This window comes from Nitrospira sp. (assembly GCA_030653545.1).
Classification (GTDB): Bacteria; Nitrospirota; Nitrospiria; order Nitrospirales; family Nitrospiraceae; genus Nitrospira_D.
The window spans coordinates 1-115111 of record JAURZE010000007.1; the positions used below are offsets into that span (position 1 = coordinate 1).

Annotated in this window: 122 protein-coding genes and 1 tRNA gene (1 of these 123 cut by a window edge); 29 read left to right on the plus strand and 94 right to left on the minus strand. The window is 59.3% G+C overall.

The features are described from left to right. Together Q7U39_02180 and Q7U39_02185 are read left to right on the plus strand one after the other, a co-directional pair. On the plus strand, positions 1–113 hold a 113-nt coding region (locus Q7U39_02180; GenBank protein MDO9116739.1), incomplete at its 5' end, for an IS3 family transposase. Positions 114–333: 220 nt separating this feature from the next. Then, complete coding sequence (locus Q7U39_02185) at positions 334–1539, plus strand: hypothetical protein (GenBank protein MDO9116740.1); 1206 nt, start codon at positions 334–336, stop codon at positions 1537–1539. Positions 1540–1608: 69 nt separating this feature from the next. On the opposite strand, the gene Q7U39_02190 is transcribed toward Q7U39_02185, so the two are convergent. Beyond that, complete coding sequence (locus tag Q7U39_02190) at positions 1609–1761, minus strand: hypothetical protein (protein MDO9116741.1); 153 nt, start codon at positions 1759–1761, stop codon at positions 1609–1611. 178 nt (positions 1762–1939) lie between these two features. Here Q7U39_02190 and Q7U39_02195 point away from each other — a divergent pair, with 178 nt between their 5' ends. Continuing rightward, entirely contained in the window at positions 1940–3034 is a 1095-nt protein-coding gene (locus Q7U39_02195) for a serine hydrolase domain-containing protein (protein MDO9116742.1), read from the plus strand. Between the two features lie 38 nt (positions 3035–3072). On the opposite strand, the gene Q7U39_02200 is transcribed toward Q7U39_02195, so the two are convergent. Next, positions 3073–3984, minus strand: coding sequence for a hypothetical protein (locus tag Q7U39_02200; protein MDO9116743.1), 912 nt, complete (start codon positions 3982–3984; stop codon positions 3073–3075). A 157-nt stretch (positions 3985–4141) separates the two neighbouring features. Between Q7U39_02200 and Q7U39_02205 the strand changes: the two genes are divergently transcribed. Continuing rightward, positions 4142–5083: an AEC family transporter gene (locus Q7U39_02205; GenBank protein MDO9116744.1), complete on the plus strand. Its 942-nt coding sequence runs from the start codon at positions 4142–4144 to the stop codon at positions 5081–5083. A gap of 50 nt (positions 5084–5133) precedes the next feature. Here the strand turns inward: Q7U39_02205 and Q7U39_02210 are convergent, their stop codons facing one another. The 3 genes from Q7U39_02210 to Q7U39_02220 form a co-directional block, all read right to left on the minus strand. Beyond that, a complete protein-coding gene (locus Q7U39_02210; GenBank protein ID MDO9116745.1) occupies positions 5134–6435 on the minus strand; it encodes an NAD(P)/FAD-dependent oxidoreductase in 1302 nt (433 codons plus the stop codon). 143 nt (positions 6436–6578) lie between these two features. Beyond that, complete coding sequence (locus Q7U39_02215) at positions 6579–6932, minus strand: helix-turn-helix transcriptional regulator (protein ID MDO9116746.1); 354 nt, start codon at positions 6930–6932, stop codon at positions 6579–6581. Further along, positions 6929–7267 (minus strand): type II toxin-antitoxin system RelE/ParE family toxin, encoded by a 339-nt coding sequence (locus tag Q7U39_02220; GenBank protein ID MDO9116747.1) that lies wholly within the window; start codon positions 7265–7267, stop codon positions 6929–6931. The genes Q7U39_02215 and Q7U39_02220 overlap by 4 nt, the downstream gene beginning before the upstream one ends. 356 nt (positions 7268–7623) lie before the next feature. Here Q7U39_02220 and Q7U39_02225 point away from each other — a divergent pair, with 356 nt between their 5' ends. Further along, positions 7624–8508 (plus strand): lipase family protein, encoded by an 885-nt coding sequence (locus Q7U39_02225; GenBank protein ID MDO9116748.1) that lies wholly within the window; start codon positions 7624–7626, stop codon positions 8506–8508. Positions 8509–8580: 72 nt separating this feature from the next. Here the strand turns inward: Q7U39_02225 and Q7U39_02230 are convergent, their stop codons facing one another. From Q7U39_02230 to Q7U39_02270, 9 genes are all read right to left on the minus strand, one after another. Beyond that, a complete protein-coding gene (locus Q7U39_02230) occupies positions 8581–9168 on the minus strand; it encodes a DUF4396 domain-containing protein (protein ID MDO9116749.1) in 588 nt (195 codons plus the stop codon). 76 nt (positions 9169–9244) lie between these two features. Then, positions 9245–9838, minus strand: a complete 594-nt coding sequence (locus Q7U39_02235) for a sigma-70 family RNA polymerase sigma factor (protein MDO9116750.1) — start codon at positions 9836–9838, stop codon at positions 9245–9247. Positions 9839–9875: 37 nt separating this feature from the next. After that, entirely contained in the window at positions 9876–10856 is a 981-nt protein-coding gene (locus tag Q7U39_02240; protein ID MDO9116751.1) for a methyltransferase, read from the minus strand. Positions 10857–10936: 80 nt separating this feature from the next. Beyond that, entirely contained in the window at positions 10937–11671 is a 735-nt protein-coding gene (locus Q7U39_02245; GenBank protein MDO9116752.1) for an FAD-binding oxidoreductase, read from the minus strand. 203 nt (positions 11672–11874) lie between these two features. Beyond that, the gene (gene zwf / locus Q7U39_02250) at positions 11875–13338 is read right to left on the minus strand and encodes a glucose-6-phosphate dehydrogenase (GenBank protein MDO9116753.1); all 1464 of its coding nucleotides are present in this window, start codon (positions 13336–13338) and stop codon (positions 11875–11877) included. Positions 13339–13561: 223 nt separating this feature from the next. Continuing rightward, positions 13562–13966, minus strand: coding sequence for a DUF3568 family protein (locus tag Q7U39_02255; GenBank protein MDO9116754.1), 405 nt, complete (start codon positions 13964–13966; stop codon positions 13562–13564). Between the two features lie 147 nt (positions 13967–14113). Further along, positions 14114–15166: an aldo/keto reductase gene (locus Q7U39_02260; protein MDO9116755.1), complete on the minus strand. Its 1053-nt coding sequence runs from the start codon at positions 15164–15166 to the stop codon at positions 14114–14116. Between the two features lie 244 nt (positions 15167–15410). Further along, the gene (locus tag Q7U39_02265; GenBank protein MDO9116756.1) at positions 15411–15998 is read right to left on the minus strand and encodes an NAD(P)H-dependent oxidoreductase; all 588 of its coding nucleotides are present in this window, start codon (positions 15996–15998) and stop codon (positions 15411–15413) included. A gap of 31 nt (positions 15999–16029) precedes the next feature. Beyond that, a complete protein-coding gene (locus Q7U39_02270; protein MDO9116757.1) occupies positions 16030–16614 on the minus strand; it encodes a hypothetical protein in 585 nt (194 codons plus the stop codon). Between the two features lie 233 nt (positions 16615–16847). Between Q7U39_02270 and Q7U39_02275 the strand changes: the two genes are divergently transcribed. From Q7U39_02275 to Q7U39_02295, 5 genes are all read left to right on the plus strand, one after another. After that, positions 16848–17576 (plus strand): ATP-binding cassette domain-containing protein, encoded by a 729-nt coding sequence (locus Q7U39_02275; GenBank protein MDO9116758.1) that lies wholly within the window; start codon positions 16848–16850, stop codon positions 17574–17576. Then, complete coding sequence (locus Q7U39_02280) at positions 17563–18498, plus strand: SufD family Fe-S cluster assembly protein (GenBank protein MDO9116759.1); 936 nt, start codon at positions 17563–17565, stop codon at positions 18496–18498. Before Q7U39_02275 ends, Q7U39_02280 begins: the two co-directional genes overlap by 14 nt. A gap of 47 nt (positions 18499–18545) precedes the next feature. Continuing rightward, positions 18546–18899 (plus strand): VOC family protein, encoded by a 354-nt coding sequence (locus tag Q7U39_02285; GenBank protein MDO9116760.1) that lies wholly within the window; start codon positions 18546–18548, stop codon positions 18897–18899. Between the two features lie 315 nt (positions 18900–19214). Further along, positions 19215–19415: a dodecin family protein gene (locus Q7U39_02290; GenBank protein ID MDO9116761.1), complete on the plus strand. Its 201-nt coding sequence runs from the start codon at positions 19215–19217 to the stop codon at positions 19413–19415. Between the two features lie 79 nt (positions 19416–19494). After that, positions 19495–20148, plus strand: coding sequence for an ABC transporter substrate-binding protein (locus Q7U39_02295; GenBank protein MDO9116762.1), 654 nt, complete (start codon positions 19495–19497; stop codon positions 20146–20148). 683 nt (positions 20149–20831) lie between these two features. Here Q7U39_02295 and Q7U39_02300 read toward each other — a convergent pair. Both Q7U39_02300 and Q7U39_02305 read right to left on the minus strand, forming a co-directional pair. Continuing rightward, positions 20832–22175: an NADP-dependent malic enzyme gene (locus Q7U39_02300; protein ID MDO9116763.1), complete on the minus strand. Its 1344-nt coding sequence runs from the start codon at positions 22173–22175 to the stop codon at positions 20832–20834. 184 nt (positions 22176–22359) lie between these two features. After that, positions 22360–22593: a hypothetical protein gene (locus tag Q7U39_02305; GenBank protein MDO9116764.1), complete on the minus strand. Its 234-nt coding sequence runs from the start codon at positions 22591–22593 to the stop codon at positions 22360–22362. A gap of 365 nt (positions 22594–22958) precedes the next feature. Here Q7U39_02305 and Q7U39_02310 point away from each other — a divergent pair, with 365 nt between their 5' ends. The 9 genes from Q7U39_02310 (at position 22959) to Q7U39_02350 (ending at position 31557) form a co-directional block, all read left to right on the plus strand. Continuing rightward, positions 22959–23504, plus strand: coding sequence for a nuclear transport factor 2 family protein (locus Q7U39_02310; protein MDO9116765.1), 546 nt, complete (start codon positions 22959–22961; stop codon positions 23502–23504). 809 nt (positions 23505–24313) lie between these two features. Next, the gene (locus Q7U39_02315; protein MDO9116766.1) at positions 24314–24472 is read left to right on the plus strand and encodes a hypothetical protein; all 159 of its coding nucleotides are present in this window, start codon (positions 24314–24316) and stop codon (positions 24470–24472) included. 44 nt (positions 24473–24516) lie between these two features. Next, positions 24517–25218, plus strand: coding sequence for a phosphoribosyltransferase (locus Q7U39_02320; GenBank protein MDO9116767.1), 702 nt, complete (start codon positions 24517–24519; stop codon positions 25216–25218). A gap of 3 nt (positions 25219–25221) precedes the next feature. Then, positions 25222–25722, plus strand: coding sequence for a BCAM0308 family protein (locus Q7U39_02325; GenBank protein ID MDO9116768.1), 501 nt, complete (start codon positions 25222–25224; stop codon positions 25720–25722). Positions 25723–25763: 41 nt separating this feature from the next. Further along, positions 25764–26621 carry a universal stress protein gene (locus Q7U39_02330; protein MDO9116769.1) on the plus strand — a complete coding sequence of 286 codons (858 nt, stop codon included), beginning with the start codon at positions 25764–25766 and terminating at the stop codon, positions 26619–26621. A 30-nt stretch (positions 26622–26651) separates the two neighbouring features. Then, positions 26652–27014 carry a cytochrome c gene (locus tag Q7U39_02335; protein MDO9116770.1) on the plus strand — a complete coding sequence of 121 codons (363 nt, stop codon included), beginning with the start codon at positions 26652–26654 and terminating at the stop codon, positions 27012–27014. Positions 27015–27020: 6 nt separating this feature from the next. Then, positions 27021–28178 carry a glutaredoxin domain-containing protein gene (locus Q7U39_02340; GenBank protein MDO9116771.1) on the plus strand — a complete coding sequence of 386 codons (1158 nt, stop codon included), beginning with the start codon at positions 27021–27023 and terminating at the stop codon, positions 28176–28178. A 7-nt stretch (positions 28179–28185) separates the two neighbouring features. Further along, a complete protein-coding gene (locus Q7U39_02345; GenBank protein MDO9116772.1) occupies positions 28186–29370 on the plus strand; it encodes a hypothetical protein in 1185 nt (394 codons plus the stop codon). 18 nt (positions 29371–29388) lie between these two features. Next, on the plus strand, positions 29389–31557 hold the full coding sequence (locus Q7U39_02350; GenBank protein ID MDO9116773.1) for an acetate--CoA ligase family protein: 2169 nt from the start codon (positions 29389–29391) through the stop codon (positions 31555–31557). A 167-nt stretch (positions 31558–31724) separates the two neighbouring features. Here the strand turns inward: Q7U39_02350 and Q7U39_02355 are convergent, their stop codons facing one another. The 13 genes from Q7U39_02355 to Q7U39_02415 form a co-directional block, all read right to left on the minus strand. Next, entirely contained in the window at positions 31725–32081 is a 357-nt protein-coding gene (locus Q7U39_02355) for a putative addiction module antidote protein (GenBank protein ID MDO9116774.1), read from the minus strand. 9 nt (positions 32082–32090) lie between these two features. Next, positions 32091–32330 (minus strand): addiction module killer protein, encoded by a 240-nt coding sequence (locus Q7U39_02360; protein ID MDO9116775.1) that lies wholly within the window; start codon positions 32328–32330, stop codon positions 32091–32093. Positions 32331–32484: 154 nt separating this feature from the next. Next, a complete protein-coding gene (locus Q7U39_02365) occupies positions 32485–32859 on the minus strand; it encodes a cytochrome c (protein MDO9116776.1) in 375 nt (124 codons plus the stop codon). A gap of 28 nt (positions 32860–32887) precedes the next feature. Further along, entirely contained in the window at positions 32888–33319 is a 432-nt protein-coding gene (locus tag Q7U39_02370; protein ID MDO9116777.1) for a c-type cytochrome, read from the minus strand. Positions 33320–33384: 65 nt separating this feature from the next. Beyond that, positions 33385–33714, minus strand: coding sequence for a hypothetical protein (locus Q7U39_02375; protein ID MDO9116778.1), 330 nt, complete (start codon positions 33712–33714; stop codon positions 33385–33387). Positions 33715–33756: 42 nt separating this feature from the next. Next, positions 33757–34200, minus strand: coding sequence for a hemerythrin domain-containing protein (locus Q7U39_02380; protein MDO9116779.1), 444 nt, complete (start codon positions 34198–34200; stop codon positions 33757–33759). A 13-nt stretch (positions 34201–34213) separates the two neighbouring features. After that, entirely contained in the window at positions 34214–34696 is a 483-nt protein-coding gene (locus Q7U39_02385) for a hypothetical protein (GenBank protein MDO9116780.1), read from the minus strand. Between the two features lie 306 nt (positions 34697–35002). After that, on the minus strand, positions 35003–36811 hold the full coding sequence (gene arsA / locus Q7U39_02390; GenBank protein ID MDO9116781.1) for an arsenical pump-driving ATPase: 1809 nt from the start codon (positions 36809–36811) through the stop codon (positions 35003–35005). Positions 36812–36836: 25 nt separating this feature from the next. Then, positions 36837–37199, minus strand: coding sequence for an arsenite efflux transporter metallochaperone ArsD (gene arsD / locus Q7U39_02395; GenBank protein MDO9116782.1), 363 nt, complete (start codon positions 37197–37199; stop codon positions 36837–36839). A gap of 45 nt (positions 37200–37244) precedes the next feature. Then, on the minus strand, positions 37245–37727 hold the full coding sequence (locus Q7U39_02400; GenBank protein ID MDO9116783.1) for an arsenate reductase ArsC: 483 nt from the start codon (positions 37725–37727) through the stop codon (positions 37245–37247). Further along, the gene (arsB, locus tag Q7U39_02405) at positions 37724–38821 is read right to left on the minus strand and encodes an ACR3 family arsenite efflux transporter (GenBank protein MDO9116784.1); all 1098 of its coding nucleotides are present in this window, start codon (positions 38819–38821) and stop codon (positions 37724–37726) included. Before arsB ends, Q7U39_02400 begins: the two co-directional genes overlap by 4 nt. Positions 38822–38839: 18 nt before the next feature. Continuing rightward, entirely contained in the window at positions 38840–39664 is an 825-nt protein-coding gene (locus Q7U39_02410; protein ID MDO9116785.1) for an arsenite methyltransferase, read from the minus strand. A gap of 52 nt (positions 39665–39716) precedes the next feature. Then, a complete protein-coding gene (locus Q7U39_02415; GenBank protein ID MDO9116786.1) occupies positions 39717–40034 on the minus strand; it encodes a metalloregulator ArsR/SmtB family transcription factor in 318 nt (105 codons plus the stop codon). 195 nt (positions 40035–40229) lie between these two features. On the opposite strand from Q7U39_02415, the gene Q7U39_02420 reads away from it, so the two are divergent. After that, a complete protein-coding gene (locus Q7U39_02420) occupies positions 40230–40445 on the plus strand; it encodes a hypothetical protein (GenBank protein MDO9116787.1) in 216 nt (71 codons plus the stop codon). 385 nt (positions 40446–40830) lie between these two features. Here Q7U39_02420 and Q7U39_02425 read toward each other — a convergent pair whose 3' ends face one another. The 54 genes from Q7U39_02425 to purM all read right to left on the minus strand — a co-directional run bounded on the left by Q7U39_02425 (position 40831) and on the right by purM (position 95919). Then, a complete protein-coding gene (locus Q7U39_02425; GenBank protein ID MDO9116788.1) occupies positions 40831–41052 on the minus strand; it encodes a hypothetical protein in 222 nt (73 codons plus the stop codon). A gap of 260 nt (positions 41053–41312) precedes the next feature. Next, positions 41313–41669 carry a TraR/DksA C4-type zinc finger protein gene (locus Q7U39_02430; GenBank protein ID MDO9116789.1) on the minus strand — a complete coding sequence of 119 codons (357 nt, stop codon included), beginning with the start codon at positions 41667–41669 and terminating at the stop codon, positions 41313–41315. A gap of 29 nt (positions 41670–41698) precedes the next feature. After that, positions 41699–42010 carry a YtxH domain-containing protein gene (locus tag Q7U39_02435; GenBank protein ID MDO9116790.1) on the minus strand — a complete coding sequence of 104 codons (312 nt, stop codon included), beginning with the start codon at positions 42008–42010 and terminating at the stop codon, positions 41699–41701. A gap of 506 nt (positions 42011–42516) precedes the next feature. Further along, positions 42517–42870, minus strand: coding sequence for a cytochrome c (locus tag Q7U39_02440; GenBank protein MDO9116791.1), 354 nt, complete (start codon positions 42868–42870; stop codon positions 42517–42519). Between the two features lie 71 nt (positions 42871–42941). Then, positions 42942–43598, minus strand: coding sequence for a c-type cytochrome (locus Q7U39_02445; protein MDO9116792.1), 657 nt, complete (start codon positions 43596–43598; stop codon positions 42942–42944). Positions 43599–43679: 81 nt separating this feature from the next. Further along, positions 43680–44123 (minus strand): CBS domain-containing protein, encoded by a 444-nt coding sequence (locus tag Q7U39_02450; GenBank protein MDO9116793.1) that lies wholly within the window; start codon positions 44121–44123, stop codon positions 43680–43682. A 490-nt stretch (positions 44124–44613) separates the two neighbouring features. After that, positions 44614–45183: a c-type cytochrome gene (locus tag Q7U39_02455; GenBank protein ID MDO9116794.1), complete on the minus strand. Its 570-nt coding sequence runs from the start codon at positions 45181–45183 to the stop codon at positions 44614–44616. 17 nt (positions 45184–45200) lie between these two features. Then, positions 45201–46262 carry a polyphosphate kinase 2 gene (gene ppk2, locus Q7U39_02460; GenBank protein MDO9116795.1) on the minus strand — a complete coding sequence of 354 codons (1062 nt, stop codon included), beginning with the start codon at positions 46260–46262 and terminating at the stop codon, positions 45201–45203. Between the two features lie 33 nt (positions 46263–46295). Then, on the minus strand, positions 46296–46655 hold the full coding sequence (locus Q7U39_02465) for a DsrE family protein (protein ID MDO9116796.1): 360 nt from the start codon (positions 46653–46655) through the stop codon (positions 46296–46298). A 94-nt stretch (positions 46656–46749) separates the two neighbouring features. Continuing rightward, positions 46750–47760 carry a c-type cytochrome gene (locus tag Q7U39_02470; protein ID MDO9116797.1) on the minus strand — a complete coding sequence of 337 codons (1011 nt, stop codon included), beginning with the start codon at positions 47758–47760 and terminating at the stop codon, positions 46750–46752. A gap of 37 nt (positions 47761–47797) precedes the next feature. Then, a complete protein-coding gene (locus Q7U39_02475) occupies positions 47798–48418 on the minus strand; it encodes a c-type cytochrome (protein MDO9116798.1) in 621 nt (206 codons plus the stop codon). Further along, positions 48415–49599 carry a sulfite oxidase gene (locus Q7U39_02480; GenBank protein MDO9116799.1) on the minus strand — a complete coding sequence of 395 codons (1185 nt, stop codon included), beginning with the start codon at positions 49597–49599 and terminating at the stop codon, positions 48415–48417. Before Q7U39_02480 ends, Q7U39_02475 begins: the two co-directional genes overlap by 4 nt. Next, on the minus strand, positions 49596–50009 hold the full coding sequence (locus tag Q7U39_02485) for an OsmC family protein (protein ID MDO9116800.1): 414 nt from the start codon (positions 50007–50009) through the stop codon (positions 49596–49598). Before Q7U39_02485 ends, Q7U39_02480 begins: the two co-directional genes overlap by 4 nt. A 101-nt stretch (positions 50010–50110) precedes the next feature. After that, complete coding sequence (locus Q7U39_02490; GenBank protein ID MDO9116801.1) at positions 50111–50965, minus strand: c-type cytochrome; 855 nt, start codon at positions 50963–50965, stop codon at positions 50111–50113. Positions 50966–50975: 10 nt separating this feature from the next. After that, positions 50976–51194, minus strand: coding sequence for a DUF2892 domain-containing protein (locus Q7U39_02495; protein ID MDO9116802.1), 219 nt, complete (start codon positions 51192–51194; stop codon positions 50976–50978). Positions 51195–51279: 85 nt separating this feature from the next. Continuing rightward, positions 51280–51648 (minus strand): cytochrome c, encoded by a 369-nt coding sequence (locus tag Q7U39_02500; GenBank protein MDO9116803.1) that lies wholly within the window; start codon positions 51646–51648, stop codon positions 51280–51282. Between the two features lie 197 nt (positions 51649–51845). Beyond that, complete coding sequence (locus Q7U39_02505) at positions 51846–52280, minus strand: OsmC family protein (protein ID MDO9116804.1); 435 nt, start codon at positions 52278–52280, stop codon at positions 51846–51848. Between the two features lie 53 nt (positions 52281–52333). Next, positions 52334–52783 carry a DsrE family protein gene (locus Q7U39_02510; protein MDO9116805.1) on the minus strand — a complete coding sequence of 150 codons (450 nt, stop codon included), beginning with the start codon at positions 52781–52783 and terminating at the stop codon, positions 52334–52336. A gap of 23 nt (positions 52784–52806) precedes the next feature. Next, complete coding sequence (locus tag Q7U39_02515) at positions 52807–53355, minus strand: hypothetical protein (GenBank protein ID MDO9116806.1); 549 nt, start codon at positions 53353–53355, stop codon at positions 52807–52809. Continuing rightward, positions 53352–53840 carry a hypothetical protein gene (locus Q7U39_02520; GenBank protein ID MDO9116807.1) on the minus strand — a complete coding sequence of 163 codons (489 nt, stop codon included), beginning with the start codon at positions 53838–53840 and terminating at the stop codon, positions 53352–53354. Before Q7U39_02520 ends, Q7U39_02515 begins: the two co-directional genes overlap by 4 nt. 33 nt (positions 53841–53873) lie before the next feature. Then, entirely contained in the window at positions 53874–54263 is a 390-nt protein-coding gene (locus Q7U39_02525; GenBank protein MDO9116808.1) for a c-type cytochrome, read from the minus strand. Further along, positions 54264–54896 (minus strand): ABC-type transport auxiliary lipoprotein family protein, encoded by a 633-nt coding sequence (locus Q7U39_02530; protein ID MDO9116809.1) that lies wholly within the window; start codon positions 54894–54896, stop codon positions 54264–54266. A gap of 10 nt (positions 54897–54906) precedes the next feature. Next, on the minus strand, positions 54907–55869 hold the full coding sequence (locus Q7U39_02535) for an MlaD family protein (protein ID MDO9116810.1): 963 nt from the start codon (positions 55867–55869) through the stop codon (positions 54907–54909). Positions 55870–55909: 40 nt separating this feature from the next. Next, positions 55910–56752: an ATP-binding cassette domain-containing protein gene (locus tag Q7U39_02540; protein MDO9116811.1), complete on the minus strand. Its 843-nt coding sequence runs from the start codon at positions 56750–56752 to the stop codon at positions 55910–55912. A gap of 112 nt (positions 56753–56864) precedes the next feature. Next, positions 56865–58043, minus strand: a complete 1179-nt coding sequence (locus Q7U39_02545; protein MDO9116812.1) for an MlaE family lipid ABC transporter permease subunit — start codon at positions 58041–58043, stop codon at positions 56865–56867. Positions 58044–58071: 28 nt separating this feature from the next. Then, positions 58072–59874, minus strand: a complete 1803-nt coding sequence (ftsH, locus tag Q7U39_02550) for an ATP-dependent zinc metalloprotease FtsH (GenBank protein ID MDO9116813.1) — start codon at positions 59872–59874, stop codon at positions 58072–58074. Beyond that, positions 59871–62249, minus strand: coding sequence for a phosphoketolase family protein (locus Q7U39_02555; GenBank protein MDO9116814.1), 2379 nt, complete (start codon positions 62247–62249; stop codon positions 59871–59873). Before Q7U39_02555 ends, ftsH begins: the two co-directional genes overlap by 4 nt. A gap of 16 nt (positions 62250–62265) precedes the next feature. Then, positions 62266–63471 (minus strand): acetate/propionate family kinase, encoded by a 1206-nt coding sequence (locus Q7U39_02560; protein ID MDO9116815.1) that lies wholly within the window; start codon positions 63469–63471, stop codon positions 62266–62268. Then, entirely contained in the window at positions 63471–64157 is a 687-nt protein-coding gene (locus Q7U39_02565; protein MDO9116816.1) for an HAD family hydrolase, read from the minus strand. Before Q7U39_02565 ends, Q7U39_02560 begins: the two co-directional genes overlap by 1 nt. A gap of 310 nt (positions 64158–64467) precedes the next feature. Continuing rightward, positions 64468–67668 carry an efflux RND transporter permease subunit gene (locus Q7U39_02570; protein MDO9116817.1) on the minus strand — a complete coding sequence of 1067 codons (3201 nt, stop codon included), beginning with the start codon at positions 67666–67668 and terminating at the stop codon, positions 64468–64470. 9 nt (positions 67669–67677) lie between these two features. Beyond that, a complete protein-coding gene (locus Q7U39_02575) occupies positions 67678–68733 on the minus strand; it encodes an efflux RND transporter periplasmic adaptor subunit (protein MDO9116818.1) in 1056 nt (351 codons plus the stop codon). 120 nt (positions 68734–68853) lie between these two features. After that, positions 68854–69042 carry a DUF2892 domain-containing protein gene (locus Q7U39_02580; GenBank protein MDO9116819.1) on the minus strand — a complete coding sequence of 63 codons (189 nt, stop codon included), beginning with the start codon at positions 69040–69042 and terminating at the stop codon, positions 68854–68856. 63 nt (positions 69043–69105) lie between these two features. Then, positions 69106–70431 (minus strand): cytochrome b N-terminal domain-containing protein, encoded by a 1326-nt coding sequence (locus Q7U39_02585; GenBank protein MDO9116820.1) that lies wholly within the window; start codon positions 70429–70431, stop codon positions 69106–69108. A 109-nt stretch (positions 70432–70540) separates the two neighbouring features. After that, positions 70541–71086: a ubiquinol-cytochrome c reductase iron-sulfur subunit gene (locus Q7U39_02590; protein MDO9116821.1), complete on the minus strand. Its 546-nt coding sequence runs from the start codon at positions 71084–71086 to the stop codon at positions 70541–70543. Then, the gene (locus tag Q7U39_02595) at positions 71083–71886 is read right to left on the minus strand and encodes a sulfite exporter TauE/SafE family protein (GenBank protein ID MDO9116822.1); all 804 of its coding nucleotides are present in this window, start codon (positions 71884–71886) and stop codon (positions 71083–71085) included. The genes Q7U39_02590 and Q7U39_02595 overlap by 4 nt, the downstream gene beginning before the upstream one ends. A 112-nt stretch (positions 71887–71998) precedes the next feature. After that, positions 71999–72985, minus strand: coding sequence for an NAD(P)/FAD-dependent oxidoreductase (locus tag Q7U39_02600; GenBank protein MDO9116823.1), 987 nt, complete (start codon positions 72983–72985; stop codon positions 71999–72001). A gap of 306 nt (positions 72986–73291) precedes the next feature. Next, positions 73292–73759: a hypothetical protein gene (locus Q7U39_02605; GenBank protein ID MDO9116824.1), complete on the minus strand. Its 468-nt coding sequence runs from the start codon at positions 73757–73759 to the stop codon at positions 73292–73294. A gap of 11 nt (positions 73760–73770) precedes the next feature. Continuing rightward, on the minus strand, positions 73771–74211 hold the full coding sequence (locus Q7U39_02610) for a DUF2231 domain-containing protein (protein MDO9116825.1): 441 nt from the start codon (positions 74209–74211) through the stop codon (positions 73771–73773). A gap of 274 nt (positions 74212–74485) precedes the next feature. Then, complete coding sequence (locus tag Q7U39_02615; protein MDO9116826.1) at positions 74486–75748, minus strand: hypothetical protein; 1263 nt, start codon at positions 75746–75748, stop codon at positions 74486–74488. A gap of 128 nt (positions 75749–75876) precedes the next feature. Next, the gene (locus Q7U39_02620) at positions 75877–76356 is read right to left on the minus strand and encodes a DUF4149 domain-containing protein (protein MDO9116827.1); all 480 of its coding nucleotides are present in this window, start codon (positions 76354–76356) and stop codon (positions 75877–75879) included. A 168-nt stretch (positions 76357–76524) separates the two neighbouring features. After that, positions 76525–77238 (minus strand): hypothetical protein, encoded by a 714-nt coding sequence (locus Q7U39_02625; protein ID MDO9116828.1) that lies wholly within the window; start codon positions 77236–77238, stop codon positions 76525–76527. Positions 77239–77483: 245 nt separating this feature from the next. Continuing rightward, positions 77484–78032 (minus strand): hemerythrin domain-containing protein, encoded by a 549-nt coding sequence (locus Q7U39_02630; GenBank protein MDO9116829.1) that lies wholly within the window; start codon positions 78030–78032, stop codon positions 77484–77486. A gap of 330 nt (positions 78033–78362) precedes the next feature. Next, the gene (locus Q7U39_02635; protein MDO9116830.1) at positions 78363–79073 is read right to left on the minus strand and encodes a Crp/Fnr family transcriptional regulator; all 711 of its coding nucleotides are present in this window, start codon (positions 79071–79073) and stop codon (positions 78363–78365) included. A gap of 269 nt (positions 79074–79342) precedes the next feature. Then, positions 79343–80305: a formylglycine-generating enzyme family protein gene (locus Q7U39_02640; protein ID MDO9116831.1), complete on the minus strand. Its 963-nt coding sequence runs from the start codon at positions 80303–80305 to the stop codon at positions 79343–79345. A gap of 19 nt (positions 80306–80324) precedes the next feature. Then, positions 80325–81254 carry a formylglycine-generating enzyme family protein gene (locus tag Q7U39_02645; GenBank protein ID MDO9116832.1) on the minus strand — a complete coding sequence of 310 codons (930 nt, stop codon included), beginning with the start codon at positions 81252–81254 and terminating at the stop codon, positions 80325–80327. Positions 81255–81356: 102 nt separating this feature from the next. Beyond that, the gene (locus Q7U39_02650; protein MDO9116833.1) at positions 81357–82286 is read right to left on the minus strand and encodes a carboxypeptidase-like regulatory domain-containing protein; all 930 of its coding nucleotides are present in this window, start codon (positions 82284–82286) and stop codon (positions 81357–81359) included. 183 nt (positions 82287–82469) lie between these two features. Further along, positions 82470–87410, minus strand: a complete 4941-nt coding sequence (locus tag Q7U39_02655) for a hypothetical protein (protein MDO9116834.1) — start codon at positions 87408–87410, stop codon at positions 82470–82472. A 490-nt stretch (positions 87411–87900) separates the two neighbouring features. Then, entirely contained in the window at positions 87901–89295 is a 1395-nt protein-coding gene (locus Q7U39_02660) for a sigma-54 dependent transcriptional regulator (protein ID MDO9116835.1), read from the minus strand. Positions 89296–89353: 58 nt separating this feature from the next. Continuing rightward, positions 89354–89821, minus strand: a complete 468-nt coding sequence (locus tag Q7U39_02665) for a response regulator (GenBank protein ID MDO9116836.1) — start codon at positions 89819–89821, stop codon at positions 89354–89356. A 150-nt stretch (positions 89822–89971) separates the two neighbouring features. Beyond that, positions 89972–92257: a PAS domain S-box protein gene (locus Q7U39_02670; GenBank protein ID MDO9116837.1), complete on the minus strand. Its 2286-nt coding sequence runs from the start codon at positions 92255–92257 to the stop codon at positions 89972–89974. 36 nt (positions 92258–92293) lie between these two features. Then, complete coding sequence (locus Q7U39_02675; protein MDO9116838.1) at positions 92294–93670, minus strand: sigma-54 dependent transcriptional regulator; 1377 nt, start codon at positions 93668–93670, stop codon at positions 92294–92296. Positions 93671–93951: 281 nt separating this feature from the next. Further along, positions 93952–94027, minus strand: a tRNA-Ala gene (locus Q7U39_02680). 190 nt (positions 94028–94217) lie between these two features. After that, a complete protein-coding gene (gene purN / locus Q7U39_02685) occupies positions 94218–94892 on the minus strand; it encodes a phosphoribosylglycinamide formyltransferase (protein ID MDO9116839.1) in 675 nt (224 codons plus the stop codon). Next, the gene (gene purM, locus Q7U39_02690) at positions 94882–95919 is read right to left on the minus strand and encodes a phosphoribosylformylglycinamidine cyclo-ligase (protein MDO9116840.1); all 1038 of its coding nucleotides are present in this window, start codon (positions 95917–95919) and stop codon (positions 94882–94884) included. The genes purN and purM overlap by 11 nt, the downstream gene beginning before the upstream one ends. 149 nt (positions 95920–96068) lie before the next feature. On the opposite strand from purM, the gene Q7U39_02695 reads away from it, so the two are divergent. Beyond that, on the plus strand, positions 96069–96782 hold the full coding sequence (locus tag Q7U39_02695) for a DUF4197 domain-containing protein (protein ID MDO9116841.1): 714 nt from the start codon (positions 96069–96071) through the stop codon (positions 96780–96782). A 44-nt stretch (positions 96783–96826) separates the two neighbouring features. On the opposite strand, the gene Q7U39_02700 is transcribed toward Q7U39_02695, so the two are convergent. The 3 genes from Q7U39_02700 to Q7U39_02710 form a co-directional block, all read right to left on the minus strand. After that, positions 96827–98221 (minus strand): sigma-54 dependent transcriptional regulator, encoded by a 1395-nt coding sequence (locus Q7U39_02700; GenBank protein MDO9116842.1) that lies wholly within the window; start codon positions 98219–98221, stop codon positions 96827–96829. Between the two features lie 97 nt (positions 98222–98318). Beyond that, a complete protein-coding gene (locus Q7U39_02705) occupies positions 98319–100658 on the minus strand; it encodes an ATP-binding protein (protein ID MDO9116843.1) in 2340 nt (779 codons plus the stop codon). A 127-nt stretch (positions 100659–100785) separates the two neighbouring features. Continuing rightward, a complete protein-coding gene (locus Q7U39_02710) occupies positions 100786–101175 on the minus strand; it encodes a DUF1844 domain-containing protein (GenBank protein MDO9116844.1) in 390 nt (129 codons plus the stop codon). A gap of 130 nt (positions 101176–101305) precedes the next feature. Here Q7U39_02710 and mazG point away from each other — a divergent pair, with 130 nt between their 5' ends. Continuing rightward, on the plus strand, positions 101306–102187 hold the full coding sequence (gene mazG / locus Q7U39_02715) for a nucleoside triphosphate pyrophosphohydrolase (protein MDO9116845.1): 882 nt from the start codon (positions 101306–101308) through the stop codon (positions 102185–102187). After that, entirely contained in the window at positions 102184–102801 is a 618-nt protein-coding gene (locus tag Q7U39_02720; protein MDO9116846.1) for a hypothetical protein, read from the plus strand. The genes mazG and Q7U39_02720 overlap by 4 nt, the downstream gene beginning before the upstream one ends. Before the next feature lie 280 nt (positions 102802–103081). Here the strand turns inward: Q7U39_02720 and Q7U39_02725 are convergent, their stop codons facing one another. From Q7U39_02725 to hemE, 4 genes are all read right to left on the minus strand, one after another. Next, positions 103082–103489 (minus strand): hypothetical protein, encoded by a 408-nt coding sequence (locus Q7U39_02725; protein MDO9116847.1) that lies wholly within the window; start codon positions 103487–103489, stop codon positions 103082–103084. Between the two features lie 58 nt (positions 103490–103547). Next, the gene (gene hemG, locus Q7U39_02730) at positions 103548–105017 is read right to left on the minus strand and encodes a protoporphyrinogen oxidase (protein MDO9116848.1); all 1470 of its coding nucleotides are present in this window, start codon (positions 105015–105017) and stop codon (positions 103548–103550) included. Positions 105018–105020: 3 nt separating this feature from the next. Further along, positions 105021–105965 (minus strand): ferrochelatase, encoded by a 945-nt coding sequence (gene hemH, locus Q7U39_02735; GenBank protein MDO9116849.1) that lies wholly within the window; start codon positions 105963–105965, stop codon positions 105021–105023. 78 nt (positions 105966–106043) lie between these two features. Next, positions 106044–107069 carry a uroporphyrinogen decarboxylase gene (hemE, locus tag Q7U39_02740; protein MDO9116850.1) on the minus strand — a complete coding sequence of 342 codons (1026 nt, stop codon included), beginning with the start codon at positions 107067–107069 and terminating at the stop codon, positions 106044–106046. Positions 107070–107395: 326 nt separating this feature from the next. Here hemE and Q7U39_02745 point away from each other — a divergent pair, with 326 nt between their 5' ends. After that, positions 107396–108370 (plus strand): acyl-CoA desaturase, encoded by a 975-nt coding sequence (locus Q7U39_02745; GenBank protein ID MDO9116851.1) that lies wholly within the window; start codon positions 107396–107398, stop codon positions 108368–108370. Between the two features lie 22 nt (positions 108371–108392). Here Q7U39_02745 and Q7U39_02750 read toward each other — a convergent pair whose 3' ends face one another. From Q7U39_02750 to Q7U39_02765, 4 genes are all read right to left on the minus strand, one after another. Then, the gene (locus tag Q7U39_02750; GenBank protein ID MDO9116852.1) at positions 108393–108860 is read right to left on the minus strand and encodes a hypothetical protein; all 468 of its coding nucleotides are present in this window, start codon (positions 108858–108860) and stop codon (positions 108393–108395) included. Between the two features lie 15 nt (positions 108861–108875). Further along, positions 108876–109745, minus strand: coding sequence for a DMT family transporter (locus tag Q7U39_02755; GenBank protein MDO9116853.1), 870 nt, complete (start codon positions 109743–109745; stop codon positions 108876–108878). A 95-nt stretch (positions 109746–109840) separates the two neighbouring features. After that, positions 109841–110044: a hypothetical protein gene (locus Q7U39_02760; protein MDO9116854.1), complete on the minus strand. Its 204-nt coding sequence runs from the start codon at positions 110042–110044 to the stop codon at positions 109841–109843. A gap of 80 nt (positions 110045–110124) precedes the next feature. Continuing rightward, positions 110125–110301 carry a hypothetical protein gene (locus Q7U39_02765; protein MDO9116855.1) on the minus strand — a complete coding sequence of 59 codons (177 nt, stop codon included), beginning with the start codon at positions 110299–110301 and terminating at the stop codon, positions 110125–110127. 164 nt (positions 110302–110465) lie between these two features. Here Q7U39_02765 and Q7U39_02770 point away from each other — a divergent pair, with 164 nt between their 5' ends. From Q7U39_02770 to oadA, 5 genes are all read left to right on the plus strand, one after another. After that, positions 110466–110780, plus strand: coding sequence for a zinc ribbon domain-containing protein (locus Q7U39_02770; protein MDO9116856.1), 315 nt, complete (start codon positions 110466–110468; stop codon positions 110778–110780). Between the two features lie 62 nt (positions 110781–110842). After that, positions 110843–111664 (plus strand): substrate-binding domain-containing protein, encoded by an 822-nt coding sequence (locus tag Q7U39_02775; protein MDO9116857.1) that lies wholly within the window; start codon positions 110843–110845, stop codon positions 111662–111664. Between the two features lie 100 nt (positions 111665–111764). Continuing rightward, positions 111765–112229: an IPT/TIG domain-containing protein gene (locus tag Q7U39_02780; protein ID MDO9116858.1), complete on the plus strand. Its 465-nt coding sequence runs from the start codon at positions 111765–111767 to the stop codon at positions 112227–112229. 183 nt (positions 112230–112412) lie between these two features. Then, positions 112413–113831 (plus strand): acetyl-CoA carboxylase biotin carboxylase subunit, encoded by a 1419-nt coding sequence (accC, locus tag Q7U39_02785; GenBank protein MDO9116859.1) that lies wholly within the window; start codon positions 112413–112415, stop codon positions 113829–113831. Positions 113832–113894: 63 nt separating this feature from the next. Next, on the plus strand, positions 113895–115111 hold the 5' portion of the coding sequence (gene oadA / locus Q7U39_02790; GenBank protein MDO9116860.1) for a sodium-extruding oxaloacetate decarboxylase subunit alpha. Its footprint extends 742 nt past the window's final position; only the first 1217 of its 1959 coding nucleotides appear in the window; its start codon is at positions 113895–113897; the stop codon falls past the right edge of the window.

Genomic DNA, 115111 nt, shown 5'->3' on the forward strand with positions numbered 1-115111 from the left:
CCACCGCCGAGATCTATGATTACATCGAACTGTTCTATAATCGCACTCGTCGGCACAGCCATCTGAGCGGGGTCAGTCCGGAGGCGTTTGAAGCCGTGTCGGAACGGGCTTAACTGTGTCCGCAAAAGCCTGGGAAGTCCAAAATCGGGGGAGGGTCAAGGAAGCGGCCAAACGGTCCTTCACTGCGCGCATTGAGGGAGCACATTCCCATCGTGCGGCCTCAGCGAGCAAGAGGACGACCAGGCCGCCCCTCTGCCCCCCTCTCCGCTGACATCCCTCACCAGGTGTGCTACAAACCCGCTCTATATGGTGCGCTTTTCGGTGGGTGTCCTCATGACAATGCCTCTCCGCTTCACATCCGTTGCACGGTTCACGCTAGCCGGGGCTTTTTGCAGCCTGACGCTGTCGGGCTGTCTGTCGCCGATCACGCTGAATCGCGCTGTGACCACTTACGATGAAGCGGTGACGGATGCGGTCTCCAAGCAACTGCTCATCAACATTGCCCGCGCCCATCGCCATCAACCCATTCACTTCACCGGCGTCTCGAATATCGCCGCGACGTTCGACTTCCGCGTGAATGCCGGAGCCACCCCGGCATTCACTGGAGGGTCCGGCACGACGCTCATGCCGATCTTCGGGGGCAGTGTCGCGGAGAATCCCACGATCAGCATCGTGCCGATCGAAGGGGAAGAGTTCACCAAGCGGCTGCTGACCCCCTTTCAGGAAACCAAGTTCACACTTCTGCTCCGGCAGCGCTTCGATATCGATCTCTTGCTCCGGCTGATGGCGCAGGAACTGCGGATCATGGGAAATGGCCAGAAGATCGCCTACCGCAATAAGCCTGCAGATCGGATAGACTACGAGATGTTCCGTCGCGTGGTGACGCACCTCTCATCCATTCAGGACCAGAACCAGCTCTATGCCGAACCGCTCGTCTACAATCGGACCTGGACCATTCCCGCCAACGCGGTCACCGCCGAGGGCTTCCAGTCTTTACAGGATGAGTATCTCGTGACCTACAGTCAGAAAGACAACACCTACACCCTGCGAAAACAAATCACGGGACGAACCCTCATCACCAACTATGACCCCGACACCCTTCCGGCCGACGAGCGGGCCCGGTTGATCGACGACGCCGAGGAAGGGCACCTCAACGATGTCTACTTCGACATCCGCCCGGGGCACGTCGGAGGGGAATACCCCCTCAAGGGGGATTTCCGGCTGCGGAGCTTCAATAGCATTCTCAACTTTCTGGGCCGATCGCTGGAAGAAGACCCCGAATACCCCGTCGAGCAAGATCCGCGGACACCGCCCGTGCATGAAAATCCCGTCCACGCGATGGAACTCGTGCTGTCGGACAGCGCGCCGTCGGACGCCGATCTGTCGATCAAGTTCCACGACAAACATTACGCCGTGAGCACGACCGGGCCGCTGGCCCGCTGGAACCGCGAAGGCTTTCAGTTGCTCTATCTGCTCTTTCAGATGACCGTGAGCGAAGTCCCGCGCGTGGGCGTCCCCAGCATCACGATTGCGAAGTGACGTACTGGGTGAAGGGCATGTCAACGGATGTGGGGATTCGGCATTGCTGCTGGTGTCTTCGTCGGCGGGTTATCGGCGGAAAGCATCCTTCCCCTTGATCACTTCCGAGAGCATCTGGTCTGCCAATTTTGCGGCGACCCGCCGACGGTACCATTGGCGTACCAGGCCGATCACAACCATGCCTACTGCAGCGGCTACCAGCGCCCAACCTGACTCTTCCATAGAGGCAGCTTAATTCAGTCCCCGGCCCCAGACAAGATGGGGAAGAAACCAGTGTCATTTCCATCGGCCTGCCTGCTACAATTCCGCCCTCGTCGGCCCCCTTAATCCCGACAAAGTGGCGCCAGGCTTAGATTCACAGTAGGTCAACGGATCTTCGGGTTCCGCGTTACACACTCACATGCGACACACCTTCTTCCCGACCATTGGCCTTTCGTTTGCCCTCAGTCTCCTTGCCGGCTGCAGTAGCGGCGGATCGGAGGCCCCTCTTGCGACGCCCCCGGCTACCGGCCCCTCCTGTTCGGTCGCGCAACTCGAAGGAGCGATGGAGAGCACGCTGGCGCAGACCGCCTCGGACGTGGACTTCTCGTTCTCGGTCGAACGGCAGGATGGCCGCCGCTACAGCTACAACCGGGGCGGCTCCACGCTGCAGACTTCCTATGAATCGGCCTCGACATCGAAACTGGTTTCGGCCGTCATCATTCTGCGGCTGGTGGAGAAAGGGTATCTGAGCCTGGCGGACAAACCGCAGCGCTACATTACGACCTGGCCTATCGTGAACACCGATCCGCTCTTTAATATGACGCTCGAGCAGTTGCTGAGCTTCACCTCCGGCCTGACGGCCGAGCCGCCTTGTCAGAACTTCGGAGGATCGAGCTTTGAAAATTGCGTGAACAGCATCGCGACGACTAACGCCGGAAACGGGATTACTCCGGGGCAACAGTTCTACTACGCCAGCACCCATCTACAAGTGGCGGGACTCATGGCGATCAAGGCGCGGGGCGTGGCCACCTGGCAGGATATCTTCACGGAATTCAAAACCCAAACCGGCCTCTTCCCCACGTCGACCTATGATCTCCCCTCTGCCACCAATCCCCGCCTGGCCGGCGGCATGCACTGGACCGGCGAGGAATACATGGCCTTTCTCAAGGCGCTGAAGAACGGCTCGCTGCTGAACAGTACCTCGATGGGTCAACTGCTGGCTGATCACACGGCCGGTGTGACAATCGCCTATTCACCGGCCCTGGTCGGCGCAGGCGAAGACTGGCACTACGGCTTCGGCCTCTGGCACGAATGTCAGAGCCCCACATTCAATTGCACCGCCGGCACCAGAGTCTCCAGCCCCGGCGCCTACGGGGCCTATCCGTTCTGGGATCGCAGCCACGGCTATTTCGGCATCGTCTCCCGCCAGGGCGCGCTCGGAACCTTTCCAAATGGTATTGCGATCGAACGAGCCGTCCGCCCCGACGTGGAACAATGGCTGGCCTGCCCTTAGGAATTCGTGGAATCAAAGAGAGAGGAGATGCGCCCGAATCAGGCTGCCAGCTGCTTCACAGCAGGCTTGATCCGCTTGCGTACATGCAGATGGAGCCGATCTTCCATCGCATCGATCAGTCGGTGCAGTTGCGCCTGCTGTAACCCGGTCCGCTTCAGCCAGGGATCACTGAACATCCCCGCCAGCAGGCTCATGCACGTGACAAAGAGGCCTACGCACAGCGTGGCCCACACCACCTGCCACACCGACGGCTTGGGCGGGAACACCGAGTAAAACGCGGACCCGAGGCCCGCACCCAGCACGAAATGCGACACCGCCCGATCGCGAGCCGCCTTTCTGGCGATCTGATCGCCGATCCCGGCAATGCCGAGGGAGTGATCGCCGAACAACATCCATCCCATCACCAGCGTCAAAACCGTCGCCGCCATATCGCACACCAGCCCGCGGCTGGATGAATGGGATTCGAGCACTTTCGCGATGTCGGGCAGATCCTTCAGTGCCGTCTCTACGCTCGCCTGCGACGCAAACAGCGGGACGACGGATCGATCCCGCTTCAGCATCTCCCCCAGTCCATGGGGGACCGTCACACCGGTACCGCCCTCGCATGGCCACGCCAGCAACTCGGTGGCGATCAACCGTTCGACTTCTTTCTGATACCGCGTCTTGATGCCGGAGGGTAGCAGCCCGACCAGATCGGCCCCGGCATGCCAGCCTAATTTCTCCGGCACCTCGACGACTTTCTTCAGCAACAGATAGGGAATCGCCCAGAGGGTATTGACGGGATGGCAGAGCAGATCGCTGACAAACGACTGCTTCTGCAGCGCGATGGTTTCTTGCAGTGAAAAATGCCGCTCGACAAACCCGTCGACCCGGGCATGACACTCGGCAATATACCGGTCGATACAATCTTCGAGCGCGGCCATCGCCGTCGCGGTGTCCTGAACAGTCACGAGTCCATCTCCTCCAAAGGATGTCTTACTATACAGAACTCCCCTCCATGCTCAAGCAAAACGGCATCCCGGACTCAGTTGCGTATTGCGTGGCCTACCCTGCCACAGATCATCGTCCGACCCTCCCGCCGGGACCTGGTACGAGGCCACACCTTCTTTGAATTTTCTGCTACTCTCCTCCCCCATGCCTCCAGCCCTGCAAGCCTTTCTGATCCTCTTCGTCGTCGGCGCTACGCTGCGTCTGTCGGGCCTGCTCGGAAAACCGCACGCGGAACGACTGGGGCTGTTCGTCTTTTCCGTTACGCTGCCGGCGACGATTCTCGTCTCGCTCGATCGCGTGGCCTTTGCCCCGACGGCCTGGAAGCTGCCGCTGGCTGCCTGTCTGGTCTCGCTGCCATTGGTATTGGCCTCCTGGCCGATTGCACGATGGCTGCATCTCGCCCGCCCGACGCAGGGGGGATTTCTCCTGGCTATCGGCTGCATCAACTCCGTGTACTTCGCCTATCCCGTCGCCCTGGCGACATTCGGCGACGAGGGCCTCGCCCAGGCGATCCTCTTCGACCTCGGCCAAACCGCACTCACTCTCACCGCGCTCTATGCCCTGGCCGTGTGGCATGGCACCGCGGCGCCCTCGGCGCGCTCGGCGCTCACGCGCCTGCTCACGTCGCCCCCCTTCTGGGCCTTGACGATCATGCTGGCGCTGAAAGCGGCTGGGCTTCATCTGCCCGCCTGGCTTCATACCATTTTGACGCCGGTGCATCTCATGACCACGCCGCTCGCGAGTCTCGTCCTCGGCCTCTCGATCAGCTTCGCGGCGCTGCGACGGACCTGGCGGCTCACTTGCCTGGGTGTGGCAATGCGGATGCTCGGTGGATTGCTGCTGGGATGGTTCGCGGCCTGGCTGCTGAATCTGACGGGAATGGAACGGGCGGTGGTGATTCTGATTGCCGCGATGCCCTCGGCGGTGACGGCGGTGATTTTCGCGACGGAAACCGGATTGGACGAGGATCTCGTCGCCTCGATCGTGGCGCTCTCGATTTGTCTCGGCGTGGCCCTGCTTCCCTGGCTCCCGTGGATTGCCGCGGCGCTCGTGGGCTAGGCTGCGATTTGCTTTGCCGGGATCCCCACTGACCGCACGTTCTGGTCGACTCAGGCGCGTGAGCCGGATTCTGATGAACCTGCCGGTGGCGTTCGCCGGTCCTCGCCGGATTGGCGCGGCCGCGTATAGATGATTCTGGCGCCCGGCTTGAACGTGAGGTAGTACCACATCCATTCGGACATGACCCGCACGCGACTGCGAAACCCGATCAGGAAAAAGATGTGCACCACGCACCAGAGCAGCCAGGCAACCAGCCCGGAGAGGTGCCACGAGCCGAACTGGACCACCGCTTGGGCACGGCCGATGGTCGCCAGCATACCCCGATCGGCATAGACAAACGATGGGCGCTGCTCCGTCGCGATTTCCTCCCGAATGAGCCGTGCGACATAGCGACCTTGCTGCATGGCGACGGGAGCCAGCCCCGGCAGCGGAATCCCGTCCGGTCCGGCACAATGCGCGGCATCGCCGATGACGAAGATCCAGGGATCGCCCGGAATCGTGAGGTCCGGGAGCACGGGAATGCGACCGGCCTCGTCACGGGACACCGCCAGCGAAGCGAGCAGCGGGGACGCCGTATTGCCGGCGGCCCAGATGATATTCGTGGATCGCACGACCTCACCCCCGATCACGACGCCGTCGGGGCGGACCTCACTCACTCGACTATTGAGCTTGATCGTGACACCCATGCGGACGAGCGCGGCGGCGGCGGTCGCCGACAGGTCGGCGCAAAACCCGGGGAGAATCCTGGGCCCCCCTTCCACAAGGACTATGGACAAATCCTCAAGACGCAAGGTTGGGAAATCAGGCCCCATGGCCTTTCGTCCGATTTCCGCCAGCGCGCCGGCCAGTTCGACGCCGGTGGGCCCTCCCCCCACGATCACGAACGTGAGTCGATCATGAGTACCGGTGGCGATACGTCGCCGTTCGGCCTCTTCAAACGCCAACAGCATGTTCTCGCGAAGACGGACCGCGTCGGCCAGCGTCTTGAGCCCTGGGGCAAACTGTTCCCACCCCTCATGCCCGAAATAGGCGTGGCGCGCTCCGGGTGCCACGATAAGGACATCAAACGGAATCGGGGCGCTGTCCCTCAACCGCACCAGACGCGCCGCACGATCGATGGTTTCCACTTCGTCCATCACCACGCGAAGATTGGAATGCCGCCGGAGCAGCGTGCGCAAGGGCCAGGCAATGTCCCCGGGCGCCAGCGCGGCGGTGGCCACCTGGTAGAGCAAGGGTTGAAACACATGATGATTGGTGCGGTCGATGAGCACGCTGTCAACATCGCGCAACGATTGCGCGGCCGCGAGGCCTCCGAAACCGCCCCCGATGATGACGACCCGTTTGTCAGGCATGAAAAGACGCTAGGGACAGGCTAAGACCCGGAGAGGACAGTGTCAACTTTCGGATGGGGACGACTGCGGCATTCTCGATCTACTGCGACCTCGCCCTGCTCCCCGGCTGCCCCGGATTTCCGCAGCGCTCGTGGGCAAAAAACCTAGGCTGTAATCTTTCCGACCTTGGTCGCTCTTGCCCGAACAGTTCCCCGCCGCCGTCCACGCGCCGCCTTTCGGACTGTCACTTCTACGTCCTGGCCCAGGAGTGAGAGAAAGTGAACAAGGCGTTCAATAGAAAAACCCGCCATCTGACCGGCTAAGAGCTTTGATATCTTGGCCTGGTCAATGCCCAGCTGCGCCGCCGCTTCAACCTGCTTCCACCCCTGTCCTTTGATCGTCTCCTGCAATGCTTGCAGCAAACCACTTTTCAGAATCAGCTCGGCGGATCTCTCTTCAGAAAACCCCAAATCCCGAAATACATTGCCACTACCTTTGGTCACTGTAGCGCGTGTCATCGGTCTTGCTCCTTCCTCCATCTCACCAGATCGGCATATCGACCTTTGGCAAGACGGATATCACTATTCAGTGTCTTCTGGGACCGTTTCTCAAAGACGTGCAGCACATACACGGCTTCTTCGAACTTCGCCAGGTAGAGCACTCGATAGCCTCCGCTCTCATCCCGCACCCGGATTTCATTGACGCCGGGACCCACCGCCGGCATCGACTTCCAGTCGTCCGGCTCTTTCCCCTGCTGCACCTTGAAAAGTTGATGCCCTGCGGTCTCCCTGGCATCATCAGACAGATCCTGCAGGTCTTCCCGCGACGATCCCACAAAATGAACCGGCTTCACTTCGCTCCTGCCTTACTGTGCCCTACTGCATCATATGCCACAACTGGCATACCTGCAAGGCCCATCCTTAACTTGCTCCAACGAGCCGGATACAAGCTTTCAGGACTTCACCTTATTCAGGACTTTCTGCCCATGATCACATCGCGCTGTTCGGGGAATGGCGGCTCTCGCAGAAGGGTACCTGAATACAGCAGAAGATGAGAGACCTTCCTATCCGGCCCACCCCTTCAATGTTTCCATGACGCCAAACAATGGATGCAGTGCATTCACCGGTGCTGCAATTGATGCGCTTGACTTGCTCCGACGAGCCAGATACAAGCCTCTCAGGATTTCACCTTAACCAGGACGTTCTGCCCATGATCGCATCGCCGAGTACTACACCGTTCCGCACATTCGCCTTCATCGTGACGCTCGCCGGTCTCGTCGCTGCTTCCGCAGGCTGTTCCAAGAACGCCCTGCCGAAACCAACGCCTTCACAGCCGTCTGTGCCCATCGATTTCGCGCTCGCGGGGCAATATGCCCAACGGGCGGCTCTGGTCTATGAGACCGATGCGTCGATCAAGCAGAAATCGCCGGCCGGCTCACTCATCTCCTTCATGGTTGAAACGCCCAAGGGAGTGAAGGCCTACATCGAGACGGACGATGCCAGAAAGATTCAGTGGGTGGCCGTGCGGGGCACCGCGACCCTGGAGAACATGAAACTCGACGTGGACTACAACAAGGTGGTGGATGGCCGGCTGCAGATTCCCCTGCACAAGGGTTTCGCCGACACGGCGCTGCAGGTCTATGCCTTTGCGAAGCCACTATTGCGGCCGGGCTATGAAGTGCGCGTGACGGGGCACAGCCTCGGCGGCGCGGCGGCGTCGATCGTCTTGATGCTCTTCAAGGAAGACGGGGTGAAGCTCGGTCAGGCGATGACGTTCGGCCAGCCGAAGGTGACGAACCGCGCGGGCGTCGAGAAGTATCGGGGGCTGCCGCTGCTGCGTTTCGTGAACGACAAGGATCCGGTGCCGCTCCTCCCGCCGCTGGATATCTCCACGATCCTCGACGAAGGCCCATACAAGCATATCGGCCCCGAAGTCGTGCTGAAAGACGGGACCAACTACGCCTATTTCAGCGACGCCCAGGCGGAGCGCTTCTCTGTGATCTCGTTCTGGAACTCGCTCGGCAGGCAAGAGGTCCCGGACCATTCCATCTCGAATTACCTGCAGAGCCTTCAAGCGAAAACGGGCGTACGGTAGCGCGCCCGACGCGGAGAGGAACGGACCGTCGGTCCGCTCCCCCCTCTGTGCAATGCGGCGTCGGATGCCAGCTCAGTGACAGTGATGCGCGTGCACCAGTGCGTGGCCTTTGCCGCGCGCGATCAGCCAGCGGTTCACCGGAAAAGCGGCGGCGCCCGCCAGGATCAACGAGACGATCAAGCTTCCCCAGAACAGAGGATCGGATAATCCGGCGTCCATCGCGCCGGGAATCACGAGCATGATCGCGTTATCCACTAACTCCATCGTCCCCATGGAGAGGGTATCGGAGGCGAGAGCCAGCCCGAGTGCTGCGCCCCAGGCCATCCCCGCTTTTCGTAGCGGCCAGAGTGTCATCCCGTAGCCGATCAGAAACGCGAGGGCTACGGCGAGCGCCACCGTCGGCCAGTTACTCCACCCGAGCGCCGTCCCGATCACCATCCCCAGCACTTCGCCGATGGTGCAACCGGTCAAGCAATGCAGCGTCGCCATGAACGCAGTGCGGGTGAGGGACGTCGTGTCCTGCACCGCCCCATGGTGGCGATGGGCCATCTGCGGTTCATGCCGCTCGTGATGATGTGCCTGTTCCTTCGGCCCGGCGCAGCAGACCGGTTGCTCTTCTATCTCTGGAAGCGTGGCCGCGACGGATTCGTTACGGATCATGTGAGGCCTCCCGGTGAGTGGTGAATGTTGCCGTTCACCCTTACAGACGGAGGAGGGAGCGGATTATTACAGTCGGCTAACAGGTACAGTTCAAGCAGCCGTGCTTCGTGCAAATCCCGCAGGTTTGTTCGAGGGTTGCCCGCAGGGCCTGCCGCGCCCGATGGAGACGGACGGTGAGATTGTTGGAGGTAACATTGAGCTCCCTGGCCACGGCCGCCGGGGACTCGCCTTCCAAGTCGACACGACGGATGAGCTCGGCATAGGCGGGACGGAGCTGAGTCACCAGTGGCGCCAGGCAGGCGCAGAGGGTCGGCCGGACTTCATCGAGCCCCGGCATCTTGTCTTCCCCCAACGTGACCAATTCATCGAGGAGGCCGTCCACTTTCCGGCGGTCGGCGGCGTGAGACCGGTAGTAGTCCACCACCGCATTGCGCAAGATTCGATAGAACCAGCTGACGGCGCTGTCGTGATGGTGCAGTTCGTGGCCGCGCTCGACCGCTTTGACCAGACTCTCCTGGAGCAGATCTTCGACCAGCGCGTCGTCGGACAGCCGCTTGCGCAGAAAGGCACGGAAAGCCGATTCCTCCGCCAACAGGCGCCGCATGAGTTCATCCAGGGGCGTCGGACCGGAGGCGGTCCGGCCAGATTGAGCAACCGTCTTCTTTCCCATTGCCCCTCGATCGCTGTAGTGGCCTCCCCCGTTCCCCCTACTTGTAGCCGATCACCATGCCGTCCGGTCCGGCCAACCGCTCCACCTTGGTCTTCTTGAAGCCGGCTTCTTTCATCCACGTGCGGCAGTCGGCGCCGGTGAAGTCGAAGCCTCCGGGGGTTTCGATCAGCATATTGAGGCTCATCAGCAGGCCGAACGCGTTCTCCTTGCGCGCATCATCGATGAGGGCTTCATGGACGATCACCGCGCCGTTCGGCGGAAGCGCCTCGTAGGCCTTGCGCAGGAGCATCAGTTTTTCGTCGAGGTTCCAGTCGTGGAGGATGTGGCCCATGATGATGACGTCGACCTGCGGCAGCGGCTCGTTGAAGAAATTGCCGGGACGGAACTGCAGCCGCTTTGCCAGGCCCTTACTCTGAGCATAGGCCTCGAACACCGGTTGCACGACCGGCAGATCCATGCCGAGCCCGGTGAGGTGCTTGTGCGCGAGCGCGATTTCGACGGCGACACCACCCTGCGCGCAGCCGACATCGGCAAAGGTCTTGTATTTCTTCCAGGGAAATTTTTTGGCAATTCCGCGGCCGGACCCGATGCTGAGGCCCGTCATGGCCTTTAAAAATCCTTCGAGCCGCTGCGGGTCGCTATAGAGCGTGCCGAAGAAATCGCCGCCGGTCTTCACTTCATTCTGCGGCTGGCCGGTGCGAAGCCCGTCGGTCAGCGAGCCCCAAAAGTGATACAGCCGCGCATTGCACATTTCGAGGATGCCGCCGATATAGGACGGCTTGGCCCGATCCAGAAACAGCGCGGTTTCCGGCGTATTCGCGTACCGTGTGCCGGTACGCTTCAGCATCCCCAAGGCAACCAGCGCATCGAAAAAGTCCCGTGCGCTGCGCGGATGCAGGTTGAGTCGCGCGGTCAACTCCTCCAGCGTGCGCCCGCCCTTCGCCAGCTCGGTGAAGAGCCCGAGTTCAATGGCGCTCAGGAGAGTCTTCGATCCCAAGAAACCGGTGCCCAGTTCCATGACCTTCGCCGGTGTCAGAGGCTTCTTTGCCACGGTGCGATCCTTTCCTCAGGGAGTTATGCCGATCGTTGAGCGGCCGTCTACTCTGGCGCCCCGGCCGCCGAATCGTAATACTTTTCGCGATAGATGGGGCAAAGCCCCTTCTGCTGCAGCGTCTTCGTCACGTCGGCAATCATTCCGCCGCTTCCGCAGAGATAGACGGCAAGGTGCGCCACCGACGTGACGCGCTCCTCGACCAGCCGCTGCACCCGGCCGGTTTCTCCGGACCAGCCCGGATCCGGACGAGAGAGCGTGAGGACCGTCGTCATCTTCGGCATCTTCTGCGCGAGCGCGATCAAGTCTTCCTGATAGTACAGATCCCGCTGGCTCCGAAGACCCCAGAACAGGGTGGCCGGCCGGGGATCGGGCCGCTCCGCGTTCGCCAGGAGCATCGACCAGATGGGCGTAATGCCGGTCCCGGTGGCGACGAAGAGCAGGTCGCGTCCGGGATCCTCGCGTAGCGTGAAATGACCGGCCGGTCCTTTGAATCGTGTCGTATCGCCCTCTTTGAAGCCATAGAGCAACGTGGATCCGGGCCCGCCCGATACGCGGTTGAACAGGAGGGTGACGACGCCGGGACGGCTGGGTGAAGAGGCGATGGAATAGGCCCGCGTCACGAGGCGTCCGGTCTCGGGATGCGGCATGTCGAAAGAAATAAACTGGCCCGGTTTGAACTCGATGGCGGCGGGCTCGATGAGTCGCAAATCGAGTTGTCGCACATCGTGCGTCAAATCCTTGATCGACTCAATCTGTGCGGCAAACGTATGAATGGACATCGCAGCCTGTCAGCCCGGTTGGGTGGTTGATGCGCCGATGGCCGGAGTACGCTTCGATACGTTGAGTCGTTGCGTGACGCGAGAACGCTGCCGGCCGGTTTGTCAGCATCCTGCTCGAAACCGGCGCATTATCGGCTGGCTCGGTACGCAACGTCAAGATTGGGATGAGAGAGAGGATCGTCCGGGAACCGTTGGAACCCGGTTCACCAGCCGAGTTGCCATTGATGGCCCTGGCGTTCGACCAGCGCATCCGCCTCGCGCGGTCCCCAGGAGCCGGCCGAATACGGATGCACCACTTGCTTGCCGGTCAGGAGGGGGTCATAGAGCTTCCAGGCCTTTTCGGTAAACTCCGCGCTGACGAACAGGGTCTGATCCCCGATCATCACATCGCGTAAAAGCGTCTCGTAGGCCTCGGGCAGCTGCCCGAACGCTTTCTGGTAGTCGAACTGCAATGCATGGTCGCTCAGCATGAACGGCCGCCCGGGACTCTTCACGGAAAAGCAGAGAGAGAATCCTTCGCTGGGCTGCAGCGTGATCAACAGCTTATTGGACGCGATGCTGCCAGGATCGATGGACGGAAACACATGGGCCGGGGCCTCGCGGAAAATGACGGCGATCTGCGTGAGCTTTCGGGGAAAGCGTTTCCCGGTGCGCAGATAGAACGGAACGCCCTTCCAGCGCCAGTTGTTTATCTCCGCTTTCAATGCGACATAGGTTTCCGTGCTGGAATCCCTCGGTACACCCGGCTCCTCGCGATACCCGGGAATCGTCTGGTCGCCGATCTGCCAGGAGGTGTATTGGCCGAACACCACGTCCTGCTCCGCAATCGGCGCAATGGAATGGAGCACTTTCATCTTTTCGCTCTGAATGGCCTCCGCATCGAACGAGACCGGGACTTCCATCGCCACGACGGTCATGAGCTGGGTCAAATGATTCTGCAGCATGTCGCGCAGAGCGCCCGCCTGTTGGTAGTAGGCCCCGCGATGTTCGACACCGAGATCTTCGGCCACGGTAATCTGCACGTTCTCGATGGCGTCGCGTTTCCAGAGCGATTCGAAAATCGGGTTGGCGAACCGGAAGGCCAGCAGATTCTGGACGGTTTCCTTTCCCAGATAGTGGTCGATCCGGTAGATCTGCGATTCGTCCACGTACCGGTGCAACGTGGTATTCAGCTGGCGGGCTGATTGGAAATCGTGCCCGAAGGGCTTTTCGAAGACGACGCGCACCCAGCCACGCCCCTTGAGCAGTCCCGCCCGATCCAACCCTTCGATGGCGTTGGGCGCAATGTCGGGCGGCACGGCCAGATAGAACACGCGATTTTCCGGCATGACGTGTTCCAGTTCAATCCGGCGAATGTACGTCGCTAACGCGGCATAATCGTCATCCGTCCCCCGGCCGATGGTGTGGTAGTAAAGACAGGCGTCGCACCACTCGCGCAATTCGTGATCGTTGTGCCAGCCGGCCTTGTGCAACCCTTCATGCGCCCAGAGCCGAAACCCGTCCTCACCGACTTCAGGCAAAGCCGCGCCCACAATCAGCGTGTTCCGGGTTTCCAACACACCCTGATCCCGCAAATGGTAGAGCGCGGGCAACAACTTTCGACGGGTCAGATCGCCGGTGGCTCCGATGATGACAAAGACGTGCGGCTCAACCTGCTGTGGCGGCATTCGCGAGGTCCTCTTGTTGCAGTATGTTGCTCTTCAGAATTTTGATCATGCCAAAGATACCATGCCCCCCTACCGGACAGCGACGGGCGCTAAGGGCACCCTGTTCAGAGGCCGGCGAAAGGAGTCAGAAGAATCCGCTTTACGTGCCCCGTCCAGACCAACAAGATTTTCGCACAATCTGCGTCATTTGGATAAGGAGTCGGCATCCTCTTGCCGTGATGACTCAGCTCCTACCGTTGCTCCCTGAAAGATGCTTTCTTATGGTTTCCAGGATTCTCTGGGACCGGGCTTCGTCGCCGGTGAGCCCCACACGTATGGTTATCTGTGTCCGGGAATCCCCGATCGAATCCAGATCGATCCATACATGAGCGCGATCGGCAAACTCGGATTCCGTGTGGCCAGACAACTTATCGACCCGGTCCTCCGATGGCTTCAGTTCCAATTCCTTCAACGCGGCCAGCGTAGCCCCGTGAACAGCCGGCACGTCGTAGCCAAGTTCCTCCGTGAGGTTGCCCATCACATAAACGGCACCGGCTGCTCCACCCGCCGCCCCGACGAGGAAGGCCACGCAGCCGGAACCGGACGCAGCCAGCGCGCCACAGATCGCCCACCCTGCTGTGGCTGTCATCCAATACGATCCCCTATGACCTTTGCGACCCACACGGCACCTCAGTCAGTTGGATTTGGGGGGAGAAGGCACATCAGGGATAAGCAGAGATGACCGACACCTGAGGCCGTCAGACCGACCGACGACCCGGTATCGCGCCGCGCGCCGTTATGACAATCCATGCTGGTCCCGCCCAATACGGCCGTCGTAGCGGTTTGTGGACTTAAACAACTCGAACCGCCCGTCCATGGCGTGGCGGGCCACGCGAGTCCGCAGGCCCTGCATCTCGGCGACCGTCATCGGGACGAACCGCCGCACGATCTCGAGATTCTGCCGCAAGACGTCCCGCGAATCGATGCCGCTGACCAGCGACGCTATCGGCAAACTTAACACATACCGCAGCGCTTCTTCCGGTGTGACGAGCCCCTGTTTGATCGGTTCGGCATTCCCGCTCAAGCTTTTCATCCCGATCGGAGCGATGCCCCGCTGCGTAAGGACCGGCAGCACCTCCAGCTCGAAACTCCGATAGGTTCCGTCGAAGACATTGAGCGGCATCTGGCAGGTGTCGAACGGAAAGTCGTGGGCGAGCATCTTCAGATGAATCTTTGGATCTTTGTGTCCGGTGAAACCGATGAACCGCACCTTACCCTGCCGCTTCGCTTCGAGCAAGGCCTCGGCCCCGCCGCCCGGCGCAAAGTGCCGATCGGGATCGTCGAGATAGACCACTTCGTGAATCTGCCAGAGATCGAGATAATCCGTCTTCAGGCGACGGAGCGATTCGTCGAGCTGCTGCAACGCCACCCGCTTATCGCGTCCGTGCGAGCAGACCTTCGTCATGAGAAACACCTGCTGCCGCCGGCCTTGTAGGGCCTTCCCCATCAGCTCTTCGGAGCGTCCGCCGTTGTACTCCCAGGCATTGTCCAGAAAGGTCACGCCGGCGTCGATCGCTTCATGGAGGATGCGAATCGCCTCGGCGTCATCTTCGATTCGGCCCCAATGGGCGCCGCCGAAACAGAGTGCGGAGACCTGCACGCCGGTTTTCCCCAGCAGGCGCTTCGGAATCTCCCCGGTGGCCGACGAGCGCGCCGGCTCCAGCGCATCGGCCAATCCGCGAGCGCCGCCCAGCGCAACCATCGATCCGAGCGCACCGATCGCCTTTAACAACTGCCGACGATTCAGCGACCTTTCCCCGTCATCTCGATCAAGACTTCGTAGTTTCATAGCAGAACCTCCGAGTCCTTTCCTTCCTCACCCCCACCACCACAAGGCGGATGATCGGACGGACTGCTTCGGCTGCGACATCGCGCCATTCATAGCCAATAGGCCTGCAAAGAAAGCGTACGACGGCATTGCGCTGTTCCAGCGCAGCCTCACAGGAGTACGCGGCGTGCTCTATCAAGAATCCAGCAGCTCTCGCGATTATTCGCATGATCTCGCAGCCGAAGCAGTCCGCCCGGTCAGCCGCCTATTTCCCCACATCCCCCAGTCCCCGCATCTCATCCAACCAGTCGGCCCTCTGACGGTCCGTCAGCCCGTCGATAGATCCGATGATAGTGGATTTCACCGGGCCGATGCCACAGAACCAGAGGGTGTTGCGCTTGAGAGATCTGAGACTGTGGGCGAAGAAGATCCAGCGGTACACAAACGCCGGCATCCCCATGGTCACGACGATGCGGGCCGACTTTCCCGTGAGCAGCTTTTTCGCCATCCCGCCGGACTTCTGATACTCGAAGGCAAAGCCCGGACGCAGAAGCTGTTCCAAGAACCCTTTCAGTAATGCCGGCATCGATCCCAGCCAGAGCGGATAGATGATCACCAGGTGATCGGCCCAGGTCACGACATCCTGCGCCTGCTTGATCGCCTCCGGAGGTTGGCCCTTCTCGAAATCCTGTTTTGTCCGCAAGAGAGGAAAGTCGAGCGCCGCCACGTCGATACGCATCACATCATGTCCGCCATCCTCTGCCCCCTTGGCATATTCGTCGGCCAGCGCATGGCAGAAATGTCGGGCCGTCGAGTCGGGATGACCCTGAATGATGGCGATATGCTTGGGCATAGAGTCCTTGAGGAACTATTTCTGCACCTTGCTAGAAGAGTGGATGGTGCGGCGCGCTGCCGGGCGGTACAGACTCCGTGATCCCCCCCTTGTTGCCGAGGAACCGCCAGGCTCCGTCTTCGTAAATCAGATAGTGGACCTCGTTGACCCAGCTATCGATCGTGATGGTCTTCCCTGACTCCTTATCGATACCATAGAGCCCGCCGGTACAGGTGACCGAAGCCTTCTTCACCTTCCCTGTCTGCATCAGCTTCACATCGGTGAACACATGACGGGAGGACAGATCCCGATAATGCACGAACACTTCAGCCCAGATGCGTCGGACATCGGCCGGCTTCAGACCATAGTAGTTGTAGCCTTTTGCATAAAACGGCATAAGGGACTTGATGTCGGCCTGCCGCACCGCCGCATCGGCCTGATCGAACGCCGCCACGACATCCCGCATCAGCGCTTGGTCACGCTCCCCCACCACCCCCGGCACGACCTCGACATCGGCTGCGCCCGGCGCCGGATAATAAAGAGCCACGAGGGCAAGAGCGCCTCCCAGCAACGCACCACTCACAATAAGGCGGTTCCACTTCATAGCGACTAAAAAAGCAATGATGATGCCAGGCACCCCACGTCCGCGCGTAGGAACTTCTCTCGCCAGAAAAGACGGTTCTGATGTGATTACCTGGGCGCCGACTCCGCGAGTTGGGGCCTAACTCCCCAGCCTCCACTTTTGCTCTGCTGCACAATGCACCAATAGAAGAGCCGGACAACCGGCAACTGCCACGTATCGAAGGGACCGGGGCAGGCATACCGGATGCACTTCCTCTCCATGAGGAGACTTGGAGGAGATTTGCGACGATGCCGATTCCCCTGCTGGATATTACTGCACTCACCTTCGAGGCGGATCATCATCCCATCCTGGATCGGCTCGACTTGTCGATCCAGCGGGGTGAGATTCATGCCCTGCTCGGCGCCAATGGATCGGGGAAAACCACACTGGCCTATGTGTTGATGGGATGCGAAGGCTATGTGGCGAGCGGAGGCCATATCCTATTCGACGGGATAGACCTGTTACCGCTCAAGATGTATGAACGGGCCAGATTAGGGCTCACGCTCGCCTGGCAGGAACCGGCGCGATTCGAAGGGGTCACGGTGCGCGAATATCTCAGCCTGGGAAATCCGGACTTCGATCCGGCACCGGCCCTCAGGCAAGTCGGTCTTGACCCGGACCGCTACCTGCATCGCCGGGTGGATAAATCCCTCAGCGGAGGAGAACGCCACCGGATCGAACTCGCCTCGGTGTTATCGATGAACCCGAAGCTGGCAATCCTCGATGAGCCGTCGGCCGGGATCGATATGCTCTCGATTACACACATTATCGGCATCATTCGCGCGGTGAAAGCCGGCGGCGGATCCGTCATCTTGATCACCCATCAGGAGGAGGTCGCCCTCATCGCCGATCGCGCGTCACAACTTTGCGCCGGACGCATCATCTTCTCCGGCAGTCCCCGAGAAGCCGTCGATCATTTCCGTGGGCGGGCCTGCGTTCGTTGCGACGGGGAGGTGTGTACCGATGTCCGACCTTGATGACCTCAGACGCACCCTGCCGATGGTCGGAGCTGAACCCTCGATTCTCGATGATACGAGCATTGCGCATGTCGTGGCGCATGGGCACCACATCCTGAGTCGGCGGACGGTGCCCGGAGTCCGCGTCGAGCTAGAAGAAACGCCGGATGCCATTATCGGGAAACTGATCGTCGAAGCGGGTGCGCAGATCGCCCAGCCCATCCACATGTGTTTCGGACTCGCGCATCCGACCGGAATCCAACAGATCACAATCGACGTCCAGATCTGCGAAGGGGCGCAGGCGCGCGTGCTGTCCCATTGCCTCTTTCCTCTTGCGCAAGCGGCGGAACATCGCATGCAAGCCATGATGGAGATCGGACCGGGTGCATCGCTGACCTATACCGAAGGCCACTACCACGGCCCCCATGGAGGCATGCGGGTCTTGCCCCATGCGACAATCAAGATCGGCAAAGGCGCGCGGTATTTTTCGGACTTCTCGCTGCTCTCCGGCTCGGTAGGCACGCTCGACATCGACTATCTCGTGGAAGTGGAAGCCGACGGCCTGGCCGAACTCAGCGCGAAGATCTTCGCGCATAAGACCGATCACATCACGCTCAAAGAAGCGGTGATGCTCCGCGGGGAGCGCTCACGCAGTCTCATCAAGACCCGCGTGGTGCTGGAAGATCAGGCGCAAGCCGACATCGTCGGCATTACTGAAGCCTATGCCAAAGGCGCGCGCGGCCACGTCGATTGCATGGAGATCGTGCAGGGCCAGGCCCATGCCAGCGCCATCCCGATCGTGCGGGTCTTTCATCCCGAGGCCAAAGTCACCCACGAAGCCGCCATCGGCAGCGTGGACAAGAAAGAACTCGAAACGCTGATGGCCCGGGGACTGAGTCCCGAGCAAGCCGTCGAAATGATCGTGAGCGGGATTCTGCGGTAAGTGGGATTAGCGCCTGAGACAGACCACAGTTGTAAGGAGACCCTCCGATGATCACATCCATCGCCTTCACCGTCTATCCGGTCTCGAACATGGAACGAGCGCGAGCCTTCTATGAGCATGTGCTCGGATTGCATATGAGCTACAACTACCAGGACGTATGGGTGGAATACGATCTGAGCGGATCGACCTTCGCCATCACGACCACGGAGATGGGCCATACCCCTGGGGCCAAGGGCGCAGTCGTGGCATTTGAGGTATCGGATCTCGACGCCTTCCTGCTGAAGATGAAGGAGCGGGCCGTGTCGTTCGTCGTGGAAGCGTTCGCCACGCCGGTCTGCCGCATGGCGGTGATCGAGGATCCGGACGGCAATCACATCACGATCCACAAGCGGCATGGGTGAGCAGACAGCTTGGACCGGGCTGCGGCTGGTCCCCCCAGCCAGCTGTCGCGCTTTGCAGCAGCCCCGAAGCGACGGTTGAGGAACTTTGCCCGAACAGCAGAATCTCAGCCACGTCCTCATTATGCGGGCTGCGGCCTAAACCAATGCCCCAGCAGCGTTCTTCTCCGAATAGCCCCCCACCTCGTGACGGCATGTGGATTGCTCAGTTGAAAGTATCCGCAACGTACCTGACCATTCGGCAGTACCGATCTTCATCCGTCGGTCGGCAGGTGCAGTTTCACACCGCGCTCATACACATCACAAAGGAGGACTCCCATGTCAGTTGCCAAGATCATCGAGATCAGTTCTGAATCGCCGAAGAGCTTCGAGGATGCCATTCAAAGCGGGATCTCCCGGGCCGCCAAAACCATACACGGCATCAAGTCGGCCTGGGTGAAGGAGCAGCATGTCGTGGTGGATAACAGCAAGGTCACCTTGTATCGCGTGGATCTGAAGGTCACGTTTGTGTTGGACTAGCGAACACTTCCGATTGCTCCGCATGGCTTTTCGGTCGCGGCCTCACGCCGCGGCCGTTGCCGCAGTGAGGATCTTTCGTATGCCTCCTACCAGCCTTCGCAGCGGGAAGCTGTGGGTTTTGGCCGGCGCTCTGAATCTGTGCCTCATTCTATCGACGGTGCCCATCGCAGGGGCATCGAGCCAATCCGCAGAATCCCCCACTGAGGTCGTGCGGGCGACGCTCACGGAAGTGTTCCGCATTCTCGATGATCCCAAGCTGAAGGATCCGGCCAAGCTCCTGCCGCGCCGGCGTCTGCTGGAACAGGTCATCGGCGAACGCTTCGACTACGCGGAAATGTCCAAACGCGCCCTGGCCGCCAATTGGACTCCGTTGACCAACGACCAACGAGCCGAATTCGTCGAACTATTCAAAGCCTTCTTGTCCGACCGGTATGCGGGAAAAATCGAAGGCTATTCCGGAGAGCGGACGGAGTATCTCAGCGAACGACTCGAAGGGCAATATGCGGAAGTCCGCACCAAGCTTGTATCCAGCAAAACAGAAATCCCGATGGATTACCGCCTGATGAACAAAGCAGGCCGCTGGTACGCGTACGATATCATCGCGGACGGCGTCAGCCTGGTGAAAAACTACCGCAGCCAGTTCGACAAGATCATCCACTCCGATTCCTATGACGAACTGGTGAACCGGCTGCGCAACCGCACCGTGGTTGAGGAAAAGAAAGACACGCGGTGACACGCACACCCCCCTTCCTCGTGCGGCCCGCCATTTGACCTTCAGAGAAACACGGTTATCTGATTCTTGAGTGGAGGCCTCGGCGAGAGGAATAGTCAAGGATAGAGAGGCCGAGCGCAGGGATGGTGAGCAAGCCCGCCGAACGAGCGGGAAGCCTGAAATCCCTCCAAGGTCTCAAGAATGGATCCAAGCTCTCCAAACCCGCCTCCGCTCCGCTTTTTTGTTCCCGGACAATCTCCTTACAAGATGAGCGACCTCTTCATCTTCCCCGCCTGGGTGGGGTTATTTTCTGTATGTATGAGGGGTACTCGATGAGACGTATGGAGGGTAATAAAACAAGGGGCCTGCCCTTATGTGGTTTCGCGGGATGCCGCTCACCCGCCGGGATCAGATTCAGCAATCCTTCAGTCGCTTGAAGCTGATTGCTCCGCGTCTCAACTTCGTACAGACTCGAATCAACGGCCATACCTAGTGACACCGACGATTGATAACGCGTCCCTCGAACCCGAACCCGCTACTCTCACGACAACCGCGTCCTCCGCACGTTGGCTGCATAAGAGCAGGTCATACTCCAAAGAGGTTGCCACCCTCGCTAAGCCCATCCCCCCTCCCTCACTTCTATAGTAATCACTCTCCCCCGGGGATCAAAGGAGTCTCGAACCAGTCAACTGTAGCCCGATGCCTCACTGTTCAGGATTCGGAGGCTGTGGAATAACCCCTTGGCCGGTGAGGACGGCAAGAGCCTTCCGGGCATCGCTGATCCTGTCCACCGCGGACCGGCGCAACTCTTCGGCGGTTTTCAGCAGCCGGGCGACGCCCTGCGCTTGCGCTTTCATCGCCGTTGCCACCGCCACTCTCGGAACGACCTCCCATTCATCCATCGCCGGCAGAATGTACCCGTCGTGGAGTCCCTTGTCCGCCGCATACTGTGCGAGCTCATGCGCCGCCGCCATCGCCATCTCATCGGTGATGGTCCCGGCCCTCACATCGAGCGCGCCGCGGAAGACGGCAGGAAAGACGAGGGAGTTGTTGACCTGATTCGGGAAGTCCGACCGCCCCGTGGCGACAATGCGGGCACCCGCCGCTTTCGCCTCCCACGGCCAGATCTCAGGGACCGGATTCGCACAAGCAAACACGATGGCGTCCCGGGCCATCGTCCGCACCCACTCCGGCCTGATGATACCGCCGGCGGCAAAGGCCAGGCACACATCCGCACCGGCCAACGCCTCGGCAATTCCTCCTCGACGCTGATCCCTGTTCGATTCCACACACACCGCCCATTGCTCGCTATAGTCCGGATTCGCTTCATAGGCATGACGATGCAAGCCAAGTATTCCTCCCAGATCGCAAGCGACGATCTTCCCTGTATCCGCGCCACTGGCTTTCAGATACCGATAGGTCGGGATATTGGCCGCACCCATGCCGATCATCGCGATACGGACATGACCGATCTGTTTGCCGACGACCTTCAAGGCGTTGAGCAAGGCCGCGAGCACCACCGTTCCGGTGCCCTGCTGGTCGTCATGCCACACCGGAATCGTGCACAGCCGACGGGCTTCGCGCAGGACGCGAAAGCACTTCGGCATGGCGATATCTTCGAGATTAATCCCCCCGAACGACGGCTCCAGCAGCTTCACCGTGCGAACGATTTCATCCGGATCTTTGGTGCCGAGACAGATCGGCACCGCATCCACCCCGCCCAGATATTTAAACAGCAGCGCCTTACCTTCCATGACCGGCAAGCCGGCTTCCGGTCCGATGTCCCCCAGGCCGAGGACTCTCGTACCGTCTGAAATGACTGCGATCGAATTCGCTTTATTCGTGTGTACATACACCAAATCCGGCTGAGCCTGAATCGCACGGCAGGGAGCGGCGACGCCCGGCGTATACCAGATCGAGAAATCCTCCACTCCTCGAATGGGACACTTGGGCGCTGTTTGTATCTTGCCCTTGTAATACGCATGGAGCCGAAGCGCCTCTTCGGCCGGCTTCCGGGCTTTGGCGAGCAACTCTTCCGGCGTGGGCATCAGCTACCCCTTTCCTGCTCTTGCAAATGATTGCGCATCATCAACATGGCACACCTCTGCCCTGCGGGGGGACTCTTAATCCGTACTATCTTTGCGTCTTGTTTTCTATCCTGAAGCTGCTTGGACTGCCGGACCCGCCTGGAAAGGGAGCGGCAGCGCTCCCCGATTCCAGCAGGCATGTAGCTTAGCTGAGAGAGAACTCTCTCTGGCGAGTACCGATGTGTCCATGTTCCGACTCCGCGACGGGCTGCCGTCGATGGGCGAGAATCACCGGATCGATCCGCTCGCCGCAACTGACGCAACGCCAGTCGTACGAAGCGAGTTCGTGCACCGGCTCCGGAACCATGAGACCACCGCAGCGATGACAGCAATCGATGCCCACTGATTTGGCGACGGATTTTCTCGAAACCTTGACCATAATCGCCTCCCTCCTCTTGGTTGAAGTATCGCGTTGCACATATGAGCCACCATTCCAGGAAAGGATTCATGCCGGACTCGCACCCGATTCTTCAGGAGATTCTTGAAGAGGCTGCGAAGCCAGCCGCTCCACGATTACAATGTTGATTGCCTTGTTGATTACCTTACTGGCGCGATTTGCCACGCCCCCTCTCCTGCAATGGCGATTTCTGCAACAAACTCAACCAGCCCCTTATGACCTTCCCAGAGTAGAATCCCTGGATTCATGAGAAGATCGTACGTCTTGACTCATTGATCCCTTGGTCTCTACCTTGCAGTTCTCATACTCACAGTCACGCACAGATAGCTCACAGGAGAAAGATTCCCATGAATGTTCAATCAGCCTCAATCTTAGCCGCACTGTGCCTCGGGCTAGGGCTCTGGGCATCACAACCCGCTGTCGCCGTCGCCAAGACCCAGATCACGGCGAGCACGATTCAGGAGGTGGATTCACAAACAATCAAAGAATTGCTGGCTACGTTTGAACAAGCGGAGCAAGCGATGCACTCCCAGGACCTTGATGGGGTGATGGCGTTGTATTCGGATGATTATTACTATCATGGCCTCAAAAAGGCCGACATCAGGAAAGTCTGGGCGCAACTCTTCGAGCATTACAAAGAGCTGGAAAGTTTTCATACGTTTTCCGTCATCCGGACCGTGGGGACCGGCAGCAAGCTCACCGCCGAAATGACCTGCACCGGGGTGGTCTGGGGCACGGCGAAGAACACCAAACTGAGAAGTCCGGTCGATAGCTGGTACGAGGAAGTGCACTTTCTGAAGAAGGAAAACGGCCGCTGGAAGATTACCGGCAACGCCGGCGGAGAATCCCAACCGGTCCTTCCCTTTGGAACAGCACCGCATCCGCTCTTCTGAGCGTCGCTTCTTTAACTTGGATTGGGATTGTGGAGGCAGCACCCAGCGCGCCGACGAACGGGCGATTCGCCAGGAAATGCACAGCGACCCGCTTCTGTGAGGAGCTCTCCAATCCGTTCACTCACTGCGGAAGTGAATTCAAGTGACCCGGCACCTCCAACCCTCTCTGATCACCCTGCGCCTCCCAATCTTCGGACTCTCTTCGGAGCCGTGCCTCCTACGGGCACCGCGATGGAAGCGCACCCCTTCGAACCCACTCCACACCTGACCCGGACCAGAACTCCGAACCCACCATCCAGCACAGAAGCGGGAACCCTCGTTTATCCTGGTCTCACCTCCCCTCTTACTTCTGTGATAACGCCGAGACATGCGAGATCAATGGCGAACAACTCCCCACCGGCACAATCGGCACTGCCCTATAACGCAACAGTCACCGGGTCTTCCTCGCGGTGACTGCGCTCAACGCATGATCGAACCCGTTGAATCTCCACTGATCACATTATTTCTTCCGTGCCCTCTTTTCTTTGGCATCGTCGATGCTATTCACTTCTTTAGCAGTACACCGATTGATTGAGGTGCACCATGGCAATAGCTCAAGATCCCAACGCCACTCTTTTGGAGTTGGTCCAACAGATTCCGGGTTGCGATGTAGAAGAGTTAACGGCGCGTTGCCCTCAGGCCACATGGAATCAGGTGCTTCTAGCTTTGGACAATCTCAGCCATGCAAGACAGGTCACGCTTCGGCAACAGGGTCAGGGTCGATACACGGTAGGGCTGGGCTCTCGGTTTTACCCCTTCGAAAGGAGGCGATGATGTTTCGCCATCCCCATTACTTGGACATTCCCTGGGATATCCACTGGCACACGGGTGCACAGACACGCCATCGACACCTCTGGTGGCTGATCGGCGTGCTGGTGCTGATGGCGCTGCTCCTGATCGGGGTGCGGGCCGTCGGCGGAGACTTCTAGAATACGTCCCGTTGGTTGAATGACGTAACAGCAAGGGAGGCGTCATGTTATTTCGCGATCGTCGCCATGCCGGGATTCTATTAGCCAATCATCTGCAGGCCTATCGGGGCGATCATCACGCGGTCGTGCTCGCCTTACCGCGCGGAGGGGTCGTGGTGGGGCATGAGTTGAGCATGGCGCTCCATCTGCCGTTGGACGTCTTCATCACCCGCAAGATCGCGGCGCCCGAATCGCCGGAATATGCGGTGGGGGCCGTGAGCGAAACCGGTGCCGTCTATCTCAACCAGGAAGCCGTGCGGGCCATGCAGCTGTCTCAAGACGATCTCGACGGGCTGATCGCCGCGCAGCGCCGTGAAATTGAGCGGCGCCGAGTCCTTTATCGCGAGGGGCGCGGTTTACCGCACCTCCATCATCGGACGGTGATTCTGGTCGACGACGGAGTCGCAACGGGGGCGACGCTGTTCGCCACGCTGGATGCGCTCTCCGCGCTGAATCCCCTGCGCGTGGTCGTGGCGATGCCGGTCGCGCCGCCCGCGACAGCCGAACGCATTCGCGCTCTCGTCGACGAGTGCGTGATTCTGTCGACCCCGGAACCGTTTGCGGCCGTCGGATGTTTTTTCGAGGAGTTTGACCAAGTGACCGACGACGAAGTGATCCGCACCCTGCACCAGGCCAACGAGGCCTTCCAGGGTAAACCTAATGCCAGACGGACACGTTCCGCCATGCCTTCAACCAAGGGAGTATGATCGATGACCACCAGTCCCACTGCCGGAGGCCATGAAGCCCGCCGAGACCGTTTTGTCGAAGAGAACCGACACGACTCGTACAAATTGCCGGGCAAGCTGGCAGAGCCGACGGTGTGCCCCAAATGCAGCGCAGTCTTTCATAAAGGACGATGGAGCTGGGTTGCCCCGCCGGTCGGCGCACAAGAAACAGTCTGTCCCGCCTGCCACCGGTTACAGGACAAGCGCCCGAAGGGCGTGCTTATGCTGAAAGGCAGCTTTGCCTCCCAACAATCGGAACAGGTGATGGGCGTGATCAAGAATGTCGAAACGAAAGAAAACAAAGAACACCCGCTCGCCCGCATCATGAGCATCGAGAACACGCCGGACGGCCTGGTGATCTCGACTACAGATGCGCATTTGCCCAGACAGATCGGCGAGGCGCTGAAACATGCCTATCACGGCGAGCTGGAAATTCACTATGGCGAAGGGGAGGACTCCGTCCGGGTTAACTGGACGAAATCCTAACCGCCCGCCACAAGTCCGGGAATGCAATAGAGGGAGCTGCCATGAAGGTTGTTGCAGGTGTCGATTGGTCCGATGAAGCGTTTTCCGCCGTTGAGCAACTCGGCCTCTTATACAAACCGGAGGAAGTGCTGTTGGTCCACGGAGTGGACCTGGGAATGTTTCAATCTCCCCTGTTGGCCGGAGCGGCCAATCTTCAGGGGTATGACGATTTTCGTCGAGCAATGATCGATGCCGGGCACCAGGCCGTCGAACGCGGGCGAACGGTGTTGCCCGCCGACATTCCCTCCGTGCAGACCAAGTCCGAGCTGCACCACGCCGCAGCCTTCATACTCGACAACGCCAGCGCGGCGAAGGCCGACCTCATCGTCCTCGGCACGCACGACCACTCGCGCCTCGCGGAGTTGCTCGTCGGCAGTGTGTCGCATCATGTCCTGCTCCACTCACGCATCCCGACGCTCATCGTCAAAGGTAAGGCCAAACCCGTCACGCGCGTGCTCGTGGCCATCGAAGGCCGCGAGGATGCCGCCCGAGTGCAAGCCTGGCTCACGGCACATCCCTTCAGAAATCCCGTAGCCCTGACCATTCTCTCAATCGTGCCATCACTCACCATGGTCCAGCCGGAGATCATGGCGGGGTACCAAACCTGGTCTGAGGAGCACAAGCGCCAGGCCGAACAGATCGTGGCCGAGACGGCTCAGGCCTTGGCTGGTCCGCGCTATACGGTCACTACCGATGTCCGAATGGGCGATCCGGTTTCTGCCGTCTGCGCCGCGGCCACGGGACATGACTTACTCATTGTCGGATCGCACGGCCGCACAGGCGTGGATCGTTTTCTTCTCGGCAGCGTATCGCATGGCATCGTTCACAAAGCTGGATGCTCCGTACTCGTGGTACGGTAACGCCGTTTCTACAAAGGAGTTCACACCGCTATGAGAACATTTTCCGTGATCTGCGCTCTCAGTATCGTCATCCTCGGATCTTCCTGGGTAGCCGGGCAAACCCCGCGCGGCAACCCCCAAGCGGGCCAAGGGATATACGAACAACAGTGCCTGCGCTGCCATGGCCCTAAACTTGACGGCAACGGGCCCGACGGCCAATATCTCATCGTGAGGCCTGCCAACTTGCAGTCACAGATCTCGCGAGCGAAAACCGATTGGGAGCTGCTCATCACCATTTCCAACGGCGTGCTCTTCAGCCCGATGCACGGGTTTCGAGGCAGGTTAACGGATCAGCAGATGCTGGACGTCTTGTCCTATATCCGGAGCATGGCTCCTTTTGACATGGTCAGTTAGCCGGCGGTGAACCATCGGGACACACGCTGGTCCGGACTCATTCGCAGGGCGGCGATCGGTTGCGCACTCTTCCTGATAAGCTTCTGCGGAGTCAGCGCCCAGTCAGGAGAACCCGCGCCCGACCTTGAAGTTTTTGTCCGATCCGGCTGCCCTCACTGCGAAGTCGCACAATCGTTCCTCGCCGACATCCGACAAACACGTCCGGGGCTGCGAATAGTCGTCTACGATATCGCGGAAGACAGCCTTGCCCGCCGCCGGCTTTCACACTTGGGAACCGAACAAGGCCTGGGCAGCCTCGGCGTACCCGCCTTCCTCATCGGCTCGGAACTGATCATTGGCTTTCAATCGGCCGACACAACCGGGAAGGAGATTCTTGCACGACTCGATCACCCCCCCGCACACACGGTCGCGCCAACAGCCGGCGAAAGTATTCAGTCCCGTTGGCTCGGAGAATTACGGGTCACGGACCTGGGCTTACCGCTCTTTACGATCACGATCGGCCTGCTGGATGGATTCAATCCCTGCGCCATGTGGGTCCTGCTGTTTTTGCTGTCACTCCTCGTCAATCTTCAAGACCGGCGGAAGATGGCTCTCATCGCCGGAACCTTTGTCCTCGTCAGCGGCCTGGTCTATTTTGCCTTCATGGCCGCCTGGCTGAACATCTTCCTCCTGATCGGCCTGTCGAGAGCCGTTCAGATCGGTCTCGGCTGCATCGCGTTCCTGATCGGATCCGTCAATGTAAAGGACTTCTTTGCATTGCACCGCGGCCTTTCGTTGAGCATTCCCGAGTCCGCCAAGCCCGGCCTCTATGCGCGCACCAGGCAGATCCTTCAAGCCGAGCATCTCGCCAGCGCGCTGGCGGGAGTCGTCGTCCTGGCAGGATTCGTGAACGTCGTCGAGCTGCTATGCACCGCCGGGTTTCCCGCTCTCTATACCCAGATTCTGACCATGCAGCAGATGCCCGCATGGAAATATTACGCATACCTCGGCCTGTATAATTTGGCTTATGTCTTCGACGACAGCCTCATGGTCATCATCGCAGTCATTACGCTGAGCCGCACGAAGCTACAGGAACGGGCCGGCCGTTGGCTCAAGCTGACCAGCGGCCTGGTGATGGTCGGACTGGGCGCAATCTTGCTTCTTCAACCCAAGTGGCTTCCGTGAGGTGCCTATGCATCCCGAACCCGGTACCTTGCCGCCAGGAAGACAGGAACTCTCCATGACGGATGCGGCGAACGTTCCCGGCCAGACGGGGTTTCACATCGACCGTGGAACCTGTTTCGTACTGTTTGCTTACGATATTGCCCGCTCCGTCGACCTGACCCGAGCCGAACGCCGCATTACGGCCATCACGGAACGGAGCCGCCTGAAACACAAACGGCGGGCTCCGGCCTATTTCGACTATACGCCGGCGCCGCTCCGGATAACGGCCGATGTCGATCCGATCGCCATCGGCCAATACCGCACCGGCCCGGTCGTGGATATGCTGCTGTACGACTTCGGGGGCGTGTGTGTGTCCTACAGTCTTCCACTCCAAGGCCCCTTCAGTTCTCTTGAACTGCTGAGCCAGGATCTCTATGAGAATGCGGCGCTGCTGAGCGATTCCCGCCGCCGGATCGAAGAACTCCTGACCGGACTCGGAGACGCCGCAGAGCGGCCTCATATTGCCGACTTCGTGGAAGACTATGTGATCCTGCACATTGAACAGGCCACCCCGGCTCTCGCTCCGGACACGCTATTGACGGGGTTTGCGCAGCCTCTCGCGCGGCTCCTCCGGTCGGAGACGCTGGAACTCGCAGACCAGCAGGTCCACGACTCCCTCAACCAACGCATCTCGTTCGGCTCCGATGATGTCGCCATCATCGATTGGAACGCGACACTCATCTATGGCCGGGACATGGAGGACGTCGTGGCCGTGATAGAATTCGCCAATGTAGAGCTGCTCGAAATGCGGTTTCTGGATCAGCAGCTCGATCTGGCCTTGGATCAAGCCTATCAAGCCTCATCCCTGCGGCGCTGGGACCGTCCATGGTTTCCGGGAGCGCCGCGCGCAAACGTCCGCCGCATCGCGCAACTTCAGGTGGACGGAGCGATTTTATTCGAGCAGGTCACCAACACCCTCAAACTGTTCGGCGACCAGTATCTGGCCCGCGTGCACCGGCTGCTCTCGCAGCGTTTTCACCTGGAATCCTGGGACGCCAGCATCACCCGCAAACTCCATACGCTCGACAGCATCTACGGAAAGATGACCGAGAGCGCCGCGTCCTGGCGGATGGAGGTGTTGGAGTGGATCATCATCGTCCTGATCACCATTTCGATCGTCGTCTCGTTTCTGCCGGGATTGGCCGGCCACTGAGGAGTCCCATCGGTCGATATGAAACCTTCGACGGAATTCTCCAGGGCACACTCCCTGAAGCCGTTTTTCCATCCCTGCACAGTCGCCGTCGTCGGCGCATCGCGGGAACCGGCTGGTATCGGACATCGCATCCTGCTCGCGCTCCTGGGCAGTCAATTTCCCGGCACGATCTTCCCGGTCAATCCGCACGCCACCGAGGTGGCAGGGCTCAAAACGTTCCCTTCGCTGACCGCGGTACCAAGCCCCGTCGATCTCGCCATCATTGCTGTTCCACCGCAACTCGTCCTCTCAGTGATCGATGAATGTGCCGCCGCACACATTCCGGCCGTCGTCCTCATCACAGCGGGCTTTGCAGAAACCGGCGGGGCCGGACGTTCACTTGAGCTGCAACTACAGGAAAAGATCCTCCGGCACGGGATACGATTGATCGGGCCGAATTGCTTCGGGTTAATGAACCTGGATCCCGCCGTGCGGTTGAATGCCACCTATACACCCGCGATCCCTTCTGCCGGACGAGTGGCCATCGCATCCGAAAGCGGCGGACTGGGACTGGCGGTCGTGACCGCAGCCCGGCGATTGAATCTCGGCCTCTCCAGCTTCGTCAGTGTCGGCAACCACATCGATGTGTCGGTCATCGACCTGCTCGAATACTGGGAACAGGATGAATCCACCCAGGTGATCCTGCTCTATCTCGAAACCATCGTGGATCCTCACCGGTTCAGACGAATTGCCGATCGAGTAGGCCGGCTAAAACCGATCATCGCGTTAAAGGCAGGCAAGACATCGGCAGGCCAATCCGCAGCCGGATCGCACACCGCGGCGCTCGCCACAAACGACACAGCCGTCGACGCGCTCTTCATTCAATGCGGCGTGATCCGCGCGAACACGCTGGACGACTTTCTGGCCTTGGCGACCGGCCTCTCCGCCCAGCCGGTGCCTCAAGGGCGGCGTATCGGCATCCTGACGAATTCCGGCGGTCCCGGCGTGCTCTGCGCGGACAGTTGCGCAACGGAAGGGCTCACGGTTCCTGAATTGTCCAACCTGACGCAATCCGTCTTCGCCTCCTTTCTCCCCCCCACAGCAGCCCTCAGAAATCCTGTCGATGTGATCGGATTTGCCACAGAAGCGCAGCATGCACAGGCCGTCGAGGCGATGCTCAAGGCGGATGAGATCGACGCCCTCATCATCGTCCACGTCTCGGTCAGGGCCGAAGACAATCCCCCCGTGGCAGCCGGGATCATCCGGGGCATCCGCGAAGCCCACAGGACGAGCGGGACACAGAAGCCGATCTATATCTGCTGGATGGCGGAAGGAGATCTGGACCGGAACTTCACCGTGAACGGAGAAACCATTCCCACGTATCCGCATCCGGAGATTCCTGCTCGTATCATCAACCAGGCGATCACGTACGAGGCCTGGAGACGGCAGCCAATTGGACCGGTGCCACGCTACCCCGATGCCGGCCTGGACAGCGCTAAAACGATTTGCGCAACAGCCTTATCCGACCGCGGGCCGGGATGGCTCACCACGCAAGAAACCCGCGCCCTCCTCGCAGCGATGCACCTCCCGCTGGCGCAAGGCGCCGTCGCCACGACTGCGGAAGAGGCCGTCACGGTCGCGCGTGAGATCGGTTATCCCGTAGCAGTGAAGCTCGCGTCCCAAACGATCCTGCACAAGACCGAGATCGGCGGCGTACGTTTGAACCTCGCCGATGAACAGGCCGTGCGTGACGCGTTCGAGGCGATCAGGACCAAGCTCGCGCAGGAAGGAAAACCGGATGCGATGGAAGGTGTACTGGTGCAGCCGATGCTGTCGGGCGACATAGAAGTGATGGCCGGCATGACGCGCGATCCGCTCTTCGGCCCCCTGCTGGCCTTCGGCCTCGGAGGGATTCATGTCGAGATTCTCGGCGACGTACAGTTCCGCATCGCTCCGCTGACCGATCGCGATGCAACTCAGATGGTGCGCGAGATTAAAGGCTATCGATTACTGCAAGGCTACCGGGGGCAGCCTGCAGCGGATGTGAAGGCGGTCGAAGAGGTGCTGTTGCGTCTCTCTCACCTCGTCGAAGAAATTCCCGGGATCAGTCAACTAGACCTGAATCCGATCTTCGCCCTGCCAGAAGGACAAGGTTGCCGGATTGTGGATGCACGGATTCGCGTTAAAAAGAATCCCGGGGAGGCTTAGGGAAGCTCTGTCATGAGCGTTCAGGTGAGCGGTGTAGCAATCACCCTCACCGCCGTGAGCACAACAGGGTTCTACCCCGCCAAATCGAGTATTGCGACCTCACGAGCCAAAGTAAGAAGGCCGATCCTTATTCCCACCTACATTCAACGGCCACTCCGAACATCGTGTTACGCCGCGCGGCGTTTGGTGGCCCGACTGCCCGAACGAGAGCTTGAACCACGGCTCCGGCCACCGGGTGCTGCGGCGTACAACTTCAACCCCAGCGCTTTCACCACCTTAAGAATCGTGTCGAAGTCAGGGCTTCGCTCACCAGAAAGCACCTTATACAGGCTTTCGCGGGACAGACCGGCATCTCGCGCAACTTGCGCCATACCTTTCGCGCGAGCAATATCTCCCAGCGCCTTGGCGATGAAGGCAGCATCGCCCTCAGCCTCTTCCAGACAGGCCTCCAAATACGCCGCCATTTCCTCGGGCGTCCGCAGATGCTCGGCAACAGCGTAACGAGTGGTCGTTGTTTTACTCATACTGCGCTCCTACAAATGTTGTGCAAGACGCAAGGCCATCTTGATATCGGTGGCCTGTGTGCGTTTATCGCCACCAGCCAGCAACACCACCACTTCACGTCCGTGCTTTACGAAATACACACGATAACCAGGACCATAATCAATTCGGGTTTCAGAAACGCTCTCACCGACCGGCCGGACATCCCCCCGCATTGCCCGACGCCAGCCGCTCGATCCTGATTTGAATACGCGCCCTCGCACGGAAATCACGCAGCCCATCTAACCAGCGTGCAAACGTCTACGTTTTGCGAGTTTCCAACATGACGAGCTGTAGCCATACGGCTACAGCTTGTCAATATGGCTTCATAGCTTGAGAAACCTATAGGAGGGGAGCAAACAAGGAGAGTATCCAGGCCATCGCGCATCACCGCAGCGTCTTCAGCCAGGCTTGAATGTCGGCCATCTGCTGTTCGGTGATCGCGCCTTTCAAGGGCGGCATCACGTGCCGCCCTTCATAGACGACCTTCCAAAATGCATGCTCATTGGATAACACGGGATTGCCCGCTAACCGAGGACCGAGTCCACCCGTGGCACCGGAGTTATGGCAGACAATACAACTGGCATTGTAGAGTCCTTCGCCTCTGCCACTATCCCCCGCAGGACGCTTTAACGCATTCCCGCTCGAACTATTCTGGTCAACGCCTTGCGGCCCCCCGTCGGTCGCCCGACCCGCAATCCCGTTGCTCCCGGCTTCGATAACGACCATAGCAAGGACGGCGCAAATCACCCATCTATTCATGAGCATGACTCCATTTCGTGATCCGGCGTCACTTTGGTCCCGCAGAGCCTTCCTTTCTGAGGACCGCCAGATACGCCAGGGTATCGGCAAGTTCCTTAACCGTCATCGTCGTGTCAGGAAACATGCCTGTCCCGGGATGGCCTTCGCGAACGGCTCGTGCGCGCTGCTTGTCGCGCTTCAGACGGAGCGCTTTTGAATTGCGGAGATCGGCAGGCGGAGGGTTCAGCCGGGCAATCAACGCTGCCGTGTCGGCAGCGAGTTCCGGTCGTTTGTCGATGTGCCCATCGACACCGTGACAGTAATAACAGACGCCTTTCCCATTGAACACCGCTCGCCCTGCCTCGGCATTGCCTTGCTCGGTCGCCGAAATAGCAGGCGCTTGCCGACCAGCCTGAACAAGGCTGCCGTCACAAAGTACGAATCCCATCAAGGCGAGGCCGACGTAGGAGATTCTCTTCATAATAATCCTTCTGCGTTCCTGTGCCTGGATGACCTCGCATGTACGGCGGAGGTGTTCGGCAACCGCTAGTATTTCTCCACTCCCTTTCGTCCTCCCGCATGGCAACGGAGGCAATCGGCAAAACGCCCAGGCCCATGAATGCCCTTGGCTTTCGACCGAAGGTTTCGAACCAGCTCATTATCCAGTGTCCGGGGACTGAGACTCTGGTCTCGCTCCGCCCGGTGACAGTCCCAACAGGTCTTCGCGCCGGTTGCTCGAAAGATCAGATCACTGTGGGGATTGACGGTCTGATCAACCTCAGCGGGACCTGCGGCTTGCACAACCCCTTCGCCGCCACCGATCCGCGCCGCCATGATAAGGAGCGCTACAGTGAATCCAAACCCTCGTCTCAGCATGCCAACCCTCTGGAGTCTCTCTCCCGGCCGCGCACCATTCTCTCAGGCAATCTTCTCCATCGCACGAAATGCCACCTCACGCTCCTCGGGACTGATCAGGTGATCCATTTCAGGATAGAGCACCTCCTCTTCCGACATATTGTGCCGATCCAGCAAATCCAGCAGAATCTCTTCCTCTCGGTCGGTCTCCGGATTCTGCGCCTGGATCTTGCGCGCGAGCGATTCCAGACACTCCCAGATTTCCCGGTGCTCGTTGCGCATGACAATCGTAGGGCCTCCGCCTGTCATGCCCGACTTCTTCTCCCACAGAGGAAACATGACCTCTTCCTCCCATGCCACATGCCGCTGCAGGCCCGCCTTGAACTCGAGAAACGCGCTCTTGGCCTTGAGGAAATCCGTCCGCTTCAATGTCTGGAAAGACTTAAAGAGCGCATCCAGACGTTCATGGTCTTCGTCAAACATGGTGCTGATGGTGCGTTCGGGCATAAGCGCTCCTTCCTTATGAGCTTCGCAGTTTGTATTCCAGATGGCAGGCCACGCAGGCCTTCAAGACGTTGTTGAATTGCGGCAGAATCTGTTTCAGATCTTTCGTCGGCATCATACGGGCAAGTTCCTCCGCGGCGGCATGATGGGCCATAGCCAGGTCGTGATAGGCCGGAGGGAAGTTCTCCGGCTGCTGATGCGCCATCGCCTGCCGATGCATAAAGAAACCCAGGTGCGATTCCGTTAAGCCTTTCGCCAACTCATAGTCCTCATCAACCAGCGCGTTCACAATCACTTGCAGGGTTTCTAAATGCTGCAACATCACAGCACGATGCTCCATCCCGGCTGCCGGCGACAGCGGAATGGGCTGTCGGACATCGGACGTCAGAATAGGATGCGACCGTTGTTCCCCATGGCGATGTTCGACCTTCGCGCAACCAGCGAAGAACAACACGCAGAGAATCCCAAGACTTGCCCCTCCAAGAAGCACCTGCTTCACGTTGTATCTTGATCGCGAAGAACTCTGAGACATTCCGAACCCCTCTCAATACAATCTCGCTGTTATTGCCAGCCAGCCAGAGCGTCCCCCACCTGCCAAACTATCGACCGACCTATATCGAGACGATAGGAGCAATGGGCATGCCTCCGACTTCTCCATCAGAAGCATTTGATTGCTATACAGAGACAACAACTTGGCGAGCTCTTGTGGAACGTGGCCGGTGAGAATGGGGTCAATTGCTCCAGCAGCTCAATCAGTACTGGCGCACAATGCGACAATAGATATTTTGAGCCCTGTTACTTCTTACTATTGCGCGGCTCTCTCTACTGTGCGGGTCCTGCCGGCAAGGTCCTGCGCGCGCTCCGGCTCAACGAGCTTGAGCAACCGGTCGATACCAACAGGTTCATCGGCCTGCATCGGCACGAGGGCGACGCGGCTGGCGTGGCGGGTGCGCACCGCTTCAATCTGGGCCAGCTCGAACGAAGCCCGCTGCTTCAACAGCGGTGACGATGTTGGCGCTGCTGACAGGCTGTTGTTGATGAGCCACGCCCAGGGCTCGATGCCAGCGCGACGCAGCTCGTCCTGTAACCCTGCGGCCTCCAGCACCGGGGTGGTTTCCGCCAAAGTTACAATCATCACCTTCGTCCGTTCAGGGTCCTGTAGCCGCATCATCGGCGTGGTGTGGTGCAGCAGCGGGTCAATATGGCGGGTCGCTTCGCGGTGAAAGGGGCCGGTAGCATCGAGCAGCAGCAGGGTATGCCCGGTCGGCGCCGTGTCCATCACGATAAATTTCTTGCCGGCCTCGCGGATAATGCGGGAGAACGCCTGGAACACCGCGATTTCTTCCGTGCAGGGCGAACGCAAGTCTTCTTCCAGCATGGCACGGCCCTGGGCATCGAGGTCCTTGCCTTTGGTGGCGAGGACATGTTCCCGATAGCGAGCGATCTCGGCGTGCGGGTCGATTCGGCTGACATCCAGGTTGTCCAAGGTACCCGACAGCGTGCCGGTCAGGTGGGCGGCAGGATCGGACGTGGTCAAATGTACGGGAAGCCCGCGTTTGGCCAGTGCCACCGCCACCGCAGCGGCAAGCGTGGTTTTACCGACACCGCCCTTGCCCATCATCATGACAAGGCCGTGGCCGGTCTTGGCGATCTCGTCAACCAGCCCCGACAGCCGTGGAAGGTCCTTGAAGTTGGCGACTGTACTAGGGGCCACAGGGATCGCGTCGTCTCGATCAGAGAAGAGACTACTCAGCGCCTCCACCCCAACAAGGTTAGCGGCCTTGAGCGGCAGAAAATCGATGGGCAGATCTCGCAGCACCACAGGCATCGCGACGAGCGCCTCTTGCTCATGCCGATAGATGGCGGCGGCCAAGGCGTCCTGTCGCGCTTCGCGTTCCGGCAGGACCCCGTTGATGACGAGATACTGCCTGGACAGGCCGATGGCGGCGAGTTCCTGGTGCGTGCGCGCGACCTCGTCCAGCGTGGTTTTCTGCGCACGCGACACCAGGATCAAACGAGTATGGTCGGGATCAGATAACGCCTTGACCGCGGCCGCGTACTGCTGGCGTTGCTTGTCCAGCCCCGACAGTGGGCCGAGACAGGAGGCGCCCCCCGGGTTCGCTCCGATGAAACCGCTCCACGCGCCCGGGAGTTGCAGCAGGCGGATGGTATGGCCGGTCGGTGCCGTGTCGAAGATAATGTGATCGTAGGCGGCAATCAATGCCGCATCGGTCAGCAACGCGGTGAATTCGTCAAAGGCTGCAATTTCGGTGGTACAGGCCCCGGAAAGTTGCTCCTCGATGCTCTTCACCACGGAGTCCGGCAGCTGTCCACGTACCGGGCCGACGATTCGTTCGCGGTACTGCTGCGCCGCCAATTGCGGGTCGATTTCCAAAGCGGAAAGCCCCGCGACATTGGCCATGGGGGTGATCCTGTTGCCGATGGTCTGGCTAAACACCTGACCGACGTTGGACGCCGGATCGGTGCTGACCAGGAGGACCTGCTTGCCCTGTCGAGCCAGACGGATCGCGGTGGCGCAGGAGAGCGATGTTTTCCCTACGCCACCCTTGCCGGTAAAAAACAGGAAGGCGGGTGCGTGATCTAGAAACAACATGATGCGCTCCTTTGACAGGATGAACTCAGCAGCATGAGTCGCCACTGCAGCAGCTGCCTTCTGCCTGACTCACCGTTGGGACAGCGACTAAACGGGCCCAACGGGTCAACTCAGCCCGGCTGGGATACCGCCCGGCCAGGGCCACTTCGCCGTCCACGAGAATCAGCGGGAGCGACGCCTCCCCCGAGCGCTCTAAAAAGCTTTTGACTCGAGGATTGTTCGCGAACTGCAACGGTTGTTGCCCCAGGTTAACCCGTTCGATCTTGACGCCTTGCTGCTTCGCCCACTCAACATCGGCGGCAAAGTTTACCAACGCCTGATCCACATCGACTCCGCACACACCCGTACTGCAGCACATCGCCCCGTCATACACCTCAATCTTCGTCATGTCGAACCTCCAGAAAATGGAAGGATAAGTGGCCCCTACTGCCTGCTACGACAGCTTTCCAATGCGGTCGAGTTCAACCGTGAGCTGCTCACGATCTTGCGTGAGCCGGCCGATCGGCAATTTCAGGAAGGCTTCGATACGGATCCGTAAGGTGCGATAAGCCTGCTCGAACTTGGCATCAATTTCGGCCTCGCTCCCGGTCGCTTTTGCCGGATCTTCTACACCCCAATGGGCACGCAACACCGGACCAAGATAGGCCGGACAGGTTTCCCCGGCTGCGTTGCCGCACACCGTGATGACGAGATCCGGGATGGCCGGAAGGTCCGTCCACGACTTACTGTGCAAGCCCTCGGTCGAAATGCCCTCGCGCCGCAAAAGCGCCAGGGATCGAGGATGGACCGCGCCCGTCGGATGGCTCCCCGCACTCATGGCGCGCCATTCAGGGCCTGCCAGGGCGTTGAACGTGGCCTCAGCTAACACAGAGCGGCAGGAGTTGCCGGTACAGAGGAACAGGACGAATCGTTTCATACAGAACCCTCCGCGGGGAACCAGTCACGGGTTCGATTGCACACGGCGCAGACGGATAGCATGACCGGGACTTCCACCAACACGCCCACCACTGTGACCAACGCCGCTCCTGACTCGGGTCCGAACAGCGCGATAGCCGTGGCCACTGCGAGCTCAAAGAAGTTGCTCGCCCCGATGAGCGCCCCCGGTGCGGCCACAGAGTAGGGCACCTTCAGCAATTTCATGAGTCCGTACGCCAACGACGAATTGAAATAGACCTGGAACAGAATCGGGATGGCGATCAAGAACACATGAAATGTCTTGCCCAGAATATTCTCGGCTTGAAAGGCAAAGATCAAGATGAGCGTGGCGAGGAGTGCTCCAATGGTCACGGGGGCAAATCGTGGCAGGAGAACGTCCTCAAACCAGGTCTTCCCATGGTTGCGAATGAGCCAGTGCCGGAGCAGCACCCCAAGAGTTAAGGGAATCACGATAAAGACAATGACTGAATACAACAGAACCTCGAAGGGGACTTGTAGCGAGGACGCGCCGCTGACCAGAAACCCGACAAGCGGAGCAAACAGCACCAACATAATAAGATCGTTCACGCTGACCTGCACCAGGGTATAGGCCGGATCGCCGTCCGTGAGATAGCTCCAGACAAACACCATCGCCGTACAAGGTGCTGCCGCCAAGATAATCGCGCCTGCGATGTATTGGTCCGCATCGGCTGCTGTGATCCAGCTTGAGAACACGAACCGGAAAAAGACCCAGGCAAAGAACGCCATGGAAAAAGGCTTTACAATCCAATTCACGAACAGGGTCACCAGCAAGCCCCGCGGCCGCTTCCCGACATTACGCACAGCAGCGAAATCAACCTTCATCATCATCGGGGTGATCATGAGCCAAATCAGGACCGCGATAGGGAAATTAACGTGACTCCCTTGGCCAAACTCAAGGCTTCTAAGGACTTGTATTGTCGTTGGAGCCCATTGGCCCAGGAGAATTCCTGCGACCATACAGAGTCCGACCCACAGGGTGAGGTACCGTTCAAAGAGGTTCAGCCGTTTCTCACTTGGCTTCGCGTGAATAACTGGTGCAATCGCGATATCCATCACGCAATAAATCCTCTCTTAGTTTTTGTGAGTCTGAGTGGGTTTGCGGGCACGCACAAACGCGCTCATGAACTTCCCGTCTATCTGCGGCCCAAGCTTTTCCACATTGAGTCCTGCGCCGACCAAGAAGTCTTTGGCATCCTCGGCGCGATAGACGCGCGTGGGGACGATCTCAATCTCGTCAAACCCCGCCTTCACAAGTTTGTCCCGGTAGGCGGACTCTTCTAAGGCCCCCGCCACACAGCCCATCCACAGTTCAACGCTGTGGCGGATCTCAGCCGGGACATCGCCGCGCACGACCACATCGGAAACGGCAAGCCGGCCGCCCGGCTTCAGAACCCGGAAGGCCTCGGCCAACACGCGATCTTTGTCGGACGAGAGATTGATGACACAGTTGGAGATGATCACATCGACGACATGATCTCCCAATGGAATGTCCTCGATCTCGCCCTTGAGAAACTCCACATTCCGGACTCCTGCTTTCTCCTGGTTCTCCCGCGCCAAGGCGAGCATCTCGTCCGTCATATCGAGGCCAAACACTTTACCGGCCGGTCCAACCCGACGGGCCGACAGCAGGACATCGATGCCGCCACCGGAGCCAAGATCCAGGACCGTCTCGCCGGGATTGAGTTCCGCCAACGCCGTCGGATTCCCGCACCCGAGCGAAGCCAAGACGGCTTCCGCCGGGAGTGCCTCTGTTTCATTCTTCCCGTAGAGATTGGAGGTAATGAAATCGACTCGCTCCGGAACCGACCCACAGCAGGAACTGCCGCCTCGTTTTGCTTGCAGCGCTGCTTGCCCATATTCAGCCTTTACAAATTCCTTAATCTCTTGGCTGTTCATCGGGTACTCCCTCTATTCATCAACAAATGTTGATTCATCAGCGCCAAAACAACTAACAACACTTCGCTGAGTAGCCCCGTCGTGGGGATACGTCCCGTAACGACCGCACGATCTCTTCTAATTCCTTGAGGGCGTCTGTATTGAGAGAATAATGAATCCAGCGGCCCTCAGGACGATCCGTGATCAGACCTGCATCCTTGAGCACTTTCAGATGAAAGGACAGCCGCGACTGTCCGGTCTTGAGGGCCTCGGTGAGGTCGCATACACAGTACTCACCCTCTTTCAGGCGCTCCAGGATCTCCAGCCGTGTTTCGTCTGACAACGCATGGAAGAGACTCACGCCTTGATCTCGCCGCTTGATGGTCGTCATATTGTAATGATATACCAATATTTATTGATGAGTCAAGAACGGGAACATCGCGGGCATCACAGGGCAAATTCCTGCTATATCAGCGACCCTACCGTGAGCTCTCGTTCCCGGGTGTGAGTCCTGAGCAATAGTCGACGGCGGCTTCGATGGCCACCAGGCCAGCCTGTTTGGATTGCACGGCCTCTCGATCACGCCATGATCGGCTACTCTCCTCTCGATCTCCGAATCCAAGTTGATACTCGTGACCTTCCTCACTCTATCTACAATCTGACGGCCGACAGCTTCTGCTTCGGCCTCCACATTCTGATACAGATAGTACCCGTGGCTGTCCTGGTCGTCGTGAAGGTCGATCAAGAGATCGAAGGGCTGTTGGAGTATTGCGTGGACGAACGGATCTCCGCTGATGGCTGAAGGACAATGAATTCGCGATTCAGATCCTGGCCATTGCGATTCTCCCGAATACTCTATTCATACCCCCCGGGATTAAGACAAGGAATGAGCACGGACTGGCACCGGCCCAATCAAGGTTGATGTCGATGCTGTTCGAGCCATGTGCAGAGCACTTCAACTCCGGAGGGTTCATCTCCATGGGCACCGGCCGTGAGCAACGCGCGGCGGGAATGACAATGGCTAAGTACGATCGTGGCAAGACGGCAACCTGGTTGATGGGCCGATGTGTCTTCAAGAAAGAGCGTCGAATCAGGCGCCAAGGGGAGCGCCTTGGTCAGACACTCAAAGACACGGGAGTAGTCTCTCGATTTCTGTAGCACTTTCACTCTCAATCCGGCGATGGATCTCAGGTTGTGGCGGACTTTGCCTCTTCTTGTTTGAGAATACCTCCTACGGCTTCCCGCAATCGATCCAGGATTCCCGTGTTGTCGGTGCCACGGATATCCACGGGGACGAAGTGTTTCTCATTGAAGCCGGTCGCGCGAATGAGTTTCTTGAACAGCTTCTCCTGAGCCTTCGGAGCGCAGGCGCCGACGAGCAGGTAACTGTCCGGCCCGGCGGCCTTCATCGCCTCTTCCAGAACGGCATTCCCTCCCTAGCCGCATAACTGCGGACTCAGAACGGTGTACTTCACGTCTAGATCCGATTCGACCTCAAACGGAAGCTTATTCATATCGGAGCCTTTGAATGAATCGCAGAGCCCCTTGCAGTTACACAACAACACCTTGATTTCCATGGGTCACCCCCAAACGCACCCATCACACATTGACCGGTTTCCAACAAGCAGCACCACGCGCTCCTCGATATGAGCGCAAACGGCGCGCCCACTTATTTCCTCAGCGCCGCTTGGGCCTCCGCTGCCTGCTCGCAACCCATACACATAGCCGCCGCGGGGACCGCCTCCAGTCTGGACTGGGGAATGGCCGTTCCGCATTGTTCACATCGACCGTACTGTTCGGACCCCAGCTTGAAAAGCGCCCGGTCGATCGCCTCGATCTCGACCTTCGCTCGTCCGTCCAGACGATCGAGTAGCCGGACCATGGTCTCCTCCTGCCCCCGCTCCTCCACTTCGCTTTCGATATCGCTTTGGAGCCAGCGCAGATCCTCTTCCGTCTTGGCCACTTCCCGGAACAACTCACGCCGTTGGGTGATCAGCTTCTTCCGAATATCGTCCACCAGTAGCATCACTCTCCTCCTTCTTGACGATGGCCGCGTCAGCTACAGCATTTATCCATCTTCTCTTTCATGGCGTCTTTTCCTGCGGTGACAGCAGCTTCAACATCCTCGCGTTTTTCGGCCACGAAATGCTTCCCTCGTTCAATCATTTCATCGAGGGCGGCGCGAGCCTCTTTGGCCTTCTCGATCACCTCTTCCTCCGCCTTCCTCGCGTACCCTCTTAATTCACGCCTCGTCTCTTCCCCAGATTTGGGCGCGAGCAAAATCCCGGCGACCGCTCCCGCGATGGCGCCGCCAAGAAACGCAAGGGCAACAGCTTGCGATGAACATCGTGCCTCGTGGTTATCCATGGTTATTCCTCCGTGATGATTAAGTTCTTCATTAATTGAAAAGCCAGGTTCGTGCCAGACTCCTCTAGCCGGCGATTTACCGATTGCGCTGATTTGATAAGTGCTTCCGAGGAGGGTAATTGAGGGCGCTTACGTTGCTGAGGCATTCCAGGCCTTGCCGATAACGCACCCTGGTGCAAAAGGCGACAGAACCGGTCGATCAGGAGAGAGGATCGCCCGGCTCCGAAGTGAACTAACTCACGGCGTTAAGGGAGCCCAGGCGCGGACATAGCTCAGGACATCCATCATAACTAATAAGCCTGGTGGCAAGACACACAGAAGCCGCGATCTGAGGCACCTGCATCAGACTATGAACGTACCGAGTTACTCCGGCATCGGAATTGAGATCAGGACCGCGCCCAGCACATCATTGAGTTTGTAGTCACGCTTCGGGCTGCGCGGATCGGCGTTGTGGCCACGCTCACCGACGAGACGGCATGATGCGCCATAATGCCCCTCGTTGCACATTACGGCTTGAGCGACCGGATATAGGCCAGCAGGTCGGCTATTTGCGCCTCTTCAAACGCTCCATCAAAACTCGACATCGCCGTGCCGGGGCGCCCTTCTAGGATGGTCTTGCGCAACTGTGCATCGGTCTTCGACTGGGTCCCTTTGGCAGTCAGGTTGGCGGGCGGTGGCGTTAAATAAGCCGCCATGTCGCTGTCACCTTTGCCCGTCGGACCATGGCAGCTCTGGCAACTCTCCAGATAGATCTTCTTGCCGGCCTCGGCATTGCCTTTTGCCGCCCCCGCCATCGTCAACTCTGTCCATCCCACCATACACAGAACCGCAAACAAGCCGGGCCCTATTATTCTCGACATCCTCGTCCTCCTCTGCGTTTGACACCCTCGCTCCCGGTACATCTGACGCGTCGCGCAAGACGTTTGTCTCTTTATTTCAGCGTCATCATGTACGCCGTGATCGCATAGATATCTTCGTCCGGCAGCGGCGGCTTCGGGATATAGGCGCCGCTCTCCGGCTCGAAGTCGTTCGGATTCTGATTGAAGCGGTACACCCAATCCGCATGCAGCCGTTCATTGATCTTGATAAAGGATGTGCTTGACGTCCCTCCCGCATACCCTTTTGCCGTCTTCGCCGGCGTGAAGTGGCAGTTCTGGCAGCCATGCTCCCGATACAGCTTTTCTCCCCGAGCCAGCTGCTCCGGTGTGCCCGGCTTCATGACGCCTTCCGTGATGCGAGCATCCTTCCGTTTCGCAAGAAACCCTGCCACCGCCTTCGCCTGATCGGGAGGCAAAGCGAGATGGCGTTTCTTGCGCTCCGGGCGAAAGTCGTAGCCGACGGGGTAATGTTTGAAGTCGGGATTCTGGAGCCACGCCATCAGCCAGTCCTGCTGATACTTATTTCCAGCCCAGATAAGATCCGGCGCCTTCTTTGTTTTGCGCGGGGCGGGCTTCCCTTCAATCCGATGACATTGCACGCACAGCGACTTCACGATCTGTTCTCCGGGATCCGCCGCAAGCCCTATTCCGAACTGGGCCACAACCAGCACCGCTGCGAGCCAGGCCCCAAGCATCCATCTGATAGTCACACCACCCCTCTTAGCTCTCCACACCCGGCGGCGCCGCAGCCCATCGACTGCGGCGCCGCCAAGCACACGCCGGTCGCGCGATTACATTGCCGGATTCTCGATATCGACGCCCAATCCGATCCATGCCCGCAGAATGTCGTGGCGGGTGATCGAATGCGTCACCTTTCCGTTGCGTTGAACCGGAAGGTTCAACAGCCGCTTCTCATCCATCAGCTTGAGGGCGTCTTCGATGCTCGTCTCATCGGTCACCGCAATTCGATCCTTCCCCATGACGTCTCCGGCTGTCAGTTGATTCAGATCCTTCTCCGCGCTCAGCGCGCGCAAAATATCGAACTCGCTCACGAAACCGATAAATTGTCCCGCATCATCGACAACCGGCGCACCCGGTGTATGCGTCGTCAGCAGTTCCACCGCCACGCCCATCGCATTGTGAGTCCGGCCAAATACGAGATCGTTCGTCGCATGCACCTGCCCCACTGTCTTGAAGCCTCCGACAGGAACGCCCGGTCTGGATAACGTAGACATGAACCCCTCCTTGGTGTTGGTGAATGAAGAAACGGGCACTCTTGAATCCTCTCAAATGCCCTGCCTATTTATGTGAGGCTTCGAGGTTGAATAGGATTCGCACATCGCCTGCACAATCACTCGATAGGCTGACAATTTGGAGAGAGCGCAAGAGTCATACCTCTCTCTGTGCGTAGGCTTCATAGAAGAGCACCTGAACCCAACTACTTGATTGAGCTGATTATGAGAGAGAGAGAGTAGCGCTATGCAATGGCGTGCAGCTTATTGCCCCAGACGCGAGGCTATCGATGGCGCAAAGATACTCATCAGGTCGGCATCAGATGCGGTGAAACGCTACGATATCTGTCTTGGATGCGACTGCTGAATGACTGCAAGGAAGGAAACTATAAAGAGGGGCACTGCCGCTGAAAGGATTCTGACGGGCGTCGATGCGGCAACCGGAGCCGTCTCAAGAGGATGGCTCCGGCTTCACCGCAATGTTGATCTCAAGTTACCGGCTACAGGCTTCTCCCTCGCATCCGCCCATTCCACTTCTCGGGCCTCGATGCTCCATGCCGCCCATCCCTCCGCCAGGTCCCATTCCGGAGCCCATGCCTTCTCTGTGCCCCATCATGCCTGGCCCATGTTCTCCGGCAAAGCTTCGCTCGTATTGGATGATGGACCAGATCTCCTCATCGCTGAGTTGATCGCCAAATCCGATCATGGCCGTGCCGGGCGAACCGTGCTTGATGACCCAGTAAATCTCGCCTTCCGTCCGATGCCGCCAGAATCCATGGTGTTGAAAATTACGCGGCGAGGGGTCGAGACCGACTGCCGCCATGCCGTTGCCCGATCCGTCTTTGCCGTGGCAATTGAAGCAGGTGCCTTTGCCGTTGTAGAGCGCCTTGCCCTTCTCGACGATCTCGGCAGAATTCGGCAACGGACTCGCCAATGCGCGCGCCTCCGCCAGCTTGTCGGCCGGGACGCGCGGCTGCATCATAGGGCGCTCGGCCGCCGACAGGGCCGATGCACTCAAGAGACCACAAGCCAGCACAACCGTCAGCATACGTGTGATTGTCATGGTCGCAATTCTGCTCCTCATAAATCGAGCTCCACCATCTTGCGATGAAAGCGCGTGATGATATTGGGATCCGGCGTCAGACGAATCTGCGTCTCTTCTTTGCCCTTGTAGGGCAGGAGATTCAACACATACCGCAGACTCTCCAGCCGCGCGGACTGCTTGTCATTCGCCTTTACAATGATCCAGGGACTGAAGGTGGCGTGCGTCTTGCTGAACATTTCTTCTTTGTAGCGCGTGTAGGAATCCCACAGTTCCTGCGCCTTTTCATCGACCGGACTCAATTTCCACTGCTTCAGCGGATTCTGGCGGCGCGCCTCGAAACGCTTCGCCTGCTCCTCTTTGGAGATGGAAAACCAGAACTTGATGATGGTCACGCCGTCTTCGTAGAGCATATGCTCGAACTCGGTGACCTGCTGCAGGAAGCGCTGATGATCTTTTTTGCTGCAGAAGCCCATTACCGGTTCGACTACGGCGCGGTTGTACCAACTGCGGTCAAAAAACACGATCTCGCCCTTGTTCGGCAATTGCCGGATATAGCGCTGGAAATACCACTGGCCGCGCTCTTCATCCGACGGCTTAGGGAGCGCGACGACTCGCATGGCGCGAGGATTCAAGTGTTCCGTAAAGCGGCGAATCGTGCCGCCCTTGCCGGCCGCGTCACGGCCTTCGACCAGAATCGCTATCCGCTGGCCGCTCTCCTGCACCCACCGCTGCAATCGAACCAGCTCGACCTGAAGCTGCTGCAATTCCTGCTCATACAGCAAGGTCTTGCGCACTTCCTCCAGATCGACCTCTTTCCGCTTCAGGAGTGTCAACAACCCTCTTCGAGTGTTGATGCGAATCAGGTCGTCATCCGTCAACGCGTGCCCGGCGACACCGATCGCATAGGCGATCTGATCGACGGCTTTGCTCTGTCCCTGACGATAGCCATCACCTTGCCTGGGAATCGCGGTGGGAATGTCTTCCAATTCAGCAGCCAGCCGCTCTCCGTCTGTATCGGCGATGGCTTCGCCATCCCGTTCAGCCCGACGCTCTTTCCTATTCTTTGATTTGCCGGTCGACTCGTCTTCAGCAGCCATGACATCTCCCCCGCGTTAGACTCGATCTCTACGTTAGAACACGACACTGCGATCACGTTCGGCAACGGCCTTGATGTAATCCGGCATGCCTTTAATAGATGCGCCAGCAACCAAATCGGCTCCGCCGATTTGCCTCGCCACCGCACAGGCGCCGCAGACCCATATGGGAATATTTGCAGCTTGTACCCCGGCAAGCAAGTCTTTTAGCGGTGTTAGATTCACACCATGAACATGATCGGCCGTACCCTTCCGTCCCAACGTCACCGCTTCGTTCCAGAGCCAGAGCACCACGTCGTGTCCCTGCTCTTTGGCCGCTTTCGCCGCGACGAACGGGAGCGTCGCCATCGTGGGATCATCCGTGCCTCGGCTGCCTGAAATAATAAACGTCGCCATCGATGAACCCTCCGTCCCTCGTCGTTCGTCGTTCGTATCTCGCGGGCGCTATTCACGCTTCACGAGATACGAGAGACGCTTCTCCACACGTTTCCTATTTCGGCCCTTTGAACGTCGTCTTTAAATAGGCCATGACATCGGCCACGCCCTGCTGCCCGATGGTCAGGCCCCAATAGGGCATGTTGGCGGATTTGCCCATCGCCGCGCCGCCGTGATTGATCATGTTGTACAGATACTCGGTCGGCACCTCGCTGAAGTTGATATTGGCGTGGATCGCGGGTTTCGGCTCGATCGTGGCCGCAGCCGGCCCGTCGCCCTTGCCGGTCGCGCCGTGGCACTGCATACAGTACTCTTTATAAATCACTTTGCCGCGGCCGGGGCTGGCCTTGGAGAACTCCTGACTCGTCCAGGGCTCGTAGTATTTGAAGTCAGGCACGCCCTGCACCATCAAATAGCCGATCACGGCGCGAAGCTGCGGCTCCGTCGCATCGGCCAAAAACTCTCCGCTATGAGGCGTGAAGTCTTGTGGATTCTGCCCGAACCGGAACAGCCAATCCTGGTTGTATCGTAGTCCGGCCTTCTCTAACGCCGCACTCTGCTGGCCGCCGATGAGCTTCCCGTTTTCCTCGACCGTGTGACAGCCGAGACAGGCATGGGCCTTGTAAGCCATCCCGCCGAACGCCGCTTCGAACTTCGTCACTTTCGCCAAATCGAACGCCCCGACTTTTACGCGCGGATCCTTGTTGTGTTCGGCCAGGTAATCGGCAATCCCGTTGGCCTCGGCCTCCGAGACGGTCACATGCTTATGCGCTTCCTGCGATTGATCCCAGCGATACCCTTTGACATACAGGGGCGCTTCTTTGCCGGTCAGCCAGCGAATCAACCAGGCCCGGTTGTACTTGCTCCCGGCCCAGATCAGATCGGGCGCCTTGAGATTGAACCGGGAGTCAGGCTGCCCTTCCATTCGGTGACATTGGACGCAGTTCTGCTGAATCAGCTCCTTGGCCTTGGGCTGATCGGCTCCGAACAACAACCGTGGTGTAGACATCAACCCCACCAATGTCAGCAGCGCCCCTCCGACAACTACGCTCCGTCTCACGTTCATGACCGCTCCTTTCCTCTATGGTGAACTCGACTACCCGCTACTTCGTCAGTAACCACGTGTGTACGTCGGCGATATCTTGCTGACTCAACACCGATCCCCAGGCCGGCATCGGCCCTCGCCCATGCAGCACGGTCTCCCAGAACAGATCGTCATGTTTCAGAATCGGATTCTTCGCCAGCTTCGGCCCCATCCCGCCAGTCGCACCGGCGCCGTGACAGGCCTGGCAATTATGCTCGAAGATGCCCGCCCCTCTTGTCGCCACGCCGACGAGCGGACCGTTGTCCGCCGGCTCCTGCGTGAGCGGCTCCGCTTTTCTCAATTCCTGATCGAGCGGCGGGAGATGATCCGGCGCAGCCGGGTGATAACGGGCCGACAGGTACCGCACGAGCAGGTCGGCTTCATCATCGGCAATCTCCGCCCCCCAATGTTTCATCTTGTCGACCGTCGCAGCCCAGCGGTCTTTCGGCAAGCGCTGTTGAGCCACCAGATCCGGACTGTGGCACACCGAGCAACGCGCCACGATCAGCCCTTCGGCACGCGGCGCCAGCGTTGCGCTCACCGACGCCTGATCGTCTTCCTGCGCCGCCGTCAGCACGACAAGACCGGCCACTGCCAACAACACTGCACCGATGATCGCAGAGGTACGCACTATCATCATATCTGCACCGTCACAGACACACGGTCCCACCCGTTCCACAAGAACCCGCTGGGATTCCACGGACTCTCTTGGGGTTGAACCTGTCCCGCGGCATCCGTCGCACGACAAAGGATCGTCACGGCCCCGGCCCCCTTGGGCTTCCACAGGAACTGCCATTGCCGCCAGGCATAGGGCTCGTCTTCGCCGACCAGCCGCGCCGGCTCCCAGGTCTTGCCGTCATCGAACGAAAGCTCCACGGTCGCCACAGCCTCTTCTCCGCTCCAGGCCACGCCCTGCACAGTGACCGGTCCTCGCCCGACCTCATCGCCGTTGACGGGTGAAGCGATCAGTGACTTCACGACCATCGCCTCCACGGGAACCATCGACGTCCCCGGCAGGCCGGAGTTCGGTTGGATGGCCGTGACCGGCACACGATACGCCGTCTGCATGTAATACCCCTTGGCTTCGTCTGCCTGCACCGTGATCTCCGTCAACCATTTGGTACAGGAATCCGCCATCCAGCCCGGAGTAATGACTCGCAACGGCGCGCCATGCAACAACGGCAAGGGGCGTCCATTCATCTCATACGCCAGGATCGTGTCCGGATGAACGGCTTTCTCCAACGGGATGCTTCGCGTAAACAATGGAACAGAGGCCACAACCGGGCGATCAGCGCCTTGGAGTTGCACGTGCTTCGCGGCCGGCCGTAGGCCGGCTTTGGCCAGCACGTCCCGCAGCCGCACACCAGTCCATTGCGCATTGCCGACCGCGCCGCGCTCCCATTGCACACCCGGCACCTTCGGACGATGGAACGCGCGCCCGTTGCCGCTACATTGGACGACGGCCGTGATCGTTACCCGTTCAAACTCTTTGAGATCCCTGAGTGTGAGTTCCAACGGATGTTCGATCAATCCCCCGACATGCAGCCGCCAATTGGCCTCGGCAATCAATTCGGGCGCGGGCGGACCGAAATGACTTCTTACGAAAAATCGATGATTAGGGGTCACATAGGACGTGAATTCGCGCACGGGCGTTTCCGCATCGTACGGTCGCATCACGCGTACGGTCTGCGGGCCGGTTTCCGGTGACGCTGTCTGCTGGGCCAGCGCCGGTCGCATCTGACGCCAGACCGCGAGTCCGCCGATCATAGCGGCCATCCGCTTGAACAGTGTTCGACGGGAGGATGACACGGACTCGCTCATGGATGCACTCCCGTTGCATGAGGATTGAGCTGGATCGTGACGGGCGGGGCGCCGGAGAAAGATTGATGCACCGTGCACCCGTGGGCGACCTTCAACAAGCGCTCTTTCATGTCCGGCGTGAGACGATGCGGCAACCGGATCGTCAATACCATCTTCCCCACGCGATGAGGTCCCTCGGCCATCTCCCACTCGGCATCCACCCCGAGGCCGTCACGGGAAATGTCATGCCGTGCGCAGAACTGCCCGACGAAGTAACCGACGCAGCTGGCGACCGAGCCGACAAAGAGTTCGACCGGACTCATCCCCGCATCGTGGCCGCCATCTTCTTCCGGCTGATCGGTCACCACACGATGCCGACCGCTGGTGACGTCGTATCTGGTGCCACCGTGATACGCGACCGTGAGTTTCATGTCATCCGCTCCTGCGTCCTTCGTGAATGGAGAGCGCGACAGGCGCGACTCGCCAAGATGAAACTTCCAACCCGTCACGCGTTTCTCGCACGTCTCGCGCACTAGTACGGCGTATCCGCCGGTTTGCCGCCCTTTGGCCAATCGTGCTGCTTGCCGGGGAAATCAGGACGCGGCTGGCTGTTCACATAGGCCGCCACATCGAAAGCCTCATCGTCGGTCAGTGTCCAGCCCCAGCCTCTCGGCATATTGGACTTGATGAACGGCGCCGCCACCGTGATACGAGCCATCCCTGCCGCAATACTGTAGGAATGCGGACCCCAGACCGGCGGTGCGGCCATCGTCCCTTGCCCCTCCGCTCCATGGCAGAACACACACTTCGTCGCGAACTGTTTTTTCCCGTTCACGGGATCGGGAATGTGGCTGGAGGTCAGACGTGGGATCCCGCGCCATGGCACCGCACTACCCGGTGGGAGGTTTTGCGACAACCACTCGATGTAGGCCACGACGGCCTGTAACTTGGAACTATCGGAGGGAAGAGCTTTCCCGTTCATGCTGCGCTCGAAACATTCATTGATGCGATCCGCCAGCGTCATCTGCCGATCCGCTCGCGCCCGGTATTCCGGATACAACCGGCTGATGCCCACAAACGACGCGGTGTTCGGATTCAGGCCGGCATCGAGATGACAATTCGTGCAATTCAGCCGATTGCCCACGTAGGGCCGCCCGTAGTCCTGTGTATCGACCACAATCTTGTAGCCTAAGCGAATCTGCTCGCCTCGTTGATCGCCGGGGATCAGCTCAGGCGATGGCGGCGCAAACACCATATCGGCGGACGTTAACCCGTCACCCCTATGGCCGGACTCAAGAGTCGAAACGACCTTCGGGGTTGGCGTGCATCCACCTTCACCGACCAGCAATCCAACCGCAATGACGCATGTCCAGAGATATAATCGCATTGCCTCCCCGCTAGCCCTTCTTCCCAGGGGCGATCGGACAGGTATTGATCCCGAATACAGTCCAGAGCGGGCAGAATCCAATGGCCCCGGTGACTAGGGCAATGGTCCCAACCACAAGCGCCACCCCGGTACCCACCGGCGGCAATCCCGCAAAAGCTCCGATTCCCAGGGCAATGACTCCAACAACGATTCGAATGGGTCGTTCCACCCCTCCAACATTGCATGCCATCACGACACCTCCCGGTTAAGCTCGCCACTCATCGACCACTTTGCACTCGTAGGAGTCAGGATCTGCTAAAAAGATTCGCTCATTCTCAAGGCCCCTGCTTCAATGTCCGCACATAGGCCAACACATCCCAGATTTCGTCGTCTGATAACGCCGTACTCCATGCCCCCATCGCCGTGTTGGGCTTGCCATCGTGAATTCGTTTGAAGAGACTGGCATCCAAACGGGTCTGAATGCCCGGTGAGGTCAGATCGGCCGGCTTTGGAACGAGGTGAATTCCCATCGCTCCTTTGCCATCGATCCCGTGACAGCGAATACAGGTATTGGAATAGATCTCTCGACCGATCACGGCATCAGAGTCCTTCCCCGGAGCCGGAAGATCTTTCAATCCGCCACCACCGAACCCGACCGAGACTATCCCGATCACACCGATGAATATGATTCCGACAACACGCATACCACCTCTTCTGTTTACAGGAAAACTAATGCGAGCGATGTGCCATCAGTGTGAAAGTCAGGTGAGAAAACTAATCAATGATCCCAGTAGGTTAGCTTCTATACCTGAAGGACAGATAGGCGCGTGACCTTCAAGTGGCGAGAAACACCCCAGGCCAGCTTTCACACACTGTCCCAGGATGCCCCAGTTCGAGGAAATCAACGAATGGTTGGGACGAGGGTGACGTGAGCCTTCATCGAGTTCGAAATCAGGCAATTGGCTTCAGCCTTTTCGATCAGCTCCTTAGCTTTGGCGGCATCCCCACCGGCATGAAGCGTAATCACCGGCTTTAGCGTGATGGCCGTGAATTGAAACTTGCCCTCGACCAATTCCAGCTTTCCTTCAGCCGCACTCTCGTAGGAGGCAAAGGCCAGACCGGCTCGCTCCGCCACCGACAAGAACGTGGTCATCAAACAGATATTGGCAGACGCGACGAATAGATCTTCAGGCGACCAGATGCCGTCATGCCCTTTGAATTCCGGCGGCGTCGCGACCGCCACATCGGGCTTGCCCGCGCAGGAAATCACTCCTTTGCGCTGTTCCGTCCATTTCACCGCCGTGTGATACAGATAGACTTTCGGTTTCGATTCCATACTTCCTCCTAGTCCCTGCTTTCAGCCATCAGCTATAAGCCATGAGCTCTCCGCTACGGCTTGATATAGGCCCATCCCTGTTCCTGCCGCTCCATCAACCGGACCATCGCCGGAACGGTATCCCCGACTTCCGGGATCAAATCCTCACGCACGAGCTTCATCGCTTTCATCGTATTCGAACAGGCGGTATACCGCACGCCATACTCCGCCTTCAAGTCCGCCAGATCCTGCCTGAATGCCGTCGCACCCTTTGCGAGCAACGTCAGACCGGCCCCGTGAACGACCAGTTCCAACTGAAGATGTTCGCGCCCCACCTCCTGGTAGAGGTGTCGGATATTGTTCAGCGCGCCCCGCTGAACTTTCTCGTCGCCCGAGTTCAGATGCATGACGACACGATGCGTTTGATCCACCGGGATCTGCTCGCCCAAACTATGCAGAGGCATGGCGTGAAACAATAACAGCACGCCGAACAGCCCGGTCAGGACGATGGACGATTTCCACATATCTCCCCCCGTCACTTGCGATATTAGGGTGAACCGCCTGCAACCAGTCGAATTAACTGTGTCCCCGCCCAGACAAAAAACACGCCGTACACCGATCCGAAAAACCAGGGAAAGCTGACGGCGCGATGGGCCCACCACTGCCGGTGTTGACGGAACGCCCAGTTCGGCAAGAATACCGGCGGCTCGTTCAGGGGATCTTGGATAGGCAGCCTCGTCTCATGGAGCTGGTAGAGGCCCATGATCAGCTTCTGCCGATCCCAGACGGGAGACTGTTCGATCCCGCGTAATCGCCACTCCCACAAGGCATTCTGACCTGACAATCGCCCAAGCACGATCGCCATCTGGAGACACATCAACACGCCAAACGCACAGAGGAGCGCAATCAACACGGTGAACGACAACGGCAGCAATCCCCGCGAGACGATCAGGCCGATCACCGCCACGAAAATGGAATGGGCCGTCAGATAGTCGGAGAGCATCGTGTGATAGTCGCGCACCCCGGAGGTCCAGAGCATCAGCAAGCGCTCATAGGTAGGATCAAGATCGGAGCGATCCGTCGCCGCACTCATCATGGCCTCCCGTCCGCCACATACAGCCGGACCCAATCACCGACCGCATGCGTGAGAGCCACCACGCAGAGCGCAATCACGAGGTGTTCACCGATGACTTTCCAGGGCGCGATTCCTTGCGTCCTTGCGATAACAAAGCTGAGCCCTGCCAACAAGAACAGGCCCCACATGACGCTGATGAGAATGGCCTGATCGAGCGGCGCCAGCAGAACCGGGACGGCAAAGGTGAGGGCGATGACGAACTTGGCCAGAAACGTGGCCAGGGTCGATTCCCAGATCTGACTGGCCGGACTATTGTTTTTTGATTCTTCCGACACATGGATGCCGAGCGCATCCGACATGGCGTCGGCGATCGCTATCGTCAGAATCCCGCCGATGACGATGGGGCGTGAATGTGTCCCTGAATTCAATCCGACCATCAAGCCCAGCGTAGTAATGACGCCCGACGTCAACCCGAAGCTCAGCCCGGTCTTCCAAGAGACTCTCATGACATGACAGCCATTCCTTCGATCATTTCATCTTCATCGCGGAAACGTCAGGATATAGGCCAGCACATCGCGCATCGCGTCATCCGACACAGTGGACTTCCACGCGTCCATCGCCGTATTCGTCCGGCCGTCATGGATGCTTCGGAGTAACCGTGAATCGGATTTCACCAGGACCTGGCTCGACGTCAGATCCGCCACCGGTGGATCGAACTGCGTCGCGCCATCCCCTCTCCCCTGCGAGCCATGGCAGGCCAGGCAGTATTTCTCATAGACCTGCTTCCCACGATAGAGATTCACCTCGCCTGCCGCAAATCCTGGGATAGTCATCGCCAGCCACCAGCCGATCACGGCGACCACGATCATCCGCATACGGAAATCCGTCATGATCTTCTTATCCCCCACTTCTGATAGCCTGCCACTCATCTACCGATTGCACTCCGGCTGATGGCGCACACAGCTGTGGAGCCACGACGTGACCTGCGTGAGTATGGTCGCGGTTGCCTGATTCGCCGCCAACACCCCCCCGTAAGCATCCTCGCTCGGAGCCTGGGCCACCGCTTCGAAGGTCTTCGTGCTCGCGACCCGAGACTCCTTGAGATCCACGAGCTGGCTACGGAGCGTGATCCGCACGCGGCTCGGCCGTTGCAGAAACTCCTGCTGGACAGCGACCCCCGCCACATCCAACCGATAGTCTCCGCGAATGGAACTCGGCAAGGCGACGACCGTGCGCCAGTCACCGGTTCGACCGGCCGACTGCACCAGCAAAGGCGCAAACAGACGCGCGGGACTCTCGGCCCATTGATTCGTGGCGTAGTATTCCAACTCGAACTGCCGCGTGACATAGACCATCCGCTGCGTCTCGAACCCGGGCTCCGCCTGTGGCAGGCTTATCAACAAAACCGGCCCATCCACTGGAACGGGACGCCCTTCATCAAACCCTCCGTCCGCGCTCAATTGAAAGGTATGAACCGGAAGGGCATCGCCCCGAGGCGAGAAACAGCCCGATGCCGTCAATAACAGCATCATCAACACCATTCGTCCAAACCACGATTTCATCCGTGCCTCCCTATTCGCCGGGTCCGCGGCGCGGCGCCTGCTTCCCGAACACCAGCGCGTTCGGCTCCCGCTCAAGATCACGCACCACGCGATTGAGGGTTCCGGTCAATTGCCGCAGTTCACTCACCAACAGACTCGATTCTGGCAAGGTCTGGCGTGAGAACTGCTCCACTTCCGGCTTCGTCTCATGGACCAACGTCCCGACGGCCTTGCTCGTCACCGCCAACTCGTCGGTCAGTCGCTGGAGCGATGAGGCACTCTTGTTGATCCGCCCGAGCAGTAACGGCACCTGCTCGTTGAGCGACAGGGTCATCTTGGCGAGATTGTCCGCACTCTGCTCCGCGCCGGACAGCCCGCGATCCAGTTGATCCTTGTGCGCGGCGATCGTCTGCGCCACCTCGGACAGGTCTTTGAGTGTCTGCTTCAACCGGACCCGGTTCTCCTCATCCACCACTTCCGACGCCCCCTTCACCAACACATCAAGATCGGTGAGCAGTTTGGCCAGTCCTTTTTCAGATAAGAGCCGCGACATCCCCTCGTCGAGACGGAAGAACAAAGATGGCCCTGTCTTGATCACCGGATATTCCTGCCCCGGCTCGGCCTGCAGCGGAGGGGCATCGCGGCTGCCGCCGGTCAAGTTGATCGTGGCCAGTCCTGTGAGTCCCTGCGTTTCAAGAACGGCGATGGTATCCGTCTTGATCGGCGTCCCGCGCGCGATATCCAACGTCAACAGCACCTCTTCTGGATTGCTCTGGTTCAAGGTGATGGCCTTCACCCGCCCCACGTCCACCCCGCGATACTTGACCGTGGAATCCACGCTCAACCCTGCGACGGACTCCCGCATAAACGCTTCGTATCGGTCATTCACGCCGCGGTAGTCTGTCTTGCCCAGCCAGAACATGCCGATCACCATCGCCGCGCCGAGGACGACGACAAAGGAGCCCACGAGAAAATAATTCACCTTCGGTTCCATGACACCCTCATTCTACTCGCTTCCGGATCTCCTGAACGCGTCACGTGCGACGCCCTTGTTGATTCCAGGCCGCCTGCTCCTGCGCCGCGCGCCCCCGCGGGCCCTGGAAATATTCACGAATGACAGGGTCGTCGGACTGTGACAACTCCTGCATCGTCCCGACGCCGAGAACCTTTCCGTTGCCCAAGACCGCCACCCGATCGGCGATGCGCCACAGCGAATCCAGATCATGCGTCACCATGACCACCGTCAGTCCCAACAAGCGCTTCAGAGAGAGCACCAGATCATCGAATCCCGCGGCGATGATCGGATCCAGACCCGCCGTCGGCTCATCGAGGAACAACAATTCAGGATCCATCACGATCGCCCGGGCCAGCGCCGCCCGCCGCCGCATCCCGCCGCTCAGTTCGCTGGGAAACTTGGTGGCGCTGTCCGGCGGCAATCCCACCATCGCAATCTTCACGGCCACAATCTCACGGATCAGTTGCGGGCTCAGGCCCGTAAATTCCCGCAGCGGCACCGCGACATTTTCCGCCAGTGTGAACGAACTGAACAACGCCCCTTGCTGGAACATCACCCCAAACCGCCGATGGATCTGGCGACCGTCGTATTCTTCCAGCGCCCGACTGTCTAAGCCGAACAGGCGGATCGACCCGGACGAGGGCGTGAGCAGCCCGACGATTTCACGCAACAGCGTCGATTTCCCGCACCCGTTGCCGCCCGCAATCGCAAAGACTTCGCCGCGCCGGACCGAAAGGCTCACATCCGCGTGCACCACGGCCTGGCCGAACCGAGTCGCCACATGACTGACCTCGATAATCGGCGCGCTGATGTCGTCGGAACCGGCCCGTGACTCGGCGCCACTCAGTCCCCTAGTTCCCATCTTCGCTATACTCCCGCGCCAGCGAGAACGGCGGGGAAAGCGCGCCAAAAGCGACATGGGAGACCAGATCCATCAGTCCCGCGACTCACGCCTGTCCCGCCTGTCTCGCGCATCACAAATCCCACCAGTTCAGCAAAATACTACAAATCGCGTCGAACACAATGACCAGGAAAATGCTCTGCACCACACTGATGGTCGTATGACGGCCGACATCGTCCACCCCGCCGCGAATCTGGAATCCCTGGTAGCATCCGACCAGCGCAATGATGATGGCGAAGAAAGGCGCCTTGGCGATTCCGATGAAAAAGTGCCGGACTGCGACCGCGTCTTCAAAGCGCGAAACAAACTCCGTAAAGCCGACATTCAACTGGCTCGAAGCGATCAACATTCCCCCAAAGACTCCGAGCACATCCGCGTATACCGTCAGCAACGGCAAGGCGACGACTAACGCCAGCGCCCGCGGAAGGACGAGCAGCGCCATCGGCGAGATGCCCAGCGTCCGCACGGCATCCAGCTCTTCCGTCACCTTCATGGTGCCGATCTCGGCCGCATAGGCCGATCCCGACCGGCCTGCAATGAGAATGGCCACGATCAAGGGTGAGATCTCACGAAGCAACGAGATGCCCACCAGATCGACGATGAAAATGTTCGTCCCGAACTTTCGTAGCTGCTCGGCGCCCTGATAGGCGATTACCACGCCGATGAGAAACGTCAGCAAGCCCGTGATGGGCAAGGCATTCACCCCGTCGATTTGCAGCATCCGTAAGAGAGAACGCCAACGCAGCGACCCCGGTTGGCGCAGCACGCGCAGAAAAGCGACGGTGCTCTCGCCAAGAAAGGCGAGACCGCGCCTACCGGACTCCAGTTCATGCCACGCGACCCGTCCCACTCGCTCGATCCATCCCCCTTGCCCCCTTTGCCCCCCTTGCGCCGGGACCACCCCGAACGCGTTCGCCGACTGCGTCTCGACCATGTGGAGCAACGCGGCGAATTGCGCTGGCAGGCCTTGGAGCGACGCCGTTCGTCCACCCCGACCGGCCGCACGGAGACTCTGGCACAAGAGCACCGCCCCGCCTGTGTCCATCGTGGTAATCTCGCTCGCGTCGTAGATCACGCCGCCCCTCTCGGGCCAGCCGAGCGCGCCGGCTTGGCATTCGAGGTCGGCGACATTCGGCAGAACCCACCGGCCGCGGCAATACATCACATGGTCCACGCGCTCAATCGAAGCCTGCCGTTCCATCGTCATGTTCTCGTCACACCTCGCATCAACCAGCGCTGCCGTCCGGCGCATCCCCCGCGCCGCACATCCTTCGTACAGATCAGTGCGTATCCATAATCGCTCTCAGCTCACTCCCGCTAATGACTTCCCGTTCCAGCAGGACCCGCGCGCCTTCGGTCAAGGCGGCTTTGCGTTGTTCGAGTAGCCGCTTCACCCGCTCATACTGTTCGTCGATGATCCGCCGCACTTCACAATCGATTTCCCGGGCCGTCTCCTCGGAATAATCCCCTTTTTCCGACGCCACCGGAATCTGGACGAACTGCGGCTGCCGTTCCCGTTCCAGCGTAATAGTACCCAGCTTCTCGCTCATTCCGTAGGCCTTCACCATGCTCTTGGCAATGTCCGTCGTTTTAACCAGATCGTTCTGCGCGCCGGTGGAGGCCTCGCCGAAGATCATTTCCTCGGCAATGCGTCCCCCTAGGAGCACCGCAATCTTGTTCTCCAGCTCGGACTTCGTCATCAGAAACCGGTCCTCGGTGGGCAATTGCAGTGTGTAGCCAAGCGCCGCCACGCCGCGAGGAATGATCGAGATTTTCTGTACCTGATCCGAGCCCGGCAACGAGATCGCCACCAGCGCGTGACCGGTCTCATGATAGGCCACCCGTTCTTTCTCCATCTTATTGAGGACCCGATTCTTCTTTTCCAACCCAGCAATCACCCGTTCCACCGCTTCCTGCAATTCCGAGATCCCCACCAGGTCTTTGCCGCGCCGCACCGCCAGCAACGCCGCCTCATTGATGATATTGGCCAGATCGGCGCCGGAAAATCCGGGCGTCATTGCCGCGATGTTCTCGAGATCCGCATCAGGACCCAGCGGCACGTGCTTGGCATGGACTCGAAGGATAGCGAGGCGCCCGATCTTGTCCGGACGGTCCACCACGACGTGGCGATCGAACCGGCCTGCGCGCAAGAGCGCCGGATCGAGAATTTCCGGACGGTTGGTCGCTGCCATCAAGATGACACCGATGCGGGGATCGAACCCGTCCATCTCAACCAGCAATTGATTGAGCGTCTGCTCACGTTCTTCATGGGCCATCGGTCCCATGCCCCGCGCTTTCCCCAGTGCATCCAGTTCATCGATGAAGATAATGCATGGCGCCTTCAGCTTCGCCTGTTCGAAGAGATCGCGCACGCGCGCCGCGCCCACCCCCACAAACATTTCCACAAACTCCGACCCGCTGATGCTGAAGAACGTCACCCCGGCCTCTCCCGCGACGGCGCGCGCCAGCAACGTTTTACCGGTCCCAGGCGGGCCGACCAATAAGATGCCTTTGGGGATCTTGCCCCCCAGCCGGGTGAACTTCTCCGGCGTCTTGAGAAACTCGATCACCTCGCGGAGTTCCTCCTTCGCTTCGTCCACTCCGGCGACATCGGCAAAAGTGATCTTGATATCGGTCTCGGCGTAAATCTTCGCCTTGGACTGGCCGACCTGCATAAAGCCACCCTGGGCCTGCCCCAGCCGGCGAATGAAGAAATACCAGATGGCCCCGAAGATGGCGACCGGCAGAACCCACGACATCACATCGCGCCAGAAGGTCGTCTCGATCACCCCGACGAACTTCACGCCGTGCTGATTTAACTCCCGGACGAGATCCTGATCTTCCACCCGAATGGTCGAAAACAGCTTCGGCTCTTTAGCCTCGCCCTCCGGCTTGAGCGTCCCCGTCAAGGTGTGGCTGCCGACCGCCACCTCGGCGACTTTGCCGGCCATCACAAGCTGCCTGAATTCGCTATAGGGCAGCTCTTCAATCTTCTGGAGGACATGAATCAAGTCGTGCACGAGAATCACCGCCCAGATGGCGAGAAAGACGTACCAGATGGAAAACGAGATTTTCTTATTCATCGCCGGCCTCCTGGCCATGTCCAATTGCGAATCTCCGGCAGGTCTTCGCCATGCTCAGTGATGTATTGCTTATGTTCGATCAATTTGTCACGCATCGCCTGCCTCACATAATCGGCGCGCGACCCGTGCAACGGCACCCGGTCGATGACGTCCCCGACCAGATGAAAGCGGTCCAGGTCGTTCATCACCACCATGTCGAACGGGGTACTCGTCGTGCCTTCTTCCTTGTAGCCCCGCACATGCAGATTCCCATGATTGGTTCGCCGATACGTGAGCCGATGGATCAACCAGGGATAGCCGTGAAACGCGAAGATGATCGGCTTGTCCACGGTGAAGAGCGCATCGAACTCCTTGTCGCTCAGTCCATTGGGGTGCTCCCTGGTCGGTTGCAGTTTCATGAGATCCACCACGTTGACGACCCTCACCCTCAATTCCGGCAGGTGCTCGTGCAGCAAGGCGACCGCCGCCAGCGTTTCCATCGTCGGCACATCCCCGCAACAGGCCATGACCACGTCGGGCTCGCTCTCCCGGTCGTTGCTCGCCCAATCCCAGATTCCGATGCCGGCCGTGCAATGTTTGAGCGCGGCGTCCATGTCGAGCCACTGCGGCGCGGACTGCTTGCCGGCAACGATCACATTCACATGGTTGCGGCTGCGCAGGCAATGGTCCGTGACGGACAACAAGGTATTGGCATCGGGCGGAAGAAAGACCCGGATCACCTCGGCCTTCTTATTGACGACGTGATCGATGAAGCCGGGATCCTGATGGCTGAACCCGTTATGGTCCTGCCGCCAGACGTGGGACGACAGCAGATAATTGAGCGACGCGATCGGCCGCCGCCAGGGGATGTGGCGGCACACCTTCAACCACTTGGCATGTTGGTTGAACATCGAGTCGATAATATGGATGAACGCTTCATAGCAGGAGAAGAATCCATGCCGGCCGGTGAGAAGATACCCCTCCAGCCACCCTTGGCACTGGTGCTCGCTGAGCATTTCCATCACCCGACCGTCCGGTGCCAGGTGATCGTCGTATGGATAGCGATCCGCCATCCAGGCGCGATTGGTCACCTCCAGGACATCCTGCCAGCGATTCGAGTTGTTCTCATCCGGGCTGAAGAGGCGAAAGTTGCGGCTGTCCATATTGAGCTTCATCGTGTCACGCAAAAACTGTCCCATGAGGCGGGTAGACTCCGCCTCGACCCCGCCCGGCTTGGTCACCCTGACGGCGTACGTGCGGAAATCCGGCAGGCGCAAATCCTTGAGGAGGAGCCCGCCGTTGGTCTGGGGATTGGCGCTCATGCGGCGCGACTTCTTCGGTGCAAGCTCGGCCAGTTCAGGCTTGAGTCGTCCGGCCTTGTCGAACAATTCCCTCGGCTTGTAGCTCTTCATCCACTTTTCGAGGATGGTGATGTGCCCGGGCTTATCCATTTCGCCCATGGGCACCTGGTGAGAACGCCAGTAATCCTCCGCTCGCTTGCCGTCGATCGACTTGGGACAAGTCCAGCCTTTCGGCGAGCGCAGAACGATCATCGGCCATCGCGGACGGCCCATGAATCCTTTCGTGCGGGCTGCGCGTTGAATCTTCTTGATCTCCGCAACGACGGTGTCCAACGTGGCCGCCATGAGTTGATGCATCGTGCGGGGATCGCGCCCTTCGACGAAATACGGCTTGTAGCCGTAGCCGCGAAACAGTTGATCCAGTTCCTCATGACTGATACGGGCCAGGACGGTGGGATTCGCGATCTTGTACCCGTTCAAGTGGAGAATGGGCAGTACCGCACCGTCAGTGACGGGATTCAGAAATTTATTGGAATGCCAGCTCGTCGCGAGCGGACCGGTTTCCGCTTCGCCGTCGCCGACCACGCAGGCCACGATCAGATCGGGATTGTCGAAGGCGGCCCCATAGGCATGCGACAAGGAATACCCTAACTCGCCGCCTTCATGGATGGAGCCCGGTGTTTCCGGAGCCACGTGACTCGGAATACCGCCGGGAAACGAAAACTGCTTAAAGAGCCGCTTCATCCCCGCTTCGTCCTGCGAGATGTTCGGATAGACCTCGCTGTAGGTGCCTTCGAGATACGCATTCGCTACAAGCCCCGGACCGCCGTGCCCCGGACCGGTGATATTGATCATGTCCAGGTCGTGCTGCGTGATCACCCGGTTCAGATGCATATAGATGAAGTTGAGTCCCGGCGTGGTTCCCCAGTGCCCCAGCAACCGCGGCTTGATATGGGCTCGTCTCAGCGGCTTCTTCAGAAGCGGGTTATCGTAGAGATAGATCTGGCCGACGGAGAGGTAGTTCGCCGCCCGCCAATAGGCGTCCATCTTCTTGAGCAGGTCCGGTGTGAGCGGTTTCTTCTTTGTCAGCGGCATCGTCTTCTCAACGCTCCTATTTTGTCTTAGCCAGTACAGAACGCACGGATTGCGCAATTTCACGCTCTTCGTCCGTATGGATGACGCGAACGGTCACCCGGCCACCCTCTGTCGAAATCACGGCGTCATTCATCTCGTTGAGCCGATCATCAATCGTGATGCCGAGAAACCCCAAGCCCTCGCAGACCCTGGCGCGGATGACCGGCGAGTGCTCGCCGATTCCGGCACTGAACACCAGGGTATCCACCCCGCCTAACGCGGCGGCCAACGCGCCGATGGCTTTCTTCGCTTGATAACAAAACAGCGCGACCGCTTCGGCCGCCCGCGGGTCTTGCTCCTCCAGGGCGAGCAAATCGCGTATATCAGCACTGCTCTCCGACAGGCCGAGCAGGCCGGACTCTGAATTGACCATCTTGTGGAACTGCTCCACGGTCAGGCCTTCCGTTCGCGTGAGATAGGAAATCAATCCCGGATCGAGATCGCCCGAGCGCCGGCTCATGGGCAGACCCGATGCCGGCGTGAACCCCATGGTCGTTTCAATACTCTTCCCGCCCGTCACCGCCGCCAGGCTGGCCCCGTTTCCCAAATGCGCGAGAATGACCCGCCCCTCAGCCTCCCCCTGCTTGCCGATTCCGGCCAACTCCTTCATCAGAAATGCATAGGACAAGCCGTGAAATCCGTACCGTTGGATGCCCATCTTGTCATATTTTCTGGGGATCGCCAGCAGGCGAGCCACGCGCGGCATGTCGCGATGAAAGGCCGTGTCGAAACAGGCGATGTGAGGCACCCCTGGATAACGCCGGCTGAACACTTCCACAAGGCCGATCTCTGCCGGCATGTGTTCCGGATCATAGGGGCTGATTCGCTGCAATTCAGCCATCACTGCCGGAGTTACCGGTTCAGGCCGGCTGTATTTCATACCGCCATGGACAATGCGATGCCCCACGGCCACCAGAGCGGCGGGACCGACTCGTTGTTCAATCAAATCCAGCAGCGGCCCGACACAGGCCGCATGATCGTCTCCCTGAATCGCGACTTGCTCTGTCCGGCGGCTCATGACATCCGTCATCGACAACCGGGTGCCGAGCAACCCGATGCGTTCGACCTGGCCTTCCATGAGACGACGCAGCTGCGGCTTGGCCTCAAACAGCGCAAACTTGATACTGGACGAACCGGCATTGATCGCCAGGATGCCGGGACCTGGATGAGGCAATGCCGACATTAGGCTCTCCTCTGAAGTGAGGCAGGCAAAGCCGAACAATCATGATCCAGCAAGTCTCCGATGCGCTCGACCGTCGCGTCCGGCGACGGATACCGGCCAGGCAGCTGCTGATCCAACGCATAGTGCCCCTGACGAGGAAGCACCGTCGTCACACGTGATCCCCAGATTTTTTTCACCGCGGCAAGAATGCGCAGCTTGTCGTCGATCAGCACATACTGCTGAGCCGGATACCGGTTCGCCACATCCTGTAACTCCTGTTCCTTGTGCACATAGATCAACACATTCCCACCGACGGCCTCAAACAACCCCGACCGCTCGACCTTTCTCGGCTGAAACACCACATCACCATCGGAAAGGATGACGACCTTGCCCCACCGCTTGGCATGTTCCACGACGGCGAGCGCCTTCGGGTACAACCGATCGGCAAACGGGTAATGAATCAGAAAGCGTGAGACCGTTAACAGATGGGGGTCGTGGGGATACTCGATGCGGTATTGTTGCAGAGCACCCAGATAGTCTGCATAGCCCAGCTTGGCCCGCAACTGTTCGAAGATGATCCAATAACGTTGCTGCCGCTCGTGCCCGACTTCCTGATCGAGGTAATCCGCGAGATCTTTCGTGACCCGATCGTTGTCCAGCAGCGTGTTATCGACATCAAACAGAAACACCAGGCCTGATGACGACATAAGAAACTCCCTCTCAGGCGAACCAACCCGCTATCGTGAATCTATCGTCCTTCCAAACTATCAGCCATGACAAAACTCCGCTTGGTGGAAGAGTGCAAGCAGAAGACCTGCATGGCTGACAAGAGCAAGTATGCGTCTCGGCAGTCAATTTCAGCAGTTGCCGGAGCCCGTTGCAGATCGAACGCGCTCAACAGAGGAGCCTCTCCCCAGCACTCTCTGACGAGATGTGGCGAAACGCACCAGTATCCAAATAATGAACCTTCCGCTCGAACGGCGCAACGGAGGCCGCTTCCTTTTCAGGATTCGGCTTTCAGGGAGCACTCACGGGAGCAGCAGAGCGCCGCTGCACATGGTAGTACAGCAACGGAATGACGATGAGCGTGAGCAATGTCGACGCCCCCACGCCGAACAGTAACGACACGGCTAATCCTTGGAAGATGGGGTCGAGGATAATCACGAACGCGCCGACCATCAGCGCGGCGGCCGTCAGCAAAATAGGTCTGGTGCGAATCGCACCGGCCGTGATGACGGCTTCCAGCAACGGCACACCCGCCCGTTCCTGTAACTGGATAAAGTCCACCAGTAAAATAGAGTTCCGCACGATGATACCGGACAACGCAATAAAGCCGATCATGGACGTCGCCGTGAAATATGAGCCGGTCAGCCAGTGCCCCGGAAGAATCCCGATGAGCGTGAGCGGGATCGGCGCCATGATGATGACCGGCGTCAGAAACGATTGGAACTGCCCGACGATCAACAGATAGATCAGGAGCATCGCGACCGCAAAGGCGATCCCCATGTCGCGAAACGTTTCATAGGTGATCTGCCATTCCCCGTCCCACTTCATGCTCAATTGGTCTTCCGACCAGGGTTGTGACGCATAGTACTGCTCCAGTTGATACCCTTCTGCCGGCCGATAGGCTTCCAGCTTCTTTCCGACACCGAGCACGCCATAGACCGGGCTTTCGGCCTTTTCTGCGCCTGGCCCGCCCACGTCGGCGACGACATAGACCACCGGCTTCTGATTCTTATGATAGATCGCCTTCTCTTGGATCGTCTGCTCCACGGTCAGGAGCTCGGAGAGTTGCACCATCCCGCCGGTATGCGTGCGCAAGCCGATCTCCCCGATATGCTCAAGGCCGGTCCGCTCAGCCAGCGGCAAACGCAGCACGATTTGCACCGGACTCTTTTCCTGGGGGATGTGGACCAATCCGATCTTCGTGCCCTCCAGCGCCATCCGCAGCGTGTGCACGATTTCCTCGGACGGAATACCGGCCAGTGCCGCTTTCGCCCGATCGACGGTAAACAGGTACTTCACCTGATCGGCTTCAATATAGTCGTCCACGTCGACCACTCCGGTCGTGGATTCCATCAACGCCCGGATCTCCCGCGCGACAGCGAGTTGCCGGCCGTAATCAGGTCCGTATATTTCAGCCACCAGCACCGATTGCACGGGAGGCCCCGGCGGCACCTCCACCACTTTCACGTTCGCATTGAACTGCCGGGCAATGTCCTGCAAGGCAGGGCGAATCCGCTGGGCCACCTCATGGCTCTGCGCCTTCCGCGCATCCTTGGCCACGAGATTGATCTGCATATCGGCCTCATGCGGCTGTTCCCGCAGATAATAGTGGCGGACCAGTCCATTAAAGTTGAACGGCGACGCCGTGCCCACATACGCCTGATAGTCGCGGACCTCCGGAACCGTACGCACATACTGCGACAGCGCTTTGGTCACGCGCGCCGTTTCTTCCAACGTGGTGCCTTCCGGCATGTCGATCACCAATTGGATCTCACTCTTGTTGTCGAACGGCAGCATTTTCACCACGACATGGCGGGTCGAAAACAGCATCACGGCCCCGCCCAACATGAGCGCGACGAGACCCAGAAAGGCGGCTGCGAGGAGCGGATGAGCCAGCAGCGGTGACAGCGCTCGACGATAACAGCGGGCGATCACACCCTGCTCGTCCGCTTCATGATCGATTCCTTTCACGACGGCGCCCGGCCGATAGCAGGTCTGGCAGAACCAGGGAATGACGATGAACGCGACGAGCAGCGAAAAGAACATGGCAATGGAGGCATTCACCGGAATCGGCCGCATGTAGGGCCCCATCAATCCGGACACGAACGCCATCGGAAGCAACGCGGCAATCACGGTGAACGTAGCCAGGATCGTGGGATTGCCGACTTCGTCGACCGCATAGATCGACGCTTCCTGGTGAGGCTTCAGGCGCAGCGTCAAATGACGATAGGTGTTCTCGACCACCACGATCGCGTCGTCCACCAGAATCCCGATGGAGAAGATCAACGCAAAGAGCGTGACTCGATTGATCGTGTAGCCGATGAGCATCGACGTAAACAGCGTCAAGGCCAGCGTCAAGGGAATCGCCAGCGACACGACGAGAGCCGGGCGAAGCCCCAGCGTCAGTCCGAGAAACGCCACCACCGCGGCCACCGCAATGAAGAGATGCCAGAGCAATTCGTTGGCCTTTTCGCGAGCGGTGTCCCCGTAGTCGCGCGTCACCGTCACGCGCACGTCCGCCGGGATCGTTCTCCCCTTCATGTCCTCCACCTTACGAATGACGCTCTCGGCCACGCTTACGGCATTCATCCCGCCCTGCTTGGCGATCGCCACGGTCACGGCGGGCTCCTCGTCCTGATCACGCGCCCCGAACCAGACGTACTGCTTCGCCTCGTTCGGACCATCGGTGACGTCTGCCACCTGCCGGAGATACACCGGGCGCTGCTCATTCACGCCGACCACTAACGCGTCCAAGTCCTCACGGGATCGAATGAACCGCCCCGTTTCCACCAGAAAGCTCTGATTGCGGCTGTCGAACCGGCCCGTCGGCAAGGCCCGATTCTCGCCGCGAATCACGCCGGCCACCTGCAACGGGGTCAGACCATAGGCCTTCAATCGCGTGGGATCGATCTGCACGCGCAATTCGCGCAACCGTCCCCCGACGATGAAGCCGCCGGAGGTCCCGGGAACCTTCTTCGTCTCCTCCAACACCTGTTCAGCCAACTGATGCAGGTCAAACTCACCGTACCGCTGACTCGACAGCGTCACGGTCACAATCGGCACGTCGTTGACGTCTTTGGGTTTGACAAGAAACGGCTCGGCTCCCGGCGGCAGAAGATCCTGGTTCGACATCAGCTTGTCGTAGAGATCGACCAGACTCTGCTCCATCGGCTGGCCGACATAGAAGCGCACGATGATCAACGCGCCGCCGGGCCGCGAGATCGAATAGACATACTCCACGCCTTTGATCTCAGAGAGTTTGCGCTCGAAGGGCTTGGTCAGTTGTTCTTCGACGATCTTGGCGGAGGCGCCGGGAAAGGGCAACCACACGTCGGCCATTGGGACGACGATCTGCGGTTCTTCTTCGCGAGGGGTGACGATGATGGCAAACAGGCCCAGCAACAATGCCGCCAGCATAATCAGCGGCGTCAACTTGCTCCCGATAAACAGCGCGGCAATTCGACCGCTGAGCCCTGGGCGATACTGATCCATAGCGCGCGGTTAGGGCGTCGCCGGGGCGGCAACGGCGTCGAGGATCTGCACGGGCGCACCGTCGATGCCCCGGCTGCCATCCGTCAACACCCGTTCGCCCAGGTTCACGCCGGAAAGAATTTCCAGTTGCTGATCAAACCGTCGTCCGGCCTTAATCCACCGGAGCCTGGCGATCCGGTCGGCCCCGACGACATAGACACTCGTCAGTTCCCCGCGTTCGACCACAGAAGACGCCGGAATCAGGATTGTGCGACTGGTCCCTTTGTCCAACTGAAAGCGGCCGAACATCCCGGTTTTCAACCCCGGGGTCTTGGGAAGGTCGACTTTCACCATGAAGGTGTGGGTTTGGGGATCGCCGGCCGGCAGGATCTGACTCACCACTCCGTTCAGAACCTGAGTCTCCAGCGCATCGATGAGTACAGCAATCTTGTCTCCCCGAGTAATCGATTTGAGATCACCTTCCGCCACCGTCGCCTCCAGTCGGAGTTGGAGCGGATCTTCCATCTTCAGCAAGGGTTGACCGGGCGAGGCCAGCTCCCCTGCCTCCACTTTCTTTTCGGTGATGACCCCGTCGAAGGGTGCCTTCACGACGGTATAACTCAGCTGCGCGAGCACTGACTTGCGATTCGCCTCCGCAACCTTGAACGATCGGGTGGCATTCTCCATTTCCTGCTTCGACACCGCGTCCTGACCATAGAGCATCTTCATGCGATCCAACTGGGCCTTGGCATTCTCAACTTCCGCCGAGGCGCGCGCCAGATCGGCTTGTACGTCGCGGCTGTCGAGCTGAATGAGCATCTGCCCCTTTGAAACACGCGTGCCTTCTCTCACCAGCAAGGTATCGATCGTGCCTTGGATGCGGCTGGACAGCGTGGCCTGAAAGATCGGCATGATTTGACCGGTCACCTCGACACGGACAGGAACCTGAGCGGGCTTGATCTCAACGACGGCGACCTGAATGGCTGCCGGCGATGCGGCAGCAACCACCGCGGTGGCCGGTTCCTCTTTGGAGCTACATCCTGCCGCCAGGAGGACAGTCGCAAGAATCCATCGTATGCCCGTCATAACCATTGGTCCTTGTGCCGCGGTCCCGCGCAAATACAACCACGTGTGTCGTTCATCTTTAGGTGACGGCAGAACACGATCCAACCTTAACCGAAGCCCTGCTTGTTCGCACCAGCCTGGCTACTCTTGCACGCCCAGCTTCCTCAGAAGGGCCATCATCGGGCACCAGCCCGTAAATGCCGACTGGATCAAGTTCGCCGCAACAAAGGCGGCAAAGTAATTCCAGTACGGATGAACCGTCGCCCCCAGGACAATGGCCAGCAAGACAAACACCCCGGCAATCAATCGCAGCAGCTCGTTGAGTTTCATAGGTCCCTCCTTTCCTCTTGCCTGTGTGAGTCCGCCCACAGGCAAAGGATTCGCCCGACCCGATCACGGCGTTTTCTTGAGGCTGAGCATATAGCTCGTCAGCTCATTCAGTTGGGGATCGCTGAGCGGAAACTTCGGCATGAACGACCCGGGCGATACCGATTGGGGATCCTTGAAATGCTTCAGATGCCATTCACGTTCCGGCCTCTTATCGCCGACGAAGGACAAGTCCGGCCCGATCGCGCCCCCTTCACCGTGAATGCGATGGCAGCCGACGCACCCGAATTGATAAAACAGGGCGCGCCCTTTCGCAATGGCCGGATCGACTCGCGGGACGGCGTAGAGATTCTTGAGGGAAAGGCCCAACAGGGAAAACACCACGACGAGAAACACCGCCCCCGCTGCCAGCGCCGCCGGCCGCTTGATCGGATTCCGCACCGGGTTCCTGTCGATGAAGGGCCAGAACAGCATGCCGAGGACGACGAGCATCGGCAGCACCCAAGTCGCCAGCGGCTCCAGCGGCCCATGGACGTACTTCAGCAACTCGTAATAGAAGAGGAAATACCACTCCGGCACCGGCACAAAACTCGTGTCGGACGGATTCGCTTTGTCGGTCAGCGGGAACGGCACCAGCAGGGCCAGACTCGATATGACCGTGAACACCCCCAGCATCACGACGGCATCCATATAGACCTGCCGCGGATAGAACGTCTCGCTACCCAGTGACGCCCGCTCATCGGTCCAGGGACCGGCCGGCCCCACACGCCGCAGAATGAAGAGATGGGCGGCGATCAAGCCGATCAGGAGCGCCGGCAGAAAGAGCACGTGGACGGCAAAGAACCGGGACAGCGTGAGCGCCCCCAGCACTTCCCCGCCTCGCATGACCCGCATCAAGAACTCTCCGACCACCGGTACGGTGCCCACCATATTGAGGCCGATCTGCGTCGCCCAGTAGGCCGTCTGATCCCATGGGAGCAGATAGCCGGTGAAGGCGAAGGCCATCACAATGAGAAAGAGCACCACGCCCACCATCCACATCACTTCGCGCGGCGGTTTGTACGCCCCGTACAGAAACGCCTGGAGCATATGGAGCCCGATCGCCACGACCATGGCGGAGGCCCCCCAGTGGTGGAGGCCGCGCACGAACGCGCCGAACGTGACTTGTTCTTCAATGAACTGAATACTGTCGTAGGCATGATCGGGCGTCGGCGCATAGTAGACAGCGAGGAACATGCCGGTGACCGCTTGCAGCAGGAAGAGAAACAGCGTGGCCGAGCCGAAGACATAAATCCAGCTGGCGCCGCCCGGGATGGGCTCGTCTAGAAGAGTCCGTTCAACCGGCTTCAGATTGAGCCGGCTATCGAGCCAGGTATAGATTCGAGAAGCCATGTCACCTTCCTGTTTCTTCGTTCGCGAGCGGAGCGCGACAAGCCAGACTCGCGAGAAAAGCATCCGCTACGTTTCACCCAATTCGCTCGAGCCCGCCGTTCCGGCGCAATTAGAGTTCCACGACGTCCCGGGTTCCGGGCTTGAATTCCTTGAAGACCACAAGGAGACGGCCGTTCTCGACCTTGGAGGGCAAGAGATCCAGCGGACGCGGCGCAGGCCCTGCCACCACCTTGCCTTCGATGTCGAACACGCTGCCGTGGCAGGGACACTTGAACTGCTTCTCCTCGCCATCCCAACGATAGCCGCAGCCGAGATGGGTGCACATCGGAGAGAATACTCTGACCTGTCCGTCCGGTTGCTTGACAGCCCAGACCGCCTTCTGTGATTGGCTCTTCAAATACCCGTCCTGAATCGTCGTGACATGATCGAGTTGTTTGGGATCGCCGAGCGACACGTCTTCCAGACTGCCGACATCCACCCAGGGGCGCGCCCTCCGCTTCAAGGCCGGAGAAATGACATAGCCGGCCAGCGGAATCGCCAGCCCGAGCCCGATCAGACCGGCCGCCACCTTTGTGACCCAGCCGAAAAATGTCCGCCGCGTCCCGACAGGTGTATGGGCCCCTCCCGCTTCACCGCCCCCCTGGTGCTCGCTCACAATAGTCCTCCCTTGATCTTCCAGAGATTATGGCCGATGAGGATCACCGCGACCGCCCAGGCGACGACAGCAAACGCTCTGGTTAAGCACTTGGGGGAGAGGGCGCGACTCACCTGTCTCCCTGCCAACATTCCGATAATGGCTCCGACGATCAAGACCGAGAGGACGCGCAGATCCAGCGGAGCGAGACGGACATGCGCAGCGACGCCAGCCACCGCGATGAGCGTGATGATCAACAGCGACGTCCCCACTGCCACACGCATCGGAAATCCGAGCAGCAGGGTCAGCGCCGGTACTATCACAAACCCTCCCCCGACCCCGAAGAATCCGGTCAGCAGCCCGACCACCAGTCCAATTCCGCTCACTTTCACCCAACAGGTCCGCGGAAACAGATCCGCACAGATGCTACGCTCCTCAGGATCGTCCCGCAATGTCGTACGCCACCACATCTGCCCGGCTGCCACAATCATCAACACGCCGAAGAGCAGGAGCGTGATTTCCTCCCGCACCAGCCGGTGCCCTGCGGCTCCCACCCACCCGCCGAGCATCCCGGCCCCGCTCAACAGGAGCGCCGCCTTCACCTTGACAAGACCCGACTGAAAGGATTCGATAGCCCCGATGCCAGCAGCGGCGGCAACGAGCGCGAGCGAAAGGCTCACGGCTTCCTGCACGCTCGTCCCGAGCACATAGACCAGGAGAGGAATCGCGATCAGCGATCCACCGCTCCCCGTCACGCCCAGCGAGAGCCCCACCAGGCTTCCCACCACCACAGCAAGGACCGTTGGCTCTCCGCCCGTCATGCGTGGCTTCTTCTTACGCTCATGACAGGTCCGTCATTCGACACGGTTTGTCATTCTTGTAGATCACGCTCCCTGCCGGCACCCCCTGAGCCAGGGAGCAGAGCAATCGTATTCATACCGGCCTATCCAGCTTTTCTATACCCAGCGCCTTCAGAATCACTTTCTCATAGCACGGCTCGCTGATCCCGCGCTTCATCTTATGGAGAAAATACTTCTCCAACCCGATCTTGGCCAGATGAACCCACTTGCCCTTCCTCGCCCAGGTCACATTTCTCGGCGCCATCTGCGGCAAGGCCACGAACGCGACGCCCGTGTCCCCCATGTCGGCCAAACAGATCGCGTTCCATGTCGCCGTATCGCGCTTGGGATCGTTCTCCATATCGGCCTTGATATTATGAACCGCCGCGGAGACCATCGATTCGATCATGTAGCCGGTCTTGGGAGCGCCGGTCGGGATGGGGGTCACTTCGACCGGTGGTATGGCCACACAGACGCCGACCGAATAAATATTCTTGTACTTGGGGTTGGCCTGATAGGCATCGATGTTCACGAAGCCCTTGGGGTTGCACAAGCCCGGCGTGCCAGCTACCGCATCCACTCCGGCAAACGGCGGAATGAACATCGAATAGCGGAACGGAACCTCCTGCCCGCCTTCCAACAGCACTTTGCCCGGCTGAATCTCTTTGATCGCACTATTCGGAATCGGCTTGATGGAATGTTCGGCGAACTCGTCCTCCATGAGGCGGCGCGAAGCTCCCACCCCGGCCAATCCCATATGCCCGACATAGGGCTCCGGCGTCACGAAATAGATCGGCACTTTCTTCCGCAGTTTCCTTTCCCGCAAGTCAGTGTCCAAAATGAACGCCATCTCATAGGCCGGTCCGAAGCAGGACGCGCCCTGAGCCGCCCCGACGACGATAGGACCGGGATTCTTAAGGAAGGCCTGGTACGAGCCCCAGGCCTGCTCGGCATGGTCCACATTGCAAATGGATTGGGTGTAGCCGCTGGGCCCCAGTCCTGGGACCGCGCCGAAATTCAGCTTGGGACCCGTCGCGATGATCAGGTAATCGTACGGCACCTCGCCTTTTGACGTGATCACCCGATTCTACTCCGGTTCGATCCGGTCCGCCATGGCATGGAGATACTCGATGCCCTTTTTCTCCAACCCCGGCCCCAACGCAAAGCTGATATCCTTTCTCGTTCGCCACCCGACAGCCACCCACCTTTTCTCAGAAGCCGTCAGCTATCAGCAATCAGCTTTCAGCCATTCAAACGAGTCGTCATCCCTGATGGTGTGAGCCTTCACGCGCAAAATGGATTCGGAATCATCCAGGTTTAATCGTCTCTATCATTGCTATCTCAGATATCACTCTCATGCTGATAGCTGAAAGCTGTCGGCTGACAGCTATTGGCTCAGACCGAATCGATACAAATCGTGGCATGTCGTGCAGCGCGCCGTCATACTCGACAAACGCTGCAGAATCTGTTGCGGCGTTTCCTTCTGCGCGATCGCATCGGCCAGGGCATCCATATCACGATGGATCGACATTCCCATCTGTTTGAACGGCAGCGGAAGCTTCACCATGATCGCCGGATCCACATCTGCCGCCATACCCATGCCGGCGGCGCGCGCCGCCTGTTCTACGGCTTTCATGTCACCGTCCGGAGTGCTCAATCCTGTCACCACGCCGTGCACCGCCTTCAGCAGCTGCCGCATTTCCCCAAGGATCAGATCCCGCTCGCCTGAAGCCAGTCGTATTTCCATGCGACCGTCAGCTCCTTGGGTCGTCAAACCGTTCACGAAAAACCAACCGGCTCCGACGAGCGTGACGACCCAGAGCACAACCGCAACGATGCAGAAGCGTGTTTTCATCTTAGTTCCTTTCAAGGATTTTTCGCGGGATACCCCGCCACGCCGGCGCCATAGTCATAGACCAGACTCCCGCCGTAATAACTGGCCACCAAGAGCACAACAACTCCCACAATGCCAAGTCCCACGGAGACTGCGCGCCGCTCCCTGACGAACCCGAGCCCCGTGATAACTCGCCATCCCAGCAGCCCGAGGAAAATCCAGAACGTCGCAAAACCCAACCCCTCATGCAGCTCAAGCACCGACTCTGGAACGCCGCTGTGCTCAACGGCTTCTTCAGCCATATGACCGGAGATTACGGCCGCGAGCGCGCCTGCAAGTCCCAACACCAGTGTATAGAGACTGACCGTCCGGCACTCATCCCCTCGCCAACGAAGCCCGAGAAGGTCGAAGAACACCGCAGCCGATAAGAGCGCGATCGGAAAGTGCACCAACATGGGATGGATGGGATGCATAAGTGACCTCCTCTTGCCTGCCCATCAGAGTGCAAGCACAGGGCCGTACCTCCCCCGCAACAATCGGAGCTATTCATGCTGCAAATTCATGTAAATGCCCTTCATTGCGCGCGGCGACCCGGTAAGACGGGGAGTCTTTCCACAGTGACATGGATCGCACTGTCGCGGAATGGGCCAGTCACTGAAATGGAAAGGATGCGGGTGGCGGGAGGGGGGGAAGAGAAAACAGCACAGGCCTCCAGACATGCATCCGGCGGCCTGTGCATCGCACTCGTTATTTTCTAACCGCGATTCCGTGAGTATCGGCGGTTTCTTTATCGTCTTTCTTATTCGAAATGGTCGCCTGCCCTTTGTAATGCCCGACTTTGCCACCGGCATCCACATGGATCACACCGACACCGGGGATGGTCCCCTTGGCGTTGTGCGCGACCTTATCGTTGCCGGTTAATGGATTGGGGCCACGAAGACCGACGAAGACGTACTGTCCATCCGGCGCGACATCCATCAAATCGGGAGCCGGATCCTGGTTCGCGTCACTCACCAGGCCGATTGAACCTACCGAGAAGTTACTGAGCGTGTCGATGATCTCGACGTTATTGCCGGCCCGATCCGCACTCCAGACATAGCGGCCGACGCCGATCATGCCGTGCGAATCGGCAAACTTGTCGTCCCGCTGCGAAACCAGTTTCGCGGACACTTTGGCGGGCAAGCCTGAGATGTCCAGCGCATACACATCGTAGGAGAGGGGCGCCACCGGCCACCCGCCGCCGGAATTGATATACATCGTGTCACCGACTTGCACTCCGCCGCAGCCGGCCGGATGAATCTGGTTGTTGTCCAGCATCGCCACTGCCTTCATCGGAGTCGCCGTCACATCGAACACCAGCAACCCGCCGCCGCGCAGCGTCACGAACGCATAGTGGCTCGACGATTCGGTGATGGGACAGATCGGCGACGTATCGGGACGCTCGCCCCCTTCGAACGCAACCAGGTTCACGACATCTTTCTCCGGGTCGAAGCTGAACTTATGCGCGGCATAGTCCGTCCAGATCCGGATGAATTTCTTTTCCGCAATATTCGCGGCAATCGCCATCTTCTGATCCGGCGTCGGCCAGGCGGCATGGACATTCTTTCCCATGGAGAGACAGGCGTCCGGCTTCTTTGTCGCCGCATCCATGAACAGGACGTGGCCGCTCAGGAAAGAGATGATCGCGTGATCCTGATTCTTGTTGAAGAACAGCATATGCGGACGGCGCACCGCCTTCTTGGTCGCCTCCTCGCAGAACTTGCCGATATCGCCGGCAAAGTCGATCGTCATCGTCGGCTTTGCCGAGGCAGGATTCGCCGCCAGCTGCGCACCGTCGTAGATATGGAGATAGCCGCCGCTCTCCTTGCCGGTATCAGATTGATCGGTCAACCAGACTTCATAGGCAGAAACGGGCGCCGCGCTGCCCAATGCCGCCGCCAAGGCCACACATCCACCGATCATTGTAGCGAACATCGCTGTTCGCCCTGTCACACCTGTCTGTCTCATCATTGCTGGCCTCCTTCTGCATCACGTGACGCGAACGAGACAAATTACCCGCTCGCCCCTGGCACCCTGGTGCGTAGCTTAGAAGGAATGCTGTAGGAGCGCAACCGACCGACTCAGGCAACCGGCAGCCGCTACGACCGGGCCAGCATGACGGCGGCAAATAAGACGGCCAGGGAGAGCACGAGGGCCACGCGAGGGAGCCAGGAAGCCGCAGCCAGAACGGTCCGGTCCGAGGCAGATCTTTTGTCAGATGGAAGGGCAAGAATCGCCCGGACGCGAGGGCCGAGCACGAGATCGTGAGCCAGGGTCATCAGCAGCAGCACTGCAACCAGCGAGAGCTTGACCCCCAAGGGGGATGGCCATCGGGCAGGCTCGAAGAGCGGCCATCCGTGGGACAAGACCAGCATGGGACCGGTCAATAACAGAATAGCGACCGCTCCCCATACGACCAAACGAAACCTCTTTGCCGACGTCCTGAATAACATGCCGGCTTCGGGTTTCGAGGCCAGCGCGCGATAGGACGGGGCCAGCACCAGAGAAAGAAAGATCGTTCCGCCGACCCAACCGACCGCTGCGATGAGATGTATCCAGACGAGAGCAAATTGCGACATGATCGAGCGACTCTACGACTTCTGCAAGACAAGCATCAAGGGGGCTGCCTGCGTGACGCTCGATGGAACCGTGTTAAGGGCGCGCTGAGCGAGGCTCAGCGCGCTGGATTCCTCATCGCCGTCAGACTGCGGCAGATGCACAACGAAATTCACCCCCCCCCCGTTTCGTTAAAACGAAATCCCCACATATGGACCGACCTGGAAGTAATCGTTCACCGTATTGGTCATGCGGGCTGTCAGGTGATAGCGGGCATCGACACCAAGCTTGAGCGCCTTCCACACCTGCACCTCAAACCCCGCACCGAACTGCACACCCATATCGAGATATTGGGTCTTGTTCGAGGGTGGACTGATCACATGAAAATCCAGTCCTATCGGAATAATCCAGGGCCGAAACATGCTGCCTTCCATAAACTTAATCTTCGGCGCCACGTTAATGGTCATCATGGTGAGTTGGACTTCCTGCGGATCGACAGTGGGACAGGTGCCGCCGAGCGTACAGGTCGCGATGCTTCCTGCGGCGTTGTTCACCCTATGAGAATTAATCCGGTTGAACTGCAACCCGATCTCCCCCAGGACCGAGGTCTTATCCAATGCCCCCCACACATCCTTGGAGAGCATCAAGTCAAGACCCGCGCCCGCATACCACCCTGCATTGCCTCCGTTGACTGAACCGGCCCCCAGCACCCCGTTCGTATCTGTAAAAATCTGCGTCCCGCGATCCCGGTTCAAGTTCATGAACCCGCCCTTGAAGAACACCTGATTGCCGGTTCCAAACTCCTCAGCCGAAGCCGGCGACACACCAGAGACAACGAGCCCCCCGGCGATCGCAACTCCGACACACCACACTCCAATGCTCCGCACAATTCTCTGAACCTGCATGATGTTCCCCTCCTTGATTTGGCGCACAAGAGCTTGCCCGGCTCTCCATCTGGCTTACTGTCTTGCACTTGCCGGCCCGAGGCATGAGCAGCGTAAGCATGTGGTTCACACTTCTGAACATCGTGACGTTCCTCTTCTTAGCCCTGATACGATCGTCGAACGCATCGGCTAGACTCGTAGCGGCCTCACGCGGGCGAGTCGCACTCATCACCAGCGCCTCACCCTGTCCCTACTTACGCTCGACGTCACACTTGCAACATGCACCGACTGATTCGCTGTTTCTGCTCGGCAGTCAGCCGCATCTCGGCCAAGACAAACAGCACCCGTTCCTCGCAGGAGATATGTCCGCGATAACGACGGATCAGTGCGCGAAGTGCTGCGTTCAGCGTTCCCGGGCCACCTAGATTCCCCGCCACCGCTGAATCTCGACCATCGGCCCATTTTCCCCTGAGCCTTCTCATCACCGCCGCCGCGTCGGCTTTCAGCATCCGGTGATCGTCTAAGAAGCTCTGGAACTGTTCTTGCCTTTCCTGCTTCCGGCCAAGGATTCGCTGGAGGTCTGCGACTAACACCTCTTCCCGTTTGAAATGAACTTCCACGGGGCCGGTAAAGAATTGGAGCAGTTCCCGCAGCGTGCCCCGGTCCGTTCCCTTCGCCACACCGCTCCCGACGGAGCGAGGACTCATCGCCGTTTCGATCATGGCCAGTTGATCCAGAATCATTTCGTGCTCTCGCTTGAGAAGGGCAACCGGATCGACTGTGCGACTCGCTTGTCTGCATCTTTGAGGCACCATCGTTCCAGGGTCCCCTGTACAGAGGCTCGAACGTACGAGCAACGTAGCCGCCTTCTGTCGCGCACACCGTACCGGACGTGAAGCCCGCCTCACACTGGGATTGGCCGGCCGGGCCTATGATTTATCTCAAGGTTTCGGATAGGCCATTGGGCCTATGCCTGCAATGGTGTGGCGAGGGGCACGCGGCGAGCGAAGCGAGACTTGTGCGAAAAGCGGGACGGGGGAGAGGCTAAGGGGTTCGGAATTTCGAACTCTGAACGTTGAACTTGGTGTCGCGCCTGTCGCGCTTCACGAAGGACGTTTCACGGATACCGTTTGACGGGTTACGGTTCAGCGTCTGGAAATTCTGGCGAGGCGGTCTGGATTCAGCAAAGTAATGGTTCTTCCATCGATAGCGAGCAACCCCTCATCCCGGAACACGCTGAGCAGGCGGATGGCGGTTTCGACCGTGATCCCGGCCATCTCCGCCACTTCTTCCCGTTTGAGCGTGAGTCCGACCCGGACACCATCGTCGTCTTTTTTGCCGAATCGATCACCGAGTTCCAGCAGCAGGCCGGCCAGCCGCTCGCGTGCCGTCTTGAACGTGAACTGATCGAGATGATCCATATTGACCCCGACCTCCGTACTGAGGAGTTGGATCAGCTTGATCGCCAGTTGAGGATTTCCGTGGATGACTGCGAGGTAGCGTTCCTTGTCGATGACACAGACTTGAGAGGGCTCCAATGTCTCGCACGTCACTTCATGAAGGGCTCTCTCCCCAAATACGTGCTTCTCGATCAGCTCACCAGGGCCCAAGATCCGGACGATCTGCCGCTGACCTCTCGCCGAAGAACGAGTCAACTTGACCTTGCCCGCGCACAACACATAGAGGCCCAGACACACATGGCCTTCGTAGAAGACGGTCTGGTGAGGTGCGTAATCGAGGGTGCGTTTGATTTTCTGAAATTCGGCGAGGTCGCTTCCTTCGATATCGCACAGCACGACCTTCGCGCGAAGCGTGCAGGTGTCGCAATGCTCGATGGGACAGGGCTTCCGCTTCACGGCTTGCCGATCATTATGGCAGGACAACATGGCAGCACAACGTTATTGCCCAGGTCGTTGAGCAGTATGTGGTGAAGATACCGGCGAGGGAGCGGCATCCCATCCTTCATGAAAGCGATGGATGGGAAGCCGACCATCATCATATCCTCAGGCAATGTAAAGACATACTTCGGCAGGCGGCGGCCAGTTCACCGTCATGCCTAGACGGCAGTGCCGCCGGCCCGAGACATCAGCCTGATGAAGAAATCCCTCACGGCGCTTCTCCTGCCCTACTCGGCGACCATCGACACTTTCGTCCCCGCAGACTCCTGGGCGTCACGGGCACAACGGAACCCCATCCAATTGATCTTGGTGTTGGGATCCGTCCCGTTACGCATGGCAACGCGCATCGTCGTCGTGCTGTCCATCCACCCGCCGCCACGGAACGCTTTCTGCGTGCCCGTCTCCGGACCTTTCGGATTGCGGTCCGGCGCGGACGCGTAATAGTCCTTGTCGTACCAGTCGGACACCCATTCGGACACGTTCCCGATCGTTTGATAGAGCCCATACGGGCTGACGGCTTTGTCGTACCGATCAACAGAAATAATCGGGGGATAGAGCAGCAACCGCTCCGGACGATCGCGCACAGGACCGGACAGCCCGGTTCGTCCAAAGTTTGCCCTCGTCGGTCCCGCGAGCTCCGGTCCCCAGGGAAAGAGCCGCCCATCGGTGCCACGCGCTGCTTTCTCCCATTCCGCTTCCGTCGGCAACCGCCGCCCCGCCCACTTGCAGTAGGCATCCGCGTCATACCAGGACACATGCATGATGGGGTGGTGCGCCATGGTCTCCTGGAAGTTCCCGCCGTCATACCGCCAGTCCAATTGCGGCTTCCGATCGGTCGCCAGGATAAACTTCAGATATTCCAACGCCGTCACTTCGTACTTACCGATTTCGAACGCGTCCAGATAAACCCGGTGCTGCGGCATTTCCCCGCGATAGGCAAGCCGATCCGTCTTTTTATCGCTGCCCATGATAAATTCACCGGCCGGCACCAGCACCAGTTCATCCTTGCTCTTCATGCTCGCTACCCGCTGGGCAGCGAGTTTCTTGCCGGCCTCGGTCCACTCCACAACGATGTCCTGGGTATCCAAGCCCCACGCCACCTTCGCCATGACCAACAGCGCGGCGGTAATCAACACCGCGTTGATCACCCACTCCCATTTTCTAAACGTCTCCACTTCCTTCCGTTCCATCCTCGGCCTCCTCTGAATATTAATGCGGATGATGCGGCGCCGGCTGCGAAGGGACGACAACCTCCGTCGTCAACACCGTCCCGGCACTCAGCTGCTGAGATGATCTGGCACAACGAAACCCCGTGAGATAACTCTTTCTTGTCGGCTCTCCGCCGTTGCGTCCGGCGGACCGGGCTACTTCCGGATCTTCATTCCACGACCCGCCGCGGAACACCTTGAGTTCTCCGACATCAGGACCTTTCGGGTTCTCATTAATCCCTTTACGGTAATAATCCGGATCGAACCAATCCGACACCCACTCGCTGACGTTGCCGGCCAGCTGGTAGACCCCGTAGGGACTCACCCCTTTGTCATAGCGATTGATGTTCGCCAACGGCGGATACTTAGCGCCCCGTTTCGACCCGGGATGCGCGATGTTACTCTTGATCCAGCCGGCCGGTTCATCCCCCCAAGGAAACATCCGGCCATCGGAGCCCCGGGCCGCCTTCTCCCACTCCGCTTCGGTGGGCAGGCGCTTGCCCGCCCAGCGGCAATAGGCATCGGCCTCCTGCCAACTGACATTGATCACCGGATGGGTGGCCATCTTGTCGGGGAACGGCTTGGCTCGCCAGAACTGCGGCCAGCTCGCGCCGGTGGACAGCACGAATCTGAGGTACTCCACGTTCGAGACCTCGTAGCGGTCGATCTCAAACGCATCGAGCGTGACCCGGTGCAGCGGCTGCTCTTGCGGCCCTGCCGCCGGATCCTTTCGGGGATCGCTGCCCATGATGAACTCGCCGGCCGGCACTGTGACCATGCCGCCCGGCACGTCCATTGTGGCCATGGACTCGACCTCGTCCAGCGGCGTCCAGAGCGGAGGCTGTGCCGAGGATTCATGATTGGCGAGCGACGGCCCCGAAAACTGAAGAAGCATCAATAATGCCGCTGCCACCGTTATGCTCAGCTTCACCGTTCTTCCCATAGCTACCCGGCTTTTAGCTATCAGCCGTCAGCTTCGGAAATGAGAAGTTGAAAGCTGATAGCTAATCGCTGACTGCGTCAGTTCGCCGCTTTAGTGATCCTGCTTATGCACCAGCGGATCGATTTCCTTCTTCGCTTCTTCGGTCACGTTGTAGCGGGTATAGGCATGGTCCAGCACCTCGTTGGCGTAGAGACGCCCGGTCGGAGCCGGCACCCCGATATTGGCCTCCACGGTCGCCTTCGGACCGATGGTGACAGTTTGCTCCGTCGCCGTGCGGACATAGGGATGCCACACCACCAGCTTGTAGGTGCCCGGCGGCACATCCGTGATCGTGAACCGCCCCTGCTCGTCTGTCTTGGCAAAGTACGGGTTCGTAACCGCCACACCCCAGCTTTCCATATAGGCGTGGAACCCACATTGCATCACAAAGATCCGGCGGTTCTTGCTGAGCTTCACCAGTTCTTTCATCGGCGGACCGGCCATGTGCTTGTGATACATCCCGGCTTCCGTGCGATCCTTAAAGTTGCGCGGATGCTGCGGATTCATCGGCAGCGGCACGTTAAAGAGGACGCGCGCGCCTAAATTCGACGTTTCATAGGCTTGAATGTCGTGCATAACCGGGTCCATGTTGACGACGGTCACCGACTGGTCGTCCCGCACAACGGTCGTGAACGGTAGGAACAGGCAATCGCGTGCCTCGATTTGCGGTACGGTCTTTTCAGCGAACGCTTTCCCCTTCTCGACCCCTTCTAGATACACCACGACCTCGCGAAACTCGCCGGCCGGGCCGACCTGAAACGGTTGCAGAATCCGCCAGCCCTGTCCGTCCGAAATGCGCCCGCAATAGAAGGGATCAGGCAGCGTGGTCAAGTTGTACCCCTTAGGCTTGGGAACGGCTCCCTCAAGCGTCACCGCCCCCTTGATGGTGCCCCCATCAGAAACCGTGATTTCTTCGTAGGCCAAGGCGGGACTTCCCAGTGCCAGCGACAGTATCGCTGCTATGAATTGTGTCTTGATCATTATTGTTCTCCGGCCTCCTTCGTCAGTCCAAGGTTGAGGTTAAAGTTGAGCGCCCATCCATTATACAGAATACGGGGATCACAACCCTAACCTCAGCCACGCCCTGACCCTCGAAAACACAAGTGGGGGAGCCGCATACTTCTGGCAGCTCCCCCACGAGGTGTTACACCATGTCCGCTCCGCTTACTTCATTGCGGTCGGAATGGCTTTCACTGCGGGCTCCACTTCCGCCTGCTTGGCGCCCATACCGGCTGCGCCGAGCGGTTGGATCCGTGAATCGCCGGCTGGCAACACACGGAGGTAGCCCCACTGTCCGGACTGCGTGTAGGGCAGCCGAGCGTTGGACCAGACGAAGTCGCCCACCTGACGATACGGACCACCCGCACCGCCACGGAGGAACACGTCCAGTACTTCCGATCCGGCGTACTCCACGACGCTGATCATGTCGGCACCCGGCATGTACGGCTCGATCGGCCACTCATGGCCTTCGACGCCGAACATCCCATTCTGCTCGCTGTTCGCACCGATGACATGGATGCGAATCGCGTCACCCGCATGCGCCTCGATCAGAGGCGTGATGGGATCCTCGGGCTTATCCACCGCACAGGGCTGGAAAATCTTCCCGAGCGAGCAGCCTTGCTCTTCGCGGAACTTGTACGGTTCGGCGCGGTAGTTCACCGACGTCAAACCGGCGACGTTCTGCACATAGGGCATGAACGCGGTTCCGATGATGTTGTCTTCGTCCTGGAAGAACAGGGCGACATCGCGATAGTTCCGCTTGCCGGCATTTTCGGACAAGCTGGTATCCACGATGACGTCCGCACGCCAGGTATTCTTCTGCGACACATCGGCACCGGTCACCGGGTCGCGATACTGCGAGCCCTTCGGACCGACGACAATGGCACCGTACAATCCGTTACGCGGATTGACCACGATGTTCCCACCATCCCACACCAGCGACGTCGTTTCCTTGTTCGCCGGATGCGCGTAGTAGGTGTAGCCGCGGCTTTCGCCAGGACCGATGGTCTGATCGCCGCCATTGTTGCCGACGTTCAGGCCCTGGCTGTCTTTCGGATCGAAGGCCAATCCAGGCGCAAAGAACGACGCCCGGCTCGCCTTCATCTTGTTCTTCAGATTCACCTTGATGCAATCACCAAGGTTGACGCGCAGCGTCAGCGGATTCGGGGTGACCCCGCTGGCTACCGTCGTGGCTTCCGCTTCGAGCGCGAAGATCTTGCCTTCCGGCATGGTCATTTCGATCTTCCGCTCAAAGTCCACTTCGATCGCATCCGGCGCCTTCGGGTTGAGCTTCATCGGGCGATCCAACGCCACCACGCTGAAGTTCTTCACCGGAGCATCAGCCGGACAGACCGAGCTGGGGGTTGCTGGAATCCCGAGGGGATTGGTCCCCCTGGGCAACGGCTTCAGATCCGCCGTTTCCTTATCGAGCACGCGCACGATACCCCATCCGCCTTCGGCGAAGTGTGACGTTCTGCCGTTGAAGTGGATGTAGTCACCGGGCATACCCTGGAATCCACCCGCCTTGGTCACGAGGTCATACCGCTCGGCGATCCCGACGTGAATCGAGTTCTTCCGGTTGGCATCCGCCGCATACCGTTCCGTGAGGAAGGTATGGCCGGCGATCGTCCAGACGTGCGATTCGTTCATCAGCTGGTGCAACAGACGGAACACCATGGTGTCGCCCGTGTACGCCCGCAGGAGCGGTGTACCCGGATCCCCATGGATCGCGCTGCTGAACAACTTTGACGTATCCGGATTGTTCGAGAGGCGCTGCGCAAACGGAGCCGCGCGGAAGTTGAAACCGCTGCCGGTCGTATGCGTTCCGCCGTTGATGTACTTGTTCGGTGCGTTCATGATCTTATCGGGCATCTGGAACGACACCGTCTTGCCTGCTTCCAACGCCACTTCGATCGGCTGTCCCGGAGGATTGCCGGCTTCGATGACGTTGACCGTGTGCGGCACCGTGTCGTGGATGGAGACCATCAACTCACGGAAGCTGCCGCTCACACCGGCACCGATCGGCTCGTTGCTGTGAATGTCCGCAATCGGACCGCTCCACACCAGCTTGCCGTTCTTCGGATCGTGATAGGTGGACCCGAACGGCTCCACGATCGTCACGCCGAACCCGCCATGCGGCCAGGTCGTCGCGCCGAACGCGTGGTCATGCCAAAACACGGTCCCCATATCCACGTCCACCCACCACCGATACCGCACGAACTCCGGCGACACGAGGTCGTTCGCCGGGTGGCTGTTCTTCAACGGCTTGAAGAAGGTCACCTGATCGCCCTTGATGTCCTTGATCCGGGCGACTTCGGAGCAGCTCTTATCCCGCGGCAGTGACGCCGTGGCATCGTTGCCCTTCTCCAAACAATCCATGCCCACCATGACTTCGGTGTTCACATGGAACGGCGTGGCACCAGGCGCCAGTTGAATCTTGATCGAGCTGGCTCCGGCTTTGGCACCGCCGACGATCTTGGCGACCATCGGAGCGGGCAATCCGTGCTTGGTCTTCTTCCCCCACATCGTGAAGGGACGCACGGACATTTCATACTCCATACCGGAGATGACGCCGTCCGAGTTCCCTGTGTCGAACTGGAAGAAATGGGGATGGATGTTGATCTTGGACGACTGGAAATTCGTGTAGTCGTCGTCGTCCCACTCGCTGGTGAGGACCAAGTCCACGCAGTCATACACGTTGGCGCGAATGACCGCCGGAAGCTTGAGATCGTCGTTGGCTCTGGTCAACCGCTCTTCTTCGTGGAGCAGATAGATCAGCCCATCCTTGTCCACCATGGCCGGCTCTTTCCCCTGCTTCTTGGCAAGGGTGATCGGCATGCGGACGAAGTGAATGTTATAGAACTTCCGGTTCGCATTGACCGGGCAGAGACTCCACCGTCCCTGCTCGCCGGGCTGGGCCGGCTCGGAGGTCCGCTCACCGTTGGCATCCTGGTGGATCGGCTCCAACCAGGGGGCGCCACTGTGGTTCGCTGAGAACGGCACGCGCTTGCCGAAGTGCGGCTTGAACAGCGGCCAGGCCATCTTGCCCGTCGTCGGGTCAAAGAGAATAGCCGGTCTGGTGCTGTCATCCCACTTGGCGGCCCACTGATACTTGGGGTTCTGAGCCGTGCTCTCGCGCTCGCCCCGGGCAATGTTGCCGTCCCACTTCCAGTCCCACACCGTCGAGTCATAGGCCATAATCTGGCCCTTCTCGTCGTTGGTGTGGCCCGGTTGACCCTGAGCCGGGACAAACATCTCGACCCAATCCTTGACGTTCACGATCACCGGATCGGATTTCCAGTTCGTCTTCTGGCTCTTGTCCACGATCTTGAAGGTCTTGCCGAACCAGTCGAGGGTTGAGCCGATCAACTTGTCCGACGAGACACCCTGCCGCATGCGGCCCTGACGATCGGGCAACTCACGCATATCCGGCATCGTGTCGGTATGCGCCGCGCCGACTTGGAGGGTATTGTAGAACCGGCCGTACCCCCACATGCCCGCAACATAGTGATGCGCCACGTGGCAGTGATAGAGGAACTCGCCGGCCAGATGCTGACAGCCACCGCCGCCGCACTCCGGTTCCAGGTCGAGCGCTTCGGACGGACCGACCACTTCCACGTCCACCCGATCGGACTTGGTCCGAATGACCGGATACTTCACCGGACCATCCTGACCCTTATACCAATGCTCTTCCTGATCGGAACGCGGGCTGCGCTGCCAACGGATGGTTCCGCTATGGGGATGGTGGGAGTGGAACACTTCCGATCCACCGTGCACCAACCGCCACTTGACCGGGTCACCGAGGTAACCGCGGGCCACCGTGGTGGGCGGATCGCCGAATGTATAGGCGCTATACGCCATCGACTCGTCCTCGAACCCGAAATATTCATGCTGCAAGTGCATCTGATCGATGCCGAACGGCTCGCTGCGATAGTTGATCGCGCGGCCACCCGGACGATACGCGTCCGTCAACGGATCGCGCTGCGGCAAGAAGTCACCCTTCTTGTTCAACGGACGGAAGGCTTCGTCGCCGATTTCGTGATAGAAGAGCACGAATTCGCGGAAGTCCGGTCCGGAGCCGTTGTCGATCATGACTTCCCATCCACCCTTGGTCTCGGGCGCGGCGCCCGTGCCGAGCGGATCGAGATACTTGGAGCCCTTCGGCTCGACGATGAAGGCGCCGAACAGGCCCAACACCGTCAACTCCCGGTCGTGGCTCCATGAATGGAACTGCCGCACACCTTCCTGCATGCTCGGATGGATATACCATTCGAAGTCCTGGGTCTTGCCTGGCGAGACGACCGTGTCGGGGTTCGTCGTCGTCGCGGGCTTCCCGGTGGCGCTCACGATCATGCTGGAGGCCTGGATGACCAAGCTGCCATCCTCGCCCTCCAACTGGTTGCGCAGCGTCATCTTCACGCAGTCGCCCTGGTTGGCACGGAGCACCAAGGGCTGAATCGCATCGCCCTGGTTTCCGGTCGTCACGGCGCCCGGATCAAATCCGTCTTTTTCACGGGCGGCCTTGTTCTTGGTCTCCTCGGCACGGACTTTGTCGATTTCATCCGTATGGACATACATGTAGCCGGGATAGAAATCGAGCCACCGGTTCAAGCTGATCTCGATGTTGATCATCGAGACATCGAACTTCTTGACCGGAGCATTGGCCGGGCACTTCCCGCCGGACGTCATGACAGGCTCACCCTTGGACCCGTCCGACATGAGCAGGAAGCTGCTGCCGTCCTGCCCCATGTACTGGTGCATCATCGACATCTCGTTGAACGCACCGGAGGTCGGGGTCGCCTGCGCATCTTTCTTCGCCTGCTCCCCCAGCTTCTCCATCAAACGATGGTGCTGCATCTCCATCTTCTCTGCATTGCCGGCACGACCTTCCATGGCGTTTTCCACCACGGTCTGGCCCTTGAGCTGTTGCGTCCAACCCGGCATCGCGACCGGAGTCGCGTGACCGTCATGCGACGGCTCACCAGGTCCTGCCGCAAACAGCCCTGGTGCAACCACCAGACTGCCCGTCAGCAACACGCTGTGCAGCATCAACGACAGGCGGCTACGCCGCCGCTGACGCTGAGATTGAAGTTGAAAAACCCTCATACACGGCCTCCCCCTGTTATGACCGCCTCTTTCGTGGGCGGACTGTTGAAACACACCGATGAAACAACCGACTATGAATACCCTTCAACTGCCCTCCGAGTACCTTCTTTGCTAAAAGTACCGGCCTCCGACTCTCTCCGGCCTCTCCACTGGAGGGAATTAGAGCTGGTGAAGGATCCTTCTTGCGAAGGAAGGGCTATTCGGAGGCCGGTCCAAAATGACCCAGACCTTCACCAGCGAGACGTTTTACCCGCAAGCGTTGTGCCTAAGTGACGACCGTTCCAGCATATTTTCGATTCTCCAGTCCTGGAGCGGGTCCAGTGCCGCTCACTCTTTCCTCACCACCTGTCACTCGAAAGGCATGATTCCACAGCCGTAGACAGTCAAACAGGCCATGAACTTTCAAGGCCTGCGTTTTCAGATAGTTGCGCTGTCTATACAACTAGACAGTGCCGCACGATCGGTTGGGGCAAATGAGGGCACAGGAGGGTTACTGGAGGCCGTATTCTCTGAGCTTATTGTAGAGGCCCGCCCTGCTGATCTTGAGCATCTTGGCTGCCCTGAGTCGATTCCCGCCGGTCTTCCTCAAGGCCTCGACGATGCGCGTCCGTTCCGTGAGGCTGACTGCATCCCGGACCACCGTTCGCAGTCCTTCTTCGGACACCTTCGATCCCAACGCCACAATATCGCCGCACGTCAGATCCGGACCTGTCGTTGTGACGACCGCCCGCTCAATGTAGTGCTGCAACTCACGAACATTCCCCGGCCAGGCCGACTCACTGAGCGCATGCATCACATCGGAGGAGACTGTCCTCGGCGACTGACGATGGCGCTTACAAGAGGCAACCACAAAATGGTCGACTAACAAAGGAACATCTTCTCGCCGCTCTCGAAGCGGAGGGAGAAACAACGGCAAGACCGCTAGACGATAATAGAGATCCTGCCGGAACGCCTTGGCCTTCACTAACTCGCACAGATCCTTATTGGTGGCCGACACCACCCGCACATCGACTTTGATCGGCTGGTTGCCCCCCACCCGTTTCACTTCCCCTTCCTGCAGCACCCGCAACAACTTAGCCTGGAAGGTCGGCGTCGTATCGGCGATTTCATCCAGAAAAATCGTCCCGCCGTCGGCCTCTTCGAATAGCCCCCGCTTATTGGCCGTGGCCCCGGTAAACGATCCCTTCATATGGCCGAATAGCTCACTCTCCAACAACGTCTCCGGAAGCGATCCACAATCCACCACTACGAACGGTTTATCCCGGCGATCGCTCAGGCGATGAATGGTCTTGGCGACCAATTCCTTGCCCGTGCCGCTCTCTCCCTGGATCAAGACCGTCGCCTGGCTCTCTGCCACCAACGCAATCATGTCGAAGAGTTGCTGCATCGCCGCGCTGCGGCCGATGAGATCGCCCAAATGCTCCCGCACCATCGGAGCCGGAAGATCGTCGGGCACCTGAAGTGCCGGTCGATGAGAGGCCTGAGAAGGGGGCGTGAACAAGACCAGCATAGAGGCGACCTGCCCGCCACTGGCAACCAGAGGAAACGCCTGGTGCATCCCGCAGGCCGCTCCGTTCCCTCCGGCCGTGCAGGAGACCGACTGAATCCCCGGCGACTCAAACACCTTGGTCGCCGGACATGTCCCGCAGGGATCACTACGGTGCGCAAACGCCTCGTAACACTTCGCATGATACGCCTCAGCCTTGTCGGCTCCGTAGTCCGTCCAGGCCGCCGAGTTGGCGTACACCACATTGAAGTCGCGATCCATCACCGCCACGCGATCGGACATCCCGCCCGCAAGCTGCCGGATCGCTTCAATCCGCGCCGCGATGATTGGATCGTCGAAAGGGGACTGCACAGCTCCATCCGCCTGAGATCCGGCCATCTCATCTACTCCATTCCATTTATGAGCGTAACCGCTGACCCTTCGTACCTACTTCGCCTTAAATCACAGACTGCCGCTCGTCGCCAAGCAACTGCCTCACACAGCACTTCAATTCTGCCAGGTGAATCGGCTTACTGAGGTAGGCCGTCGCGCCAGCCCGAAGCACATCCATCCTCACTCCGTCGTCCCCGAACGCCGTCATGACAACAATCGGACAATGCGGAACGACCGCCCGCAGACGATTCACATAGTCAACACCGCCCCCGGTCAACCAAATCTCGGTCAGAATCAAATCCGGCACTGCCCGGAGGACCAAATGAAAGGCCTCTTCCCCGTCTCCGGCTTCCCGAAGAACATATCCTTCACTCCACAACCCGTCGAGCAGGAGACTGCGCATCTCTCCATCGTCATCCACCACAAGTACCGATGGCTTGCCTTCGATCACAACCACACCTTCCTGAACAGTCCCCCTCCACGGCACATCCGTGTGCCCGACGAAGTCGCAAGGACAATGCCATTGCGCCATCTCGCCGCCCCTCACAGATCTGGCTATTTTACAGGCGATTTGCAACGAAGAACCGGTCCCGCGACCGTAGGCTGAAGAGAAACACCCCAACATCTGAGAATCCGACTGGCGCAAGATGCCCCAGCCGAGACACGACGCGATCGGCGACCGCTACCCGCTCTTGGGCAACAAAATCGTAAATGTCGTTCCCTTACCCTCCAGACTTTCAGCTGCGATCAAACCGTGATGCTCTTCGATAATGCCTTTCACCACTGTGAGCCCCAACCCCGTTCCTTTGCCAAACTCTTTGGTGGTGAAGAACGGGTCAAACACCCTGGCGATCACCTCCGGAGGAATCCCGTGGCCCGTATCAGCCACCGTGAGCTTGACCATGGTGTCAGCCTGAGCCATCCCGATGCGGAGCTGCCCGCCTTCCGGCATGGCGTGGACGGCGTTCATGATGAGATTGATGAGCACCTGATTCATTTGGTCGGCATCAGCCTGCACTTGGGGGCACGCCTCATCCAGTTGCATCTCGACCTGCACCCGGCTTTTCGCCAGCCGTTCCTGGAACATCTCGACGCTGTTCTCGATGACATCCCGCAGGACCAGCGGACCGCGCGCCGGCGGTTTCCGCCGGGCGAACGCCAGGAGCTGATTCATGACACGCGTAATCCGTTCCACCTGCGCCACGATCGTCTGCAAGCCCTTCTTCACCGTCTCATCCGTCACGCGATCCATCAGATATTCTGCGCGGCCCAGAATGACGTTCATGGGCGTCCCGATTTCATGCGCCATCCCTGACGCGACGGTCCCAAGCTCCGCGATTCTCTCCGTCTTTCGCAAACGGTCCTGCAACCGTTTCCGCTCGCTGATGTCGCGCAGCATCACCAAGATGGCCGGACCTTCTTCATCGGAGAATCCCGCCGAGCTGACCTCGACATCCATGGCTATGCCATCTTGCCTGATGATCCGCTCCTCAACCATCGGTGTCACCTGGCTGCCGCCAAGCAGTTCACCGGCCCGCTCGCACATGGCCTCATGGCAATCCTGATGAAAGAGATCGGAGGAAGACCTTCCGACAATCTCCTCGGCCTTCACGGCGCCGAACAGCTTGAGCGCCTGATCGTTGGCAAAAATGACCCGATCGGCCCGGATCACGAGAATGCCGTACGGTGACACCGCGACCAGACGCCGATATCGCTCTTCGCTCTGCCGGATCAGATGTTCCACGCGCTTGCGAGCGGTCACGTCCTGCGTGGTCCCGACCACACGAGTCACTCGAAGGCCTGCGCCAGCTCCTTCAAAAAATGCCTGCGCCCGCACCACCATCCATCTCACTTCCCCGTCGGGATATTGCATCCGACACTCTGACGTAAACCGCGCGTCAGCCGCGTCAGGCCGATGCGTCGCCGTCATCAGCTCCTGCAGGGCGTGAAGATCGTCGGGATGCACGCAGGCCATCATGGCTCCGAGCGAAACGCCGGGCCCGCAGCGATAGATCGCCTGGGCACGGGCATCCAGCTGGACCAGATCTGTCTCCACATCATGCTCCCAGGCCCCGAGCTGCCCGGCCTCAAGGGCGAGTCTGGATCGCTCCTCGATCCCCCGCAGGTGCTCTTCGGCCCGCAGCCGCTCCGTAATGTCTCGAAGAATGACGGTGTAAAACGTTTTGCCCTCCACCACGATATGGGAAATCGCGGCTTCGACCGGAAACTCTTCGCCGTTCGCGCGAAGCCCCATCACCTTCCCGAGCTGCCCCATCTTCCGGCTGGTCACGCGGGATCGTCCGAACTCCTCCACATGATGCCGATGGGCTTCTCGAAACCGCGCCGGCAGAAATCTGTCTACCGGCTGACCTATCGCCTCGCGGGCAGGGCATTGAAACATCTGTTCGGCGGCCGCGTTGAACAACAGGATCTGCATCCGGTCATCGCTGGTGATAATGGCATCCATGGCGGACTGGAGAATACCGTCTAACCGGAGATTGCTGAGCAATAATTCGCGGGCGACTTGCGACTCCCGGTGAATCGCGCCGGTGGCACTGGCTTCAGCCAGTTCACGCGCCGCCACCGCCGCTTCCCGCCCGGCCTCTGCCTGGGCCTGCGCGGCCCGGGCACCGACGAGCTGGCTGCGCGCCTGCTTCTGCCGGACGATCATCCAGGTGACGCCCCACATGACCATCAGGCCGAGCACACGATTCATCAGCGCCACGGCCGGATGAATGTCGCGCGGCGAAAAATACCCGCCTAAGGCGGTCAACAAGGTGACCACCGCGGCAAAATTGTAGGAATCACGATCGCGAGGAGATTGCAGGGTCACCACAAGGGGGATGAAATACAACAGCCAGTCAGCCCATCCCAATGGAGTCAGGAGATCGAGTATGAAAATAGATAGGGTGAGCAGGACAACAGCCCCTGCTCCCAGGCGGGTAGATTTTTCCAGCGGCGGATTCACGAGGGTCTTGGACCGGCGTGCATGGTGGACGATAGTCTACTCGTGAGTCTTCGCTTCTTCAATCTCGCCGAGCTTGCGGTAGAGGGTCTTCCGGTCGATGCCCAAGGCCTGCGCGGCCTGATACTTGTTCCCGCCGGTCTTGTCGAGAATCTTCTTGATGTACTCTTGCTCGATCTCATGCAGCGGCAGCATTTTTTCCGCCGCTTCGTCGAGCACTCGCCGGTCTCCGCGAGCCCCCTGCACCGCCGGCGGCAGATCGTCCGGCGCAATCTTCTCGCCGCGATTGAGCGTCACCGCGCGCTCCACGACATTCTCCAACTCTCGGACATTGCCCGGCCAGCTGTAGTCCATCAACATCGCCAAGGCTGACTCGCTGACGCCTCTGACCTCCTTGTTCCGGGCCGCGGCGCATTTTTTCAAGAACGCTTCCACCAGGATCGGAATATCCTCCCGGCGATCCCGCAACGGAGGCAATACCACTTCGATCACATTGAGGCGATAGAACAGATCGTCACGAAACCGTTTCGCCTTCACCTCTTCCGCGAGATGCAGGTTGGTGGCGGCAATGATGCGCACATCGACGGCGATCGGCTTATTGGCGCCGACCCGGCGAATTTCCTTTTCCTGGATGGCGCGCAGCAGCTTCGCCTGGAGCATGATCGGCAGCTCGCTGATCTCGTCGAGAAAGAGCGTCCCCTTTTGCGCCTCCTCAAACAACCCGCGTTTGTCCGACTTCGCATCGGTAAACGCCCCGCGCATATGACCGAAGAGTTCGCTCTCCAACAGCTGCTCGGGAATCGCAGCGCAATTCACCGGGATGAACGGGGCGTCTTTCCGGTCACTGTTGTAATGAATGGCTTTCGCCACCAGCTCTTTCCCCGTTCCACTTTCTCCGGTGATGAGCACATTGGTCGGACTATCGGCGACGCGACGGATCAAATCGAACACCGCCTGAATCGCCTTGCTCTTCCCAAGAATGTGATGAAAACTGTACTCCTTGTGCACTTCTTTCCTGAGCCGGCTCACTTCTCTCCGGAGCGCGGATTCGCGTACCGCGCGCTCGACGACTCGAATAATTTCCTCGGTCTTGACCGGCTTGGTGAGATAATCGCTCGCGCCTCGCTTCATCGCCTCCACGGCCGTTTCGACAGACCCGAACGCGGTCATGAGGATCACGCCGATGTCGGGGTACAGCCGCTTGATCTCTACCAACAGTTCTGTCCCCAGCATCCCCTTCATTCTCAAATCGGTGAGCACGACGGCGAAATCTTCTTCGGCCAAGAGCTTCAGCGCCTCCTGCCCGCTTCCCGCCGTCGAAATCTGATGGCCGCGATCCTTGAGCACGTCAAAAACCAGCTCGCGCATCTCAGCGTCGTCGTCGACAACCAGCACCGCGCCCCATTCTTCCGTCATACTCGACTCCTTCATCTCGTCATCGCTGGGGCAGCCTAATCCGCCTTCGCTGGCTCTTCAAGCCCAAAGTGCCCCTAAAGGCTACAGTGCAACCTCTCCCTATTGAGGGGAAACGCCACAATGCCGTCTTATTTAAGGGACTATTGCAGACTCAGCTAGGTCTTAAGCAAAGCCGGGGCCAATCGGAGCGCATGCAGGAAGGGGAGAGAACCGTACGCCATCGCGACCGTCAGACCTTGGAGGAATATATGCGGGCTCTATTTAAATTGGGAAAAGTAATTTGGTGGAGGGCAGGGGAGTTGAACCCCCGACCCCTACGTTGCGAACGTAGTGCTCTCCCAACTGAGCTAGCCCCCCACCTGGCGGAACTGAAGACGCGAACCGCGGATCCCACAGGGTTAGTTGCGCATGAGCGCGCAAACTCGATGCTGCGGTAGAAGAACGGGGAGGAAGTGTGGCTCGCAATCCTCTCGCAGCCGGATTATACACAACCGGTTCGTGAGTCTCTAGAGGAAGTTCACTTGTGGAAGGTCGTTCCAGAAAAAATCTACGACGGACCGATGACGGCCTCCCCGACCGGCCTCCCCTGCTCGATGAATACCCGGCGCCCCTCTACATGCAGACGGCCTTCGGCAAAGAGCTGAACGGCTCTGGGATAGAGCTTGTGCTCCTGCACCAGAATCCGACCAGCCAACGTCTCGGGCGAGTCGTCATCCAGAATCGGCACGGCTGCCTGCAAGATAATCGGCCCTTCATCGACTCCCTCGGTGACAAAGTGCACGGTGCAGCCGGCCAACTTGCATCCCCATTCAATGGCTTTCCTCTGCACATCCAATCCGGGGAACGACGGCAACAGCGACGGATGGATATTCATCATGCGATTGGCATAGGCGTTCACCAACACGGCCGTGACAATTTTCATGTAGCCGGCCAGCAATACCAGTTCCACATCATGCTGCTGCAGAATGGCCAGGAGCGCCCGATCGTAGGCTTCACGGCTGTCGGGCTGCCCGGCAAACGGCTTCGGATCAACAAAGAGATCCTTCAGCCCGTGCGTTCTGGCCCGTTCAAGCGCCACGGCGTCTTTTTTATTGCTGATGACGGCGACGATGGTCGCCTGAACCGCATTGGCTTCGATACTATCGATAATGGCTTGGAGGTTGGATCCGCGCCCCGATGCGAGCACGGCCACTCGAAGAGGAGCGGTTCTCCTACCCGACATACGTTACCTGTTGATCCGTCTCAGTGCCGGCGATGATTTCACCGATCACATAGCCTTGATCGCCTAACGTCTTCGCCCCCGCAATGACGGCATCGGCCGACCCGGCGGGAACCACGAGGATCAACCCGATCCCCATGTTAAACACGCGATACATCTCGTCACGCTCGACGGAACCCAGCCGGCTGATCAGCGAGCAGATCGGCGGCACGTCCCAGCGATCCCGATGGATACGCGCCCGCACGCCGGACGGGAACACGCGCGGCAGATTTTCGGTGATTCCGCCGCCTGTAATATGTGCGATGCCCTTAATGGGATGCTCCTGAATGAGTGCCAGAATCTGCTTGGCATAGATTCTGGTGGGAACCAGCAAAGCCTCGCCGACGGTCGTCGCGAGTTCCGGCACGCGGCTGGTCACAGTGAGCTTGGCCTGTTCAAGCAGTACCCGCCGCGCGAGCGAGTAGCCATTGCTATGCAGTCCGGATGACGCCAGCCCGATGATGACGTCACCCGGCACGATGGACCGGCCGTCAATAATCTTCGGGCGGTCCACAACGCCCACGGCGAAGCCGGCGAGGTCGTACTCTCCGTTTCCATACATCGACGGCATCTCGGCCGTTTCGCCACCGATGAGCGCACAGCCGGCCTGGCGACAGCCCTCGGCAATGCCCTTCACCACTTCCTGGGCTTTGGGAACCGATAACTTTCCCGTGGCGAAATAGTCGAGGAAGAAGAGGGGTTCAGCGCCGCTGACGGCAATATCGTTCACGCACATCGCCACGAGATCGATGCCGATGGTGTCATGCCGATCCATGAGGAAGGCCACTCGGAGCTTGGTCCCGACCCCATCAGTCCCGGACACCAACACCGGGTCCTCATACTTCTTGGCCTGGAGACGAAACAGCCCTCCGAATCCGCCAAGATCCGTCAGAACTTCCGGGCGAAAGGTCGAGCGGACGAGCGGCTTAATGCGATCGACAAATTCGTCACCCGCATCGATATCCACACCTGAATCGCGATAAGTCGTCATAAGAGGGACGCATCTTATACGGAGCGTCTTGTGAGGGTCAACGCAGGAATTCCGGCCCCCGACCTTTCCTCCGATGCGCCGAGACAGAGGCTCAACATTTCACTATACTGAAGCGCGCCATTCCCCCGGGCACACGAAGGAGACTCACAGTGCGACAACTGATTCCGTGGCTGGGCCTGTTCTTCCTGTCGTTCACAGCCTGCGCCGAACTTTCTCAATCACTTCAGCTGTTCGGACTCCCGGCGCCGGCAGGCCTCACGCAAGACCAGATCGCCGCCGGACTCAAAGAAGCGCTCCGCATCGGGACAGAACACGCGACTGCCCTGACGGGGAAACCGGATGGATATTACCGCAATCCGTCGATCAGGATTCCTATGCCGGAACAGCTGCACTCATTTGAAAAAGGCCTGCGCGTATTCGGCTTCGGCCCGCAAGTCGATGAGTTCGTGTTGAGCATGAACCGGGCGGCAGAACGAGCCGCTCCCCAGGCCGCAGAAATATTCGCCGGGGCGATTGCGCAGATGACGTTTGCCGACGCTCAACAGATTCTGTCGGGCACGGACACCGCCGCCACCGAATACTTCAAAGCCAAAACCTCCGTGCAACTGACCACCGCCTTTCGTCCCCATGTCGAGCAAGCCATGAACCAGGTCGGCGTCACACGTCAGTACAAAGAGTTGGTCCAACATTTCAGAACGATCCCCTTCCCCAAGACCGAGCTTGTGGACCTGGATCAGTATGTAGTTGGGAAAGGACTGGAGGGGCTATTTCTGATGCTGGGCCAGGAAGAGCAGGCCATCAGGACGAATCCGGCCGCCCGCGTCACCGGCCTCCTCAAGCAAGTGTTCGGAAAATCGCCTTAGGATTGCCCCGACGCCTCTCAACACGTTCCCGAAGTCCGTGACTGCTAGACCTCCGGTCGCATCTCCACTTCCAACAACTTGATTTTTCGATGGAGATGGCTGCGTTCGATCTTGAGATCTTCGGCGGTCCGCGAAATGTTCCAATGGTGCTCGCGCAGCTTCCGACCGATATAGTCCTTTTCAAACGCATTCCGGGCATCGCGCAAAGAATCGTAGGATTTCGATAGCAGCGAACTGCTCGCCTGGGCACTTGCCGCCGCGCTCTGGCTGCTTCCCCGCCCCTGCAGAGACATCGCCGCCTGCGGCGCATCGATCACGCCCCCCGGCACCATGATCATCAACCGCTCAATGAGATTGCGCAATTCGCGGATATTGCCGGGCCATTCATACTGCTGAAACACCGCCATCGCTTCGGGCGTCACTTCTTTGATGCGCAGCCCCTGCTCCTCGGCATGGATCTTCATGAAATGGCGGACCAGCGCAGGAATATCCTCGCGGCGCTCCCGCAACGGCGGCACGATGATCGGCACCACGTTCAGCCGGTAATACAGGTCTTCGCGAAACGTTCCCTTGGCGATTTCTTTTTCCAGATCTTTGTTCGACGCGGCTAACACCCGCACATCCACCTTCATCAACTTACCGCCGCCGACCCTCGTGAACTGCTGTTCTTGAAGTGCCCGCAACACCTTCGCCTGCGTGTTTAAACTCATGTCGGCAATCTCGTCCAGAAACAGCGTCCCGCCGTCGGCCTGCTCGAATTGCCCCCGTTTCATCGAGGTCGCCCCGGTAAACGATCCTTTTTCATGGCCGAATAATTCGCTTTCAATCAACGTCTCGGGAATGGCGGCACAATTCACCGCCACGAACGGATGTTCGGCCCGGGCGGAGTGAGTATGAATCGCGCGCGCCACCAGCTCTTTTCCCGTCCCGTTCTCGCCGCCGATCAAGACCCGGCTGTTGGTGGGGCCCGCCGTTTCAATCAGCTGGCGCAACTGCTGCATGACGGGAGACTGGCCGACGAGCTCGAACTTTCGCTGCACCTTCGTCTTGAGCGTCCGGTTCTCCTGCTCCAGCCGGTATTGATCGAGCGCATGCTTCACACGGAGCGTGACGTTCTCCAAAGACAGGGGCTTTTCGATGTAGTCGTAAGCCCCCAGCTTGATCGCCCTGACCGCGGTCTCGATGGACCCATGCCCCGACATCATCATGACCTGGGCCGTCGGCACGAACTCTTTCACCCGCTTCAGAGTCTCTAACCCATCCAACTCCGGCATCCAGATATCCAGAATCATGAGGTCCGGCGGATCCGTCGTGTAGATTTTCAAGGCCTCGATGCCACTGCTGGCCACGGAGACGTCATATCCCTCGTCCTCAAGGATGCTTCGCAATGAGGTCAAAATAGCGGCTTCGTCGTCGACGATTAAAATCGATGCTGACATGAGTCCCCCGTGATGTGTGATCGGTGATGTGTGATCGGTGATGCGGAGAGCAACGTCTCGCTCATCACATATCACGCATCACTCGTCACTGCTTCAATTACACCGGCAAATCGAAGATAAACACTGCACCCTTCGGCTGATTATTCGAGGCCTGAATCTGGCCGTCATGATCAGTAATGATGCGGCGCACGATCGCCAGCCCCAGCCCCGTCCCGGTTTTCTTCCGCGTAAAGTATGGCACAAACAGCTTCTCTTGATCCTCGGGCGTAATCCCGACGCCTTCGTCGGCCACGCTCACGATCGCCCGCTTGCGCTTGGTGTCGTACTTCGTACTGACCCAGACCCGCCCCGTGTGATTCATCGCCTGGATGGCATTGTCGAATAAGTTCACGCAGACCCGCTTCAGCTGTTCACGATCGAAGTTGAGCACGGGAAGATCGTCATCCAACTCGACACAGAATTCGATGTCCTTATGCGCCGCGCGATAGAGCGTCAGCACCTCATGGATCACCTCGTTGAGCGACTGTCTGGCCATCTGCGGCGCAGGCAGGCGGGCGAACTTCGAGAACTCGTCCACCATATGCTTCAGGCTGCCCACCTCCGTCACGATGACATTGGTCGCTTCGTCGAAAATCTTGTCGAAGTCCGGGGACTTCTCGAAAAACTTCTTGCGCAAGCGCTGGGCCGACAGCTGGATCGGCGTGAGCGGGTTCTTGATCTCATGGGCCACTCGACGGGCCACTTCTTGCCAGGCGGCGACTTTCTGCGCCTTGATCAACTCCGTCAGGTCGTCGAAGATCAGCACGTACCCTAAGTCTTTATTCGCCTCATCCCGCATGCGCGATCCGCTCAGTCGAATCTTCACCGGCTTCCCTTGCACATCCACTTGTCCTTCCAGCGACCAGTCGTCCCGATCATCGGCTTGCATCCGATCGTAGACCGCCTGAAAGACATCCAGGCCAAACTCTTTAAAGACCTCGTTCGCCTGACGATCACGAATCCGGTCGGCAGACAGCCCGAGAATACGCTCTCCGGAAGGATTGAAGGTCGTGACTATTCCGTTCCGGTCGATCGACAGCAATCCGGCGGCGATCGTCTCCACGACGGTTTCAATGTACGCCCGGCGGCGATCCAGCTCGACGTTCGTTTGCCGCAGCGAACGGTTGGCATCTTCCAGTTTGAACTTGCTGCCTTGCAAGTCCCCGGTCATGCGATTGAACGACTCGATCAAGGTGCCGATTTCGTCGGTCGCCTTGGCATCGATCTTCACCGACAAATCCCCTTGCGCCACCGCCTCGGTCGCTTCGGCCAGCCGCTGAATCGGCACCGTAATGCTGCGGGCGACATAAAATCCGAACCAGGTGGCGCTGAAGAGAATCATCACGGTCACGACCGCCACAAAGAGGTAGGCGCCGGCCTTGATCGGATTCTTCATGGCCTTGATCTGCTTATACTCTTCGTATTGCCGCCCGATTCCTTCCATCTTGGTCAACAGCGATTCCGGCACATAGGCCTCGACGACCACGACTCCGGCCAGCTCACCTCGATTGTTCCCGGCGGCCACCGGCACCCCGGCCCGCACCAGCCGGCCGGTCTGGGCCTCTTGCACGGAGGTGAACTCTTGCTTCCCGTTAATGACCTGCAACACCAGTTGGCTGACCGGAAGGTCCAACACCCCGGCCGGAATTTCCGCATCAAGCGCTTTGGTGAGCGTCTCCATTTTCGACGAAAATACTTCGATCCCCGCCACCCCGTATTCCATCCGCTTGCGGGCCATGGCCGCGATCAGCAAATCGCGCTGCTCGGACGTCAACATATCCTCGCGAAACAGTTCCTGCCCGATCGCGCGTGCGCTGTTGACGGCCAGCGCAATATGTCCGGCATGTTGCATGCGCGCCACTTCATACGAATCCTTCATCACCCGATCGATCTGATCGCTGAACCAGACATCGACCGCCTTATTGACCAGCCCGCTCGCCACAATCGCCAGCAGGATTGTCGGGATCAGCGAGAATCCGATAAAGGCCGCGATGAGCTTGGTGCGAAACCCCGACCCGACCAGCCGGTGACGCCGTTCGAAATAGGCCTTGATCAGGTTGCGCGAGAGCAGCAACGTCAGGACAACGAAACCGATCAAATCGAGATTCAAGAGCAGCAGGACAAAGGCGTAACTCGTCGTCGGCAGAAACGAATCGGCTTCCCCCCCGCCGGGTACCGCCATCTGCGAATAGTAGAAGGTCAACGCCAGACTGGGGATGAGGAGGATCAGAACGATCCAGACCGGACGGAGATGAGGAGCCTTACGCTCGGGCTCTGTGAGACGTGAGGATTTGGCGGAGACCGCGGAACCGGACGCCCCTGCGCCGGGCAGAGGACGTTCCGCCCTGCCAGATCCCGCAGAGGAGAATGCGCGCGATGGCTGTTCCGAATCCGGCATGGGGTCGCCGACGCTCCTCGCCTGGTTGCACGAACACTGAGCCCACTATAACGGAATTGGCGGACCGTCTCAAAAGTTCCGCCATGAGCGGATCCGCAGACAACAGGTGAGCGCTGCCCCGTCGGGTCTATTTACCGGACGAGAGGGACACGTACTTCATGCGAAGCGCATAGAGCATGTCCCGTAAGACCGTCTGCTCTTCAGAAGTGAGATTCCCTTTGGTCTTCTCTTCAAGCACGGAGAGCAAATCGATAATTTCTTTGGCTTGCGGGAGATTGACGGGAACGGCCTGTTGCTGAGGGTCGAGTTTCTCCCCCATCAGCATCAGCGACGAGGAGCCCAGGGAAATGACGAAGGAGGAGAAGGTGACGGGAAACGCAGGCGCGTGATGCGCCGCATCCGATTCCGAGGACGACGCCGGGTTGGGGGATTCGCTTGGACCAGAGGCTTTCGCGGCGGTCTCACTACCCCCACCCCGCCGATCCCGAACGACGAATCCTTCTTCTTGCTCCGCCATGGCTCCCTCACCGACGACGCTGACTTCGTGCGCGGTACCCTACCATAGGCCCCCGGAGCTCGCAAGCCACGGACAACCGTTGAAGCCGGCATTCCTATCGGTATAGAGTGGGCGCTCAATAGAGGAACGTATGTCCGATCGCTTTTCTAAATTGATCGATCTTATGGCCACCCTCCGGGCTCCCAACGGATGTCCGTGGGACCGGAAACAAACGCACGAATCGCTGAAGCCCTACCTGCTTGAAGAAGCCTATGAAGTCCTGGAGACCATCGACCACCGGGACACCGCCAAACTCAAGGAAGAACTCGGCGATGTGCTGCTCCAAGTCATCTTCCACAGTCAGATTGCCTCCGAGGCCGGCACCTTCACCATCGACGACGTCGTCGACCACTTAGCCGCGAAACTCGTCCGCCGGCACCCGCATGTCTTCGGCGATCCGGATGCGGCGACGAAGGCGACCAATGGCGAACAAGTCCTGAGCCAGTGGGAAGAGATCAAGCGGGCCGAACGGCAGGCCGCCGGCGGAGCCCAGTCGGCGTTAGAGGGAGTGCCCAAAGCGCTCCCGGCTTTGCTCCGGGCCTATCAAGTCCAAGCCAGAGCGTCGCGGGTCGGATTCGACTGGTCGCACGACGCCACCGGGCTCGCGGATGTGTTCAAGAAGATTGCGGAAGAAATCGGCGAACTGCAAGCAGCCCTGGCAGCAGAAGCCGCGCCAGGCTCTCCCCCATCGAGCCGCGACGAAGTTGCGGGGGAACTCGGCGACCTGCTCTTTTCACTCGTCAACCTCGCCCGCTTTCTGAAGGTCAATCCCGAAGATGCCCTGCGGCTCTCGACCAACCGCTTTGTCGACCGGTTTGTCCTGGTGGAATCCCAGGCTGCCGAACAACAACGTCCGCTGTCCGGCATGACGGTAAGTGAATTGGACGGGCTCTGGGAAAACGCCAAGCGTCGGCTTCGTGAAGCCGCCGGGCATCCAGGCTCCACGATACCGGCAAAGGATATCCCCTCATGAGCGACGAGCAGAATCCCTATCAAGAAGGCAAGCGTGCCGGGGCTCACCCCTTAGTGGTGGTCTTCGCCATCTTGCTGGGCCTCTGGCTGTTTGTCGCGTTGATCGTACCCAGCTCGCGCAACAAACAAGCCACCGGTACGGAGGGCCCTGCAGGACCGGCAGTAGAAGATCCGGAAGCAGCGCCGGTCATGTACAAAGTCCACAGCAGCATCACAGACATGAACGTGGTCGCGATTGTCGTCCCGCCGGAAGCCACGGATAGCCAAGTAGCCGGCCTCTTAAAACAGCTGAAGAGCGAACGGCTGGCCGGCACTCTGGGAGACCATATCCCGGCCACGACGCCGGGACATACGCTCGGCGATCATGCCGTCGCCGACATTTATGTGTTTTCGGATAAGCAATATGCGGGAGCAGAAGCGCTCAAAACCCTGGCGCTCGGCGCTCATGCCCCCGGGACACTCCTGCCGCGGGCGATTCCCTTTGAAGTGACGATGGAAGAGGTGCGTGGGCACTACCGGATCGACCTAAACGATACCGGCGCGCCGGACAAGGGATCGCTCGGCTATACCGACGAATCCGGCGTTCATTCCAAGCGCTATCGATCGATTTTCTAATGAAATCCGGTGGATTTGGCTGCTTCTTGACAGGGTCTGTCCACAGGCCCAGCACGCTTGTCAAGAGCCATTCAGGCTGTGATCGTCTCTACAAGGGCTAGTAGGGGGCAACGCAGACACCCCAATGCCTAAATCTCGGGCAGGGAGCTCATCGGCAGATCTCGCAAGCAGATGCTCGCTTCCGGATAGAGCTGTCCACAGACGTATCCCCAGATACTGTGTGTGAATGTATCCTGAGCGGAGGAGTATGAGCACTCGCTTTTAAAGGAGGGACGATCCGCTACAAGCCAACCCGTTTCCTGACCTCTTCCCGCAAGGTCACCTTCTCCTGCTCGAACATGACGTCAAGCTTTTGAAACAGATGGACCAAGGGGCCCACAAAGGGGGCGAGCATCACATCGCGCCGCTCAAGCAGCATCCCCTCCGCCTCGGCAATTTGCACTTTCCAATCCGCGATCGTCCGCGACAGGACCTTGCCGATCACCATCTGCTGCCCGGGAGAACCCGCCACTGGCCCCAGCAACCGCTCGCGCAACACATCCAGCTCATCGGGAATCGAGACTTTGACGCGAATCCCGACCGGCGTCGCCCAGGCCTGTCGTTGAACGGAATAGTCATACGAAAAGATCGGTTCCCGCGGCTCACGGAACGGCCCGCTCACATCGAAGATCGTCAGCTTGTTTTCCATACACCTCGTCCCATTGAAACCATATGAACCATGTGCAACCCGTATGACGCTTTGACGCTCAGCTCCGGCCGAACGAAGCAGCGTGACGGGGCTTGAAGAGATACCCTAGCACTTTCTCTGCTGCGACTGCTCCATCGCGGATACAATCGGGGATACCCACACCGCGATACCCTGCGCCAGTAAGCACTAAGCCTCCATACCGGCTTAAGGCTGCGTCAAGCTGAGTCAGACGATCAAGATGCCCAAGCGTGTACTGCGGCATCGCCTTCCACCAGCGATTCACTTCGACATAGGTTGGCACGGCCGTGATTCCACACAGTGCCGCTAAATCCGCTCGAATCTTGGCAACCATTTGATCGTCACTCAACTGAAGAATGGCTTCCCGCCCCACCCCGCCGACGTAGCAACGGGCCAGAACTTGGTCCGCCGGCGCCCGATGAGGCCACTTCAGCGATGTCCAGGTCGCCGCAATCAGATCTCTCGCCTCCGCGCGCGGCACGATGAATCCAAACCCTTCCACCGCACCCGCAACCGCCTGAGCGGGAAACGCCATGGCAACCGTTGCCGTCGACGCATAGGGAATCATCTCCAAGAGCCCGCCGGCAATCGGCGTCAAGGGACGAAGCAGCTCGGCGGACACATACGCGGGCGTCGCCAACACCAGCGCCTCCGCCGAAAGCGCCGACCCATTATTGAGAATGAGGTCGTACATCCAGCGGCCCGGTTCATGAGATCGCACGCGCAACGCCTCGACCTGACAGCCCGTGCGCAACTCCACTCCCTGCTGTGCGAGACGCGCCGTTAAGGCCGTCACCAGATCGCCCAGCCCGTTCCGCAAGCTGACGAACATGGTGCGTTTAGGTCCGCCTGCAGGAGCTGGCGGCTGCTTCTTCTTGGCGGCCATCATGCCGCGAATGATGCTGCCGTATTCCTGCTCCAGCTCGACGAATCGAGGGAAGGTGGCTTTCACACTCATCTGATCCGCATCGCCGGCATAGATCCCGGCCATGAGCGGCTCTAACACTCGCTCGAACGCTTGCGACCCGAATCGCCGCCGGAAAAAAGATGCGAGCGATTCATCCCCTTGTGCGGGACCGCGCGGGACCACCACGTCCAGCCCCATGCGCGCCAGTCCGGTCCAACTCAGGAGGCCGCTCCGGAGAAACGGCCCCAACTGCTTCGGCACAAAGGTGATGAGCCCCTCGGGCAATTCATGCAATCGCCCACGCGAGAGAACAAACGCACGCTTGGCGGTCTCGTTGGTATTGATCAGTTGATCGGTCAGGCCCAGCTTCCGGCATAACTCCAGCCCGGCCTGCTTTTGCGAGAGGAAGGAGTCCGGCCCGGCTTCGGTCGTCAAGTCGCCGATTCGATGCGTCACGATCTTGCCGCCCCAGGATGGCCCGGCCTCCAACACAATGCAGCGGATATGCTGTCCGGCGGCAGCCGCTTGCTCCTGAAGAGAGAACGCCGTGGCTAGCCCCGAGATGCCGCCGCCGACGATGACGACTGTGCGAGGAGTGCTCACGAATTACTGCGCCTGAGACGATTGGTGGGCATCGATCACCGACACTAAGGTTTCAATCAGTGCCGGATCGGCGTTGAGCATGGGCATCCGTTCGAGTTGCATGCCCCTCTTCGCCGCCAACTGCTTCAATTCAATGTCGATATCGAACAACGTTTCTACATGATCGCAAATGAAGCCGATCGGCGCTACGAGCACCTGCCGATGTCCTTCGCAATGTAATGCCTCCAGCGCAGACTCCACGGTCGGACCCAGCCACGGCTCACTGGATCGGCCCTGACTCTGGTAGGCAAACCGCGTCGACTGGGATCCGAGGCAAGCCGTGATGGCATCGACCGTGCCTTTGACCTCATCGGGATAGGGATCTTTCATGGCCACGATCCGCTCCGGCAGACTGTGGGCCGTAAATAGAATCGGAACCTGGTTCCGGATGTCCGCGGAAAATTTCAGCAGCCCCTGCCGGATATTTTCAACAATCGCCGCGATCAGTTGCGGATGCCGGTTCCAGCTTCCCACATAGCTGACGGCGCAGGTGCTCTGCAGTGCGGAACGTGCCTCTTCCACCTTTTTCCGGTAGGCCCCGGTGCTCAACGAGGACTGCTGGGGCGCCATGCAAAGACCGATCACCTGGCCCGGCGCGTCGCCGAGCAGCTCGGCATAGGTTTCCTTGATGAAGGGATGCCAATGCCGCAAACCCACATACACCCGATACCGTGCGCCTCCAGACGCATTCAATCGGTGTTCAAGTTTCTTTGCGACCTCTTGCGTAATGCCGACTGCCGGCGACTTCCCACCGGTGGCGCGATAGCGTTCGCGGATTTCTTCGACGAGTTCGGGAGGGGTCGGACGCCCGCCACGGACATCCAGCAAGAAGGGCTCAACGTTGTCGAGGGAGTCGGGTCCTCCCATCGCCATCAGGAGAATCGCCGTCGGGTGTTGCGGAGTCGCCATCTCACTCCTCGTCATTCATCACACGTCAACTGGCAGAGTCCCCACGCTTGACGCAGGACGATTCACCATTATCGGATCTTAGCGTTGGCTGAGTTTGTGGATCATGTCGATCGTCGCCGCCACATGATCGACCGGTGTGGTCGGAAGAATGCCATGACCGAGATTGAAAATGTGGCCAGGCCGATTACCCGCACGCCGTAAGATATCTTCGACGCGGCGTTCAATTTCATGGAGCGGCGCAAACAGGACCAGCGGATCCAGATTCCCTTGCACGGCCCGATCATGTCCGACCATCGCCCAGGCTTCATCCAGATGGATGCGCCAATCGATGCCGATCACATCGCCGCCGGCCTCGCGCATCTGCCGGAGAATCGCGGTCGTGCCGGTGCCGAAGTGGATGAGGGGAACACCCTCGTGCTTGAGCCCATCGAAAATCAATTGGACATGAGGCTTCACATACTCGGCGTAATCCCCCGCCGAGAGACAGCCGACCCAGCTGTCGAAGAGCTGCACCGCCTGCGCCCCGGCTTGGATCTGCCGTCGCAGATACCCGGTGATGACCCGCGCGAACTTATCCATGAGCTTATGCCAGCTCGCGGGATCGCTGTACATCATCTGCTTGGTATGGAGATAGTTTCGCGATCCGCCGCCTTCGATCGCATAACTCGCGAGCGTAAACGGCGCACCGGCAAATCCAATGAGCGGCACGCGCCCGTTCAACGCCCGACGCGCTTGCCGGATGGCTTCAGCCACATACTCGAGCTCACTGCCATCCACCACTTTTAAGCGTTCCACCGCAGCACGGTCACGGACCGGATTGTGAATCACCGGGCCTTCCCCCTCGGCAAACTCCAGATTCAGCCCCATCGGCTCCAGCGGCAGGAGAATGTCCGCGAAAATGATGGCGGCATCGAGTGGAAAGCGGTCGATCGGCTGCATCGTGACTTGTGCGGCCAATTCGGGCGTCTTGCACAAATCGAGCATGGAATGTTTGGCCCGCAGTGCGCGGTATTCAGACATATACCGACCAGCCTGGCGCATAAACCAGACCGGCGTACAATCGACCGGCTCACGCCGGCACGCTTTGAGGAAACGATCGTTCATGAGTCGCGCATTTTAGAGACGCAGGGGCAAGAGTGTCAAATACAACCAAGACCGACGGATCACCTGCACAAAACAATAGACACGAATCTTTTATCACGCAGAATACGAATTGAAGAGAAGGGCCGACTGTTTCATTTTTTACCAGTCCATGTATAATGATCCTCTGATACCAAGCTGGCCCCTGTTAGCGCGAACGAGACATCCGGCATCGGCGGCCTGCCTTTTCAGATTTCCCCAAGTGCCCCGATCGTGGTGAGCATAATCGGGATCCTCCTACATGGCATCCCGTTGGCCATGCCGAAGTATCCCTGACCTGGAGGTAGCGAATGTCAGACGTGAGCACCTTACAACCGACCCGAGGCCAGGATCTGTGGCTGACCGTCCTCCGCTGGTTCGACTCCTGGGCGGGGCTGGAATACATGAAAACAGACGGCGTGCCGAAGATGGACTGGGTCCGCTGTTTCCCGTTGATCGCCGTCCACCTGATGTGCCTCGGGATTATCTGGGTCGGATGGAGCTGGACGGCTGTGGCGATCGCCGTGGCCTTTTACTTCCTCCGCATGTTCGCCATCACCGGCTGGTACCACCGTTATTTTTCACACCGGACGTTCAAAACCTCGCGCGCCGTGCAGTTTGCCTTTGCCCTGCTGGGAGGTTCTTGCGCCCAACGCGGCCCGCTCTGGTGGGCCGGCCATCATCGACATCACCATATCGCATCCGATACACCCGATGACGTCCATTCTCCGCGTCACGGAGGATTTCTCTGGTCGCATATGGGGTGGTTCACGTCGCAAACGCACTTTGCGCCGCGCCTGAAAAACATTCAGGACTTCGCGAAATTCCCGGAACTTCGTTTCCTCGACCGATTTGACATCCTCATGCCGACCGTTGCGGGGTTCGGCATGTTCGGACTCGGGAAATTGCTCGAAGCCTATGCTCCGGGTCTCGGCACCAACGGTCCGCAAATGCTGATCTGGGGATTCTTCGTTTCAACCGTCGCCCTCATCCATGGCACCTGCACGATTAATTCACTCTCCCACGTCTACGGCTCACAACGATACGTGACCGGCGACGACAGCCGGAACAATTTCATTCTCGCGCTCATTACGATGGGCGAAGGCTGGCACAATAACCACCACTACTATCCCGCCTCAACGAGGCAGGGATTCTACTGGTGGGAAGTCGACATGACCTACTACTGCCTGAAGATGATGGAGAAAGTCGGGCTGGTGTGGGACATTCGCGATGTGCCGGACTACGTGCGGGAAGGGAAGAGCAAACAGGACACGCTCAACGCCTGATTTGAGGGTGCGCCTTCTCCGCTTAGACCCAGTCGGATTCCTCCGGTGCGGACTTCGTTGTCACATGGCCGGCGAGCGAAGCTCGTATGCGCTGGCTCTGCGTATCAAGGGCTAACGCGGCATCCCCTTTTACCATCCACGCATCTTCCGGCTCCAGCTCGAAGCGGTAGTGATTCTTCCGCAGCGAAAACCACTCGATGTAGGGATGCGGCACCAGATTGGGATGCGGATCGAAGGACATGAGATTCACGTCGCCGATCTGCGGGTTTTCCATGTCCCCGATGACCTGCCCGGCCACATCATCGTCCTCAAAGTGCCGGTTACGAAACTGAATCAGCTGCCCGGCAATCTCACCTTTAAAATTTCCACGTAAATAGACTTCGACCGGCCCGATCACGGCAAAGGTAATGCAGCCGACGACCGTCCCCTCGACCCGATTATCCAAAAATCCTTCCTGTACCCACCGGCCATTCCCGAATTTTTGCGCCATGCTATGACCCTTTCATTACGCTGCCGGTGAGGTTCGAAGCGGGCGATCGGCTTCAGCTACGGTTGCCCCCAGCGAACCAATAATTACCGCGATCAAAATCAATCCGCTCCCGAGCCACCCCAGCCAGTCGAGCGACTCCCCCAGAAAATACCACGCCAGCCAGGCCGCGTAGGCCGGCTCAAGGGAAAAAATAAGCGCCACCTGTTGCGCAGGGAGCAACTGCTGCGCCCACATCTGTACGGCAAAGGCCAGCGTCGCCAAAACTCCGGTGACCCCAAGGCCGATCATCAACACCGTCGTGGGCTCAAACGCGCTTAACGTCGGATGCTCCCAGGCCATGGCCACCAACATGAGTCCGGACATGGCGACCAACTGCCAGACAAACAACGACGTCGCATCCAACTCTCGCGTGTACCGCTCCAGACACGCCATGTGGGCGGCAAATGCCAGGGCGCACCCGAGCGTGAGCAGGTCTCCGAGATTGACGATCGTAGTCGGCTTAACCAAACACCACAACCCGACGGTCGCGATCCCAGCCGCAACCCACGATCGCGGGCCGAAACGCCGCAAGATGAGCGGAACGAACACGACATAGAGCGTCGTGATAAAGGCAGAATTAGACGCCGTGGTGTATCCGAGCCCCACGGTTTGCAGCACATAGCCAAGAAAGAGCCATCCGGTCGCGATCGCGCTGGCTCGGAGGACCGCCCTGTCCATCGAGACCGGGCGAGCCATCAGAACCAGGCATAGCCCCACGAGTGCCGCACCGAGGAGAAATCTCAAGAAAAGGAACGACAAGGGGGGAATTTGGTCAAGCGCCGCTTTCGTCGCAGGAAAGGTCGCTCCCCAAATGAGAGTGGTCAGAAGTAACGCAAATCGGGGCATGGGATTGAAAGAGCACTGAGACTTGGGTGATGAGTGCTGGGCTTGAATCTCAGAGAATGACTCAGGACCGAGCACTCAGAACTCGGCACTGCCTCTTACGGTCGACACAACGCACAGCGCCGCTGCACGTTCGTCCCGGCCTGCTCCATGGCCCGAAGGGCTCGATCTTTATCGGGGTAATCGAACCACCCTCCCTCCCAAAAGTCACTGGAGAAGACATTCGCGGGAACTTCCGAGCAACGTTCTTTATGAAGTGTCACGCGATCAATGGAGCGGGCGATATGGACCCAATAAATCATGACGGCCAATCTACACTGGAAAGGGAGTGCCGGACGGAATCACCGAGGCGTTGCTTCGATGACCCCGCCCGACAATCGAATTACGGAACGAGAATCCACTCGTCTTTTTCGATCACGACCTTGACGCCGGTCTCCAACTTCTTCACATCGTCTTTGTCGAAGAGCCGCATATACCGTTCAATGCGATCCTCGTCATCAATGCGCTCTTCCTGCATCATCCCGTTGTTCCCTTTGTACTTTCTAATCAACACCGACATCGACAGCCTCCTGTGATTCACTCTGGCAGTTCAACTACTTGGTTGTGTACAATAAGATAAAGTTCGTCGGCCGGTCAAGGGCACCGGTGTGGTATTTGCCGGGATTCCTCCGTGTGTGAAATTCATCGACGGTGCGGATCTGCCAAGAGAAAGGGAACTCGATCATGCCTGTGTATGAGTATCGGTGTGGGCAATGCTCAAAAGCATTCGAGGCCACGCAGTCCGTCCATGCGCGACCGGAAGATACCGAATGTCCGTTCTGCCAGGCCCAGGACGCCACGCGGCTCCTCTCCTCCTTTGCCTCAACCGTCAAAGGCGATCACAAACCGGGCTTCGCAGAAATGAAGGCCGGCTCGATGCTCAACGAGCGCATGGACCGATTCGCCAAACTCCCCCCCTTGAACGCCAAGCGCAACGTTCCCCAGCCCAATGCCGCGTCGACCTCCGATTCCGGATCGGGCCCAGGGGCAGACTCCTAGCACATGACCACCAGGTGGCACTCATATCGACTCAGTCACGTCTCGACCACAAGGGAGCTGGCATGATCGTCAGACTGCTGTGTGCCTGCTGGGTAAGCGTCGTAGCTCTCGTGGGCTTCTCTTCCCTTGCCCATGCAGAAGTGGCGGGAAGCCTGGTGATCGCGGGCAACGGGCCGGAGAACACCACCATTGAAGCACTGGCGCACGCCTTTGAGAAAGCGAACCCCCGGGCCTACGTCGATCTCCTGTGGGAAGACAACTCCAAGCCAGTCGACATGGTGAAGTCCGGACAGGCCCATATCGCGATCACAGGATCGGAGGATCCAACCCTGGCCGGCAAACAGATTGGATGGGACGGGATCGGCATCCTCGTCCACCTCTCCAATTTCACCAAGGAAATCACCAAGCAGCAGGTCGCTGAGCTCTTTTCGGGGAAATTCACGACCTGGGCAGACGTCGGCGGGCCGGACACGCGAATCCTCCTGATCGACCGCCCGCGCAATCAGAATATCCGCGAGGCATTTGAGTCACAACTAGGCATTGCAGGAAAGATCCCGGAGACAGCCAAAATCATCGGCCATGATGATAAAGCTGTGAAGACGGTGGTCGGCACACTCCCGCCGCTCTCCGCCGTCACCTATATTTCACTGAGTACCGGCCTCTCAGTCGTCTCTACGGGAGTTGCCGTGCGCCTGCTCCCGGTCGATAAGATCGAGCCGGAAGCGCCGACCGTCAAAGACGGCCGCTACCCGCTGCGCCGGCCGATCATGCTGCTCTCCAAGAAAGAGGCGAATCCTCTCGTCGAAGCATTCGCGCAGTTTGCACTGTCCGCTGCCGGGCAAGCCATCATTGCCGAAACCTATGTGCCGATGCCGAGTCACTAGCAGGCTGCGGAAAACCCGGTTGATACCACAGATGCGCCAAGATTTTTCAGTGTGGGGCCAAGTCCAGAACCACCGCAGGATGCTTAAAAAGGAGGTCCATATGCAGTCCCGTTCTTTATTCGTTCTCTTCATGCTCTTTGGACCGCTCGTTATCCTTCCGCTCTCGTCCCCCCAAGCCGCAGCGGAAGACAATAACGGAGCCTTTGTCGATGGCGCGGGATTTACGCTGTACGGCACGGAATCCATTAAGGGGTCGGGCTCCGATAAAGTAGAGCAAGATCCGATCTGCGATCGGAGCAAGCGCCCGAAAATCTTCAAGGTCCAGCCGGACGAAGCGAAACCCGGCCAGAAAGTCACGATCACGGGCGAGAATTTCGGCAGCAAAGAATGTTTCCGCGGCGTGGCCTTCAGCGCAGCCGGGCCGACCAAGATCGACTACACCTTCGTCAACGACACGACTATCGAAGCCACGGTACCCGATGTGAAAGCGGGTATGTCGTTCATCGACGTCGTCGCCGGCGGCGGCAACGCCCGGTCCAAAGGATTCTTAGTCCAGGCCAAGTAACCCGTTCAGGACGATTTCCATTCGGGGAGAGAGAGAAAACCTCTCCCCGAATAGCCCTGATTCCATCTCCTCTACCCGCCCCCAATCCCTCGACAGGACTTTTGACTCTATGCTAGGTTACGCGCTCCCTTGCGCCGGATTTGGCCGTGTGCGGGGTCTGCTGTGAGTCAGGTCGATGCTCGTATGTTTAAGAAAATTCTAGTCGCGAATCGCGGCGAAATCGCCATGCGTATCATCCGCGCCTGCCGCGAGCTGAATATTGCTACGGCCGCCATCTATTCAGAAGCCGATTCGACCGGCATCTACGTCAAAAAAGCCGATGAAGCCTACCTGGTCGGTCCCGGCCCCGTGAAGGGCTTCCTCGACAAGCAACAGATCGTCGATCTGGCTCTCAGGATCGGAGCGGATGCCATCCATCCCGGATACGGCTTTCTTTCTGAAAACGCGGAGTTTGCCGAGCTGTGCCAGGCGTCGGGAATCACCTTCATCGGTCCCTCCCCCTCCGCCATCAACGCGATGGGCAGCAAGATCAAAGCCCGCGACCTCGCAAAAGAAATCGGCGTTCCGGTCGTCCCTGGTACCGAAGGCGGCGTCACGGATATCAAAGAGGCCCTGGCCTTCGCCAAAGAAGCCGGCTATCCGGTCATGATCAAAGCCAGCGCCGGCGGCGGCGGACGCGGACTCCGCGTCGTCCGGACAGATGCCGAGCTGCGTGAAAATATGGAAGTGGCCTCCCGCGAGGCATTGGCCGCTTTCGGCGACGGCGCTGTCTTCATCGAAAAATACGTCGAGCGCCCCCATCACATCGAATTCCAGATCCTCGCGGACAAACACGGCAATACCATTCATCTGGGCGAACGGGACTGCTCCATCCAACGCCGCCATCAGAAGCTGATTGAAATCGCGCCGTCGCTGATCCTGACCCCGCGCCTGCGAGCCGAGATGGGCGCCTCCGCCATCCAGATCGCGAAAGCCGTTTCCTACGACAACGCCGGCACCGTCGAGTTCCTGCTCGATCAAGACGGCCGGTACTACTTCATGGAGATGAACCCGCGCATTCAGGTCGAGCATACGGTGACCGAACAGATCACCGCCATCGACATCGTGCGCAATCAGATCTCGATCGCCGCCGGGAAGCCGTTGGAGATTCAGCAGTCCGACGTCACGTTGCAGGGTTTCTCCATTCAGTGCCGCATCAACGCCGAAGACCCGCGCAATAACTTCCGGCCCTGCACCGGCACCATTACCGCCTATCTGTCGCCCGGCGGCATCGGCGTCCGCATCGACGGCGCCGTGTATAAGGACTACACCGTTTCGCCCTACTACGACGCGCTGCTGGCGAAGTTGACCGTCCGCGGACGGACGTGGGAAGAAACCGTGAGCCGTATGCGCCGGTCCCTGGAAGAATATGTGCTGCGAGGCGTCAAGACCACCATCCCCTTTATGAAGGCGATTATGCAGGATCAGGACTTCCGGGCCGGACGGTTCGATACCTCCTATCTTGATACGCATCCGGACCTCTTCAACTACGACGACGTGGAACAGCCGGAAGACCTGGTTCTGGCCATCGCTGCGGCTATCGCCGCCTACGAAGGCCTCTAGCCGGGTTGGCCGAAACCACCTGACAACACACGCACCACACCTATTTAAGGGCACGCAACGACGATGGCGGCACGAAAACCAGCAAAGTCAAAGAAAGCAGTGATCAATAAACCCGCTCGCGGACCGGTCGTGCGCACCTCGCGGACGAAGACAGCCAAACCGGCCGAGGTTCAACTTCAGCCCTCCCCCGGACACAAGGTCCTGATCACCGATGTCGCCCTGCGCGACGGGCATCAATCCCTCCTCGCCACGCGCATGCGCACCGAAGACATGCTGCCGATCGCGCAAAAGCTGGACGCCGTCGGCTATTGGTCGCTCGAAGTGTGGGGCGGCGCCACGTTCGATACCTGTTTGCGCTTCTTGAAAGAAGATCCCTGGGAACGGCTTCGCGCGCTCCGTGCCGCTATGCCCAATACCCGATTGCAGATGTTACTGCGGGGGCAGAACCTCGTCGGCTACCGGCATTATGCCGACGACGTCCTGGAGCGGTTCATCGAGCGATCCGCAGCTAACGGCATCGACGTCTTCCGCATCTTCGACGCCCTGAACGACGTCCGCAACATGGACCGCGCCATTCGGGAGGTCAAAGCCTGCGGCAAGCACGTCGAAGCGGCCATTTCATACACCGTCAGCCCGGTCCACACCGTCGACCGGTTCGTGAGCATGGCCAAACAGCTGGAAGATCTCGGCACCGATACGCTGTGCGTCAAAGACATGGCCGGCCTGCTGGAGCCGATGGAGGCCTATCACCTCATCAAGCGCCTGAAGAGCGCCGTGAAGGTCCCGATTCATTTGCACTCCCACTACACCTCCGGCATGTCCTCCATGTCCGCCCTCATGGCGATCCTCGGCGGGCTCGATATGCTCGACACCGCCATGTCTCCGCTCGCCGGCGGAACGTCGCACCCGGCGACTGAAACGCTCGTCGCAGCATTGAAGAACACGCCCTACGACACCGGGCTGGACCTGGCCACCTTCCTGCCGATCACCGAACATTTCCGGACCGTGCGCCGCAAGTATCGCCAGTTCGAAAGCGATTTCACCGGGGTCGATGCCGAAATCCTGACGTCGCAGATTCCCGGCGGCATGCTGTCGAACCTGGCGGCACAATTGACGGAACAGGATGCGCTGGATCGCATGAAGGAAGTGCTCGATGAAGTCCCGCGCGTCAGGAAAGACATGGGCTATCCGCCGCTGGTCACGCCGACCAGCCAAATCGTCGGCACGCAAGCCACGCTGAACGTGCTGACCGGCGAGCGCTACAAAGTCATCACGACCGA

Coding starts and splice junctions, on each gene's coding strand:
- Q7U39_02185 (MDO9116740.1), top strand. CDS start 334: ATGACAATGCCTCTCCGCTTCACATCCGTTGCACGGTTCACGCTAGCC.
- Q7U39_02190 (MDO9116741.1), bottom strand. CDS start 1,761: ATGGAAGAGTCAGGTTGGGCGCTGGTAGCCGCTGCAGTAGGCATGGTT.
- Q7U39_02195 (MDO9116742.1), top strand. CDS start 1,940: ATGCGACACACCTTCTTCCCGACCATTGGCCTTTCGTTTGCCCTCAGT.
- Q7U39_02210 (MDO9116745.1), bottom strand. CDS start 6,435: ATGCCTGACAAACGGGTCGTCATCATCGGGGGCGGTTTCGGAGGCCTC.
- Q7U39_02215 (MDO9116746.1), bottom strand. CDS start 6,932: ATGACACGCGCTACAGTGACCAAAGGTAGTGGCAATGTATTTCGGGAT.
- Q7U39_02225 (MDO9116748.1), top strand. CDS start 7,624: ATGATCGCATCGCCGAGTACTACACCGTTCCGCACATTCGCCTTCATC.
- Q7U39_02230 (MDO9116749.1), bottom strand. CDS start 9,168: ATGATCCGTAACGAATCCGTCGCGGCCACGCTTCCAGAGATAGAAGAG.
- Q7U39_02235 (MDO9116750.1), bottom strand. CDS start 9,838: ATGGGAAAGAAGACGGTTGCTCAATCTGGCCGGACCGCCTCCGGTCCG.
- Q7U39_02240 (MDO9116751.1), bottom strand. CDS start 10,856: ATGGAACTGGGCACCGGTTTCTTGGGATCGAAGACTCTCCTGAGCGCC.
- Q7U39_02245 (MDO9116752.1), bottom strand. CDS start 11,671: ATGTCCATTCATACGTTTGCCGCACAGATTGAGTCGATCAAGGATTTG.
- zwf (MDO9116753.1), bottom strand. CDS start 13,338: ATGCCGCCACAGCAGGTTGAGCCGCACGTCTTTGTCATCATCGGAGCC.
- Q7U39_02255 (MDO9116754.1), bottom strand. CDS start 13,966: ATGACAGCCACAGCAGGGTGGGCGATCTGTGGCGCGCTGGCTGCGTCC.
- Q7U39_02260 (MDO9116755.1), bottom strand. CDS start 15,166: ATGAAACTACGAAGTCTTGATCGAGATGACGGGGAAAGGTCGCTGAAT.
- Q7U39_02265 (MDO9116756.1), bottom strand. CDS start 15,998: ATGCCCAAGCATATCGCCATCATTCAGGGTCATCCCGACTCGACGGCC.
- Q7U39_02275 (MDO9116758.1), top strand. CDS start 16,848: ATGCCGATTCCCCTGCTGGATATTACTGCACTCACCTTCGAGGCGGAT.
- Q7U39_02280 (MDO9116759.1), top strand. CDS start 17,563: ATGTCCGACCTTGATGACCTCAGACGCACCCTGCCGATGGTCGGAGCT.
- Q7U39_02285 (MDO9116760.1), top strand. CDS start 18,546: ATGATCACATCCATCGCCTTCACCGTCTATCCGGTCTCGAACATGGAA.
- Q7U39_02290 (MDO9116761.1), top strand. CDS start 19,215: ATGTCAGTTGCCAAGATCATCGAGATCAGTTCTGAATCGCCGAAGAGC.
- Q7U39_02295 (MDO9116762.1), top strand. CDS start 19,495: ATGCCTCCTACCAGCCTTCGCAGCGGGAAGCTGTGGGTTTTGGCCGGC.
- Q7U39_02300 (MDO9116763.1), bottom strand. CDS start 22,175: ATGCCCACGCCGGAAGAGTTGCTCGCCAAAGCCCGGAAGCCGGCCGAA.
- Q7U39_02305 (MDO9116764.1), bottom strand. CDS start 22,593: ATGGTCAAGGTTTCGAGAAAATCCGTCGCCAAATCAGTGGGCATCGAT.
- Q7U39_02310 (MDO9116765.1), top strand. CDS start 22,959: ATGAATGTTCAATCAGCCTCAATCTTAGCCGCACTGTGCCTCGGGCTA.
- Q7U39_02315 (MDO9116766.1), top strand. CDS start 24,314: ATGATGTTTCGCCATCCCCATTACTTGGACATTCCCTGGGATATCCAC.
- Q7U39_02320 (MDO9116767.1), top strand. CDS start 24,517: ATGTTATTTCGCGATCGTCGCCATGCCGGGATTCTATTAGCCAATCAT.
- Q7U39_02325 (MDO9116768.1), top strand. CDS start 25,222: ATGACCACCAGTCCCACTGCCGGAGGCCATGAAGCCCGCCGAGACCGT.
- Q7U39_02330 (MDO9116769.1), top strand. CDS start 25,764: ATGAAGGTTGTTGCAGGTGTCGATTGGTCCGATGAAGCGTTTTCCGCC.
- Q7U39_02335 (MDO9116770.1), top strand. CDS start 26,652: ATGAGAACATTTTCCGTGATCTGCGCTCTCAGTATCGTCATCCTCGGA.
- Q7U39_02345 (MDO9116772.1), top strand. CDS start 28,186: ATGCATCCCGAACCCGGTACCTTGCCGCCAGGAAGACAGGAACTCTCC.
- Q7U39_02350 (MDO9116773.1), top strand. CDS start 29,389: ATGAAACCTTCGACGGAATTCTCCAGGGCACACTCCCTGAAGCCGTTT.
- Q7U39_02355 (MDO9116774.1), bottom strand. CDS start 32,081: ATGAGTAAAACAACGACCACTCGTTACGCTGTTGCCGAGCATCTGCGG.
- Q7U39_02365 (MDO9116776.1), bottom strand. CDS start 32,859: ATGAATAGATGGGTGATTTGCGCCGTCCTTGCTATGGTCGTTATCGAA.
- Q7U39_02370 (MDO9116777.1), bottom strand. CDS start 33,319: ATGAAGAGAATCTCCTACGTCGGCCTCGCCTTGATGGGATTCGTACTT.
- Q7U39_02375 (MDO9116778.1), bottom strand. CDS start 33,714: ATGCTGAGACGAGGGTTTGGATTCACTGTAGCGCTCCTTATCATGGCG.
- Q7U39_02380 (MDO9116779.1), bottom strand. CDS start 34,200: ATGCCCGAACGCACCATCAGCACCATGTTTGACGAAGACCATGAACGT.
- arsA (MDO9116781.1), bottom strand. CDS start 36,811: ATGTTGTTTCTAGATCACGCACCCGCCTTCCTGTTTTTTACCGGCAAG.
- arsD (MDO9116782.1), bottom strand. CDS start 37,199: ATGACGAAGATTGAGGTGTATGACGGGGCGATGTGCTGCAGTACGGGT.
- Q7U39_02400 (MDO9116783.1), bottom strand. CDS start 37,727: ATGAAACGATTCGTCCTGTTCCTCTGTACCGGCAACTCCTGCCGCTCT.
- arsB (MDO9116784.1), bottom strand. CDS start 38,821: ATGGATATCGCGATTGCACCAGTTATTCACGCGAAGCCAAGTGAGAAA.
- Q7U39_02410 (MDO9116785.1), bottom strand. CDS start 39,664: ATGAACAGCCAAGAGATTAAGGAATTTGTAAAGGCTGAATATGGGCAA.
- Q7U39_02415 (MDO9116786.1), bottom strand. CDS start 40,034: ATGACGACCATCAAGCGGCGAGATCAAGGCGTGAGTCTCTTCCATGCG.
- Q7U39_02420 (MDO9116787.1), top strand. CDS start 40,230: ATGATCGGCTACTCTCCTCTCGATCTCCGAATCCAAGTTGATACTCGT.
- Q7U39_02425 (MDO9116788.1), bottom strand. CDS start 41,052: ATGAAGGCCGCCGGGCCGGACAGTTACCTGCTCGTCGGCGCCTGCGCT.
- Q7U39_02430 (MDO9116789.1), bottom strand. CDS start 41,669: ATGCTACTGGTGGACGATATTCGGAAGAAGCTGATCACCCAACGGCGT.
- Q7U39_02435 (MDO9116790.1), bottom strand. CDS start 42,010: ATGGATAACCACGAGGCACGATGTTCATCGCAAGCTGTTGCCCTTGCG.
- Q7U39_02440 (MDO9116791.1), bottom strand. CDS start 42,870: ATGTCGAGAATAATAGGGCCCGGCTTGTTTGCGGTTCTGTGTATGGTG.
- Q7U39_02450 (MDO9116793.1), bottom strand. CDS start 44,123: ATGTCTACGTTATCCAGACCGGGCGTTCCTGTCGGAGGCTTCAAGACA.
- Q7U39_02455 (MDO9116794.1), bottom strand. CDS start 45,183: ATGACAATCACACGTATGCTGACGGTTGTGCTGGCTTGTGGTCTCTTG.
- ppk2 (MDO9116795.1), bottom strand. CDS start 46,262: ATGGCTGCTGAAGACGAGTCGACCGGCAAATCAAAGAATAGGAAAGAG.
- Q7U39_02465 (MDO9116796.1), bottom strand. CDS start 46,655: ATGGCGACGTTTATTATTTCAGGCAGCCGAGGCACGGATGATCCCACG.
- Q7U39_02470 (MDO9116797.1), bottom strand. CDS start 47,760: ATGAACGTGAGACGGAGCGTAGTTGTCGGAGGGGCGCTGCTGACATTG.
- Q7U39_02475 (MDO9116798.1), bottom strand. CDS start 48,418: ATGATGATAGTGCGTACCTCTGCGATCATCGGTGCAGTGTTGTTGGCA.
- Q7U39_02480 (MDO9116799.1), bottom strand. CDS start 49,599: ATGAGCGAGTCCGTGTCATCCTCCCGTCGAACACTGTTCAAGCGGATG.
- Q7U39_02485 (MDO9116800.1), bottom strand. CDS start 50,009: ATGAAACTCACGGTCGCGTATCACGGTGGCACCAGATACGACGTCACC.
- Q7U39_02490 (MDO9116801.1), bottom strand. CDS start 50,965: ATGCGATTATATCTCTGGACATGCGTCATTGCGGTTGGATTGCTGGTC.
- Q7U39_02495 (MDO9116802.1), bottom strand. CDS start 51,194: ATGGCATGCAATGTTGGAGGGGTGGAACGACCCATTCGAATCGTTGTT.
- Q7U39_02500 (MDO9116803.1), bottom strand. CDS start 51,648: ATGCGTGTTGTCGGAATCATATTCATCGGTGTGATCGGGATAGTCTCG.
- Q7U39_02505 (MDO9116804.1), bottom strand. CDS start 52,280: ATGGAATCGAAACCGAAAGTCTATCTGTATCACACGGCGGTGAAATGG.
- Q7U39_02510 (MDO9116805.1), bottom strand. CDS start 52,783: ATGTGGAAATCGTCCATCGTCCTGACCGGGCTGTTCGGCGTGCTGTTA.
- Q7U39_02515 (MDO9116806.1), bottom strand. CDS start 53,355: ATGATGAGTGCGGCGACGGATCGCTCCGATCTTGATCCTACCTATGAG.
- Q7U39_02520 (MDO9116807.1), bottom strand. CDS start 53,840: ATGAGAGTCTCTTGGAAGACCGGGCTGAGCTTCGGGTTGACGTCGGGC.
- Q7U39_02525 (MDO9116808.1), bottom strand. CDS start 54,263: ATGAGTGGCAGGCTATCAGAAGTGGGGGATAAGAAGATCATGACGGAT.
- Q7U39_02530 (MDO9116809.1), bottom strand. CDS start 54,896: ATGAAATCGTGGTTTGGACGAATGGTGTTGATGATGCTGTTATTGACG.
- Q7U39_02535 (MDO9116810.1), bottom strand. CDS start 55,869: ATGGAACCGAAGGTGAATTATTTTCTCGTGGGCTCCTTTGTCGTCGTC.
- Q7U39_02540 (MDO9116811.1), bottom strand. CDS start 56,752: ATGGGAACTAGGGGACTGAGTGGCGCCGAGTCACGGGCCGGTTCCGAC.
- Q7U39_02545 (MDO9116812.1), bottom strand. CDS start 58,043: ATGCGCCGGACGGCAGCGCTGGTTGATGCGAGGTGTGACGAGAACATG.
- ftsH (MDO9116813.1), bottom strand. CDS start 59,874: ATGAATAAGAAAATCTCGTTTTCCATCTGGTACGTCTTTCTCGCCATC.
- Q7U39_02555 (MDO9116814.1), bottom strand. CDS start 62,249: ATGCCGCTGACAAAGAAGAAACCGCTCACACCGGACCTGCTCAAGAAG.
- Q7U39_02560 (MDO9116815.1), bottom strand. CDS start 63,471: ATGTCGGCATTGCCTCATCCAGGTCCCGGCATCCTGGCGATCAATGCC.
- Q7U39_02565 (MDO9116816.1), bottom strand. CDS start 64,157: ATGTCGTCATCAGGCCTGGTGTTTCTGTTTGATGTCGATAACACGCTG.
- Q7U39_02570 (MDO9116817.1), bottom strand. CDS start 67,668: ATGGATCAGTATCGCCCAGGGCTCAGCGGTCGAATTGCCGCGCTGTTT.
- Q7U39_02575 (MDO9116818.1), bottom strand. CDS start 68,733: ATGACGGGCATACGATGGATTCTTGCGACTGTCCTCCTGGCGGCAGGA.
- Q7U39_02580 (MDO9116819.1), bottom strand. CDS start 69,042: ATGAAACTCAACGAGCTGCTGCGATTGATTGCCGGGGTGTTTGTCTTG.
- Q7U39_02585 (MDO9116820.1), bottom strand. CDS start 70,431: ATGGCTTCTCGAATCTATACCTGGCTCGATAGCCGGCTCAATCTGAAG.
- Q7U39_02595 (MDO9116822.1), bottom strand. CDS start 71,886: ATGACGGGCGGAGAGCCAACGGTCCTTGCTGTGGTGGTGGGAAGCCTG.
- Q7U39_02605 (MDO9116824.1), bottom strand. CDS start 73,759: ATGAAAACACGCTTCTGCATCGTTGCGGTTGTGCTCTGGGTCGTCACG.
- Q7U39_02610 (MDO9116825.1), bottom strand. CDS start 74,211: ATGCATCCCATCCATCCCATGTTGGTGCACTTTCCGATCGCGCTCTTA.
- Q7U39_02615 (MDO9116826.1), bottom strand. CDS start 75,748: ATGATGAGACAGACAGGTGTGACAGGGCGAACAGCGATGTTCGCTACA.
- Q7U39_02620 (MDO9116827.1), bottom strand. CDS start 76,356: ATGTCGCAATTTGCTCTCGTCTGGATACATCTCATCGCAGCGGTCGGT.
- Q7U39_02625 (MDO9116828.1), bottom strand. CDS start 77,238: ATGCAGGTTCAGAGAATTGTGCGGAGCATTGGAGTGTGGTGTGTCGGA.
- Q7U39_02630 (MDO9116829.1), bottom strand. CDS start 78,032: ATGGTGCCTCAAAGATGCAGACAAGCGAGTCGCACAGTCGATCCGGTT.
- Q7U39_02640 (MDO9116831.1), bottom strand. CDS start 80,305: ATGGAACGGAAGGAAGTGGAGACGTTTAGAAAATGGGAGTGGGTGATC.
- Q7U39_02650 (MDO9116833.1), bottom strand. CDS start 82,286: ATGATCAAGACACAATTCATAGCAGCGATACTGTCGCTGGCACTGGGA.
- Q7U39_02655 (MDO9116834.1), bottom strand. CDS start 87,410: ATGAGGGTTTTTCAACTTCAATCTCAGCGTCAGCGGCGGCGTAGCCGC.
- Q7U39_02660 (MDO9116835.1), bottom strand. CDS start 89,295: ATGGCCGGATCTCAGGCGGATGGAGCTGTGCAGTCCCCTTTCGACGAT.
- Q7U39_02665 (MDO9116836.1), bottom strand. CDS start 89,821: ATGGCGCAATGGCATTGTCCTTGCGACTTCGTCGGGCACACGGATGTG.
- Q7U39_02675 (MDO9116838.1), bottom strand. CDS start 93,670: ATGACGGAAGAATGGGGCGCGGTGCTGGTTGTCGACGACGACGCTGAG.
- purN (MDO9116839.1), bottom strand. CDS start 94,892: ATGTCGGGTAGGAGAACCGCTCCTCTTCGAGTGGCCGTGCTCGCATCG.
- purM (MDO9116840.1), bottom strand. CDS start 95,919: ATGACGACTTATCGCGATTCAGGTGTGGATATCGATGCGGGTGACGAA.
- Q7U39_02700 (MDO9116842.1), bottom strand. CDS start 98,221: ATGTCAGCATCGATTTTAATCGTCGACGACGAAGCCGCTATTTTGACC.
- Q7U39_02705 (MDO9116843.1), bottom strand. CDS start 100,658: ATGCCGGATTCGGAACAGCCATCGCGCGCATTCTCCTCTGCGGGATCT.
- Q7U39_02710 (MDO9116844.1), bottom strand. CDS start 101,175: ATGGCGGAGCAAGAAGAAGGATTCGTCGTTCGGGATCGGCGGGGTGGG.
- mazG (MDO9116845.1), top strand. CDS start 101,306: ATGTCCGATCGCTTTTCTAAATTGATCGATCTTATGGCCACCCTCCGG.
- Q7U39_02720 (MDO9116846.1), top strand. CDS start 102,184: ATGAGCGACGAGCAGAATCCCTATCAAGAAGGCAAGCGTGCCGGGGCT.
- Q7U39_02725 (MDO9116847.1), bottom strand. CDS start 103,489: ATGGAAAACAAGCTGACGATCTTCGATGTGAGCGGGCCGTTCCGTGAG.
- hemH (MDO9116849.1), bottom strand. CDS start 105,965: ATGGCGACTCCGCAACACCCGACGGCGATTCTCCTGATGGCGATGGGA.
- hemE (MDO9116850.1), bottom strand. CDS start 107,069: ATGAACGATCGTTTCCTCAAAGCGTGCCGGCGTGAGCCGGTCGATTGT.
- Q7U39_02745 (MDO9116851.1), top strand. CDS start 107,396: ATGTCAGACGTGAGCACCTTACAACCGACCCGAGGCCAGGATCTGTGG.
- Q7U39_02750 (MDO9116852.1), bottom strand. CDS start 108,860: ATGGCGCAAAAATTCGGGAATGGCCGGTGGGTACAGGAAGGATTTTTG.
- Q7U39_02755 (MDO9116853.1), bottom strand. CDS start 109,745: ATGCCCCGATTTGCGTTACTTCTGACCACTCTCATTTGGGGAGCGACC.
- Q7U39_02760 (MDO9116854.1), bottom strand. CDS start 110,044: ATGATTTATTGGGTCCATATCGCCCGCTCCATTGATCGCGTGACACTT.
- Q7U39_02765 (MDO9116855.1), bottom strand. CDS start 110,301: ATGTCGGTGTTGATTAGAAAGTACAAAGGGAACAACGGGATGATGCAG.
- Q7U39_02770 (MDO9116856.1), top strand. CDS start 110,466: ATGCCTGTGTATGAGTATCGGTGTGGGCAATGCTCAAAAGCATTCGAG.
- Q7U39_02775 (MDO9116857.1), top strand. CDS start 110,843: ATGATCGTCAGACTGCTGTGTGCCTGCTGGGTAAGCGTCGTAGCTCTC.
- Q7U39_02780 (MDO9116858.1), top strand. CDS start 111,765: ATGCAGTCCCGTTCTTTATTCGTTCTCTTCATGCTCTTTGGACCGCTC.
- accC (MDO9116859.1), top strand. CDS start 112,413: ATGTTTAAGAAAATTCTAGTCGCGAATCGCGGCGAAATCGCCATGCGT.